Here is a 114,951-nt window from a genome sequence, read left to right on the forward strand (position 1 = left end):
AGTACAAGATGACGGAACGGCTTGCTGAGTATGTCAAAAAACAATCGGTACTACGTCCTTATGCCCATGTAGCCAAAGAGGTAGGTTTGAGCGATGCGACGGTGTACGGCCTATTCATCGATTACAAGCAGGAGACGGAAGATAAAGTTAAATTCGCTACTCCGAAAATTATGGGTATCGATGAGATCCATCTTGCAAAACAACCTCGTTGCGTCATTACTAACATCGAAGAGCGGACGATCATCGAGATGTTGCGTGATCGAAACAAGCCTACTGTCATCAAGTACCTCAAGGGGATCAAAGAACCTCACATTATTCTACGCGTGACGATGGATATGTGGAAACCATATCGTGATGCAGTCAAAGAGGTGCTTCCGAACGCTAAGATTATCATCGATAAATTCCATGTCGTCCGTATGGCCAACAATGCAGTTGAGAAATGCCGTAAAGAGATCAGATCTTCATTGACGGCTAATCAACGGCGCGATCTAAAGAACGATCGTTTCTTATTGCTCAAGCGCGAACATCAGCTCAAACCGAGAGAGAAGCTGCTTGTTTCCCACTGGAAAGTGAACTATCCGAACCTCGGCAAAGCATATGAACTCAAAGAGACATTTTATGCTATCTATGAGGCTAAGGATGACGATGAAGCGTTTAACCGATACGAAGCATGGGAAAGCGGTTTAACGGAAGATATGCGGCCGTATTTCAATGAATTACACCGTGCCGTATCCAACTGGCACAAAGAGATATTCAGCTACTTCCATTATCCGGCTACTAATGCTTATACTGAATCAATGAATAGTGTAATCCGTCATATCGATCGGATGGGTAGAAGCTATGGGTTTGAATCGATTAGGGCAAAGGTGCTATTCGCATCCAACCTTCATTCGATCACAAAGAAACCGAAATTTAATAAACGTCATTCCAGTATGATGGAACCTACATTCGATAGAAGTATGGGCTATTCAACCGCTAAAACACTTTATCAACAAAAACAAGAATATGAGGTAATTAATTATGGAGTATCGATCGATAAGTTGGCTGAGATGTTGGAGTCTGGAAAACTCCAATTCGACGTTTAGTTTCAATGGGTCTAAAAGTGCATTTCAACCACTTAATAAAGAGACCCGAAAATTCAAGAGGATTTTACAATGCAGGGACGAGCGATTACAGCCCTTTGCTATTTGTAGTGTTCTTGGCTTTTGCTATGTTAGCTATCGGGTATATTGGCGTTGAGATATATCAATATAATATTCATTAATTGCTCGTTGATGGATCAAAATCGTTGTGATGGGAAATAAGCTGTCGATCGTCACTCCAGAGAAAGACCTTGATATTGAAGTAAATGGCATAAAATACGAACCTATTGATAAATCTAAATAAATGAACATAAATGGCTGATTTTGAAGCATACGCGCAGCAAGACTCCCGAGTAGGCAAATGGGGATATTTTTATTCCTATTCAGACGAACAAACACTTATTCGTAAAGCCGGGCAATCCGGTTATATTTTTGACTCAAAAGAAGATGCAGAAAAAGCGATTGAGGGCCTTAAAGTAGAGCTTTCCGAGTGGGCAACAAAAGAATTTGAAAAAAAATTGACCGGAAACCTCATCCTCGGGGTAGCATTGCTTGTAGCGATCATTTTTGCAACTAAATGGATTTTGGATTAAGCCGCAGCATAATGCCGCGGCATCATTTTAAAAACCCTTCAAGCGTTTCACACATCGTCTTGTAATCGACTTCATCACGCTCTTTTGCGTGGTCCTCAATTCTTTCAGCGATTTCGCTCGCTTCGTAAAAACACAAACTCCCCGCGCTTCCCTTGACAATATGTGCTACACGAGCAATCTCATCCAGATCGTTTTCGTTGATTGCCTTTAAAAAGAGAGTGTGGTATTCCCTCCAATTCGCATAAAAATCGTCTAGAAGCATCTCGGCTATCTCGACATCAACCCCTAGAGTTTCGGCAATCCTGGATGCCTTATCGTTCGTTTGAAGACTATGTTGATCTGATGATGACACAACGGGTTCGGAAACCTCTTTGAGATGCCCTAAAAAAGTAGCAATTACGGAATCGAATTTCACGCGATCGATAGGTTTGGAAATAAAGCCGCTCATTCCTTGGTCGAGATATTTTTTTTCTCTTCCTTTGATGGCATCCGCAGTCAATGCCACGATTGGTGTCTTGCGATCAACGCCCATCCGATCCTCGTGCTCAATAATCTGGCGCGTCGCCTCTTCGCCGCCCATCACCGGCATGTGGATGTCCATTAAAATGATGTCGAACCCTCGATCTTCCTTGTAATAGAGGTCTTTGACCGCCTCTACTGCCTGAAACCCGTTTTCAGCGAACACAGGTTCAATTCCAAGCCTATTTAATAGCGCCTGAACGACGCTGCGGTTTGTTTTGCCATCCTCAGCGACAAGAACGCTTGCATTGTACCTGGCGGCAGGTTCCGATGCTGCAATCTTATGAATGTCCTCTGTCGCATGATAGCGGTTGTCAAGGATTGCATCATAAATCTTGGAGCCGTTAATTGGCATACTGATGACCGCATCAGAGCGAAATCGATTGCGATTTTTGGTATTTGCAGGAACGATGCTCACGATCCGAAGTCTCTCTCTGAGGCTGTCGTCGATCCACTCGATAAAATCACACCCGGTTGAAACCACGATCATGATATCGCAGCAGATGAGCTCTACCTCGTCACGATTGTGAATTTCGACATAGTTCAGCAAAAACGAATCAAGGTAACGGAATAGGGTGCTCGCGCATCTTCTGGCCCGGTCATTATCTACGATGTAGATGCCGATGGTTTTGTGCATATTGTCGATATCAACACGATTCTTCCCACTTTCGCACAATGGTAAATCTAGCTCGAAATAAAATCGGCTCCCTTCTCCATAGATGCTTTCTACCTGAAGCTGGCTCCCCATCATTTCAACCAGATTTTTGCTGATTGAAAGGCCAAGCCCTGTGCCGCCAAATTTTCTGGAAATCGTATTATCCGCCTGCGTGAACGGGTTAAAGATGTCAGAAACATCTTCGCTGCGTATTCCAATCCCAGTGTCCTTTACGGCAATCCGCACCGTAATGTGGCTCTCGTCTCGGGCAGTGAGTTCAGCCGCAACACTCACTTCTCCTGACTCTGTGAATTTGATCGCGTTTCCCACAAGGTTTGTCACTACCTGCTTGATTCGTTTCGGGTCCCCCATTGTGCATGTTGGGATTTGCGGATCGATAAATACGCAGAAATCAATCCCTTTTTCATGGGCTTTGGCGACGAACAGATCGGTGATCGATTCGAGCTCTTCTACCAAATCAAAATCGATATTATCGATCTCAAAGGCCCCTGTTTCAATTTTGGAAAAATCGAGAATGTCATTGATGATTGAGAGTAGCGATTGGGCCGATCGCTTGATGACCGACACATATTCCTTTTGCCCGACATCCAAAACACCTTCTTCTAGCAGCTCAACGACAGGTATGATGCCATTGAGCGGTGTGCGAATTTCATGGCTCATATTGGCGAGAAAGCTCGATTTGGCATACGACTCCCGATGAGCCTCGTTCGCTTCCTCCTTGGCATTGTCCGCCTCCTTCTGCGCGGCAGTGATATCGTTCAGAGAAACGATGTAATATTCCCGCAGATGACTCCCTTTACCAAGACTGAGAATTTTCGCGTTCACTTCGAAGGTCCGCAAAACACCATCGGCGTCATGAGCTTTAACACGCCGATCCGCCATCTGTCCGGCAGCTCCGGTCAGCATGTCAAGCCACCACTTTGAATGGGCGATACTGCATGAATCCTCATGCTGGGAAAAAATATCAAAAAAACTTTTTTGACGCTGCTTAAAGTCGTTGAGGTCTTTAAACCCGAACGTTTTAAAAAACGCACGGTTCAAGGAGATAATCCCAACCCCCTTTTCGAGGACTGCCACAATATTTGGCTGTTCGTCAAGGATGATCGAATTAAGTTCTTTGTGCTGCTTCGCGATGTTGCGATGAAGAATTTTGTCGCTGATGTCATAGTGTATCGCGATGCTTCCGATCAAATTGCCACTTGGATCAAAATCCTTCGATAATCGAAGTTCTACAAACAACTCTTTGCCGCTTTTGGTGAGGAACTTTACTTCTCCGGACCACCCGACCTTTGGTGATTTAAGGGCGTCCTCATACATTGCCAGGTTGTCCGGGTGGCAGTAAACATCGGCGCTGCGTCCTATCAGATCGGCATAATCGTACCCAAGCGACCGGCAAAACAGATCATTGGCATACAATATCTTCCCCTGGGCGTCGGTTTTGATGACAAATGCGGTCGTATCGACAATTTCACGATACTCTTCCGAACGCATGATTGGCGCCTGCGGGGCTGAATTTTCAAGAGTGTCAATATCGCCGAGAATAGAGACAAGACGGTAGGGGTTTATACCGGACAACAGTTTCGGGTTTCTACCGTCGGTTAAAGCATTGAGGATCTTTTCTGCTTCGGATCTGGCCGCAGCAACCATCGAACCGATATCGGGGCGCGGACGCCGTTTGTCTCTTCCGGTTTTAGGCAATTTAGGATTCATTCTCTGGCCTTGCCAATCAAAGAGGAGAGCGCATCGAAAGCATTGTTCTCTCCTTTTGCAAATGATTTGACCACATAATGAACTGAGAAAGTGTGACTCATTCGCAGCGCCATTGATGTTGATTTATCGCCGGTGAGAAGTATCATCATCCCAGTAAACCCGATATTGTGGAGATGAGTGAGTATGTCATATCCCTTCGGCTGATCCTTTCCGAGATCGTTGTCACAAATGATCACCCTGAAATGGTCAATCCCTTTGTCGTTGAGGTCGTAAAAAAACTCATCGGCGCTGCCGAATTCCGAAATGCTGTCCCAAGACATAACCGAGCCTCCGCTGCGCAAGACTGCGGAGACTGTTTTGCGGATTGTAGAGTCGTCGTCGATAAGTGCGATATTCATGTGTGCTCCTTTAAATTAGCCCCTGAAACGAAGCCATTAGGTATCCGTTGATCAGAAGGAGGAATGTATTGAAAAAATGTTCAATGAAGCCGTTGGTGTAGAATCGGAATCCATCCGGCAAAAGAACAATTTTCTGATCCGGCCACAGTGGATAAAAATATCCGCGCACTCCGCCGACGGTTATGAGGTCGCCAACCGTGTGCATGAGCCAACCAAGCCCGAAAGCGGCCACAAGAATATTCTCAAAAGCCGAGCCAATGAGGATAATCGAAAGTGGTACAAGAAAAATATGCGTTACCCCGCGGTGTCGAAAAGTAGGAAAGAACAGGCTAAGGATTTTGATAGTCCACGACATGAACATCAATCTCCGCCCAATGAAAGAGTTTGGTTCGTCAACATCAGGAAAGAGACTGCCAGCCGCCACGGCCGCAATCAAAGCTCCTGCTTCAATCCCGCTGAGTCCAAGAGTCTGTGCCCAGATGATAGACGGGGGCAGTGCAAGAAGAACGTGTCCTTTGGCAGTCATCTTGATCTGTCCGGTTCGCGTGAAAATTCCATGCAGCGCTGATACGCGATTTCGATGACAATCGAAATGATGCGATCGGCTTGTTCGCCGTAATCAACGGCCAGTTTGTGCCATCCCTGGTCGAAAGATTCTTTCGCCAACGACACAAAACTTTTTTTGCCTGGGGCAGGGGAGAGGGCCATGAAATCCGCGGACAGCGATTCAATCACAGCCTGCTCGTTTTCATTGGCATTGAGCCATTCGGCAAAGAATCCACTCTCTTCGGAACCCAGCTCGGAGAGCTGCGACAGGAGATGTTTTTCGAATGCAAACGGATTTACAACCCCACCGCTGTTTTTGCGGAAATTGAGGTACTCCTCCAGCACCATTTCGGTAATTCCGTGGAGCATGGAGATTGATTCGACGTTGAGGGGTTTCTTTAAATCACCCCGCCCATTGCCTTTGGGGGGTAGGGGGGTAATATTATCTCTTCTCTCTTCACTCTTATATCTTAGGGGCGTTTCATCCGTTACATGTAACGTTTCTGTAACGTTACATGTAACGTTACACTTTTCGTTACAGTCAAAATCGCAGTATTCATGGGATTTATAAGCCATATCATTGACTGGTTGTTCCGTTACATGTAACGCTGCATCAGTTACATTTTCGTTACCTGTAACACTCGGCTTCGTTACATGTAACGCTGCATCAGTTACATTTTCGTTACACGGCGTTACACTTTTCGTTACATCGCCGTTACATGAATCATCTTCAGAGGAGGTATTCTGACTTGAGGGTAGGGCGCCTCTTTTCTTCATGCGGTGTTCGCGTACCCTCTCCGCTGCTGTTTTTGGGGTCTTTTTTTCAGCTCCAGTGTCCATACCAAGGGCAAGTCTCTTTCGTTCTCTGAAGCGCTTGACACGTTCCGTTGATTCGCCATCCTTGCCAATCATCGAAGGTACTTGGGTAAGTAAATAAACGCTCGGCGCCTCCTCGTTCAACAAGGCATTGGCCTCTAAAAAAGAGAGGAGGACATTAAGATCGCGTTCGCTTTCGTCGAGAACAAGGGCAAGTTCGTCAAGCAATGACTTTTCATATTTAACCGGCAACAGCCCACCCCATCTTGCGGAGTAGAGCATCACCTTCTGGTAGAGAATTGTATAGGAGTCCCCGCCTGCATGGCGGCGTAGTTTTTTAATAATAGGTTGTTCAAAAAAGTCGATCGGGAACTTGATCCATTTTGCGGGTCTTTCAAGTTCTGCAAAGTTTATTCCTGAGATGATCATTGAACACCCCCGCTCACCGTGAATGAAGGTACCCCATCGCGTTCAGGCTTATAATCTCGCATGGCGATATAGCTGTTTTCGATCATAAAATCGATAACGTAAAGGATGACATCGTAGTTCTCGTCTTCATACATGGCATCAAAGATCCTGGCTATGTCGGCAGAGGTGAAACCGTCTTCCATGACGAGACCTTCGCCGGACCAAAAAGACCAAAGAATGCGCATGTAGATGTAAACATATTCATCGCCTTTTTCGGCCCTCATTTTCACCACAGGGGGCGCCCCTGTAGTGTCAGTCAGGTTGGGGATGGGGGTATATAAAAACTTCTTCATTGTTGGTAGCTCCGTAGTTCCAAGGTGTCATTGTTGTCTGTGATCGTCGGACGGGGGAAACCGAATAGATGCCCCTGCCCAAAATCGATGCCAAAGCCTTTGGCGATGTTCAAAATACGCTCATTTTCAATATGTTCGCCGACGATTTTCGTGTTGTAGATTTTCAACAGTTTTACGATCAATTCCAGCTTTTCCATGCCGTCTTCGGTTTTCGCCGCCCCGGTCAAATATTGCCCGTCGATTTTTACGCAATCAAAACGAACACGCTGCAAAACGTCGATGTTGGCGCTTCCTGTACCAAAATCATCCAAAAAGACCTGCGACCCCATTCGCTGGATTTGTGTAACGTATTCAGCAAGGCAATTAATCGCTTTGTTGATGTTCCGCTCAGCGATCTCAAAATGGATGAATTTTGCAAAACTGGGATGTCGATGAAATAAATGCTCGAAGAAATAGAAAAAACGGTCGCCAAGAGAGCAGGGGTCAATGTTGATTGATATGCTCGTATCACAAGCTCCTCGATACTGCGTCAAAATACTCGGTATCGTCTTTTCCAAGAGGTCCCACAGAAACTCAGGATCGTCAAAAAGATGATCGATGTCAGCGGGACCAACCCCAACGCCGTCTTTGTTGATGAAGCGCGCGAGACATTCATACATCACCACCTTCCGGTCGGAGAGCCGGACGATCGGCTGATAATGAGGAATCACCCCGGCAATGGCATAACGGTTCATTTTCCGGTTCCGGTTGTCAGTGTTTTCGCAAACATGTAGTTCTCGAAAAGGCGCGGATCGGACCGCTGCAACGAATATTGCTGCATTTGGTTGAGATCCTGCATGAGTGTAATTTGATCACCTATCTTGCTTTGCATATCCCTTGAGCTTGATGCAGCGAGGGAATATGCAGCCATCATCATCGAGCGAGTCCCTGCAATCATGTCATCAAGTTTTTCCTGAATTTTGTCGCCACATTTTCCACCGGAACAGGTGTATGGGATTTTCTCAAGAGTCTTATCGTCCAGCTTTTCCTTCTGTTGCGTCATTAGTGCACGAGTTCTTGCCAAATATTCATAGGTAACTTCATACGCAAGCATAAGGGCCAAATCATTCTTGATTTGACTTAATATCAAATCTCCGTTTGGCATCGACGCAAGCTTATTGGTGATCATGTAAACCGGAACCCTAAACATCGATAAAAATCCAATGTCATCGCTCGACAATGCAGTTCTTGTGGAAATCTTTGTTTCAATTGCGGTCAATCTGGCCACAAACAGACTTTTGATGTTTCCCGCGTAAGAGAAAGGTGCCAATGTCCCATCCTCTGCCTTTGCGCGTGCGGTGTTGGCAGGGGCATCACCTACAATCTGCCGTATGATGTCCTTTGTGTTTTGGTCTAAAGCATCAGCAGCACTCTTAGTATTGTATTTTGATTCACCCAATGAAGTTTGTGCTAGAAAGTCCATTCTGGTTGGCACGGCCGGTTCAAAGAACTTCAATGTTCCTTCCTGACCTCCCGATGCACTATCCTTTGGCATATCCTTAATGATATCTCCAGTAAAATAACGGATCATTGGTGTAATTCCAGCATTGTTAAAATACGCATCCTGCACATCACCCTCAAGTGCATATTTCAGAAACGATGCGGTATTGACATCTTCAACAAAAAAACGGGCCCCACACATTTTATCCGCAGGATTACACCCTTCTGCACCCAAAAATGCTTTTGCCTGATCCATATATCCACCGGGGCCAGTAACATTCTTTTTGAAGTTTTCATTGAATGTTGCAAGCCAGTCTGGGCCGGTTGCCCCTTCTTTTACTTGATACCCCATTTGACCGGCAAGCCAATTTGCGCTGGCCTTTGTGGCAGAACAGCTATCCATGTTTAGTCCATTTATCTGGTTTGCCATCTCATTGAGAGCATTCAGAGTGTCCATACAGGATGGACAGATGACTTTCAGTGCCATTTCAAACATAACTCCCGGAGCATTTGCCATCATACCTTCTAGCATGGCGACAATTTGATCCACATTGAGATATGAAAGAGCACCAAACGTTAGGTCAATCCCACCACATCCCGCCTTAATAGAAGGTGCAGTAACAGAGAAAGGCTGCAAATTAACCGTTGGTGCTCTCATTTGAAGACCTCCACCATAAAGCAAGGTGCCAGTATCGGTTTTAATCGTTCTCCCTGCGTTGGCTTCAACAACGGCATCATTAAGGAATTGATCAATACTGGCATCAGCAGATGTGGCCCCTAGTAAGAAAAACGCCGTTAGTGCTGAAAAAATTCTTTTATTCATGCCATGCTCCTATTTGTAAATTATGGTGTTGTCTTTAATTTCACCAAGAGAATGAAGCCCTATCAGAATTGCTTGTTTTATTTCAGAAAGGGTGTTCAACCCGCTCGCAACTCTATGCCATCTAGGGACCCCATTTTTATTCAGCACGAGAAACATGTCTGGTGTTGTAGCCACGCCTAGATTTATTACGGCGGTGGGGGCCTGAGCCATATCAACCTCCTTGTAGGTAAATCCAGTCTGCTCTCGAAGCATTTCAAGAATTGGTATTTGTTTTTCACAATAACCGCATCCTCGCTGAGTGATTACAACTATCCCAGCCATACTTGAATACTTACGCAACGTCTCATTGTTTTTGTCTCCAGCCTGTTTTAAAGATGCTGTTCTGGCAAAAGCGGACAGGGGGATTTCCGAGCGCCACGCCGCCAGCTCGGTATCGGCACGCCCGAGGCGATCCCCTGCCTTCGCATACGCAACTGATTTTTTAACGACATACTTATGGAGGAGACGATGCTGCTTGACGTTGTGATCGGTAGGGTACATAAGGGCGGTTTTCTGTGCATCCCGCTCCATCTCCGCAATCTGTTCCGGATCGATCTGGTCGATGATGTCCCAAGGGACCTCAACAACCTTTGGGATCAATTTATACTTTTTGTTGGTATTGGTAGTGGGGGTCTTTGCGACTGAAGTGTTCTCGTCTTTTTTAGTACATGGTGCTTCGCTGTAAAACCACCCACGCTCGGAGTCACCGTAGAAGTTTTCACTGTGCGGTTTACACCCATCTTTTACGCCATACGCCAGCAAAGATGAACACAGGACAGCCGATAAAGAGAAGAGGGCGATTGGGCGAATCATGGATTTTCACCTTCGGCAAGCGGCACAACCTCAACCTTGCGGCATTTTGGGTGTTGCTTTTTGCCACCGCATTGGATCTCGCCGACCGCGTTGATAGAGCTGACATTAACGCCGAGTTTTTCTGCAATTTTGGCGACCTTTTCGGCGCGCTTCTTCGAAAGCCGTTTGTTGTAGGATTTTGGTCCTTCCGGTGAGGCATACCCAGTAACGGAAACGTTCATCCCGCGGTACTGACGAAGATCCTCTTTGAGCTTTGCTTTTTCGTAGGGGATATAGCTGTCAAACGGAAATCTGACAATGAGGTGTTCCTTGCGGTCTTCAACTGTTGCCGCCGCTGTTTCCCCGATTGTAGCCTGAACATAAAAATCGTTCTTCTCTGATTTTTCGGTCAACTTTCCGCGGTGCTCCTCGGCGATCACTTGCTGCGCCGAAGCAATATAGTATTGCCCTACCGGGATATATGCCATTTCAAAACCCATCATTTTCAAAGTCCTCCTTATTTGACCAAATCTTTGATGATCGGATTCGCGCCGTTCACCACCTGATTGTCGATAAAAAACAAAGGCGTTCCAAAGCCGCCGAGCTTGGCCGCTTCTTTCATCATCCCATCGACGCGACGCTCCCCTTTTTCGCAGGAAACAAGGGCTTTGCCATCAAGCTCTCCGCGCATAACCTTGTCATACTCTTTGGCCGGATCTTTGGCGCAGAGAATGTGGACGCTTTTTGGACGAGACATCTGCGGAGCCATGTTTGTTGTGAGAAAAACATATTTGGTCATGTCCCCCCCCTTGAGCAGCTCTTCGGACTTGCGGCACCAGTGACACTCTGTGTTGCTGAAAACGACGACTTCATGCTTCCCTTTCCCGATTTTAAGGGCTTTGGTGAGGTCAATGGTTTTCTTAGCCTCGACCCACTTCGCCTTTGCTCGCGCCTCTTCCTTTGCCTGTTCTTCCATTGCACGCTTTTGAAACTCCTGTATCTTCGGGGCAATCTTCGCCTGGGTGAGGTCGGTACCGTTCATGTCAAAGACATGGCCGATCATGAGGTGGCTCACTTCGTCGTTGGTAAAAAACACATTCGGGCCAGCGTGGATCTCATACAGCGATGGAAATTGCGCCGAGACCTCGATATGGTCAATTTTCGTGTTTACCAATTTTTGCTGGAGCTTTTCTTTGACTGCCCCGATGTTGTCGCCAAGCAGGGCGGACGCCAATACGATTGATGCCAGAACCGTTTTTTTCATCTTCATTCCTTTTCGTTTTCAAATTTCAGATCTTCGATTTGAACTCCGTCGTACATGACAAAATCGATATGCTCGACAAAAGCAGAGCGTATCCGTTCCAGATCCGGTTTATCGGGAAGTCTGCGGGAATAAACCCTGATAAGCTTTCCAAATTTCCTTCTTACGTCATACACGACAAATCCTGGTGGGAGGAGTTTTCTAAGAATATGTATAACGAGCGACTTCGATCGGCGATCGAGCAGTATTCCTCGCGGCGTGATTTTGTTGACATGAAAATCAAGGGTTGTGCCGGTTTTGTAAAATTCTTCTTCTGACCGAATGAGTAGGTGTTTCGGGGCGAAAGCTTTCCCATAAGCAGTGGTGACAACCAATCCTTTTCGCCCGCTTTTCAGGATCACGCCTTGGATAATATTGGCCCCTGAGCGCTTGAAGCGATCAATCCGCACGGCATCGATTTTCTTTTCCAACACAGAGCGAACCCGATTTTCAAGAAGAGGGGAGAGGTTGATCCGTTTTGTTGATCCGTTTTTGCGATGGCCCAAAAAAGTAATTCTCCCGTCTATCACGACATCGGAATCTATCGAATATCCAAGCACCTCGCCGATCGCCTGATGCAGTATGTGAAGTGCATCCTCGTGATGTATGTCGTATTGTTCGGCAAGATCGTGGATCGGATCAGACATACATCACCTCCCGCATCTTTTTTAGGGCTGATCTGTAAAGAGCTTTTTCGCGGTCACCGGCCAGTTCTTCCTCGAAATAAATATGGCCTCGAACGACGTCAAACTCTTCTGCTGACAATATCTTTTCAAGATCCGCAAGAAACTCGATCTCTTCGCTCGGGAAGCGAGAAACAGGCGTTATAGAAGCAAGAGGTGTTTTGAGGATTGACTGAAAGGAACGCTTACCGGGAGCCAAAATGACATTGCGGTTTTGCCAATTCGAGGCGGTGTTCAATTCGCGACGAACATAACCGTTTAGCTGTTTAGGGACGAACGCATTCCCGTATTTTCGATATGCCTTCCATACGCCGATTTGTGCGATTTGGGAAGATTCATCGTACCCAAGGAGAGCAATATAGCGTCTTGCGAGAGTGGCCATAATGCTTGCCGCCTTGCGCCGTTCATCTTCATCCCAATGGGCGACAAACGTAAAAATATTAGGGTTCACATACATGCCAAACCTCCGCAAAAGAGGTTTAAGCTTTGGTGGCTGTTTTCAGGAATTGGTATAGGATTTGCTAAGTGTTTGCCGTCCTTAACTGAAACGGCATCACGCTCATGCAAGTGAATAGAATGTGGCTTATTTGTCTTTAAAGAAGCTGTTTTCTTAAACGCAAGAAAAGTTGACATTTTCTGCGCAAATGAGCGGATAATTCTGACAAACACCCGCACGACACGATACATACGGCTTTTCGTACAAAAAAGATTTTCAATATAATATATATTATGTTAACCATGTTGCATTCTTTATTAAGAGTGATGAAATCGATTAAGTTAACCTGTGCAATGATACGGTACTTTTACGTACAGCACGCCGAGGATTTAGATGGGGCCAGCCGGACCGAAAATTTTGTTCGCCACTGTGATCGCTTTTCTTGTCGGTGCGATTTTTTATATTACAGCCCCCGAACGGGATGTCCGGGGTTCATCGGTTTCTTCCGTTTCTGCCGTCCCCGTATCTTCCAATCCCGGTCATAACCGCTCAAATCATCTAATATACCTGGTTTCGGATACGCGTATCCCGTATTGGCGGATTATGGGGCGCGGTATAGAAAATGCTGCCGAAACGTACGGATATGCCCTGAGTATCTACGATTCCGCTAACGATCCCAAAAAAGAGCTCGAACACGCCGTTCGGGCAATTCGCGAAAATGCAACGGGGATCGTCGTCTCCCCTACTACCTCCTCGGCCTGTGCAACAATTCTCAAACTGGCAAAAAAAGCGAACATACCTGTCGTTATCGCCGATATCGGTACCGACGGAGGCGATTACGTCTCTTACATCGCCTCGGATAACAAGGACGGCGCATACCGTATCGGACAGGTTCTGACCCGCGCGCTTAAAGATACTGGCCGTCACAGCGGACGCGTCGGTATCATCGCCATCCCCCAAAAAAGGCTTAACGGCCAGGCACGTACGGCAGGGTTCATGCAGGCGCTCGAAGAAGCGGGGTTCAAAGGTGCCGGAATCAAGCAGCAGTCGAGTTTTTCGTATCGGGAAACCTACGATTATACGCGGGAACTTATCGCCGAAACGCCCGATCTCCGCGCAATCTGGCTGCAGGGTTCGGATCGTTACCGCGGTGCTCTCGACGCGATCGCCGATGCGGGAAAGAAAAACGATATTCTGCTCGTGACATTCGACGCAGAACCCGAATTTCTCCGGTTGATCCCCGAAGGGGTATTGCTCGGCTCGGCGATGCAGCAGCCCTACCTGATGGGACAGGAAGCCGTTGCCACCCTCGACCTGCATCTGCGCGGCTTCCCAGTCGAAAAAAACCGCCTTCTCCCAGTCCTCGCCGTGTCGGCCGAAAACATCGCCCAAGAACTCCCTACCATCCGGCGTAACGTCCTTGGAATTGAAGGAAAGTCCGAATGAACCGGCTGAAACTCCATTTTTCCCGTTACTCATTCTACGTTATTTTAGGAATAATCATCGTTTCCACGGTTGTCACCGTCATGTCGATTCACGCGGCCTACAACTACCGCACGATCAAAAACGGCAAAATCGCCGACATGCACGAGAACTCACGCCTCACCGTCGCCGCTCTCCACAAAAACGTCGCGGGTATGATGGCGGCCTATGCCGTCAATGATTATGAAACCCTGCTGCGCAATGAAATGGATCGCCGTGACAACTATGCGGTGATCGTGGAAGACTATAACATGGGAAAAATCCTGGGACAGGAGAGTTATCGCACGGGGCAGATCCGCGACGGTGCATGGAACGCCATCGATTTCGATTCCGACAATCCCGAACACGTCAAAGCCCTCACTGAAGCCTATTCATCCGAAAGCCACGACATTCTGACACCTCAGGGCAAAAAAATCGGTACCATCACCGTCTATCTTTCCGACCGTACCCTCAACGAAGCTTTCCGTCAACTTATCGTCGATACGCTCATCAATACCCTCGTCATTTCGGTTTTTCTGATCGTTCTGCTTTTCATTACGATCCGGCTATTCGTTCTCAAACCCCTTTCTGACATCGTTGCGACCATCGATGAGGGCAATGCGCAGGGGATCCCGCTCAAACCGGTCCCCGGAGAAGGATCCCGTGAAATTTTCGCCCTGGCAGACAAGATGAACCGGATGATCAATACCATCAAGGATTCCCAAAAAGCCCTTGAACATCAGGCAACCCACGATACACTGACCGGGCTTGCCAACCGTACCCTCTTCGATGACCGTCTCGAGCAGGGAATACTCAAAGCCAAACGCAATCGGACCCGTCTCGCCCTGCTCTTCATCGATCTTGACCACTTCAAAGAGATCAACGACTCGATGGGGCATAAAGTCGGGGACAAAGCGCTCAAAATCGTCACGCGCAGGCTTGAAAAAACAATCCGGGAAGAAGACACCCTCGCCAGGCTTGGAGGAGACGAATTTACCGTCATTCTCGAAGGTATACACGAACCGCAGGACGCGTCAGTGTTGGCCGAAAAAATCCTCAAAGCCCTCTCCGAGCCGATGACGATCGAGAACCGCGTTTTCTACAGCGGCTGCAGTATCGGCATCAGCCTCTATCCCGACAACGGCGATTTGCCTGACGACCTCCTCAAATACGCCGATGCGGCGATGTACAACGCCAAAAACGAAGGGCGCAATACGTTTCAGTACTACAGCACCGATATGACCGAGCGCGCACTCGAACGCGTCGTGATGGAAACCAGCCTGCGCGAAGGGCTGAAAAAAGGAGAAATCGTCGTCCATTACCAGCCTCAGGTAGACGGCCGTAACGGTACGATCGTCGGTATGGAAGCGCTTGTACGATGGCAAAGCCCCGAATACGGGCTCGTATCTCCGGCCAAATTCATCCCCATCGCCGAATCGAGCGGCCTGATTGTCGATCTGGACCGTCACGTGATGAAAACGGCGATGATCCAGATAGAACGCTGGTACGCGGCAGGGTTCAATCCGGGCGTCATGGCGATGAATCTTGCGGCCAAACAGCTCCAGCAAAAAGATTTCATCGACTATCTCGAAAAACTGATTGCCGAAACGGGATGCAAACCCGAATGGATCGAACTCGAAGTGACCGAAAGCCAGATCATGATCCACCCCGAAGAGGCGATTCAAATCCTCTCCCGTCTCAGTGACATCGGGGTACGCCTGGCGGTAGACGACTTCGGAACGGGGTATTCGTCCCTCTCCTATCTCAAAAAATTCCCGATCAACAAACTTAAAATCGACCGTACTTTTGTGCAGGATCTGCCGCATGACGAAGAGGATGCCGCAATCACAAAAGCAATCGTCGCCCTCGCGCGGAACCTGAATCTTTCCATCCTTGCCGAAGGGGTCGAAACCCCCGAACAGCAGGCGTTCTTGATCGAAAACGGATGCGCCCATATACAGGGATACCTCTATTCCAAACCTCTCCCAACAGACGAGATGGAGGCCCTTCTTTCAAACACGTTAGGGTAAACTTCCGTTTATGGATACACGTAAACAACAGCTGATCAGCGACATTGAAAACCTTCTCAACCGCTACGAGGGGATCAGACCTACCCACATCGACCCGAAACTGCTTCACTTCATGGACGAAACCACCCTGCTCCACATTATCGATTCCCTGCTGCGCCAGCAAGAAAAAACGAACGAAACGAATCGTGAATGGCTGGAACAATTTAAAAAGTATTAAAAGTTTTTTTAAGGCAATGCTAAAAAATATTATCTATAATACCAACAATAAAACACAATGATATTTTTTAACATATCATAATCCAAGGAGCTTTCATGTCCTCTAACGTCGATTTGATCCAACTGACCGAACAAACCAAAAAACTGACCGCACTCGTCGTCGAAGACGAAGTAGTAGCCAACGATCTGCTGAGTTCTACTTTCAAAAACTTTTTCGGCGAAGTGACTTCGGCCTACAACGGTGTAGAAGCGCTGCGCATGTACGAAAAAGTAAACCCTGATATCGTATTTGTCGACATCATCATGCCTGAAATCGACGGTATCGAACTGGCCCGCCGTATCCGTGCGATCAACCCAAACCAGATTATCATTGTCATTTCGGCCAGCAACGACATCCAGAAAATCTCCGAATCAATCGAAGTCGGAGTCAACAGCTTTATCCAAAAACCGATCGACACCAAAAAAATCCTCGAAATGCTCCAGAACATCGCATCGCTTGTTTCCAAACGGAAAAAAATCGAGACCAAAACGTTCTCGATCTCACTTCCGCTGGATATCTACGAGCTGGTTGACGAAAACGCGAAAGCTGAAAGCATCTCGAAAAACGCCGTCATCATCCGCGCGCTTCGCTCTTTCTACAACAACTGATTTTCATTCCCCTCTTCCCCTTGTTCGGGGAAATTACCACAAAATTTAGCTTTTTTTCAGAATTAAAAAACTATAATTTCGGCTCAGGTTCATCCTGCTTCTTCTTTTTAAAGTGGCCCCATCATCTAATGGTTAGGATTCCAGATTTTCATTCTGGCCATAGGGGTTCGAATCCCCTTGGGGTCACCACTTTAAACTCCCTACTTTACGTACTTTCAAGCACTTTAAGATTTTACAGGTGACCGTTTCGGTGTCCGCTTTTACACGTTTATAGCTTGTTATGATAGATTTTTGTGCACTGAAATCTGAAGAGGAACAAAATGTTGTCCGAGAACATCGTAGTATTGCTTGTTTATCTTACCTATATGGTCTATAAAAAGCAGAGTTAGCCCTATCTTTGGAAGATAGGACCCTCAAAGGTTGAAAAAGTTCTAAGCGATTTTTTTGCAGAGGAGCTTTTTGACCCGTTTGTTGTTGATCTCCAAAATTTCATAGGAGCATAAGCCGTCCTCCACGAAATCCCCGACTTCAGGCAATCGTCCGATCAGATTAAAAACCCGTCCTCCTATCGTAACCGAATGTTCCGCTTCGTCGAAGCTTATATCCAAAATTTCTTCGACCTTTTCAAGATTCACCATGCCGTCAAATTCGTACGTATTTTCGTCGATCCGTCGAATCATTTCATTTTTGGAATCGTGTTCGTCGCTCGTATCGCCGATGATCTCTTCAAGAATATCTTCCATGGTCAGCAATCCCGACGTTCCGCCGTATTCGTCTACGACCAAAGCGATATGAATCCGTTCCTTGTTCATTTTGTTGAGAATATCGGCGACCGAAGCGTTTTCGGGAACCATGATGATCGGTCTGACAAACTGCGACATATCAACGATCTGCCGATTCAAAGCGTTATTAAGCAGATCGCGCGTATGAATCATTCCGCTGATATTGTCTTTGCCGCCGTGACAGTACGGATAGCGGGTATAGCGTGTCGTCGTGATAAGGGCGACATTTTCCTCAAATGACTTTTCGGAATTGATGCATACCATGTCTTTACGGGGAGTCATGATCTCTTTGGCAACGGTTTCAGAAAAATCGACCGCATTTTTGATGATTTCACTCTCTACCGAATCAATATACCCCCCTTTGAAACTCTCATTAACGATAATGCGGATTTCTTCTTCGGAATGGGCCATTTCATGTTCGGACGAGGGCGCGATACCGATTTTTTTGAGAAAAAAGGCAGCAACGACATCGAAAAAACGGATCAGCGGATAAAACAAAATCCAGAACAGGTACAGTGGTCTGGCGATAACAAGCGCCATCGTTTCGGCTTTGGCGATAGCAACCGATTTGGGAACCAGTTCCCCGAATACGACGTGCAAAAAGGTAATGACGGTAAACGCGATTGCAAAGCTAACGGTATGCAGCAAGACGGGATTGTCACCGAAAAAATGGGTAAACGTCGGTTCGATCAGTCTCGCAAGCGCCGGTTCACCGATCCATCCAAGTGCCAGTGACGAGAGGGTAATCCCCAATTGGGTAGCGCTCAGGTAGGTATCCAGGGAGTTGGACATTTTGAGCGCCAGCGAAGCGTTGGGTTTTCCGTGTTTGGCCATCTCTTCAAGCTTGGTTCGTCTTACTTTGACGATGGCAAACTCCGAGAGGACGAAAAATCCGTTCAGAAGAACTAAAAACAGTGCTGCAACAAGCATTGCAGCGGATTGTAAATCCGATTCCAAGAAACCTCTTTGTGTAAATTACAAGACTTTGCACCCTACTGATGCAAAATTTATTCTGAATATTATAGTAAAAGAGAGTTAATAATGCCTGTATTGAACCGTTTTAAGCTTCCTTGCATTAAACTTGCAACGTTACATTACGGATCCCATATACTACTTTTTCTAAAGGTCTGATGCGTGAGCCTGAACAATAAGATTTTGTTGCTGATCGTATCGGCATTGTCGCTTTTCATCCTCTCGTTTCTCTATTTCTGGAAATACAACGCCCAAAAAATCGACGAGCTTCAAAACATCCGGGTACAGGAATTTCAGGCAACCTTCGGCGAACTGCTCGACCTTCACGGCGACAAATTCCAAACCATGAATTACGATTACTCCTACTGGGACGAATTGGTTTCGTTCGTAGAGAGCAAAAACCACCAGTGGGCCGAGGTCAACCTCAAAGAACCGATGCACGTCAATCACATCGACTACTGCGCCGTTTACGATACCCGCGGTCAGGTAGTCCATTACGACCAGTCCTCCTCCGCCCTTCCCGATCTGAGAAAACGGCTCCCGCTATCGACACTCAGCTCCGCCGTTCCGCTGTTTTCATATTATTTTATCGTCGAAAACGGCTATCTGATCCAGGTCTTTTCCTCCCCCATCCAGCCATCATCGGATTTCATGCGCCAATCGCCTCCGAAAGGGTATTTTGTCATCGCCAAAGTATGGTCACCGCGTTATATCGCCGATCTCGCCAAAATCACCAAACAAAGCGTCGAACTGGCCAAAAATGGCAAAACGTACGACTTCCTTTATCCGTTGGCCTCACATGAAGGAAAAGCGGTTGCCCATCTGGGTGTCCGGCTCACTACCGCCACAGGTGAAATCGTCGATTCGATTTTCAAAACGCAGCTCGTGTTTATCCTCGCGGTGGGAATAATTTTCGTCGCGCTCTTGTCCCTGATCCTGTTGCGCCTCGTCACAAAACCGCTAAAACAGATAGCCGAATCGATCCGGGCAAAAGATCCGCGCATACTCGGCCGTCTCCCCTCACAGCATGACGAAATGGGGAACATCGCCCGTGCGGTAAGTGACTATTTTACAAATACGGCGGTACTGGAAAACTACAAAACGGTAATCGATCTGGGGTACATCGTCTCGAAAACCGACCGCGATGGCTACATTACCTATACCAACAAAGCGTTTGAAACCATCAGCGGTTTCTCCGCTGGCGAACTGATCGGAAACAAACACAACATTACGAAACACCCCGATTTGCCGCGCGAATTTTACACGCGGCTGTGGTCGACCCTTTTGAACGGCGACGTATACATAGGCATCATCAAAAACAGGGCCAAGGACGGAAAAACCTATTATCTGCGTTCGGTAATCGCCCCCATCTACTCCCCTGCCCGCGAATCGGTGGAATACATCTCGATCGCAATCGACGTCACCGAACTCTTTGTACGGATGGAGCAGATCGCCCGCCAAACGACCGATTCCCTGACAGGGCTTCCGAACCGCCAGCAGCTCACCGAAGACCTCGCCATAGAAGGGGTACAGTCGCTTGCGCTCCTCAATATCAAGCGCTTCCGTGCCATCAACGAATCCTACGGCTATGAAACGGGCGACATGCTGCTGCGGCAGTTTGCCCATAAGCTCAACACGCTGGTCTCCACCGCAAAAATCTACCGGGTATCGGGAGACGAATTCGCGCTGTTGTTTGATGAGGGGTCCGAAAGTGACGTCCGATCGGAACTTGGGCGCATTATCAACCACCTCGAAAGCGAACCGTTCGACCTCTCCGGAACCAGCCTGAACGTCGATCTGCTCGTAGCCTATGCCCGCAGCGAGAACAATCTGCGGATGAAATGCGATATGGCGTTGCATTATGCCAAAGTCAACCATCTCTCCTTTATCGATTTCAACCGCAACGTCGAAATCGAAAATGAACTCAAACAGGCCAAAGAGACAACGGCCTTGATCCAACACGCGATCAAATACAGACGGATTATCGCTTTCGGACAGAAAATCTTCAACACCCGCGACAACAGCTTCAAAATCGAGACGCTCATGCGCCTCGTCACCCCTTCGGGTGAAATACTAACCCCATACCGATTTTTGGAACAGTCCAAAATTGCCGGACTGTACGAAAAAATGACCCTGCAGATGCTCGCGTGCGTATTCGATTATTTCAAAGGCAATCAGGCCGTTTTTTCGGTCAATCTCACCTTTGAGGATATCGTCAACAACGACGTGACGGCGTTTTTCTTCAACTCCATCGAAAAATACGCCCTGCAGGGAAGAATCATCATCGAGCTGGTTGAAACCGAACAAATCGATGCGGCACACAGCGAAACCGGCCGTTTTATCGAACGGGCAAAAGCGTTAGGATGCCGCATCTCGATTGACGATTTCGGAAGCGGCTATTCCAATTTCAATTACCTCGTAAGCATCGGGGTTGATTACTTGAAAATCGACGGAAGCCTTATCCAAAATATCGATACCGATCCCAATGCTTTCATCACGGTCAAAGCGATCGTGTCGCTGGCTCAGGCGATGGGTATCGAAATCGTGGCCGAATTCGTCCATTCGCAAAGCGTCATGGAACGCGTCGTATCGCTGGGAATCGAATTCATGCAGGGATACCACCTGCACGAGCCCGAGCCACTGGAGACACTCCTCCTCTGACCGTACTAGAGCTTGTTGACGATCGTTTTGATTTCGTTGACCAGCGCCTGCTGACGGTTGTAGATGTATTCGATGAGATAACTCTCGTAAGGTTCTTCGAGATCGAGAATAACGACGAGCTTCGTAAAATCGTCCTCTTTTTGGAGATACTGTATTTTCCCCGATACGGCCATCGGGACCATCCCCCCCTCAAAACGGGCAATAGGCAGGTTAAACTGCAGCATAACCGACGTCCCTACGTCCGGCGGAGTCTTACCGCTCCCGATACGGCACGCAATCGATTTGATCGAAATATCCAGAATCGTCCCAGCACTCACGTTTTTGGGTGAAGTCAGCGTTACATGCATCCGGTGGTCGCTCTGGATGCGGATGTACTGCCGGTTGTTGGCGGAAGCCTCGAGCGGCTGAAACTGGGAGAGGACGGCGATTTTTTTGCCGACGTCGACGATTTTGATGTCGGATTGGAGGTCGAAAGGGAAACCGGGGGACTGGATGACGGTATGCCCTTCGAGCTTCATCGCATATCCCTGTATTTTTTCGATCGCAAGGTACGCCAATCCCTCGGATAGTTTGACCAGTCGTGCAGGGGTGCTGATCCGGATCCCTTTGTAAAAATTCAAAAGCTTGATGGGAGTTTTGTTCAGCATCAGTTTCTCGAGATAATACAGCGCCTCTTCGGTATCGTCCAAAACCCCTTCTCCCACGCTGATTTCGTGATGTACAAGGTTCGCGATATCGGCGGAGAGGAGGTTTTTTTGATGAATGTTGTCGATGATGCGGATTGCTTTGTCCAGTTCCGAACCTTTCATGTCGATCACGAACGAATTGAGCACGGGGACATTCCCCTCGATGTTCACGTGGGCGCTGACGTCGTGGTGGAACCGCTCCAGCGTCTCTTTGAGTTCATCGAGTCCGGCGCGCTCGTGCATAACCGTAAAAACATTTTTATGCCACTGTGCGATCTGGGCATCGCGACCGAAATAGCTTTTCGCCCGGGCGAGGATCTCTTTGTACAGTTCGTGGTAGAGATGCTCGCCGTTGAGCGCGATGATTTTATCGCTGTTTTCGACATGCACCATGATGACCGGGATCGATTCGTTTTCTTTTTTGTGGACGACAAAGGCGTCTTTGAGCCGTTCGATAAACTCCATCCGGTTGTGAATCCGCTGTTCGCAGCTTTGCAAGGGAGCTTTGAGCGGAATCATCGCAATGAGCGTTTCATTCCCTTTAAGCGGATGGGTATTGACGAAATAGGCTTTTTGCCCTTCCAGAACGCTCTCGATCTCCACTACTTTCTGGTTCGATCCGGGCTGAGCCATCATTACGGCAAGATCGCTGTCGGCGATGAAACGGTCGAATTCGTCAAGGCGGCTGATGCCGAAGTGGTGTTTGAGCAGTTCATTCACGTATGCGCTTTTACCGTTTTTGCAGATACAGAACAACGTATTGGAATGTTCGGTTATATGGCGCTGGAAACCGTGGATCACCGCATCGTTGTAAGCACGGACAAGAACGGGGAAAATTCCCGCGAGGGCGCTATGGAATTCTTCGGCGTCGGCAGCAAAGGGGACGACACCCCACGCGCGCAGCCTCATCGCCCCCCGCAGGACGTCGTTATCATTGCAGTCAGGGGCCATAACGAGGGTTTCAAGGCGATGTATTGAGGCGAGAACATTGCCCAGCGAAGGGGATATCAGGCGCGGTGTCGGCAGGCATACGATCATCAGGTGGTATTCGCCGTGAGCTTTTGCCGCCTGCGAGGGGGTGATAAACGTAACGTTGCGGAACAGAGCCGCCGCCGCTTTGGCAAAAGGGATTTCGCTCCCCTCTTCCTGTATCACGGCCAGATCGAAATGTCTGGCGTATTTTGCGATTTTTTCCTTGGACACTCATTCACCCGGCGATATAAATTATTTACTGTAACGATTGTATCGAATCGTGCGGATGAGTCCGCTTAAAAGTGCTCAAAGCTCCGGTAAACCGAGTTTCTGATAGAATATAAAGAAAAAAATCAGGAAAATATTTATGCTTCGTATTGCCCCAAGCCCGACCGGCGATATGCACATCGGCCATCTTCGTGTAGCCCTGTTCAACTACATATGCGCCGTACAGCGCGAAGAACCTCTTCTCATACGCATCGAAGACACCGATAAAGAACGCTTTATCCCCGGGAAAGAGAAAGAGATTTTCGACATCCTCGCCCTCTTTGGGATCGAGTACCAAGAGCAGCAGCTCCAGAGCAACAATCTGCGCTTCCACCGCGCCATGGCGCTACAGCTTCTCCAGGACAAAAAAGCGTTTAACTGCTTTTGTCCCCCCGAAACGCTTGAGGCCAAACGCGAAGCGGCAAAAGCGGCCCGCACCGCCTACCGTTACGACGGCGCGTGTGAGAACCTCCCCGCAGAAGCCGTCATCGATAACGAAAACCCCTTTACCATCCGCCTGAAAAAACCTTCCGAGCCGATCACCGTCAAAGACATCATCAAGGGGGAGTCCACATTCGAACCCGATGAAATCGACAGTTTCATCCTGATGCGCGCCGACAAGTATCCGACGTACAACTTCGCGTGTGCGGTCGACGACATGCTCGCCGACATCTCCCTCATCATCCGCGGCGAAGACCATCTCTCCGATACCCCCAAACAAATCGCCATCCACCGCGCCCTGGGGTATACCAAAACGATCGAATACGCCCATCTGCCCGTCATCCTCAACGACGAAGGGAAGGAAACGTCCGGGCACGACGAGGCTTCGAGCGTCAAATGGCTGCTGGAGGAAGGATACCTCCCCGAAGCGATCAGCAACTACCTGATCTTGATGGGGAACAAAACGCCGACGGAAATTTTCACCCTCAAAGAGGCGATCAAATGGTTCGACCTGCGCACCCTTTCCAAAGCGCCCGTCCGGTTCGACATGGACAAGCTCAAATTCATCAACCGCGAACACCTCAAAGGGCTTGACCCCAAAGAGCTTTCGCGTTACGTCGGCTTTGCCGACGAAGAGATCGGCAACCTCGCCAAAGTGTTCCTCGATGAAGCCGTAACCCTCAAAGAACTGCGGGGAAAAATCGGCGCGGTGTTCGCTCCGAAAATCGTCCCCGACGAATACAAAGAGGGGTTTGACGTGTTGCGGGACCTGACGCTCAAGGCGCCCCATTTCGACGATTTCGAAGCGTACAGTAACTATCTTGCCGAACACAGCGGTCTCCAGGGGGAAAACTTTTTCAAACCGCTGCGCATTCTTATCAGCGGTTCCGAAAACGGCCCCGAACTCGCCGATCTGTATCGGTATCTTAAAAACTACATCAAAGAGGTGGCCAAATGATGAGCGGCATTATCGCGGGACTGGGCGGCATCGTCCATTCCCTTCTCACCGTCTATATCTGGGTCGTCATCATCGGCGCCCTGCTCAGCTGGGTCCGTCCCGACCCCTACAACCCTATCGTGCAGATCATTTACCGATTGACCGAGCCGGCATACCGCGCTATCCGACGCATGATGCCGACCGTTTTCAACGGTATCGACCTCGCACCGATCATTTTGATCGTTCTGCTGAACGTGGCCGATGTGATATTGATTAATATCATAAACGGAATGGTGGTCGGATGATCGGCCGTTCACTGTTTCTGGGGGCGTTGCTGGTTTGTTCGGCATCCGCCGTCACCCTCGATGAGATCGCTTCCAAACCCCCTTCCCGGGAAAAGAACTTCCTCATCTGGCAATTTCTGAAACAAGACATCAACGCCTCCGCGGCAAGCGAAGCGTTTTACCAGATCGATACGGTCAACCCGCGTTTCTTGTTCGACTATGCTGCCAAAACCGACGAGAGCGAAATCCGCTACACCGCCGATTGCATGCAGAAAGTCTCCACCCAGCTCATGGCGATCGAGCAGGACGACTGCCTCTACCTCGCCCTCACCCCTCAAAAAGCGCAGATGCTCGAAAGCTACGAGCGTGAGCTGATCGCGACACGCCTGGGGGACCGTTTCGGCGACGTTCAATGGCTGCGTACGATGAACCATAACAATCACTTCGCCCCCTACAGCGACCTCGAAGCGTCGCTGAAGCTCTTCAACCTTTCCTCTCCTCAATACCGGCATGAGCATTTCAACCACCCCATCGATCTCGAAAGCCTTGCTTCCCTGACGTCGATGAACGGTTTTGCCCAGCTGGTGTACTGGAGCGTCACCGACCCGAAACTGGGCGAACTGCACGCTTCGCTGGCCAACGTCAGCGGCGGATCTTACGGATTCCAGACTCATTTTTATCTCGGGATCAACGCCCTTCGCTACGGGCGCGCCGACAATGCCCATTTCCACCTGCTCGAAGCCAAGCGCAAAGCCCCTTCCCCGATGGAACGGGACAAATGCACCTTCTGGATCTACCGTGTCACGTCGGATGACGCGATGCTTCGTGAGCTCTCCGAGAGCCTGGACATCAATATGTACGTCCTGTGGGCCAGGGAACGTCTGGGCGTCGAAACCGAAAACTATTTCACGACCCTTCCGACCAGCGGCCCCGGAGGATTCAAAGGGGACGATCCGTTCGAATGGAACCGTCTTCACCGCGAAATGGTCGCCACGCCGCCCGAAGAACTCTACCGCCTCGTCGAACGCTACGAAGGAGACGATTCGCTCGCCGTGCAGGCGTACATGATCGAACGGGTTTACCAGCCCTACGTTCATAATTTCACCATGCCCTACGAGCGCTATCTGCAAGGGATCGACAACGACCAAAAAGCGTTTCTCTATGCGCTCATGCGCCAGGAGACCCGGCTGATTCCGGGGTTGATCTCGCGTTCCTTCGCACTGGGCCTGATGCAGATCATGCCGTTCAATGTCGATTCGATCTCCAAAATCCACCCCCTCAAAGTCTCTTCGTATCAGGATATGTTCAACCCCCAGTTCAACATTCCCTATGCGATCGAGCATCTCAAACACATCGACAACACCCTTTACAACCCCGTGTTTAAAGCCTACGCCTACAACGGCGGCATCGGCTTTACGAAACGGCTGATTACGGCGGAGGGGGTTTTTCTAAACGGGGAGCACGAACCGTTTATGAGTATGGAACTCGTCTGGAATGCGGAAAGCAGGGAATACGGCAAGAAAGTTCTTGCCAATTACGTGATCTACAAGAAGATCCTGGGGGAGAGCGTTTCGATCACTCGGATTTTTGATAATTTAACACAGCCGACCCTGTCTGATTGTTTTCGAGCCGCAGCGCAAGCCCCGGCCCGGTGACCGGTTCGAAACGGATCAGGAAATAGCGGTTCCAGTTGTTCTGGATCGGAATAAGCGAACGGCGGGGATCGTTCTCCTTGATCTCTTCCATCGAAGCGGGTGCGATCGCCCGCGTAATGGGCTTTTTCGTTTTGGAATCGACGTCCGCGACGTTGAGCGTCAGTGTGTAACCGTGGTCTTCCAACGTCCATTTTTTAACGTCCTGGTTGCGCTTTTCAAAATAAAAAGCGGCCATGAAATACTCGCCGTCACGGTATTGTCCCGGATAGACGGGGTTGAGATACACGGCAGAGACAATCGCTTTGGTCTCCATCGATTTGACAATACTGGCGGTACGGAGCTGCTCGACCGAGCGCTCGTGGGCCTCGTCCATCGTGAACAGATCGAACGCCCCTTTCTGGGAACATCCGCCAAGTGCCAAAACGGCCGCCAGCGCTACAAGTGAAAATCGCATAATCGTCCTTAAAAGTGGTTCAGATACACTATCTTAACAAAATTTCAATGATAGTTGACTATAATATCCCCTATTTTTACTCGAGGTACGATTTTTGAAAAAACGACTAGCGGTTGCGTTTACCGGCCCCTCCAACAGCGGCAAAACGACCCTTATTCTCAAAGTGGCCCGAAAACTGATCCACGAGCACGGTCTGCAGGTCGCCATCGTCAAAAACGACCCCAAAGACAAGGCCCAGTTCGACGTTCCCGGAAAAGACAGCTACAAGTTCAGCGATACGGGGGCCGAAGTGATCGTCACTTCCCCGACGCGCACCACCTATTTTTCCAAACGGCACAAAGAACTCGACGAGCTGATCGCCCTGTTCGGCGAGTTCGACGTGCTGCTGGTCGAGGGGCTCAAAAACCTCCCCCTCCCGCGCATCAGCATTTTCCGGGGATCGATCGATACCGACTATTTTCCCTACATGAACGCCCTAGCGGTCGACGACACGATCGACACCGCCCGCTATACGGTCCCCGCGGGGATCGATCTGCTCGATCTCAACAACCCCGATCAGGTGATCGGATGGATTTTAGACAACGCAAAGGTACTTGAATGAACACGATTTTAGAAGCGATCCAGAAAAGCGCGATCCGCATCAAACACGCCATCGACGTCAAAGACATCGGTTATTCGCAAGAACAGAACAGCTCCGGGGAAACGCAGCTTCAGCTCGACATCCAAAGCGACCTCATTATCGAAGAGGAACTGAGCAAAATCGCATCGGTCCACACCATCGCCAGCGAAGAAAAAGAACATCCCATGACGCTCAATGAAGAGGGGCGCTATTTCATCGCGTTCGATCCGCTCGACGGTTCATCGCTCGTCGACGTCAATCTCAGCGTCGGATCGATTTTCGGCATTTACGACGGCGGGTTTTCGGGGAAACGGATGGTTGCGGCCTGCTACGTCGTTTACGGTCCGCGCGTCGAGCTCGTATTTGCCCAGGACGGCAAAGCATCTCTTTATCTGCTCCAAAACGGCGAATTCGAGTACGTCAAGGAGATCCGCTTGAACGCTAAGGGAAAAATCATGGCCCCCGGCGGTACGCAGCAACACTGGGCCCCCTACCACAAAGCGATGATCGATTCGTTCTTCGCGCGCGGCTATCGCCTGCGCTATTCGGGCGGTATGGTTCCCGATCTGCACCAGATTCTCCTCAAAGGCGGCGGTCTGTTCAGCTACCCCGGCGCAGCCGACAAACCGGAGGGGAAACTGCGGATGCTGTTCGAGGTTTTTCCTTTCGCCTTCGTCTTCGAAACGGCCGGCGGAAAAGCGGTCGACGGCAAAGGGCGGGTACTGGAGAAAATCCACGCGCACGTCCACGACACGAGTCCGTGTTTCTTCGGCTCGTCCGAGGAAGTCGAAGAGGTTATGAGTGTCTATGCACGGGAACAGTGACGTTTTCGAGCAGCGGCTCGAAGAGGCAACCCGCACCCTTCGGGCGTGCCAGGAGGAGAAAAAACTTGAAAGCTGCTACGACTGCCCCGAGTGCATCGGGTGCGAAACACGGGGAAAATACGTCCGGAGCGTGTACGAAAGCATGTCCAAGGGCGAAACCGGCGGATTTGATTTTTAGGAAGGAAATTTTATGAGCAAAAACTATATTACCACCCCCATCTACTATGTCAACGGCGAAGCCCACATCGGTCATGCCTACACCACGTTCATCGCCGATGCCCTCGCCCGCCACTCGCGCCTCGTCGGCAACGAAACCTATTTTCTCACCGGTACCGACGAACACGGCCAGAAAATCGAGGAATCGGCGAAAAAACAGAACAAGCCGACACAGCAGTTTGCCGACGAGATCAGCGCCACCTTCCGCAACCTCTGGGACGAGTTCGGCATCAGCTACGACCAGTTCATCCGGACCACCGATGCCGCGCACAAAAAAGGAGTCCAGGCCGCATTCGCGAAAATGGTCGAAAACGGCGACGTTTACAAAGACTTTTACGAGGGGAACTACTGCGTCAGCTGCGAAACGTTTTTCCCCGAGTCGCAGCTCATGGACGGCGGATGCTGCCCCGACTGCGGACGTCCTACCACCATCGTCAAGGAAGAGAGTTATTTCTTCCGTCTCAGCAAGTACGAAAAGCCGTTGCTCGACTATTACGAAGCACACCCCGAATTCATCCTTCCCAAATCGCGCCGTAACGAGGTAATGAGCTTCGTCAAAAGCGGTCTCAACGACCTCTCCGTCACCCGGACGAGCTTTAGCTGGGGGGTTCCGCTCCCCGAATCCCTCAACGAACCAAAACACGTCATGTACGTCTGGCTCGACGCCCTCATGAACTATGTAACGGCGCTGGGATACGGCACCGACGAAGCCAAAATGTCGTTCTGGCCCGCCAACGTTCAGCTCGTCGGCAAAGACATCCTCCGATTCCACGCGATCTACTGGCCGGCGTTTTTGATGAGTCTCGGGTTGCCGCTTCCCAAACACATCGGAGCGCACGGGTGGTGGACCCGCGACGGCGAAAAAATGTCCAAATCCAAAGGGAACGTCGTCGATCCGCGCGAAGTTTCCAAGCACTACGGCGCCGAAAATTTCCGCTATTTCATGATGCGCGAAGTGCCGTTCGGACAGGATGGGGACTTTTCGCAGCGTGCCCTCATCGACCGCCTCAACTCCGATCTCTCCAACGATCTTGGGAACCTGCTCAACCGCATCATCGGAATGAGTGAAAAATATTCCGACTTCCGCATCGACAGTGTTGACGTCGAAAAATACCACGCACGCGAACTGGGCGATGCGCACGCGCTCCTCGACGCGCTCCCTCCTTATCTTGAGGAGCTGCAGATTCACCGTTACCTCGAAGAACTCTGGAAAGTCTTCACGATCGGGAACAAGGCCATCGAAGAGCATGCGCCCTGGAGCAAAATCAAAGAGGGACGAACGGACGAAGCCCTCGCCACCGTCGCCCTCGTCGCCAATCTACTCGCCAAAGCCTCCGTCATGCTGCACGGCATCATGCCCAATACCACGGCCACCATCGCCGATGCGCTGGGATTCGCGATCAATACCCAAAGTTACAACGACCTGATCGTCAACAAAAAGCTTTTGGCCCCGTTCACGATCAAAAAAATCCCTCCCCTTTTCCCGCGCGTCGAAGAGCCTCTGATGAGCGAAGCCCCCAAAGCGATGATCGAGGAAGCCCCCAAAGCGGCCGAGCCGAAAAAAGAGGAGAAAAAAGAGAGTACGGTCCCCAGTGAAGGTCTTATCACGATCGATCAGTTTTTCCAGACCTCGCTTAAAGTCGGAACCGTCCTCGAAGCCGAGGAAGTGCCCAAAAGTTCGAAACTCCTGAAGCTTCAGGTCGATCTGGGCGAAGAGACGCCCCGCCAGATCATCGCGGGGATCCGCGAATACTACTCCGCCGAATCGCTGGTGGGAACACAGGTGTGCGTCGTTGCCAACCTCAAACCCGCGAAGCTTATGGGAATGCTCTCGGAGGGGATGATCCTCGCGGCCAAAGACACTGAGGGACTCTGCCTCGTACGTCCCGAAAAACCACGCACGAGCGGAAGTTCGATTGGATGAGGCTTGAAAATATCCTCGCACTGACGCAGGGAAACCTCCTGGGGGCACCGACCGTCAGCATCTTTGAGAATGTCGTCTTCGACCCTTCCAAAGTGAAGCGGGGATCATTGTTCGTCGCCTATTCGGCCGACGAAATTCCGGAAGCGCTCCTGCACGGCGCTTACGGCGTCCTGTTCGACCGCCCGACCCAGATCGCCGACAGTGAAGTTGCGTGGATCAAAGTCGAAAACATCGATGCGGCACTCAAAAAGCTGCTCCGTTTCTATCTGCTCGAAAAAGAGCTGCAAGTTTATGCCTGCGATCCCATTACACTGCACCTCTCCACGATGATCACTACCCCGCCCTCCTTTTGCAATGTGGAGGGGAGCATGCGCGAAGTGTGGGAAAAACTGTGGCCTCTGGAAAAAAAAGCGATCGTGCTATTCTCTCCGACGCTGACCGATCCCGATATCTTCATCGAGCATTCCCAGCTGATACGGGCGCAGGAAAATACGATCACCATCATCGAGCAGACCCTTTTCGAAACCTCTTTCATCCACAACGACACGTTTTACGAGCGACAGATGCTCTCGCCGTTTTTCATCCCCTATCTTGAGCACCTGCTGTTTTTTTACACGTTTCTGCGGATCCCGTTTCAGATTCGGGGGTTCAGCAAGATGGGCCACTTTATCCCCGTTTTTACCAACGCGCGGATGGAGATCAAAGAATTCGGAACGAGCGAGCGGGTCGTCATTTTCGAACCGTTACTCGAACTGATCGACGAACAGATCGATTTTCTCGACGCGCAGGCTTCCTGGGCAAAAATCATCTGTCTTCTTCCCGAAACGATGCGCTCGGCGCTCACCATCGGCGTCGACAACATCCTCTTTTACCGCTACCCCGAAGAGATCATTGCCCTCCTTCAAAGCAGGGATTTTCATTTTGCCCTGGTCGCCGGAGTGGATAAAAGTGTTCTTCGACCGTCGCGCTCGTCGATGAAGCAGCTCGAACTCGATTTTTTTTAGGAGAGGGGGGGAACGGACTCGGCATAATAAACGTACCGGTTTCTTCCCTCATTTTTTGCACGGTAGAGTGCTTCATCGGCATGTTTGAGAAGCGTTTCGGGGGTTGTTTTCCCCGTTTTCACAGCAATTCCTATACTGATCGTCACAAATTCCGCTGCACTGGAGTATTCATGGGGAATTTGCAATCTCCTCACCGCTTCGAGGAGATGGTGGGCAACCGTCTCGTTTCCCTCATAATCGATCGATTCGAGCAAAACGACGAACTCTTCCCCCCCATAACGGGCAACAATGTCGCCGGGGCGCTTTAACACGGCGTTGAGAGCGGCGGCGATCCGGATCAGACACTCATCCCCTTTGCCGTGGCCGTAGTGGTCGTTGTAGTTTTTGAAAAAATCGACGTCGATCATCATGACCGACAGAGCCCGATTTTCCCGCTCGCTGTCGCGAAATCTCTTGAGATACGTTTCATCAAACGCGCGGCGGTTGGCGATATGGGTGAGACCGTCCACCATCGAGAGCTCTTCGAGCAGATCGTTTTTGAGTTTCATGTCGACGATGGTTTTCACCCGTACCCTGACGATCGCGGGATAAAAAGGCTTCGAGATGTAATCGACCGCACCGAGATTGAATCCGTGTTCCTCATCTTCGGGAGAGTTTCGGGCGGTGACGAAGATAATCGGAATTTCTTTGGTCTGGGGTAGATTCTTAAGCGCTTTACACACCGCATACCCGTCCATCCCCGGCATTTCGATGTCGAGGAGGATCACGTCGGGACGTTCGGCACTTTGGGCGATTGCGAGGGCATCTTCCCCGTTTGTCGCCGCCTGGATTTCGTAGTCGTCGCAAAGCAAATCGTACAAAACCGAGATATTGGTGCTCATGTCATCAACGATCAGGATCGTCGCTTTTTTATTAATCATACTCATATTTTCCACTCTTTCATCTGTTTTAACGCCTGAGGATAGGCGAATCGGTCCATCTCCCTGTGCCATTGCTCAAGGCGTTCCTCTTCAACTCTCCCCGACAACCATTGCCGCAGTTGCTTTGTTTTCCGAGCGTCGGTGATTTTAAAGTTTTCGCAGTTACGGAGGGTCTCTTCGAACAGCGCCTTCCCCTCGGACTCACCCAAAAACGCCCCTTCCTCTTCCTCCCGGATCAGTGGGATGAGGGTGAGGGTAAGCTCCTCCATCGACCGCTCAAGCACCTCGATCTCCTCTACAGGGACCGGTTCCATCTCTTTATACCGCTGATCGATACGGCGGCACACCTCAAAAAGGGCTCCGGCTCCGACATTTCCGCTCACCCCTTTGAGGGCATGGATCAGCGATTTCGCCTCGGGATCGTCCGATCTGATTTTTTCGACAAGGGGGGAAAATTCCCCCTCCAGCTGTCTATGGAGGGTACGCAGCAGCATCCGCACTTTAGACTCGTCTTGGTCGGCGATGGTGCGCAGATACTCCACATCGAGGATGACGGTCGCGGTTTTTTCCCCTTTGTTCTCGCTTTCGGAGGATTCTAACGTCCGGCCGCACCATCGCGCGATCATTTCGTAGAGTTTGGACATTTCGACCGGTTTGCCCAGATGATCGCTCATCCCGGCACTCAGCGCCCTCTCTTTGTCTTCGACCGTCACGGCGGCGGTGAGGGCAATGATCGGTATCCGGTATCCCCCCTCTTGGGAACGGATCTGCTGCGTCGCTTCATATCCCCCCATCACCGGCATCTGTACGTCCATCAAAATCAGATCGAATCCCTCACGATCGGATCGGAACCGTTCTATGGCTTCTTCGCCGTTGTTCGCCACCTCTACCTCGATGCCGAACCGATGAAGCATCGTGCTCACCACCTCCTGATTGAGTTCATTGTCCTCGGCCAGAAGGATTCGGATCCCTTTGAGCCTCTCGTCGGTTTTCCACGCCGATACATCGTCTCCGTTTGTAACAAAGGTGCCGTTTCTGGCCCGATTGATGGCATTGAACAGCGCCGATTCGGTCACCGGTTTGGAGAGAAACGCCTCCATCTCGATCTCATCCGTACCGATCTGCTCAGGGGCATAGCCGCTTTGCATCACCACAAACGGATGGGTATGTTTGAGAATCCCCTCCCGCTCCAACCGGCGGATCTCTCTGATCGCCTCTTTGCCGTCCATCCCCGGCATCTCCCAATCCATCAGAATGATGTCGAATCCGCGGTTTTCGTGGTCGGCGGTGAGGATCATCCCCAGCGCTTCGTTGCCGTTCGTTGCCGTTACACACTCACACCCGAAATGCCCCAGCATCATTATGAGAATGTTTCGGGAGATCTCATGATCGTCCACTACCAGCGCCCGGCACGGGGATGGCATGTGCGGATGTTCCTGCTCCCACCGTTGAACCCCAACCTCCACCGTAAACCAGAACGTCGTACCGCGCCCCTCCTCGCTCTCAACACCGATCTCTCCCCCCATCGCTTCGACGAGCCGTTTGGAGATCGAGAGCCCCAGCCCACTCCCCCCATAGCGTCGCGTCGTCGAACTGTCCGCCTGAGAAAATGGATTAAAGAGGCGCCCGAGCTGATCCTTACTCATCCCGATCCCCGTATCCTCGACGCTCAATCGAAGCCGTGCCCTCTGCGGATGCACTCGATCAACCATCTCGATCCCTGCCGTGATCGCCCCTTTCTCGGTAAATTTGAGAGCGTTTCCGATCAGGTTGATGAGGATCTGGGAGAGGCGCAGTTCATCCCCCACAACGATCCCGGGAACGTCATCGCTTTGGTGAAAATAGAGCTGAATCCCTTTTTCTACCCCCTTCTGGCTAAACAGAACCCGCAACTGGGAGAAAATGGAACTGAGGGAAAAGGGGCGGTTTTCGAGCTGCAGTTTCCCCGCCTCGATTTTGGAATAATCGAGGATGTCGTTGATGATCCCCAACAGCAGTTTCGAAGAGGTGTGAATTTTATGGATATAATCGTGCTGCTGCGGAGGAAGATCGATTTGGAGCATCAACTCGCTCAACCCCAGAATCGCGTTCATCGGGGTACGGATCTCGTGCGACATATTGGCCAGAAACTGGCTTTTGGCGGCATTCGCGGCCGTCGCTTCCTCTTTGGCTTCCCGGATCGACGCTTCGGCTTGTTTGCGCTCCGTCACGTCATCGTAGACCACCACCAGCTCTCCCGTCGGGAGGCGATAGACGTAGTTCTCTCTCCATCCCGAAATCTTCCCATCATCATACCAGCTCATGGGGAAAAACTCCCCCTCTCCGCTTCGATAGACTCTGCGCATCACCGCAAGAAGCCCCATCAGCTCGACCGATGGAAAGCATTCGGTCACCTTCTTCCCAATGAGATCGTCTCCTCTGATCTTTTCAATCCTCTCGACAGCTCTGTTGACTTCTCTGAAGATGAAATCTTTGCCATCCTCAACACTCTCGTAGATGACGACCCCGCTGTTCATGTTTTCGAAGAGTTTGCGAAAGAGCGTCTCATTTTTTTCGAGCTGTTCGCTGATTTCTTTCTCGGCGGTGATGTCAAGCATCGTCCAGATGATCCCCCGCTCGATCTCGTCAGTATCGATCATCACCCCCGAAATCTGACACCAGATGGGTGTTCCGTCTTTTTTACGGAACGGATAAACGAGATTGGCTTTTCCGCTTTTGCGCAACGCTTCGTAGGATTCCGCAAAGCGGGTAAAATGCTCATCCGAGAGGTGAAAAATCCGAAGGCTTTCTCCAATCAGCTCCTCGGGGAGGTATCCGAACATTTCGGCGAGTTTGCGGTTTGTCTCGATGATTTTACGCTCCACCGATCCCAGAAAAATCCCCACCGCACTGTTGTCCAGCAGCGCCCGGTTAAAATTGGACGCCTGAAGCAGCGCCTCTTGATAGAGTTTGTTTTCGGTGATCTCCTGATGGGTCCCCGACATGATCAGCGGCTGCCCGTCCTCACTCCATGTCGTCACCTTACCGCGATCGAGAACCCATCGCCAGCTTCCGTCTTTGTGGCGCATCCGGGCTTCGCATTCGTAATAGTCCAGCTCCCCGGCCAGATGCCTTTGGATCATCTGGTCGCTCCGGACGAGATCATCGGGGTGGGTGTAGTCGATCCAGGTCTGAATCGATGTCGGAGCGATCTCCTCGAGAGTGTAGCCGATGATTTGGGCCCATCGCTCATTAAAGATGGTCTCGCCGCTCTGGACGTTCCACTCCCACGTTCCGACATTGGTCCCTTCGATAATCCCATCCAGCCGTTTTTTCTGCTGCGAGAGGATTTCGGTCATCTCATCGGCCAGCTTCTGCGCTTTGTCCGAGAGGCGATACGCTGAACGCATAATCCAGAAAAGCGCGAACGACAACACTATCCCAAACCCCAGAATCCACCACGGGGTGTTGTCCTTTGCCTCGTCGTAAAACCCTTGCAAAGGGTGGAAATAGAGGCTCCACACTTTTCCATCGATAGTGATTTTTTTCTCGATTTCGAGCCGATCGGAGAGCGATTTACCAGGATGGGTAGCCAGCAGAAGATTTTCGGGACGTTTTGCTCCGTCGTAAATCTCGAATGCAACGTCTTCATAGCGGCTTCCCAATACTCCGTTCATCAGGTTTTTGATCCGGAACGGAGCGTATACGAACCCATGCAGAGCCTGAAGCCGCTGCGCCGTCGTCTCCAACGGCGCCCCACGGCGGAACACCGGCAGATACATCAGAAAACCCACCTGCTCATCCACACTGTTTTCCTGCACCAGCCGCACTTTTCCGCTCAGCGCCGTTTTTCCTGTTTCGATCGCCCGCATCATCGCTTCGTGACGAACCGGTTCGGAAAACATGTCGTATCCGAATGCCCGCTGATTGCGCATATCGAACGGTTCGAGATAGATGATTGCGGTGTAGTAGTCGCGCTTGCCGTGGGGGCGGACCGTGTAGTCCGGGTACCCCTCGGCACGGATCCGCCGTATGTGTTCATCCAGCTTTGCCGCAGGGATCATTTCGGTGAACCCGATCCCCTGAACTCCGGGAAATTTTTCAGCAATCTGAAGATCCGATACAAAAAGACGCCATTCGTTCCGGTTCAGCTGCTCTGAGGCATCAAACATCCCCACCCCGGCACGGAGCATAGCGCGGTAGGTATCCATTCGTGTCTGAATCAGCAGTGTAGCATGTTCGCTCAGCGTCTCGAAACGGAGCTGTTCTTTCTCCCGAATAGTAGACTGCGCGTACCCATATCCCCATACGCTCAGCACCAACCCAAGAACAAAAACCCCATACGCGGCTTTTCTGGTTTTGAAAAGATCTCTGAAGCTCTGGATCATGGTGTGACTCGCTTGTTGGTGTAAGTTTTTTCATTTTAGCCGTTCCATGCTACAGCTTCACTTAAAATCGATGGGGTTCTATGAAAGTCTGCTTCAGTAGGGATGTATTTCCCGAAGTTCCCGCCTCAGCCGCTTTTCCTCGGGCAAAAAACAGGCGACGAGAGCGTGGAATTCCCCCGAATGGTTCATGTGACGCAGATGGGCCAGTTCGTGGACGATGATGTAGTCGATGTGTTCGTAGGAAAGCTGCATCATCAGGGTATTGAACGTCACGATTCCCCGTGCATCACAGCTCCCCCACCGGCGGCGCATTTTTTTAAAACGGACGCTGCTCGGGCGCAGCCCCATTTTCCGCGCATAGTGTTCGATGCGCGAAGGTAAGGTCAAAAGAGCTTCATCGCGGTAAAAACGGTGGTAATATTTTTCAATATCAATCAAGCTTTGGCATTTTTTGAGCTTTTTTTCCAATGCCGGGAAATGCCCAAGCGGCACGTTTTCTCCCCGGAAACGGATCGTCTCGCCCGGACGGTGAACGTCACGGGTCCGCTCATGTATGCGCGCAAGGTGTTCTCGTATCCACTCTTCTTTTCGGCACAACAGCTCACGGATCCGTTGCTCGTCGCGTATCGGAGAGCGGACGCACACTTCCCCCTCTTTCGTTACCGTGATGTACGTATTGCGGTTACGGGGACGGTACTCGTAGAGGATTGCGGAGGTGCGGGCGCAAAAGGTCATTGGCAATATGGAATCGGGTCTCTCATGCCGGCCGCCTCGAATCCGCGCAACCGCAAACGGCAGCTGTCGCAGACACCGCATGCCGCGTCTTCGTCCTTGTAACAGCTCCACGTCAGATGCAGCGGAACGTTGAGGGCCGCCGCTTCGACGACGATTTGCGATTTTTTCAGGCGTACAAGCGGCATTTTGATGGAAATTCGGGTCGATTCTTTTGTTCCCAGGTTGGCCGCTTTTTCAAACGCGTCGATAAAATTGCCGGTACAGTCGGGATAGCCGCTGCTGTCCTCTTCGACAACGCCGATGGCGATCGCTTCGCACCCCTCTTTTTCGGCAATTGCCGTAGCAATCGAGAGGAAAATCCCGTTCCGAAACGGTACGTAGGTCACCGGAACTCCCGCTTCAAGCCCCCCGGTAGGGACCTCTATGGTGTGATCCGTCAGTGCCGAAGCCCCGATTGCGGTAAAAAAATCGAGATCGATTTCGTACGTGTGTTCGACGCCCAGATCGGCGCAGATGGAACGAAACGCTTCAAGTTCCTTACGGACGGTACGCTGCCCGTAGTTGAAATGCAGCGCCACGATTCCGTATCCCTCATCTCTCATCATATACGCCGCGAGGGTTGAATCCATGCCCCCGCTCATAATGCACAACGCTTTTTTTCTCATAAGAAGATTGTAGCAGGGGTATCCTTAGGGAGCAATGCAAAGGGGAAAAAGGAGGAAAAGCGGAGGCAGGCGACGGGGCCCGCCAAAGCAGGAATCAGACGATTCCCTGCTCGATCATCGCATCGGCAACTTTGCGGAAGCCTGCGATATTGGCCCCAAGGACCAGGTTGGTCGGCTGGCCGAATTCGGCCGCCGTCTGACTGGCGTTGAGGTAGATGTTTTTCATGATCTGCGCGAGTTTGGCATCGACTTCTTCAAACGTCCAGCTCACCATCGAAGCGTTTTGCGCCATCTCAAGCTGCGACGTCGCTACGCCGCCCGCGTTGGCCGCTTTTCCCGGACCATAGCAGATTTTTGCGTCGATGAACGCGTGAACCGCTTCGAGAGTCGAGGGCATGTTCGCCCCTTCGCTGACACAGACGCACCCGTTTTTGAGCAGTTCCTGCGCGTCGGCGAGGTTGAGTTCGTTTTGGGTCGCACTCGGGAACGCCGCGAAACACGGGACCGACCATACGGCATTGCGGCCGGCTGGATATTCGGATACCGGCGTGTATGTCGCGTTCGGACGCTGGGCGACGTATTCGCTCAGACGCGCACGGTTGACCTCTTTGAGTTCTTTGAGGAGTTCAAGGTCAATCCCCTCGGGATCGTAGATCATTCCGTTCGAATCGCTGCACGTGACAGGTTTCGCACCGAGATGGTAGAGTTTTTCAATCGTGTAGATCGCGACGTTGCCCGAGCCCGATACCGTACAGATTTTCCCTTCGAGCGTCTCGTTGCGGTCTTCAAGCATGTATTTGGCAAAGTAAACCGAACCGTACCCCGTCGCTTCGGTTCGCCCGAGTGAACCGCCCCAGTTGAGCGATTTCCCTGTCAGAACCCCTTCGTAGCTGTTGGCCAACTTTTTGTACATACCGAACATATAGCCGATTTCGCGGGCACCGACCCCGATATCACCGGCAGGAACGTCGGTCGTCGCGCCGATGTGGCGGAACAGTTCGCTCATAAACGCTTGGCAAAAGCGCATGATTTCACGGTTCGATTTACCTTTGGGATCGAAGTCGCTTCCCCCTTTGCCGCCGCCGATTTGCAGTCCCGTCAGCGCATTTTTAAAGATCTGCTCGAATCCGAGGAACTTGATAACCCCCGCATTGACGCTCGGGTGAAAGCGCAATCCCCCTTTGTAGGGTCCAAGGGCGGAATTGAATTCGATGCGGAATCCCTTGTTGACCTGGATTTCGCCTTTGTCATCGACCCAGTTAACGCGGAAAAGAATCTGGCGCTCGGGTTCGACGATCCGTTCAATGATTTTATGCTCGCGGTATTTGGGGTATTTTTCCATCAAAGGACGGAGCGATTCGAGGACCTCTTCGGCGGCCTGATAAAACTCGGTCTGGGAGGGGCTGGTTCTTTTGAGGTAATCGAAGACTTCTTTTACGTACGGCATTTAGACTCACTTTCTTACAAAATTGTAAGGATTATAACATACAGTGCAAGTTTAATTCTAGATATTTCGCATATTTTTTTCGGTTTTTTTCAAAGCCCAAGCACGGCAGCGTTATGCTACAATCCCTGCATGATAGAACTCGACAACCGAACCGAAAAACACTACGAATTCAGCCGATTGGAAACGATTGTCGCGAGTCTTAGCGACCGCGAAATCGAACTGATCCTCACCGACAACGACGAGATTGCGCAGATAAACCGCGAATTCCGTGGCATCGACAAAGCAACCGACGTCCTGAGCTTTCCCAGTGACCCTTTTCCGGGCGCGCCGCTGGGAAGCATCGTTATCAGCGTCGATAAAGTCGCTTCGGTAGCTGCGGAGCTAGGCCATGGCGAAGAAGAAGAACTGGCACTTTTATTTATCCACGGAGTGCTGCATCTGATGGGATACGATCACGAAGTTGATGAGGGCCAAATGCGCGCCAAAGAAGAAGAGCTGATCGAACGTTTCGCCCTTCCAAAAAGCCTGATCGTCCGGACGCTCGAAGAATAAACAGCGCTATTAGGGAATCGCGGGCTGTTTTTTAATGTATCCCAGTTCGTCGAGCTTGTTGTAGATCGCCGAAACAATCCCGCCGGTCGCTTCGCCCCCGTGCCCGCCGTGTTCAACCATGACCGTGACGATGAACTGCGGGGTATCGGCCGGGCCATAGGTCGTAAACCATGCGTGAGAACGTCTGAAATACTCCATCGAATGCTCGCTCTCGCGCTGCTTTACCCCTTGGGCGATTCCCGTCGTCTGGGCGGTACCCGTTTTTCCCGCAATCGGGAAACGGGTGTAAAGGTACGGCTTGGCCGTTCCGCCCGGATCGTTACATACCCCCCTCATGGCACTTTGAACGATCGGAAGAATCTTTTTTTCTGACGGGGTGAGGACATCAATCGGTTTGGGGGTGTAGGGATTGTCCGAAATCGTTTTGGCGATATGGGGTATCGGCAGTTTGCCGGTCGCCATCAAAGCCGTGAACTGGGCGATCTGCATCGGTGTCACGAGAAAATCCCCCTGCCCGATCGACGTGTTGAGCGTCTCCCCCTGATACCAGGGCTTGTTGAATTTCTTGCGCTTCCACTCGCGGCTGGGAACGGTTCCGATAAATTCATTCGGCAAATCGATCCCCGTTTTCTTCCCAAGTCCCATCCGGTTGAGCCCTTTACTCATCCGCTCGATCCCGACCTGCAGACTTCCCTTGTAAAAATAATCGTCGCAGCTTTGGGTAATCGCTTTAGCCATGTCGGTGCTGCCGTGGCCGCTGTGCTTCCAACAGCGAAACGCGCGGTTACCCAGTTTCATAGAACCGGTGCAGTAGACCTCGCTGTGTTCGTCCAGCAACCCTGACGTCGCATAAATCATTCCCATCCCCGTTTTGATCGTGGATCCGGGAGGATAGAGGCCATTGATCATTTTGTTGGTAAACGGCGCGTCCACGCTCGTCATCAACGCGTTCCACTCCGCTGAACTGATCCCCGAAACAAACGCGTTAAGATCGTACTCGGGATAGCTTCCCGCCGCATAGACCGCCCCGTAAACATCCATGACGATGATGGAACCCACTTTCCCGGCAAAGAGTTCGCCGATGTAGTTTTGGAGCCGCATGTCGATGTTGAGCACGAGATTACGGTTTTCTTTCGTCGGGGTACGCCCCAGTTCCTCGATCTCAATATTCTGGGCGTTGACTTTGATCCGCCGTTCCCCGGCAACCCCCTGAAGGTAGTCATTGTAATATTTTTCGATACCGTTTTTTCCGACGTGCCCGATAAGCTTGAGGGCCGGATCGGCATCGATCTCTTTTTGATTTGCCTTGGCCACGTAACCGATCAAATGTGCGCCGACCGAACCGTAGGGATACAACCGCTTGGGAGAAGGCGATATTTTGATCGTCTCGCGCAGGTTCATCAGCGCATAGATCGGAATGATCTTTTCGTGCGGGATAAAATCGACGACGTCAATGAACGAGTGGTTGTAATACGAATCCTGCTGTTTGTAGGTTTTGGCGATTTTTTTTGTATCCAGCCCCGGTATCATTGCGTTAAGGTAAGCGATTTCACGTTCCAGAGCCGCCGTATCCTTCCCTTTGGTAAGGTGCGGGGCAAGGGCGATTTTGAATCCGAGTTCATTGATCGCAATGGGCTCGTTGTTACGGTCCAGGATCTCTCCGCGCACGGGAGCGGTCAATTCGCTCTTAATGCTGTTGCGTTCGGAAAGGGTTTCATAGTACTCGTTTGACTGGATCGAGAGGTGAAATACCCGTACCAACAGTCCCAGCCAGACAACCGCGAAAAGAGCGAAAAGGATTTTGATTCTCATATAAGGGCCGCCAGGATCAGAAATTCAACCACCATGTACAGCACCATATGCCAGTCCGCTGCGGGAACGCTCATCAGCAACACGCTATCGGCGATCCAGACAAAAAGCCAGTAACCCGGATACGCCAAAGCGACGAAAATCGCCGCACGGCACAGCCGGCACTGAACCACCTGTTCTATTTTCGGTATCAGGTAGCGTATCAGCAACGCAAAAAACAGCAGCGTACTTCCGAACCAGAACCCTTTTTCGGCTTCGAAAATCAGCAACAACGCAGCCGCGAAAATCAATGCGAGCAGATCGTGACGGCTGAGTGCCTGGTAATAAGCGAAAAACAAGACCGCAAGCATCGGCGGAAGAAACAGGTACATGCTGCTAAGGCTGATGTAGACCAAAAAGACCGCCACCAGCACAAAGCGGTTTACAATGTCTTGATAAGGGAAACTTCGTTGCATACCGGAAAATGTTTGCATTTGATGCAGTCGGCCCAGATTTTGTGCTCAGGAATCGACTCTTTGGGGATTTCGACAAATCCCAGACGCTCGAAAAAACGCTGCTGGTAAGTCAGCGCCAAAACTTCTTTCAGGCCGAGTTTGCGTCCCTCTTCGCACGCTTTTTCGACCAGTTCACTGCCGATGTTGCGACCGCGATAATTGGGTTCGATAATCATCGAACGCAGCTCGGCGAGATTGGGAGAGTGGATATGCAAAGCGCAGAATCCGACGATTTTCCCCTCGTCCATCGCCAGCCAGTACGAACGGATGTTCGTCGCGATTTCATCGTTGCTGCGCGGAAGAATCACCCCCGATTCGATTTCGGGCGCGACCAGGTTCTGCATTGCCGGAATATCCCTCAAAGTCGGCTTTTGATAGACGATTGGACTCATATGTTCTCTTTTTTGAGAATGGCGTAGAGGGTTTCAACCACCGTGCCGACCCCGCGCCGCTTGGAATTGGAGACCATCAACGCCCCGGGAAACCGTTTTTTGAGTTCGGAAAGTTCTTTTTGGTTGAGTTTATCGATTTTGGTGAAGACTCTCAGAATCGTCTGTTCCGGGGCGCAAATCTGGTCAAGGTATTCGCTGACCGACGCATCGATCTCCAAATCGGGATGGCGGCAGTCGATGAGGTGGACGAAAACCTTGATCTGTTCCCGCTCGGAGATATAAGCGGTGAGATTGCTTTCCCAGTCGTTTTTGAGGCTTTTGGCCACCTTCGCGTATCCGAATCCGGGAAGGTCTACGAATTTGGCGTTAAGGCGCTCCTGCGTATCGCGGTCGATAAACACGACATCGAAATAGTTGATCAAGCGGGTTTTTCCGGGCGTGGCCGATACCTTCGCCAGAGACTTTCGATTGGTAAGGGTGTTAAGGAGCGAACTTTTCCCCGTATTCGAACGCGCCATAAAGGCGACTTCGTTTTGTTCCTCGTTGGGAGGTGCGAGCTTGATATTCGGCGCCGACGTCAGGAACGAAGCGTCAATGATTTCGATCATTTCGCCTTCGCCTTCGGTTTTTTCTCTTTCTCTTCGAGGGTGAATACCATGATGACCGGCTCGCCTTTGGTACTTTCGGCGACGGCTTCCCCTTTGATCGTGTTAACGACGACTTTATCCCCCTGCACGCGACGGAAATCGTCGATGCGGATCAAATCGACTTTTTTGTAAAAATGGTATTCGCTTTCGTTGGGATAATAAACCGCCGTCTGCGATTTTCCTTTGTAAATCTCTTTGAGCTCGGTGACGATATAAAACGAGACATCCCCTTCCGCGACGTATTTGATCGGTTTGCGCTGCGCGTCGGTATAAATGGTCACTTTCGACGCGTTGAGGTCGTCCTGGCCTTTGGTCACCTTGACGTTCCCCGTAAAAACGGAAATCCCCTTTTGCTGGTCACCTTTGAAGTTTTCCGAAACGACTTTGAGCTCCTCGGCGCACAGGGCGAGCAATGAGAACGGAAGTAAAAAAGAAAAAAGTTTGATCATCGATAAATTCCTAGTCTAATTGGTAAATTCCCTGCACCGCATTGGCGGATACGGTTTTACGTTCGGTATCGTAATTGAGTCGGCGCCCGTCAACACGGTTGGCGTTTTGGGTGATGACGAAAGAACCTTCCGTACTGATCCGGGATTGTTTCGCGTCGTATTTTCCTTCCTGAGAGCGGAATTCGAGCCCGTCGGCGCGCCGATAATGGACGTTCCCCTCGACAACAAGAACGTCGTCGCGGTAAAGGGCGGTATCCGAACGGATCGTCTGGAACTGTGTTTTCGTATTATCGCTAAAATTTGCTTGCGTTATCTCATAACGATCGTCGAATTTTTTCCCCTCTTTACCTTCGAGGATATGATCGACACCGCGATGGGAAATCTCGTAAAGCGAGAATGAAAAAAGGTGTATTTTGGGGACTTCGGTATTGTTCTTCTCCCCCTGCGCCGTAGGGGAAAAATAGCCGTACATTCCCATCAGCAGCCCCAACACCAACACGAAAAAAAGGTTGATCGACATTTACAGCCACGGCTCCAGGAATTTTTCCTCTTCGCCGTTAAGGCGGATCGTCTTTTCGATCATTTCGCGCACGCACGCATCGCCTCCGCGCCGTTCAAGCACGTTCGCGAATGATCGAATATATTCGGATCCGTCGCTTGGGGTATAGGGCTGGGCCACCCAGCGCAGCAATCGGTAATCGTTCAGATCGTCGCCGATCGCGGCGACCTCTTCGGATGAAATCCCCAGTTTGTCGCACAATTCACGGGCAACCGCGAGTTTGTCCTTGACCCCCTGGTAAAAATGTTCAATCCCCAGTTCTTTCGCACGGTGGGCGACGATCGTCGAATCACGCCCCGTAATGATGGCGGCATGGTGGCCGAGTTTCTGCCATGCTTTGATCGCGAACCCGTCTTTGACGTTGAAATTTTTCAGTTCGACACCCTCGGAGGTGTAGATGATTTTTCCCTCGCTCAGACAACCGTCAACGTCGAGAATCAGAAGCCGTATCACAGCACCCCTTTGGTACTGGGGATACCGGCACGTTCGTTGACGCTAAGTGCGCGGCGCAGGGCCACCGCCAGCGATTTGAACGCCGCTTCGATTATGTGGTGTTTGTTTTTCCCCCGCTGCATCACGATGTGTGCCGTAATGCCTGCGTTGAACACGACCGCGCGAAAAAACTCTTCGGCCAGTTCGGCGTCGAACCCGCCGATTTTCCCGCTCACGTCAACCTCGTAGACAAGATAGGGACGGTTGCTCAGATCGATGTCGCAACTCACCGCCGCTTCGTCCATGACGACGACCGCGCTTCCGAACCGCTCCACTTTTTCGATCGGGTAAATCGCTTCGCGCAGTGCCTGCCCCAGAACGATCCCGATGTCCTCGACACTGTGGTGGTCATCGATATGGACATCGCCGACGCACGTCACGTTCAGATCAAACTGCGCGTGTTTGGCAAAACTCTCGAGCATATGATCCAAAAAACCGACTTTGGTCGATACGGCACTTTTGCCTTCCCCGCGGATCGCGAGCGAAAGGGTGATATCGGTCTCTTTGGTGGTACGCTTTTTTTGGATCATCCTATTCCCTTATGATAAACGCGCCTTCGAAATAGCCGCGTGAAATGAAATCGCGCGCTTCGGCCTCACTTTTGAACCCGCCGAGCCAAACGCGAAATAGTCGTTTGTTATTATACTCTGTATCTTTGATAATTGCGCTGTAGCCGTTGTAACTCGCATACTTTTGCTTGGTCGCCGTTGCCCCTTCAAACCGTTCGAACGACCCGATCTGAACGAAAAAGGAGGTGAGTACCGATTCGCGCGGCCCTTTGGCTACGCGCGCCATGTCGATCGTCCGCATTCCTGATGGCTCGAACCCGAGCACTTCGAGGGTGACGGGTGCCGTTCCCGTTTTATCCACGCCGATCTGTTGCGCCGCGGCAAACGAGAGGTCGATGATGCGCGTTTCGACGAACGGACCGCGGTCGTTGATCCGTACCACCGTCTGCGCGTCGGTTCGGGTATTCGTCACCCGCACGACGGTGTTCATCGGAAGGGTTTTGTGGGCGGCGGTCATCGCATACATGTCGTACGCTTCACCGTTGGAAGTCGATTTGCCGTGAAAATCGGGACCGTACCAGCTGGCTACGCCGCTGAAAGTGTCCCCTACCCGTACGACGGTGGGATAATACTCTTTTCCCATCACGGTATAGGGGCGCATCGTCGCATGCAATTCGCCGTTTTTCTTGTAGATGTTCGACGAACTCATCGCAAGCTTTTCGGAAGGATATTTCTGAGAAGGCCGGGGCTGGTAGCTGTAAGAGCCCGTATGGGTGGTACAGCCGCCGATCAGCAGCGCCAGTCCAAACAGCAAAACTTTAATCATCAACCTTTATCTCCTCACCCTCTTTCAGCACATTCGACACAAACGGGTTTTTTGCTCTGATCTGATCTATCGTCATATTATACAGTTCGGCGACTGAATCGACGGTTTCACCGAGTTTCGCTTTGTGAAATTTCGTATTTTTGAGGTACGGTTTATTGATCGGTATCCGGACGTTCCGATTTTTTCCGATATCGGCATCCGATCCGATCATGTTTTCACGCATAATAGCTCCGCTGGGAACATTGTAACGTTTGGACAGCTGCGCCACCGTTTCGCCTGATTTGACCCGGTGCATCACGAAATAACCTTTGAGGTCGCGCGTACGGAACCGCTCGCGGAAAACGGGAAGTTTCTCTTTTGGAATATAGATTGGATAGGCCTGCTGGTCGGGGGGAGTCACCCCTTTTTTGAGATGGGTATTGAGACGGACCAGATTTTTTTTGGGCATTTCAAGCACCGCCGCGATCCGGTCGATCTCTTCCCCCTCGGGCAGATAAACCGTGGCGATCGGGTTATCGTGTTCCTTGCCGATCAGGGAATCGTACTCGATTTCGGACAAAAACACCTCGTCGGTCGCCAGAAGGGCAAGTGCGAGTACTTTGCGGAGATAACGGCGGCTTTCGGGTGGGATGTAGGCGCGTTTTGGGTCCGCCAGGACGTGTACGTCCGAAGTGCCCGCCTGCCGTATCGCTTTATACAGTTTCCCTTCCCCGCAATTGTAGGCTATCAGGGCGAGATACCATTTCCCGAACATTTTTTTCAGCGCACTGAGATAAGCGATCGCCGCACGGGTCGATTTGATGTGGTCGCGCCGCTCGTCGACGAACTGGTTGACCGCCAGCCCGTGCAGCTTCCCCGTCCCCTCCATAAACTGCCACAATCCCGCCGCTCCGCGCGGCGAAGAGGTGCTGACCTCCAACCGCGATTCGGCAAGCGCGATGAATACGAATTCTTTGGGGAGATCAGACTGCGCGATCAGCGACGTCAGCATCGGGATGAACGTCCCCGCGTTTTCGGTCGAATCGGCAAATCCGTTCATGCGGCATTCACGTCGTTTTTGATCGTAAATATCGTGCAGGTAGGGATCGCGGAGAAAAGAGGCGGGAAGGTCGAAGCGTTTGAGTACTTCGATCTTCTCCCGGTCGGCAGGATCGAATCCGATTCCATAAAGCCAGAGGGGAACGAACAGCGCCATCACCAGGATTGTTCTCATGCGTCCCCTCCTCATCGCTACAACGTCCGAAACAGCAGTTTCGCGTTGGCAGTGGTCAGTGCTTCGACCTCGCCGGGCGGTATCCCCAGAAGTTCGGCCATCTTGTCGGCAACGTATCGGGTATAGGCGCTCTCGTTACGCGTCCCCCGGTGCGGATGGGGAGTGAGATACGGGCCGTCAGTTTCGATAAGCAGCTTGTCGCGCGGGATTTTCGGCAGGACATGGAGAAGTTTTTTGGCGTTTTGAAACGTCACCACCCCGCCGATTCCGAAATAAAACCCCTCCTTCGAGAGGCTAAGGAGCTCTTCGTCGGCGTTATAGCAGTGCAAAACACCTCCTACTTTCCCGGCATTCTCTTCCAGAAGAAGCACTTTCGCGTCATGGCTGGCGTCACGGATGTGGACGATCAGCGGTTTGCCGACTTTTCGGGCGAAACGGATCTGCTCCCGGAATACGTGCGCCTGCCGCACTTTTTCGGAGTGTTTTTCCTCCTCTGAACCTTCCAGGCGGAAATAATCTAGCCCGCATTCGCCGATCGCGACGCATTTGGGATGCGCCGCATAACGGTCAAAATCGACCGATTCGAACGTCTCCATATCGTAGGGGTGAACCCCGACGGCGAAATAGACGTCATCGTACGCTTCGGAGAGTTCGACCGCACGATCGAGAGTGGAAGGATGGGCTCCGGGGATGATAAAGGCCTCGACACCGGCGTTGCGGGCCCGCGCGATCATGGCGTCAAAATCCTCGCGATAGCGTTCATCGTCGAGATGGACGTGGGTATCGATTATCATGCGTTCCCCTGCGATCGTTCAAAAAGTTCACGGGCGAAACGGGTCGCCTCTTCGCTGATGCTCTCGCCGCTGATGATCCGGGCGATCTCTTCGATCCTCTCCTCGGCCGAAAGTTCCCGTACGCGGCTGTCGCCGTCTTTGTACACGAGAAAATGCTGTTCCCCCATCGACGTGAGCTGCGGCTGATGCGAAATGACGAAAATCTGGTATTTTTTCGAGAGATGGCGCAGCACTTTGGCAACACTCATCGATTCCTCCCCGCTGAGGTTGGCGTCGATCTCATCGAGCATCAGCACACCCCCTTTTTCCTGCATCGTTTCGACTCCGAGGGCCAGCAGCGCGAGGCGGAGGCGGTTGAATTCCCCCGAACTGAGCTTATCGAGTTTCGTCCCCGAAAGTCCGAGAAGGGCTTTGTCCCTCCCCAGCGGATGGGGTTCGGCCGCTTCAAGCTCCAACGTCGCTTCGCGAAGATAGAGCATCGAAAGATAGCCGTTGAGGCTTTCGCGCATAGACGGAAGCTCCGCGTGCCTCGCATTCGACAGCAGAGCGGCCGTTTCATCCATCTGGCTTTTAAGCGACGCAACGGCGCGGACCAGCTCTTCCTTGGAGTGTTCGATCGTTTCGTACGACTCAAGCTCACGCGCCTTTTGATCACGATACGAGAGCGCCTCTTCGACGCTGCCGTAACGGCGTTTGATTTCGGCGATCTGCTCGATCCTGTCAAGCACCTGCTCGACGTCGACCTCTTCGAGCTCGACCATCCGTTCCATCGACGTTTCGAAAACATGACGCAGTTCGTTCATCGCATCGTCGAAAAATGCACTGTCGGCTTCGAGCAGTGCCAATGCGGCGCTGACGTGCCCCTCGTGTGCAAAAATAGCCTCTGCCTGCGCAATCGCTTTTTCGATCTTCTCTTTTTTCGAGAGCTGTTTTTTGATCAGGGAGAGTTCCTCGTCTTCGCCGATCCGCGGCGCGATCGCATCGATTTTGGAAATCTCGTAGGCGGCGAACTCTTTAAGCTCCGAGAGACGCTTTTCCTGATCTTCGATCACCCGCAGTTCGTCGGACAGCTTTTTGTGCTCGGCGTAGCGGGCGGCGTACGTTTCGACGATTCCCCGATACGCCGGATCACGGGCCGCGATTCTCTCGTCGATCCGTCGCAACAGCGCGGAAGGCTCGAAATCGCTGTAATCTTTGAGACTCAGATGACGCAGATACTCTCCGCTGATCGCTTCCATCGACGAGCGCGAAGTGCTCTGGGAATTGATGAAATAGCGGGTTTTTTCTTTTTTGACCTGCCGAAAAACGTTGGACGGCTCATTGGCAATCCCGTACTCCTCTTCGGCGATCTGCCAGCACACGTTCGATTCGCAAATCTGCGCATCGACGTTATCCAGGCCGACCGAAGAGAGGATGGAGCGCATCAGGATCGATTTTCCGCTTCCGCTGGGGCCGGTAAACACGACGAGGCCCGGATGAAATTCCATTTCGGCCTCTTTGAACGTCAGAAATTCCTTTAAATAAAACCGTTCGATCATATTCGGATTATTCTCCCCATCCCAGTTTCTCTTTGAGAACCTCGAAATAGTTGAACTCTTTGCGGTGGATCAGATGGGCGCCCGCTCCGGCGAGTTTGATATGGACGGTGTCGTTTTCAGTGATTTCGATCATATCCTGCCCGTCGATGATGACGAGTGCGCTCGCGTCGGGCGTTTTCATCTCGATTTCAAAATGTCCCGGCAGGACGACCGGACGCTGCGTCAGCGAATGGGGGCAGATCGGGGTCAGAGCAAACACCTGCGTAAGGGGGAACAATACGGGCCCGCCGGCGGAGAGATTGTATGCCGTCGATCCCGTCGGGGTAGATACGACGACCCCGTCCCCGTAATAGGTATTGAAGCTTCTGCCGTCGACATAGGTTTCGAGCCGGATCATTTTCGAAATCGACGGACGGGTGAGGACGATGTCGTTAAACGCCACGACGTGGGTATCGCCGTTGCGGCCGGTGATCGTTGCCTGCAGCATCGCCCTCTCGTCGATACGGAATTCCCCCTCGAGCATCTGCGCGACAAACGTCTCGAGTTCGGCCATGTCAAGATCGGCGAGAAAACCGAGTTTCCCCGCGTGAATCCCCAAAACTGGCAACTGAAAGCGGTACGAACGCCGCACCGCCGAAATCAGCGTTCCGTCTCCTCCTATCGTCACCAGGAAATCGGCTTTCTTGCACATGAGATCAAACGGCTGCCCCATAACGCCGATCATCCCGCCGCTGACGTGATCGACGATCACTTCGATGCCGTGCGATTCGAAAATGCGCTTCGCTTCGTAAAATATCTCGCGAAGCTCGGGGGTGGAGGGGCGAAGAAGGATACCGACACTTTTAATATTAGTTAATTTCAAGGTATGCCGCCGTCTTTTTTTGCTTCTATTATAGCCAACTTCGTTAACAGGTCAAAATACCGCGACAATCTGCCATACAACCCCTCAACATTCACACCGCTTAAATCGGATTTGCATGATACTTGCCACACTAACGTGCGATAATTCTTCCGACCGAAGCGATATGCACACAAGGAGACAAGGGAGATGAACATTTTACTGCTCGAAGACGATCCGCTGCTGGGAAAACTCGTCGTCGAATTTTTTACCGAGAAAGGGGATGCGGTTGAACACTGTCTGAGCGGCAAAGCGGCTTTGAAAGCGATCGGAAGCGCTCCCTACGATATCTATCTCCTCGACGTCAACGTCCCCGATTTCAACGGGTTCGCCTGCCTCGAAACGATCCGCCGCGACCAGCCCGAGCCGATCGTGTTCATGATCAGCGGGGACCATGACATCAAAAACATCGCCCATGCTTTTGAGATGGGGACCAACGACTTCATCAAAAAACCGTTCGACCTTGAAGAGATCGACATCCGTATCCGATGGCTAAGCCGGCACACGCATCCCCGTCCCATTGCACCGGACGGCCAGGTCCGGCTAAGCAGAGAGTGCCTTTTCGATACGACCGCACGGATCATCGACTGCAACGGAAAACGGATCAAACTCACCAAAAACGAATACGACGTTCTGCTTCTGTTGATTCAACGGCGGGGCGAACTTGTCACCCAAGAGGAGATACGCCGGTCGGTCTGGAAAGAAAAAGAGATCACTATGATCGGGGTGCGCTCGGTCATAAGCCGGCTGAGGAAAAAACTGTGCGGAGACTGGATCGAAACCCTCAAAGGATTCGGTTACATCCTCAAGCCGCTACCGCTCTCCTAACAGGCGCACCGGTTTCTGCCGTTTTGTTTCGAACGGTACAAAGCTTCATCGGCACGTTCAAGCAGCTCTTTTTTCCCCTCTTCCACTCCCTTTGAGAGTGCCGCTCCCACACTGATCGTCACCTGCCGGGCCGCAGAGGAAAATTCGTGGACGATGTTCAGCTGCGCCACCGAATCGACCAGGTTGTGCGCCACCGTTTTGACCCCATCGGCGTCAACGTCGTATAAGAGAATGACAAACTCCTCTCCGCCGTAACGGGCAACGATATCTCCCGGACGTTTGAGGGTATTTTTGAGCGTTTCGGCAATCTTGACCAGGCACTCGTCCCCTTTTCCGTGGCCGTAGTAATCGTTGTAATTTTTGAAATGGTCGACGTCGATCATCAACACGCCCATCGACCGCCCTTCCCTGAGCGACTTTTTGTAGTATTTTTCATACACTTCTTCGAAAAAGCGGCGGTTGGGAATATGGGTCAGACCGTCGTACATCGAGAGCTCTTCGAGCAGATCGCTTTTGAGTTTGAGCGCGATATGGTTTCGAACCCGGATTTTGACGATGGTGGGGTGAAACGGCTTGGCAATGTAGTCGAGCGCACCTAGGTTAAGGCCGTATTCTTCGTCTTTGATCCCGCTTTTTGCGGTGACGAAAATGATCGGTATGTGGTTGGTCTCTTCGCTGCTTTTGAGCGCTTTGCACACTTCGTATCCGTCCATTCCGGGCATCTCGATGTCAAGCAATATCAAATCGGGCTTCTCTTTTCCGCGTGCGATCTCAAGCGCTTCGAAACCGCTTTTGGCCGCTTTGATCCGGTACTCGTCCCGCAGAAGATCGTAAAGAACGGCAATATTGGTTGCCATATCGTCCACGATAAGTATTATCGGGCGTTTGTCTGTCGAATTCACACTTTCCACCCTTGCATGATCTCATATGCCCTTTGCAGTTCGAAATTGTCCATTGCGTCTCTCCACTCCTCGAGCTCGTTTTTATCGACCCGGCCCTTGAGTGCATCGGCCAAGGAGCGCTGTTCGTCCGGCGAAACCAGGTTTCTTTCTTTAAGGGAATCGCTGATTTTAGCAAACAGAACGTTAAACGTTTCGGTGTCCATCGACGAAGCAACGGGATCGGCAACACTGTTTTGCAGGTATAGGCGAATCCGCTCGCGCAAAACAGCCATGGCATCTTGCAAGGCGTCGGCGTCGGCATCCGCCGTATTTTCGGAGCGTTTGTATTTGGCGTCGATGCGGGTGCAAACGCCGCACAGTGCTTCGGCACCGATATTGCCGCTGACTCCTTTGAGGGCATGGATGCCCGCCCGGGCCTCCCAGTCGTTATGTCGGATCTTTTCACCCAGATCGACAAATTCCCCCTCGAGCTGAGCCAGAAACATCGACAAAAGCTGCTGTATCCGCTCTGCTTTTCCACTCGAAACGGTCTGCAGATACTCCTCATCCAAAACCGATTCGTCCTCCGAAACCTTTTTGTATAGCCGCTCGGCCGACGACGAGACTCCCTCGGATGCCCGGCTCCATTTGGCGATCGTGGCATACAGATCGTTCATGTCGATCGGTTTGCCCAAATGGTCGTTCATACCCGCTTCCAGGACTTTTTCACGGTCCTCGATCATCGCCGCGGCGGTCAGAGCGATAATCGGGATCTGTGCATCGTATTGCCGGATGATCCCCGTCGCTTCGTACCCGCTCATGATCGGCATCTGAAGATCCATCAGCAGCAGATCGTAACGGTGCGGATCGGAAAGGAAAAGTTCGACCGCTTCTTTTCCGTTTCGGGCAATGGTAGGGACTATTCCGACCCTGCCGAGCATCATCGTCACCACTTCCTGGTTGAGCAGGTTGTCCTCTGCCAGCAGCACGTGCAATCCGCCCAATTCCGAAAGATTTCGTTTTTCATGCGTAGATGCCAAACCAAGCTCTAGAGGCGCTTCACGTTCTGCAATCAAGGTAGTTTCACGCTCCCATGCCGTTACCGCGACATCGATATCGAACGAAAAGGTCGATCCCGCCCCTTTGCGGCTCTCTACGCTCAGATCGCCTCCCATCGCATTGACCAGGCGTCTGGAAATCGTCAGGCCAAGCCCCGTTCCCCCGTATTTTCGGGTGATCGAAGTATCCGCCTGGCTGAAGGGGATGAAGAGTTTGGCGATATGCGATTCGTTCATTCCTATCCCCGTGTCAGCGACGCTGAAACGGATCAGAGCCCGATCTCCCCGCCGTTCCAGCAATGAAATATTCAAAGACACTTTTCCTTTGTGGGTAAATTTCAAAGCGTTGCTCAATAGGTTCGTCAAAATCTGATCCAGTCTGAGTTCATCGCCGACGATGATCCCCGGAACGTTTTCCTCCATCCCGAAATCAAGCGTTATCCCCTGCTCTTCGGCACGCTGTGCGAATATCGCGTTAAGTTGGGACAAGACGTTTTCGAGGGCAAAACTTTTTTCTTCCAGTTCAAGCTTGTCGGCCTCGATTTTCGAATAATCCAGAATATCGTTGATGATTTCCAGCAACATTTTCGACGAACGGTAGATTTTTTGGATACAGTCGCGCTGTTTGGGGTTCAGATCGCTGTCAAACATCAGCTGGCTGAGTCCCAGTACCGCATTCATCGGGGTGCGTATCTCATGGCTCATGTTGGCGAGGAACTGGCTTTTGGCGATGTTGGCGGTTTCGGCCTGCTCTTTGGCCACCATCAGTTCGGCTTCGACCCTTTTGCGTTCGGTGATATCGTAGCCGAATCCGATGTATTCGACGCACTCGCCGTTCGCATCCGAACGGATCAGAGAATTCCAGGCAATAATCCTCTCTTCACCGTCTTTTCGGGTCAACGCCATCTCGTAATCGCGCACGTCGGCATGGGTGGAGAGTTTGTGCAGCAGCGATTCGATGTGGGCATACGATTCGCCCGGATGAAACGTTTCCCACCAGTTTCTGCCGATCAGTTCCGCGGCGCTGTAACCGCTTATCCGTTCCCCCGCCGGATTGACGAAATTGCACGTTCCGTCCGGCGCGAGCCCTACGACGAAGATCGGGGTCTCCTTGATAATATTGGCCGAATAGTCCCGTTCGGCTTTCAGCGACTCTTCCATCTCCCTGCGCTCGGTGATATCGGCATGCGACCCGACCATGCGCGCCGGACGTCCGTGACGATCCCGTGCCACAATGATCCCGCGATCGAATATCCACTTGTAGGTGCCGTCTTTGCACATGACCCGGTGTTCGTTCGTATAGACTTCGGTTTTGCCGTCAAGATGCAGCTGCAAATCTTTATAAACGCGGTCGATATCGCCCGGATGAACCCGTTTTTCCCATTCAAAAAGATTGTTTGAAATCTCCTCGTCGCGAAAACCGAGCATCTCTTTCCACCGTTTGGAGAAAAAAACTTCGTTGGTCTCCATATTCCAGTCCCAGATCCCGTCACCCGATCCCTCAAGTACATAACGCAGACGTTCCTCGGATATCGAAAGTTTCGCGGTAATCTTCTCGGCCAGCTGCTGGGCCTTTTCCTTGGTACGGATGAGAGAACGGATGACGGCAAAGAGGGTAAACGACAATAGCGTCCCCAGCAGCAACACCAGCCACGGAAAGCTCGTCTGCGCCTCCTGGACGAAACCGTGCAACGGCCTGTAACGCAAGGTCCATACCCTTCCGTCGATGTCGATCCGTTTTTCAATGCTGGGAGCATCTTTCACGACCGAGCCCATATTCCGGGAAAGCAGCAGATTCGCTTGGGTCGGGGCACCGTCGTAAATTTCAAATGCAAGATCCCTGTAACGTTCCCCCAAAACGCCGCGCATCAGGTCTTTGACCCGGAACGGTGCATAGATGAATCCCTGCAATGCCGCCAGTCTCTGAGCCTTTGTTTCCAGACGCGCCCCTTTGGCGTACACCGGAACATACATCAAAAAACCGGCCTGTTCGTCGATCTGGTTCTCCTGCATCAGGCGCACTTTTCCGCTTGCCGCCGCAACCCCGCTTTCCGCTGCGCGGACCATTGCTTGCCGGCGTGTTTTTTCCGAAAACATGTCATACCCGATCGCCCGGCGGTTGCGTTCGTCCAGCGGCTCGAGATAGACGATGGCGGTATACGATTCCCGTTTGCCCGCCGGACGAAGGGCGTAGTCGACGAATCCTTCCTTACGCATCGCCGCTTCGTGCCGTTTAAGCTCGAAAGGATCGATCACGGCGGCGTAGCCCAACCCCTGAATCCCCGGAAAAGAACGCTCGATTCGAAGCATGTCGACAAACGTACGCCATTCACTCCGTTCAACCTTATCCGACGCGCTGTAAAGCCCCGCCCCGGCATACAAAATATGACGGTAAGCATCCATTCGCGTCGTGATCAGCAGGGTCGCTTGTTTGGTCACCGTTTCGAAACGGAGCCGTTCTTTCTCTTTGGCATTCTCCTGCTCGTATCGAAAAGCCGCAATGCTTAATGCGATTCCCGCGACCAGAATGGCATAGGCCAGCGTTTTTTTGTTGAGTATCATTTCCCATACCGGCTTCATACCGACACCTCGCATTACGGAACTGGGTTTATTATACACCTTCAAAGCGCAGATGTATCCGATTTTCGGTTGAAATAATCAAGCGCGATCCCCTCGCGCAAACCGTCGTCTACGACAATCGCTTCTTCATGTCCGAGTGCTTCGTACAATGCCGTCACCATCAATATCCCGGCAATGATAAGGTTTTCCCTCCCTACCCCGACATAGCGCGTGCGACGATCTTCGTCCATTGCGAGCAGCTCATCGTAAGCGCGGTAACATTCGCGGAGGGAAAGAACGTAGCCGTTGATCCTCGCAGGATCATAGGTTTCATAATCCATACCGTTGACGTAGGCCGCGATCGTCGTCGGGGTTCCGGCCGTCAGTACCAACGTTCCTGAGGGGTCGGGAAATGCATTGCGGACGCACGCGGCGAATTCGGCGATTTTTTCACCGAGCTCGGCTGCGCGGCGAACACTCTCGGAGAGGGTTACGATCCCTTTTTCGATGCTGAGCGCATTACTTTTGCCCCCTTCGACGCGTATCAGTTCGGTCGATCCTCCGCCGATGTCGGCGAGTACGAACGCCTCGGCACCGATCCCCAGTTTTTTCAGACGGTATTGCACCGCCAGAAGCGTCAACGACGCTTCCCTCATCGGATCGATAATCTCGAACCGGAGCCCGGATTCGCGTTCGATCCGCGCAAGCACATCCGAAGCGTTGCGGGCGCGGCGCATGGCGGCGGTGGTATAGGCGACGATGCTACGGTTTTCCCATTCCAGCCGTTCCCGCGCTTCGGCGATGGCCTCGACGATCCGCCGCTGTGCGTTTTCGCCGATGAGGCCGCTTTCATTCAATCCCTCGGCGGTACGGACGATTTTTTCAAAACTCCGCCCCCACTCGTATCCGTCAAACTCCACAAAACGGATCGTGTTCGACCCCAGATCGATCGCGATCATGCATTCACCGTTATGTCGTCAACCCGTACCAGAGGGCTCCAGGTCTCCAGCGATCCTTGGGGAAGGTCGTTCAGTACGAGTTCACTTTTGTAGGCTCTGAGAAAGTCTTCGTAGACTCCTTCGATCCCCTCTTCGACACCGAAAAACCTGACGTATTGGCGGATACCGTTTTCAATCGCTTTTTGCGGGGCTTTGGCAGCAATCTTGTGTTCGAGCTGGACGCAGTACGCCTGCTGCATCACGATACCGATGGCGGCATGTTTGTCCCGGACGGTCCGATAGGCTTCGAGTGCCGCGAGCGTTGCGTGCGGATCTCCAAGAGCCGCCGGGTGCTGCGCTTCATCCACCGCTTTGTTCCACATCTCCTCAAGTTCCTGCGCCTCGGGGGTATCGTAGAGGAACGGAAACTGGCTCAGGTACGAAAAAGCGTTTACCATGTTCTGGGTATGGACCGCATTCCAGAAAAGATGTTTGATGCGGATCGTATCGGCCATTTTCTGCATTTCGTAAGCGTAATCGGGGAAATAGACCAGCACCTCACACCCTTTTTGGGCAGTAGCGTAGTCGCCCGCATCGTACGCTTTGTTCGCCTGGATGTAAAGCCTGTCGGCGTACTCCATGACGGCCGTATACTCGGCGAATTCCTTGAGAAACGGATGACGTTTGACCAGGTCGTGGAAACGGACGTAATCGGCCTGGCGTATCACCTGTTTGAAATAATCGTACATTTTCCGTTTTTCGAACAGCTGCTGGATCAGAACCGTTTTCGCCGAAATCCCCCGATACGGGGAGAGTACGGCGCGCGCCTGCTCTTCTCCGTTCGGGGTCATAATCAGCTCCTGAGCCTTGGTAAACGCTTTCTGCCACCGAAGTTCCATACTGCGGTACGGTTCGGAATCCTGAAACGCCGGATACTGCGTGGCGAGCGAATACGCCAGTGCATACCGCTCTTCGAGAACGTTTTTCTTGAACAGGGTGTATTTTTCGTAGTCGCGCAGCAGCTGGTTGATAAACGCGTTTTTGCCCGGTATCGAACTGAAAATGTCGAGAAGTTCTTTGGCCTTGTCGCGTTCGCTGTTTTCGAGGAAAGTACGCGCTTTATTGACCGCATCGTCCCATATCCGTTCGGCCGTTTCGTAAGCCTTGGAATAGCCCAGCATCGGGTTGATCTCCAGCGCATCGTAAAACGCTTTGAAACGGCGTTCCCTCAGCATCTGCACGTACTCTTCCTCATCTCCGAAAAGCGAATAAACCCGAACGTTTCCTTCCGCCGTCCCGACGGCGAGGCGGTAAGGATCGGTCATAAACGCCAGCGACGTCACCGCTTCGCTCTCTTTGACGTATCGCTGGGTCAGGGCGTCTTGACGGAGAGTATCGTAAAGGCCTACGTATCCAAGCTTGGTCCCGACGAAAACAAAACGCCCGTCCGGACTGGTACACATCGCGGTAACCTCGTCGTTCATCTTCTGGAACCGCTTGATCACCTGGGCATTGTGCATGTCCCACAGGACGATCGATCCCTCTTTTTCGACTGAGAGCAGCCGCCCTTCGGACAGGAATACGATCCTCACGATGGGACTGTTATGCCCTCGCAGCTTGATGGGTTGCTTCATGATACCCAGATTCAGAACCTGGATGCTGCGGTCGTAGCTTCCCGTCGCGATCCATTGCCCCTTTGGGTTAAAAGCCACCGTAGTGACGTAATCGGCATGCGGCGGCATCACAAACGCAAGCCGCCCCGTTTTGATAACCCACACGTACGCTTTGCCGTCTTGTCCGCAGGTAACGCAATAGCGGTTTTTAGGGTCGATGGCGACGCTTTCGACCTCTCCTTTGTGACGGCCGAACTTGTTGACGAGAGCTTTGGCGGGGATGTTGAAAAGAGCGGCCTGGTTCGTCCCCGGAACGACCGAAAACGAATATTCGCCGTTCATCGAGATGTCGACATGCGATCCGAAGATGCGTTCATGCTGTATATTCGTTTTGAAACCGCCCAGAAGGGCGTAGGTTTCGGCCGAAGCGATACGAAGCGAGTTTTGGGCATCGATCATGCCCAAATTGCCGTCGGAGAGGGTTTTAAGCAGGAGTATGGGCTGTTTAATATTAAATAATTTTAAAATCTCCATACCCCGCTACCTCCTAATGCTCTTCACTGCTGAGATAGCGGTATTCCTTGAGCATCGATCGGATGTTTTCCTGGTGCTCTTTCCCTTTGGTTTCGAGGTGGATCGTGACGTTCGCATCTCCGTACGCGAGAGTCGTCGAGGTTCGGTCGTAGGCGATATGGACGATATTCGCGTTCAGCGACTGGAGCATTTCGGTCAGTTGCATCAGCGCCCCGGGTTTGTCGACGAGGGTGACGGTCACTTTCATTTTCCGTCCCGATTTGATGAGACCTTTTTCGATAATGACCGAGAGCAGCGTGACATCCATGTTTCCGCCGCTCAGAACGGTCCCCACTTTTTTCCCGTTGAGCTCGGGAAGTTTGCCGTGCAGCAATGCTGCGACACCGGCCGCCCCGGCTCCTTCGACGACCAGTTTCTGACGTTCGAGCAGGAACAAGATCGCATTGGCGATCTCTTCGTCATCGACCGTAACGATCTGATCCACCGTTTCCAGGATATGCCCCAGTGTCACTTCGGACGTGTCGCGCACGGCAATCCCGTCGGCAATAGTACGCACCGCGGTGCTGTCGATCGCTTTTTTGGCGTCAAACGACTCTTTCATCGCTGGAGCCCCCTGCGCGCTCACCCCGATCACCCGTATGCGCGGGTCGAGCGCCTTGATTGCCGACGCCATCCCCGAGATGAGTCCGCCGCCGCCGACGGGGATCACGACCGCGTCCAGATCGGCGATCGTTCCGATCATCTCCAGCGCGATGGTTCCCTGCCCGGCCATGACCGCCTCGTCCGCGAATGGGTGGACGAAAACCATGCCGTGCTCGCGGCCGTAGGTCGAAGCGTAGGCATAGGCTTCGTCGTAATTGCTCCCCGCAAGGATAACTTCCGCACCGTAATAGCGTACCCCGTTGATCTTGGTAAGCGGGGTCGACTCGGGCATGACGATCAGGGCGCGGATTCCGAATATCTGCGCCGCCATGGCGACGCCCTGAGCATGGTTCCCAGCGCTGGCGGCGATGACGCCGCGGGAGCGTTCTTCATCGCTCAGGGTCGCGATTTTGTTGTAGGCGCCTCGGATCTTGAATGCACCGGTGACCTGAAGGTTCTCTTTTTTGAGATAAATTTCGCATCCGCTCTCTTCGCTGAGTCTGGGGGCGTACGCAAACGGGGTTTCAACAACGGTTCCCTGGATCCGCCGGGCGGCTTCGTGGATAGTGGCTAAATCGATCAATGGTTCCCTTTAGGCGTGGATCATGCGGTGCTCGACCATCGAGCAGTGGTTTTGCACCACTTTCATCCCCGCATTGCGCGCTTTTTGCGCGGCATCGTTATTGACGATCCCTTTCTGGGCCCAGAACACTTTGACATCGCCGCGTTTGATGCACTCGTCGGCAACCGCGTCCAGGGCATCGGGTTTACGGAAGATATTGACCATATCGACCGCGCAGGGGATCTCGGCGAGCGAACGGTATACCTTTTCTCCCAAAATGGTCTCTTCTTTCGGATAGACGGGGATGATCGTATATCCGGCGTTTTTGAGATACTCGGCAACGCGGTAGCTGTCTTTGGTCGAATCGGGAGAGAGTCCCAGAACCGCGATCGTTTTGACGTCCTCTAAAATCGCTTTGATTTCGTCATTGGTTGCATTGACGGTGGGAAATTGGCATTCCATATCGTATCCTCGGCACATATAGTTAGTTTCCCATTATACCAAAATCCGTGCATGACGCGCTAGCGATGTCCGCTTCGCCCCGGCGTTTGCCACGCAATTGCAACAGTATTTGCGGATAATTTCGCATCCACAATCAGGAGCAGCCATGTCAGGACAGGAACTGACCTTCGGTGAGCACGAATTCATCGTCTCCAAAACAGATACTTCGGGGAAAATCGTCTACGGTAACGAACTTTTCATCAAAATGTCGGGGTATACCGAGCATGAACTTCTGGGTGCACCCCATAACATTCTGCGTCACCCCGATATGCCCGCTACCGTATATAAATACCTCTGGCAGACAATCCGGAAAAAAGAGGAGGTATTCGCCTACGTCGTCAACCGAACCAAAAACGGCGACTATTACTGGGTAATGGCCCACGTCACCGCCAGCCTGGACGAAAACGGCATCGTCATCGGTTATCACTCGGTCCGTCGCAAACCTTCCGCGCAGGCCGTCGCCACCATCAAACCGCTCTACCGAAGCCTCCTCGAAGCCGAACGCAAGGGAAGCATTGCGGCGGGTGAAGCGCTGCTCAAATCGACATTACAACAACACAAGGTCTCGTATGACGAATTTGTCCTCTCTCTCTAAACTCCAATATCTCAACATCATCTCGATTGCCGTTTTCTCGGTTGCGCTCGTTTTTGAGATCGTCACGATGGGTTTCGACTGGATACGGGTGCTCAATCTGCTCAATTTTGCCATCGCCTGGGCAATATTCGTCAATATCCGAAAGGTTCAGTCCACGATCCATACCGTCGCCGATGTTATGAAAGAGATCGAACAAGGACACATGGAGACGCGGATCACGAACATCGACGACCACGGCGAGCTCAGAACGCTGTGCTGGAACACCAACAACATGATCGACCAGCTCGAAGTCTATCTGCGCGACACCGACGCGGTCATCGACGCCATCAGCCGCGACCGCTACTACCGCACCGTACAGAGTTCGGGGCTCAAAGGCTCCCTGCGCCGATCCGCCGAGAGCATCAACCAAAACGTGATCAAAATGCGCAACAGCCACGAAGCGCTCAAACTCTTCGACCTTGATGCCAAACTTGCCGAAATCAGCCGTTCGACGGGGGGGCTCGACGTCATCCAGCAAGACCTTGCCACCACCATCGAGCGCCTCTCGGACATCGCCAAACTCTCGCTTGCCACCGCGGAGCTCTCCACACAGACCGTCGGCGAAGTCGAAAACGTCTCGTCCGATCTGTGTTCCCTCACCGACCTCGTTCAACGCTCCAACGACGCGATCATCGCCCTGGGAACGCGGGCCAACGACATCAACTCGGTCGTCAACCTGATCAAAGACATCGCCGACCAGACTAACCTCCTCGCCCTCAATGCCGCCATCGAAGCCGCACGTGCCGGCGAACACGGACGGGGTTTCGCGGTTGTCGCCGATGAGGTCCGAAAACTGGCCGAACGGACCCAGAAAGCGACGGGAGAGATCTCGATCGCGATCCAGACCCTCCAGCAAGACACCCATGACCTCGAGACGAGCTCCGCCTCGATGAACGACATCGCGATCCAATCGAACGCGATGATGCAGACCTTTTCCGAAACAATCCTCCGTTTTAACGAAAACGCCCGGACAACCGCCGATCTGGTCGGAAACATCGAGCTTACCTCTTTTGTCACCCTTGCCAAAATCGACCACATCCTCTTTAAAGGGCGCACCTACGATTCGGTTTATACCCGTAAGGCCGCGGGGACGTTCTTCGACCACCACAGCTGCCGGTTCGGTAAATGGTACGAAGGGGAGGTAGGACGCTCCAAATTCGGACGATTCCCGTCGTTCGGACGGCTCGACCAGCCGCATAAAGAGGTCCATACCAACGCCCTGCGGATCCTCGAATTCCTCACCGACGTCGACACGATCGGCGACAACAAAACCGAAATCATCGAGCGGTTCGCCAACATGGAAGAGTCCTCGCGCGAACTCTTCGTCCTGATGGATACAATGCTCAAAGAAGCATCATAATCGGGGGCAAACTGCCTTTTTTTTAATCATCTTTTCACCGTTTCGCATCCGCGAACGGTGTATCATCTCATCCCTGCAATGATATTCGCACAAGGAGAGGGATGGTAACGGTACGACAGATGATCGACGAACGCCGTTTCATCATCCATTTTCAGCCCATCCTCTCGGTGCGTGGACGCACTTTTTTCGGAGTAGAGGCCCTCATTCGCGGCGTTTCGGCCGACGGAACGCCGATTTCCCCCGCCATGCTCTTCGAGCGGGCCGACGCCGAGGGCCTCGGGATGGAGCTCGACCGCCTCGCCCGGCATCTTGCCATCGAATCGTTTCACCCCCTTTGGGAACGCAACAAACGGCTGCTGCTCTTCGTCAACTTCGAATCCAAGCTCATCGATTCGTACGAACCGGGGTCATATCTCTTCGACGGGCTGCTTAAACGCCACGGCATCCCCTTTAGCAACATCGTATTGGAAATCAAGGAAGACGAGATCGGCGATACCGCCAGACTCGAAGCCTTCTGCACCCACTACCGCAATCTCGGGTTCAACATTGCGCTCGACGACTTCGGCGTCGGACGCTCAAGTTTCGACCGCCTTGCGGTGGTCCGCCCCGACATTATAAAAATCGACCGTTCCCTGATCGCGGGAATCGATGGGGACCATATCCATCGTGAAATCGTCCATGCCATCTGCCGTATGAGCACCAACATCGGTGCGATTGCGCTCGCCGAAGGGGTCGAAACCCCCGAAGAGGCCGCCTATGCCAAATACGCCGGGGCGACACTGATACAGGGCTTCTGGACTGCCCGTCCCACTCCCGATCCCGTCTGCGAGAATTTCCCGCTCAAAATCGATGCGATCAAGACCCGCTGCGACCGTCTCCAGAACGACCGCCGCGCCCATACCGAATCACTGCGGGAACAGGCCGAATCGCTCTGCGAAAGCTTTTGCGAAACCTTCTCCTCGCCCGAAGAGCTGATCGGATGGCACGAAGCGTTCGAACCGCTGCTGTCGGACGTCTCGAACATAGAGGCCCTCTACCTCATCAACACCTCGGCCAAACAGATCGGTCCCACCCTGCTGAGGGGAAAAACCCGCTCATTTTTCGAACCCGCCGAACACGGCAGCGACCATTCGCGCAAAGAATATTTCGTCCGTACCCTCGATTCGAAAAACGGCTACCACCTCACGGCCAATTACGTCTCGCTGGCCACCGGAAACCTCTGCTGCACCTGCGCCGTTAAAATCGAAATCGCCGACAGGACATACGTCCTGTGCATGGATTTTATCCGCTAAGAGTTCTCTCTTATTCCCTTTTTGCAAGAAAAAGCCGTTTTTTATCCATCCCCTTGACCCTGTCGATGGGGTATTTGGCTTCGTTTTTCGCCATTTTATCCACGATTGCCGCTTCCAGATCGATTTCGAGCTTCATGCACAGCCGTATCAAGTAGACGGCGATATCGGCGATCTCCTCTTGGGTATGCTCTCTCACCTCGTCCGGCAGGTTCTGAGACTCTTCTTCGCTCAGCCATTGGAAGATTTCATTCAGCTCCCCTACTTCACCACTCAAAGCCATAACGAGGTTTTTAGGGCTATGGTGTTTTTCCCAGCCGCGTTCGGAGGAGAAACGGGTGATGATGGATTGGATGTGTTCAAGGTTCATGGAGATATCCGTCAAAATAATATGCGGATATTATGACGTACTAATATTATATGTAGGAAAAGGATTATACGAAAAATTTTTAGGGAGGAACAACTTTGGAGATTATATTGCAATAATCGCGTTCAATTACGAACGTCTGCCATCAGTTTCCTTAGCTATGCCCTTAAACGGGGTGCCATCGGATTTAATATCTATGAATCTGCCAGTAATAGTATCACGCTTTACCCACATCTCAATTCTTGGATTATATATTTGCATACGATCATCTACACTACCTCTACGGTATCCGTTGCCAGTATTTTTAGCCATTGTATCACCTTCTTTCCCAAAGTATATTTTGTTCCTAAACAAAATAATATCTTTTTCTAGATGAGCTATTTTTAGAAGCAAAAAAGAGCTTTCCACTAGATATAGACTTTTCATGTAATAAAAATCAAGAGGCTACTTTTCAAAAGCTCTTTGTCTAAATACCGTCAATATGTGTACATTGTTCCGAACAACATGAAAAACGATGGTATAACCTTTATAGATCAGATCTCTGGTCATTTCATTATCCGCATAATAGCTTTTTCGACATCGTAACGGCATATCCGATAACGCTGAAATAGCATTCTCAAGCTCACGGACAAAACGGTCTGCTTTTGTTTTGGAATCTTTGGAAGCGATAAAAGTATGTATAGAGAAAAGGTCTTGCAGAGCTTCAGGCTCAACAATTATAGAGTACATTTACGAACGAACCACTTTTTCGATGGCAGTCGATAAATCAACACCTTCATTTTTATGGAGGTTGTTGATCGCGCGCTCAACTTTGCTTTTAGCTTCTTCGAACGAAATTGCGGGATATTCATCACTCTCTTCGATAATTTCGATCTTATCTTTCGGCAAAATCTCCAATAATCCCATTAGTTTATCATAAATCGCGTCATGGATGGTCAGTCGAACGGTATGCATTCTCGTATCCTCCGTTATATCTTTTTACATTGTAGCATTGATTGATAAAAAGCAATAGAAAGCAGGTACAACGTAAGCCGGGTTCTGGATGAAGCGATAATTAATCTACTGCCATGATCGCTCATGGCCTCTAGCGAAACAATAGCGATGTAGGACGCTAACCATCTGTTTCTTGCTGCGCGGTTGGGTTTACATAGCTCCTCTGGTTGCCCAAAGGACTGGTGGGCTCTTACCCCGCCGTTTCACCCTCACCTCTTTCGAGGCGGTCTACTCTCTGTTGCACTGTCCCTCACGTTACCGTGGCCATCCGTTAGATGGAACCGTGTCCTACGGCAGCCCGGACTTTACCTCTTGAGCTGTGACTCAAGCTATCGCCTGTTGTACCTGGGCGCATTATAGGCTAATTTCGATTAGGCGTGCCTAAGATCATTCGCTCACACTCTGATTGCGCCCGTTTTCCTTGGCACGGTAGAGGTATCCGTCGGCCCGTTTAAACAGTTCCTTCGTCCCCTCCCCCTTTTGCATCTGGGCTATCCCGAACGAGCAGGTGATTTTCCGATCCCGGACCTGCAGGCAGTTCTGCACCGACTGGCGTATCCGCTCGGCTACCCCGCGGGCGGTCGCGAGGTCGGTTCCAGGCAGGAGGATGATAAACTCTTCCCCTCCCCACCGCGCGCATACGTCGCTGCTGCGGGTACAGGTACGGAGTATTCCCGCAAAACGGACGATCACGTCGTCCCCTTCGTAGTGCCCGTAAGTGTCGTTGATCGATTTGAAATGGTCGATGTCGGCGAGGATCACCGAGAGGGCTTCGGTTTTGGCCACCGCGTTGAAATGGAGGTTGCGGAAAATGGTATCAAGTTCGCGGCGGTTGTAGAGTCCGGTGAGGGGATCGACCTTGGCCAGTTCGTCGGCGGTGATGTCGTTGCGAAACGCCATGTACTCCGTTATCTCTCCTCCTTCATCGTAGACCGGGACGATCCGCGTTTTGGTAATGAAGGTACTCCCGTTTTTTCGTACGTTAGCGAGACTGCCATTCCAGATTTCCCCTGCGGTGATCGTCTCCCACAGTTCGCGATAGATATCGGGATCCGATTCGGGATGACGGAGGATCGCGTGGGTTTTGCCGATCAATTCCTCTTTCTCGTAGCCGCTGAGCTTGCAAAACGCTTCGGTGGTTTCCAGGATGACCCCGTCGGTTCCCGTCCGTGAATAAAGGACGTTTTCTTGGATGATGCGGTTGCGAAAATCAAGTTCGACTTCACTCGCGCATTTCATCTCGCTGTAGATCGACAGTACCCCGTAGAGGTTGTGATCAAGAACCATCATGACGTTATGGGCGTGCTTTTTCATCTCAAAGACACCGCACTCTTCCAGAAACTGCACCAGCACGTTTTTCAGTGCCGTACAGCTCATGAAAACGTCTTCGACGGTGAGGCCCATTTCGTAAAATTCATTGATGATGGAGCGCATGACGGGACAGTCGCCGGGCTGACGGTCCCCGTTGAGGACTTTGAGAAAATTGTTCATCACGCCCGTCGCGATTTTGTTGCGGTATTCCTCGAGCGTATACCCCAACGTATCGACGATGTTCCCCAGCACGGGGTAATCCAGCCATTTTTGGAGAATATGTTCGCGTTGTTCTTCGAAAAAGTCCACAAGACCCGTATCGTAGCGTAATGCATCGACAACGGAATTCATGTGGGGAAATTCGCGCATCATCGTCCTTTCAAAACAGAGTCGGGATTATTCGAAACGGTTATTTTGTTATATTCTATTTGATTATAACTTTATTCAAACTAAAAAAACTAAAAAGTGTTCGGAGCTGCTAAGAAAGTATCACTTGCAAAAGAGGATAAAACGGGTGCAGAAAAAGGATGAAACACGGCCCGCACAAGTGTGCGCGACCGGCAGGAAATCGGGGGAAATCAATCGGAGATTTTATAAATAAGTCGTCCCGCATATTCCATGTAAAGGCTTTTTTTATGATTTTCGATTTCAGACTGGTTCATGATCGCGTAGGACTCTACGATGCGATCAAGTTCCTCTTCCCCGTGCTGCTGCATCAGCATCTTTTCCATGACGGCGATTTTGGTCATGATTTCGTCAAAATCGTAGCGGTACAAATCTTCGCTCACCTGTGTGGCGATATCCCAATATTTGGATTGCGGAGAGCCACCGAAAATATCGTCTTCGTCTTCAAATAATACATCGTATTTCGACATGTTTATCTCCTGTTCATAGTTATCGTAGAGTAGCGAATCGTTGATTAATCGCAGTTAGATATTGTAGGATAGATTGATTTTTTTAAGAGAAAGTGGAGATTTCCGCCGAAGCGGAAACGTTACGACGCTTTTTTAGCCATTGCCTCAAGCGCGTATTTTTTACCGAGGTCGTACGCTTTGTTGTTGACATCGTGTACTTTTGCCGGTACTTTCGAGAGCATAACGCCGCGCAGAAGTTCGTCGTCCAATGCTTTCATGTAAGTGTTTGCAATCGCCAACGCTACGACCGACTGGGTAATAACGTTACCGATTTCGTCTTTTGCGATCGTAATGATGGGGATCTCCACGATGTTCCATTTTTTACGGTCTTCTTCGGTCGGGTGAACCAGGTTCGGCTCGATAACAATCGTTCCGCCCGGAGTTACCCCGTTTTTGAACAGGTTATAGCTCGCCTGAGCAACCGAGAGCATGAAATCGATCTCGCCGTCGTTTGCGTACGGATAGAAGATCTCTTCGTCATCGAGCGTGATGTCAACGACAGTCGGACCGCCGCGAACCTGCGAGGTATAGGTAGCGGTTTTAAGACCGTGTCCCCCCTCTTTGATTTTTGCCGCAGCGAAAATTTCTCCCGCAAGAAGAACACCCTGTCCGCCGACACCGGTAAATCTCATTAATGTTCTAGCCATGTGTCTTTCTCCTTAAATTTTCTTCGCGAAATCGTCTTGGGTAATCGCTTTGCGTTTACCTTGGTGATATGCTTTGACGTCTTCGTACATATCGCAGTATTCGCGAGCGTTTTCGTCGTGTTTCAAAATACCCGTCGGGAATTTGTTCAGTTTCTCTTCATCGGAGAGTGCTTCCCATTTTTTGAGCGGTGTCGTGATGCTGTCGATCCACTCGAGGTTTTCCATCGCACTTTGCATTTTATTTTTACGCCCGAGGTTGATGTGGCAGTTTGACATAACGTCAAAGAACGCGAAACCGCGGTGCTGGAACCCTTTTACCAGTACTTTTTCCAGTTTTTTAGGATCAAGCATCGTCTCGCGCGCTACGAATGAAGCACCTGCAGCGATTGCAAGGTCACACGCGTTGAACGTAGGGTCGATGTTCCCCGATTTCTGGCTCACCGTCCACATACCCTGAGGGGTAGTCGGAGAGGTTTGCGAGTTGGTCAACCCGTAAATGAAGTTGTTGATCATGATGAATTTGATGTCGATGTTGCGGCGGCATCCGTGAATCGTGTGGTTACCGCCGATCGCCAGCGCGTCACCGTCCCCCGCGACACAGATGACGTGTTTGTCAGGGTGCATCAGTTTGATCCCCGTCGCAAACGCTACGGTACGGCCGTGCGTCGTGTGAACGGTATTGAAATCAACGTACGATGAGAAACGTCCCGAACATCCGATCCCTGAAACGACACAGACGTCGTCTTGTTTCCAACCGCAGGTTTCGATTGCACGAATAACGGCTTTGAGGATAACACCGTCACCACATCCCCAACACCAAAGTGTCGGCATTTTTTCTAAACGTAAATATTGGTCGTAATTGAAAGCCATGTTAGATGATCTCCTTCACTTTATTAACGATCTCGTACGGAGAAATCGCCCGTCCGTTAACTTTGTACAAACCGTGGATATCAAGACGGCTTGAAACACGCTCTACTTCTTCGGTGTATTGGCGGATGTTGAGTTCAACACACAATACGTTTTTCACTTTGTCGGTGAAATGTCTGATCCGTTTTGCCGGGCTTGGCCACAACGTGATCGGGCGGAAAAGACCGGCTTTGATACCTGCTGCGCGGAGGTGACGGATCGCCTCTTTAGCCGCGAGTGAAACCGAACCGTACGCGATGATCAATACGTCGTTTTCTTCAAGATCGTCACACATGAACTCTTCATTGTACTCAAGTTCGTCGGTGTGCATCATGACTTTGTCTTCAAGGCGCTGGATCAGTTTGCGGCAGGTTTCGATCTCTTCGGTCGGAAACCCTTTCGCATCGTGGTGGAGACCCGTGAAGTGGTAACGATACCCCTGGAACATCGGGTTAAGTACCGCAGGCTCATCCGGACCTACACCGTAAGGGCGGTAATCTTCAGGTGCCCCGGTGAATTTTTTACGCGGAACAATCCCTTTTTTGACCTCTTCGACCGTCGGAATCATCGCTTTACCGTGCATGTGTCCGATAGTCTCGTCCAAGAGAACGAATACCGGCTGCATGAAACGGTCTGCGAGGTTGAACGCACGAACCGTCTCAGTATAACACTCCGCGAGGTTACCCGCACAAAGGGTGATTGAACGATAGTCACCGTGTGAAGGGTTTTTCGCCTGGCGAACGTCCCCCTGGGATACACGGGTCGGCAGACCGGTTGAAGGACCGCCACGCATTACGTTAACAACGACCAACGGAACTTCCGCCATTTGCGCAAGTCCGAGGTTTTCCGCTTTCAAAGAGATACCGGGACCTGAAGTAGCGGTCATAGTTCTGTGACCGGCCATACCTGCACCTACCGCACAGGCAACACCGGCGATTTCGTCTTCCATTTGAATCGCGACACCGCCGACTGCCGGAAGCAGATCAGAGATGGTGTGCATAACTTCGGATGACGGTGTAATCGGATACCCTCCGAAAAACATACATCCCGCATCTACCGCTGCTTCAGCCGCCAAATCGTTTCCGGTTGAAATTACTTCTCTCAATTCCATATGTTTCCCCCTTTAAGCGCTAAGCTTCATGTATTTGTTTTTCTTGATAGCTTCAGCTCTCTCTTTTGCCTGATCCGAAAGTTTTGCAAACTTGTACTCGGATTTATCCGCTACGAAGATAGCAAAGTCAGGGCAATTCAATTCGCAGTCGTTACATCCGATACAGGCATCCGCCGCTACGATCTCAATCATTGCTCCCAATGTCGACGTAGGTTCGAGTCTCATTGCCAAAACCCCTGCCGGACAAACCGATACACAGATATCACACGCTTTACATCGTGCTTCATCGACCCACACCGGAGTGTTTTCTGGCGCTTTAATTATTGACATTCCTTCTCCTTGATTGAGTTAAACTAATTTATCTTACCGACGGCACACGAAACAAAGCTTTTCGCTTTGAGAATCGTGTCTTCCGTAAATCCTCTTGCCTCATGGGACAGAGGATAGCCGAGGCTTCTTAATATTGCCTTAAAATGTGCTAATTGCGCCTCGTCAGCGATGTCGGCTGTTACTTTGCGAGGCTCGCACGAAAGGTCGACTTCGACCCCAATGAATCCGGCTTCTTCGAGTGCTTTCGTAATCGTGTTGGCGCAGCCGCCGCAACGAATATTGGCTACCTCGAAGACCTGTTTCATCGTTACTTCCCCATTACTTCCGCAACGGCTTTGCCGATGTCGGCCGGAGAGACGACGACTTTGACGCCTGCGGCTTCGAGGGCTGCCATTTTTTCCTGCGCCGTACCGGCACTTCCGGAGATGATTGCTCCGGCGTGCCCCATACGTTTGCCTTTAGGAGCCGTCTGGCCCGCGATGAACGCGACGACAGGCTTGGTGATGTGCTGTTTGATGAACTCAGCCGCCTGGATTTCCAGGTCTCCGCCGATTTCGCCGATCATGACGATCGCTTTGGTCTCGGGATCGGCTTCGAACATCGGAAGAAGCTGTTTGTAGCTAAGACCGATAATCGGGTCTCCGCCGATACCGACTGCAGTCGTGATACCGAATCCCTCTTTGACAACCTGGTTGGCCGACTCATACGTCAACGTACCTGATTTGGAGATCAGACCGACGTTCCCTTTTTTGAAGATGAAGCCCGGCATAATCCCGATTTTGCACTCGTCGGCTGTGATGATACCCGGGCAGTTGGGCCCGATGGTCATCATGTTTTTCTTCACGGCGTACGCTTTAGCGTACATCATGTCTTTAACGGGTGCCCCTTCGGTGATGATGACGGCCAATTCGATTCCGGCATCGGCGGCTTCCATGACCGCATCGGCGACGAAAGCGGGCGGAACGAAGATCATCGAAACGGTTGCGCCGGTGGCGCGGACAGCTTCGTCAACGGTATTGAAAACCGGCTGACCGAGGTGGTGCTGGCCCCCTTTGCCCGGAGTGACCCCACCGACGATTTTGGTTCCGTAGGCCATACACTGCTCGGCGTGGAAGCTTCCTTCCTTACCGGTGAAACCCTGTACGATTACTTTTGTATCTTTATTGACCAAAATTGACATAAATTAAGCTCCTTTCGCTGCTGCTACGGCTTTACGCGCACCGTCGGCAAGGTCCGTTGCCGCGACGATGTTCGAGATTCCGGCGTTGTTGAGAATATCGGCTGCCTCTTCGGCGTTGGTTCCGTCCAGACGGACGATGACCGGTACGTCGACCTTGGTCAGCTTGGTCGCTTCGAGGATACCGTTCGCGACACGGTCACAACGGACAATACCGCCGAAGATGTTGACGAAAATCGCTTTGACGTTCGGGTCTTTGAGGATGATCTCAAAGCCTTTGGCAACCGTCTCGGCAGACGCTCCGCCGCCCACGTCGAGGAAGTTGGCAGGTTTGCCGCCCTCGTAGTTGATCGTATCCATCGTACCCATCGCAAGACCGGCACCGTTAACCATACATCCGACGTCGCCGTCGAGTTTGATGTAGCTCAGGCCGTATTTGCCTGCTTCGATCTCGGTCGGCTCTTCTTCGGAGAGGTCACGCATTTCGTTAACCTGGCTCTGGCGGTAGAGGGCATTGTTGTCAAAGCCCATTTTCGCATCCAGCGCGAGGAAGCGCCCGTCACCCGTTTTGATCAGCGGGTTGATCTCGATCATCTCCGCATCGTGGTCCATGTACACTTTGTACAGGGCGGATGCAAATTTGATGAACGTATTGATCTCTTCAACCGGCAGCCCAAGCCCGAACGCCAGTTTGCGTCCGTGAAAGCTTTGGAAACCCGTCAACGGATCGATAGCTACTTTGATGATTTTCTCGGGAGATTTGTGAGCAACCTCTTCGATCTCCATACCGCCCTCGGTCGAAGCCATCATGATCGGCATTTCCGACGCACGGTCTAGTACCATACCGAGGTAGTACTCTTTTTTGATGTCCGCACCCTCTTCGATGTAGACTTTCTGAACCAACTTCCCCTCAGGACCCGTTTGGTGGGTCACAAGAGTCATCCCGAGGATCTGGCTGGCCAGATCACGCACTTCGGATGTCGACTTTGCCAGCTTGACACCGCCGCCGAGACCGCGTCCGCCGGCATGGATCTGCGCTTTGACAACCCAAATGTTGCCGCCCAGTTCCTGGGCCGCTTTGACCGCTTCATCCGGTGTGAAAGCGATGTGCCCGCGCGGGGTGGGCACGTTGTATTTTTTGAATAGTTCTTTTGCCTGATATTCGTGAATATTCATCCGATTCCTCCTGTTTAGATTTACGCTATTGGTTTTGTCATCTCTTCGGGGACGACGTATTTATCAAACTCTTCCGCCGTGAGAAGGCCGAGTTTTATCGCCGTCTCTTTGAGCGTGGAATTTTCTTTGTGGGCCGTTTTGGCGATTTTCGCCGCATTTTCGTACCCGATGTACGGGTTGAGCGCCGTGACGAGCATCAGCGAGTTGTTCAGATACGCATCGATCTGCTCACGTACCGGCTCGATGCCGATCGCGCAGTTGTCGTTGAACGACACGATCGAATCGGCCAGAAGGCGTACCGACTGCAAAAAGTTGTACGCGATGACCGGTTTGAATACGTTTAGTTCGAAATTCCCCTGGCTGGCGGCGAAACCGATGCACGCATCGTTCCCCATCACCTGGCAGGCGACCATCGTAACCGCTTCGCTTTGAGTCGGGTTTACTTTACCCGGCATGATCGACGAACCCGGCTCGTTCTCGGGAATCGTGATCTCCCCGATGCCGCAGCGCGGACCCGAAGCGAGCCAGCGTACGTCGTTAGCGATTTTCATCATATCCGCCGCGAGCGCTTTGAGAGCACCGTGGGCATAAACCAGCGCATCGTGGCTGGTGAGGGCGTGGAATTTGTTCGGAGCCGTAACAAATTTATGTCCCGTGAGTTCGGTCAGTTTCGCCGCAACGCGTGTCCCGAGTTCGGGATGGGCGTTGAGTCCCGTACCGACCGCCGTACCGCCGAGGGCAAGTTCGCGGACCGATTCGAGAGAGTCCTTGGCCATTTTTTCGCATTTGTTGAGCATTTCAACCCAGCCGCTGATTTCCTGACCCAGTGTCAACGGGGTCGCGTCCTGTAGATGCGTGCGCCCGATCTTGACGATGTCGTTGAACGCCTCTGATTTGGCGATAAGCGTTTTACGCAGATGATCGATCGCCGGCAGCAGGCGCGTCTCGACCGCGATGACCGCCGCTACGTGCAGCGCCGTCGGATAGGTATCGTTCGAACTTTGTGACTTGTTGACGTCGTCGTTTGGGTGAACCAGTTTCTGGGTACGGAAATCGCCGCCGAGAATCTCGGTCGCACGTGCCGCCAGAACTTCATTGTTGTTCATGTTCGACTGCGTACCCGATCCCGTCTGCCATACCACAAGAGGATAATGAGCGTCGAGTTTTCCCGCAAGCATTTCATCGGCCGCCTGAGCAATCGCATCGGCTTTTTCTTTCGAAAGCATCCCGAGATCGCAGTTAACAAGGGCAACCGCTTTCTTCAAAAACGAAAAGGCCCGGGTAATCTCGTAGGGCATTTTCTCTTCGCCGATCTGGAAATTTTCGAGCGAACGCTGTGTCTGCGCTCCCCAGTAAGTGTCGTTCGGTACGCGAACTTCACCCATCGTATCTTTTTCGATGCGAAAACTCATTATTTGGCTCCTTCAAAAAATTTATTGGCATTGAGCGTGTCGATCAGCGACTGTACCGATGCGCACGAACGGGCGAACATCTCTTTTTCCGCATCGTTGAGAGTCACTTCGATGATCTTTTCCGCACCGTTGGCCCCGAGCATTACGGGAACGCCGCTGACGACGTCGTGATAGCCGTATTCGCCTTCAAGGTAAACCGCACACGGATGGATCTGCTTGGTATCTTTAAGAATCGCCTCGACCATGATAGCGGTCGCTTTTGCCGGCGCATAGTATGCCGATCCCGTCTGTAGAAGGGCTACGATCTCCGCACCCCCTTTACGGGTGCGCTGAACGATCTCCTCGATCTCCTCTTTGCTCAGAACGTCCGAGAGGGGCACGCCCGCAACCGTCGAATAACGGGGAAGCGGAACCATGTCGTCCCCGTGACCGCCCATGACCGACGCACGGATCTGTCCGCCGCCGTATCCGAGTTTCTCATGGATAAATGCCGCCATACGGGCGCTGTCGAGTACACCCGCCATACCAATGACGCGGTTACGGTCGAAGCCGCTGTCTTTGAGGGCGACGTAGGTCATCGCATCCAGCGGGTTGGAAACCATGATTACGATGGCGTTCGGAGAATATTTGGCGACCCCTTCGATCACTTCGCGGGTCACTTTGGCGTTGATCATCAGAAGATCGTCGCGGCTCATCCCCGGAAGACGGGGACTGCCCGCCGTAATGACAACGACGTCGCAGTCGGTCAGATCGGCCATCGACTCGGCGACACTGACTACCGAGTGGCTGCGGACCGCAGCGGCGGCCTGGGACATGTCCAGAGCCTTCCCTTTCGCGATTTCAATTTTGTTGTCACGCAAGATGATCTCGTGGCAAGAGCCGAGCATAGCGAGCGAATAAGCGATGGTGGAACCGACGTTACCCGCTCCTACGATTCCGACACGTTTACCTTTTACCATAATAGTACTCCTTGTGTCATATCAGCATCGTTCCGGTTCCACAATATACTCATCACTACTTTCGACTGTCGAAAGTACTCGGAAGCATACCGGTCAAGGGAACAATGAAAGACGTTTTATCGTCTTTTATCTAAAGAGAACTCTCTCCCCAGATAAAAAACGATTCCCGGCAAAAGCCGGAAAATGCTATCGAATAAGCGGAGAGAACGCCTCTCCGTGAGCGCGGTTCCGAAATCTGCCCTCTGGCAGCAAATCAGATCGCGTCGATGATAGCGTTGAGCGTTTTAGACGGACGCATTGCTGCTTCCGCTTTCGCATCGTTCGGGTGGAAGTAACCGCCGATATCCTGCGGTTTGCCGGATGCTGCCATCAGCTCTTCCATGATTTTTGCTTCGTTCGCTTCCAACGCGTCGGCTACCGGAGCGAATTTAGCCGCCAGTGCGGCGTTGTTGCTGTTGGCAAGCGCACGCGCCCAGTATTGCGCCACGTAGAAGTGAGACGCTTTGTTGTCAGGCTCACCCGCTTTACGTCCCGGGGCTTTGTTGTTGTCCAGGTAAGCCTGGTTGGCAACGTCAAGAGCCGCAGTGACGGCAGCCAGTTCCGCATTCGGGTTTTTTTGCTCGATCATACGGAGTGATTCGGCCAACGCCAGGAACTCACCGAGTGAATCCCAACGGAGGTGCCCTTCTTTCAGGAACTGCTCTACGTGTTTCGGAGCCGATCCGCCCGCACCCGTTTCAAACAATCCGCCGCCTGCGAGCAATGGAACGATTGAAAGCATTTTAGCAGATGTTCCCAGCTCAAGGATCGGATACATGTCGGTCAGGTGGTCACGAAGAACGTTACCCGTTACCGCGATCGTGTTCAGACCTTTACGGATACGCTCATTGGTGAAACGTGTTGCCGCCGTGATGTCGAGGATGTGAATCTCAAGACCTTCGGTGTTGAATTCCGGCATGTATTTTTTCACTTTGGCAATCATCTGTGCATCGTGTGCACGGTTTTCATCCAACCAGAATACAACCGGGATTTTCTCGATCTGGCCGCGTTCGAACGCAAGACGGATCCAGTCTTTGATCGGGATGTCTTTTGCACGGGACATACGCCAGATATCACCCGCTTCACACTCGAAGCTCATGAGCTCGGTGCCGTCAGCCGCAGTCACGGTTACTTTACCTGCTTCGGGGAGTTCGAACGTTGTCGGGTGCGAACCGTATTCTTCCGCTTTTTGAGCCATCAGACCGATATTTTGCATCGTACCCATGGTTGCGACATCGTACTGGCCGTTTTTAACACAGTCTGCGACCATCTCGGCGTGGAACATCGCATACGTTGAATCAGGGATAACCGCCAGCGTTTCAAGCGCCGCACCGGTACGATCCCACTGCTTACCGCCCTCACGGACGACAACCGGCATCGAAGCATCGATGATGACATCGTTCGGAGCGTTGAAGTTTGTCGTCCCTTTATCCGAGTCAACCATCGCGATTTTCGGAGCGTCTGAATCGACAACTGCCTGGAAAGCCGCTTTAATCTCCGCTTCGAGAGGGTGACCTTTGATTTTTTTCTCAAGGTCAGACATACCAAGGTTCGGATTGACGCCCACTTCTTTGAACGTAGAAGCGTATTTCGCGAATACGTCTTCAAAGAAGATCTCAAACGCGTGACCGAACATGATCGGGTCAGAGATTTTCATCATCGTCGCTTTAAGGTGCAGCGACCAGATGACACCTTTCTTTTTAGCCTCTTCGATAGACGCTTTATAGAACGCACGCAGTGCTTTGACCGACATGAAGGTACCGTCAAGGACTTCGCCTTCCATAGCATCGATCGTTTTGAGCTCTTTACCGTTAAGGGCGATCGTTACTTTTTGGGCTTTGTCCATCGTAACCGATTTCTCGTTACCGTAGAAATCCCCTTTTCCACCCATGTGCATGACGGCCGCTTTAGAATTCTCAGAGTAAGCGCGCAATTTGTGCGGGTTTTTCTGAGCGAAGTTTTTAACCGCTTTCGCCGCACGACGATCCGAGTTACCTTCACGAAGAACCGGGTTAACCGCTGAACCAAGACATGTCGCGTATTTCGCCTGAATCTCTTTTTCGGCATCGTTCGCAGGGTTTTCAGGATAGTTGGGAATATCGTACCCCTGAGACTGAAGCTCGGCGATACAATCTTTGAGCTGTCCTACTGATGCTGAAATATTCGGAAGCTTGATGATGTTACCTTCAGGCTTGACACAAAGCTCACCCAGTTTTGAAAGCTCGTCTTCAGCAAGACCCATTGCTGAAAGAACACGCCCAGCAAGTGAAATGTCACTCTGCTCCAGTTCAACGCCGCCCGCTGCACAAAATTTAGATGCAATCGGGAAGAATGAATAGGTTGCCAAAGCCGGGGCTTCATCGATTTTTGACCAAATGATTTTTGCCATCGGGTTCTCCTGTTTGTATTTTTATACGAGCATCATAACACTTACTGCGCGGATTTGACGTTTTGTAACTCCCCCAAGGCCAAAAAGTTTAAAAAATGTTTCATTTTGTAGCATTTACTATGTTTTGCCTATGTGTAGAAAAGTAACTACTATAAACATGCTCCCCGTCTTTGCCACGGACGAAATAGAGGTAATCCGTCTGTGCCGGACGCAGTGCTGCCTCGATTGCCTCACGTGATACGTTGCATACCGGGTACCGGGGGAGACCTTTGTTTTTATACGTATTATAGGGAGTTCTGTCAGTTCTGATTCTGCGTGCGGTTACTTTTTGGTGCGAAAATTCTCCGTAATTGAGCGTGCCGTCCATCTGCAAACGCATCCCTTTTTTTATCCGGTTATCAATAACGGAGCTCACATAAGGCATATCAGCCAAAGAAGAGGCTTCTTTTTGGATTACCGAGGCTTTTGTTACTATAGGTAACCATTTATCCCGCGAATATGCTATATTGTAATGCTCTGCCCATGCTTTCATCGTCTTTTCGGATTCGCCGAGCAGATGAAGAATCAGCCGCTCCTCGTCGATTTCGTTCGGGATACTGTAGGTTTCAGGGACAAAATTTCCCTCTTTATAGGGGGCATGACGTTCATAAGCCTCGATAAGCGCTTTTTTGTCCAGCGAGAGTTCCTCTGCGAGCTGGGAAAGGAAAATTTCGGTTGTCTCCCCCGGGATCAACGTAATCTGGCGCGTGGCGGCTTTAGCGGTCGTGAGACGGTGCAGATAGGTGATACGGCTCATTTTCTCCTCTTTAAGATCGATCCATCCCTGCTGGGGATGTCCGAGCAGTCGGAGGATAAACGCATCGAATTTATAGACGTTGACCCCCTCGTTTTGGAGGTGTGATATACTTTTAAATACGGAACCTTTCGGAATATAGACGATTTTGGGGGATGTGACAGTAGAGAACAGGTAGCTCATGAAAGACGCGATTATCACAAAAGTGATCCCCACTATCCACAAGAGAATTGTTCTTTTCTTCTTTACGCTCTTTTTTCTCGGCTTTTTCACGTTTATCGCTTTACTGGAGGGATTTGGGATCGACCGCCTCACGCTGGGAGGGGTAAAAATCGAGAAATTATATCTCAAATGGAACAATGCCCTCCTTATCAAAGCATCCCGTGTCGACCTTAGCGGATACCGCGGCGACGGAGAGCCCCTTACCCTCAAACCTCTCGAACGTCTTCCGCGTATCGTGCGGTGGGGGAACGACTGGGTGGAATCGATCCAAATCGATGAGATACGCTACAACCGACTAAGCGCATCCCTGCGCTATGACCGCGACAGGGTCGGTACCGTCGTCTTCAAAAACGGCGGGGCATCGTGCAGGGGGAATTTTCGTCTCGACGAACGTCGTTTCCGCCTCGCGCTGCCGGAATGTTCCATGGGTGACGCGAACGTCTCCTTTTCTCTGGCCATCGATCTGCCCCGACAGCTTCTGAATGCGCAGATGCGACTCGCCCTTCCCCAAACGCCCGCGATCGCTCTGAATGCACACGGCGACTCGAAGACACTTCGGTTCAGAGCTGCGGCGGATGCCCCGCTGCATACGCTCCGTCCCCTCGTCGCTTTTTTCGGTATCGATCCCGAAGTAGCCCCGTGGATCGCCGACTACGCTAAAGCCTCTTCAATCCGCCTCCATGCGCTGGAAGGAAACTTCCGCTACGATGAACCGGGCGACCTCGTGAGATCTCTGCGTGCCCGTGCAACCCTTTATGATGGTGAATACACCTTCGCTCAAGGGTTTGAACCGATCAAAGCCCCCACCATACGCCTCGCGTTCGAACACGGCAAACTGCATATCGTTCCGCTGCAGGGGAGCTTCTACACCATGCCGACGCAAAAAAGCCGGTTGTGGATCGATTTTACGACCCCGAATACGACGTTGAACGCACTGATCAAAACCGACCGTGCGAAACTGGGCGATCCGATCCTCAACCTGCTGCGCTTTTATGAGATCGATCTTCCCATCAAACAGCTCGCGGGAGAGTGTGCCGTCGACCTCGCTCTCAATATCGATCTGCACACCCTCGACACTACCGCCCGAGGAACCTTTATTCCTACCGCTTCGGAACTTCAGCTGGGCGGCACCCGCCTGCGCACGACGGGCGGAATCGTCCGGCTCGATACGACCAAGGTCCGTTTCGAGCGCTTCAATGCCCTATACGGAGACAACACCGCCCATGCGCGCGTCAGCGGGGTCTATGACGCCGACCGCGAGGAAGGGAATGTCTCGATCGAAGCCTACCGGGTGTCGCCGCTGGGGAACGACGGTTATCTGCGACTTGCCGATTCCACCAAGCCTCTGCGTGTTGACTATCGTATCGCACCCTCGGGCGACTCGATCGACGTACATCCCTCCACATGGAACCTCTTCGGCGAAACGCTCCTGGTTTCGGGTTTCCGCGCACCGTTTGACTATGCCAATATGCGCCTTGCTCTCGCACCGTTGCCGTTTCAGGTACCCGGTAAACTCAAGGGAAGCGTTACGGCCCGATTCGACGGCGCCAAAGAGCGAACGGGGATAAGATTACAAATCGACGATTTGAACCTTCACGGTGCGCTGCTGGTGCACAAGCCCTTCGTCATCTCGGCCGATTACGACGGCAGTACGCTGAAACTCTCCTCTGCTGCCCCTTCGTCCTGGTCAATCAACCGTCTGCCGATACTTGTTTCGGCTTTTAACGCGGTATGGAAACACGACCAGTTAACCTTCAACGAGATCGAAACGGTCGAGGGAGACTGGTTTAAGGCGACCCTTTCAGGATCGTATCACACCCTGAACAAAAAAGGATCGCTTAAACTCCATCGAGCCCTCCCGCTCAACCCGAAACTAACCCCCTTCATCAGTCCTGAGGAATCGGTGGAGCTGTTCGTCAATGCCGGTGGCGATGAGCTGCTCATGGAAGTTCCGGCTCTCAAAGCGCGTTTCACCACTATTCCGGAGGGATGGCAGGTCTCGCTGGACGACATATCGCGCCTCTCGCGCCGCTCCCCGCTCTTGCGCCGCTATCATATTCATAACGGCAACCTTCAGCTTTATTACACCGGAGAGCGTTCCCAGTACCGCTTTAGCGGTTCGATCCGATACCCCTACCCGCTCGTACTCGTAAACGACGTTCCGCTCTCGCACTACCGCTTCAGCGGCTCGTACAAAGACGGCGATTCTTCCATCCGCGTCAGCGACCGTCTCGTGATCAACCATACCCAAGAGCGTACGTACGTCCGAGCCAACAACGCGGGGATCAACGTCCCCGCACTGTTCAAATTCCTCTCGGCGTTCACCGATAGCGAGGGGACCGGCGACGCAAAGAGCCAAACCGCTCCGGTACGTATCCATGCGACCCACACCTACCTGTATCTGATGAAAGGGCGCAAGATCGTCGCCGACACGCTGGATGCGACGATGGATGAAAACGGATTCGAAGCATCGCTCGGCCACGAATCGGGTCTGGCATCGCTTCAGATCCGGGAAGGAGCTTTTCTGATCGAAGGAAAAGGGTTCAACGACACTTTTATGAAGCACCTCTTCGCCCTCAGCGATTTCGACGGCGGCTCTTTTTCGTTTGAAGCCAAGGGGACGGCCGAAGCATTTGACGGCCTGATGCGGGTTGAGAATACCGTGCTCAAAGACTACAAAGTCCTCAACAACGTTCTTGCGTTTGTCAACACGGTCCCTTCATTGGCGACGTTTTCGTTGCCGAATTACCACAGTAAAGGACTCCCCGTCAAAGAGGGCTACGCCCATTTCAATTACCGCAAGGGGGTACTGAAAGTCGATAACTTTACCCTCAACTCACCCGAAATGAAAATTCTCGGCGAAGGAAAAGCCGATCTGAACACGAACACGATTGAGGGGGCGTTGACGCTGAAAACGGATCTGGGATCAAAACTGGGGAAAGTGCCGATGGTCGGGTACATTCTGCTCGGAGACGACGGCTCGGTGTCGACCACTCTGACGCTCAGCGGAAGTCTCGAAGACCCCAAGATCGAAACGGCGATTGCCAAGGAGATCGTGACCGCGCCGTTCAACATCCTCAAACGGACGCTGGTCTACCCGTTTTTATGGATGCTCGACGACGACAAGAAAAAGTAGGTTTTATTCGTTCCGAAGGACCGTTAGAACGTCGACCTCGCTCGCTTTTTTCGCCGGATACCACGACGAAAGCAAAACGATCACGAACGCGCCGATGATGATCGAGAAGAAATCGATCACACTGAGATCAAGCGGCAGGGTCGAGGTGGGATAGACGTCTGCAGGCAGCGAGATGATCTCGAACGTTCCGAGTATCCACATCCCCAAAAAGCCCAGAATCGTCCCCGTCAGAATACCCAGCGCGCCGATCACGATCCCGAGGATCAAGAATACCCTCTTGACCTCTTGTTTGGATGCCCCGAGTGAGATCAAGAGCGCGATCTCGCTGCGCCGGTTCATCACCGTCATCAGAAGCGACGAGATGATGTTGATCGCCGCGATGAGGATGATAAGCATCAGCACGATAAACAGGGCCGTTTTTTCCATTTCCAGGGCGGCAAAAAAGTTGCCGTTGTCTTCCCACCAACCGCGAACCGCGACCGTTTCAGGAAGAGCTGCGGCGATGCGGATGATGTCCGCTTCGGGATTCTCGGAATGGACGTGGATCCCGTCGTAGAGATTTTCGGGAACTCCGAGCACCTTTTGAAGCGACGAAAGCGTCGTATACGAAAATCCCTTATCGTACGCGCTGAGTCCCGAATCGAACGTCGTGACGTTTTCGAACCGTTTGATTTTCGGCGTCAACGCCAGTCCGCCGGGTTCCATCTGTGTAAAGATATAGGTGAGTTTATCCCCTTCGGCGAGCATGAACTGCTCTTTGAGGGTCTTGCCGATCATCACTTCGAATTCGCCGGGAACGCGATGTTTGAGCCCCTCGGCAAGAATACGGTTGACTTTCGCCTCCTGTGCGAAATCGACGCCGAAGAGGTATCCCCCCTCCATCTGGTCACCGCTGCGCGATAACACGGCGGAAGTGACATAAGGGCTGAAAGCAAGGTCAGGGAACTGCGTACGCAGGTTATCGACGAGCTGGGCATCGACGCTGCCGAAGAATTTGGACTGGATGGTGAGGGGATAGTTCATGACGGTGAGTTTTTTCTTGAACTCGTTGTCGAACCCGTTCATGAGGGCCATCGCGATAATGAGGACCATCACCCCCAGCGCAATCCCCGAAAAGGCCAGCAGGGCCGAGAGGAAGATGAAAGGCTGCTCTTTATCGAAGCGCAAAAACCGCTTGACGAGATAGGAGACGATACTCAAGAGGCAAATACCCCTTTTTTCGGACCGCTTTTGCCGCAGCAGTTTTTGTATTTAAGGCCGCTGCCGCACGGACAGTCGTCATTGCGCGCGATCTTTTTCTCTTCCCGTTCGTGCTTGGTCTGGTTCAGCGCCATACGCATCTCTTCCTGGCGTTTTTCGAGTTCCATGGCACGGGCGAGCGCTTCGGCTTCTTCTTCGGCCGTTTCGACTTTGAAGCGGACCACGTGAAGCGTTTTGACCGTATCGTATTTGATCGTCTCGACCAGTTCGCTGAACAGGTTGAAACTCTCTTTTTTATACTCCACCAGCGGGTCTTTTTGGTTGTAGGCCCGCAGACGGATACCCGTTTTCATGCTGTCCATCTGATAGAGATGTTCACGCCACGCGGTATCGAGGGTTTTGAGATAGATTTCACGTTCGATCTCACTGCGCACTTTGGCATCGACAACCGACATTTTTTCGTTGTATTCGTCGCTCAAAAGCCGCAATGCCGTCTCACGGATCGACTCGGGATTTTTCTCCGCGAACGAGGATACATCGAGCTCCGTGTTGAGCTCTTCTTTAAGTGTCATCAAGAAGCGTTCAAGGTCGACCTCTTCTTCGGGAATTCCGGGGAAAATTCCGCAGTATGAAAGCGTACGGTCGATGTATTCGGCACGGTTGGCTTCGATTTTGTCGCCGATGTTGTATTCGGGATCAAGAAGCTCGCCGCGGAAACGGTAGACGATTTTGCGCTGTTCGTTCGCGACGTCGTCGTATTCGACGATGTGTTTACGCCCTTCGAAGTGCATGTTCTCGACTTTTTTCTGCGCTTTTTCCACCGCACGGGTCACCATCGTCGATTCGATGTATTCGCCGTCTTCGACTCCGAGACGTTCCATGATCGCTTTGATTTTATCCGAACCGAAAATCCGCAGGAGGTTGTCTTCGAGGCTCAGGTAAAACTGCGACGTCCCCGGATCCCCCTGGCGTCCCGCACGGCCGCGCAACTGGTTATCGATACGGCGGTTTTCGTGCCGTTCGGTACCGATGATGTAGAGGCCCCCAAGCGCTTTGATCTCGTCGTCGATTTTGATGTCGACCCCGCGTCCGGCCATATTTGTCGCGATCGTAACCGCCCCTTTTTCGCCCGCGTGTTTGATGATTTCCCCTTCCTGCGCGTGATTTTTCGCGTTCAGTACGGTGTGGGGGATTTTCTCGGCTTTAATCAGCTGATGAAGCTTTTCGGATTTTTCGATCGATGCCGTCCCGATCAGGATCGGCTGCCCTTTGGCGTGCAGCTCTTTGACTTTGGCGATAACGGCGGCGAATTTTTCACTTTCGGTTTTGTAAATCAGGTCATTCAGGTCTTTACGCATTACCGGCACGTTTGTCGGAATCGAGATGACGTCGAGGCTGTAAATCTGGGCGAATTCGGTAGCCTCGGTCTGTGCCGTACCGGTCATCCCCCCGATTTTTTTGTACATACGGAAATAGTTCTGGTAGGTGATGTCGGCGAGCGTCTGGGTCTCTTCCTTGATGACGACCCCCTCTTTGGCTTCGAGTGCCTGATGAAGCCCCTCGGAGTAACGACGCCCTTCACTCAGGCGTCCAGTAAATTCGTCGACGATGACGACCTGGTTGTCACGAACGACGTAATCGACGTCGCGTTCAAAGATGTAGTTGGCTTTGAGCGACTGGTCGAGGTAATGCGAGAGCCCTGAGTTTTCGATGCTGTAAAGGTTATCAACGCCGAAAAGCTCTTCAGCACGGGCGATCCCCTCTTCGGTGATGAGGACGAGGCGGTCTTTTTCATCCACCGTAAAATGCTCGTCGCGCACCAGCGCTTTGGCTACCGCGTCGGCACGGGTATAGTTCTCAAGCGCGCGGTTGGTAGGGCCGGAAATAATGAGCGGTGTACGTGCTTCGTCGATAAGAATCGAATCAACCTCGTCGACGATGACGAATTCGTGTCCCCTCTGTACCATGTGCTCGCGCGAATAGGTCATGTTGTCGCGGAGGTAATCGAACCCGAACTCGTTGTTTGTACCGTAAGTAATGTCGCACCCGTACTGGAACCGTTTGTCCGCGGGGTTGTATCCCCCCTCCAGTATGATCCCCGTCGTATACCCCAAGAAAGCGTAAAGAGCCGACATCTGCGTTCCGTCGCGCTCCGCGAGGTAATCGTTCACGGTCACGACGTGGACGCCGAGACCGTTCATCGCATTGAGGACAACCGGCAACGTTGCGACAAGCGTTTTTCCTTCCCCTGTTTTCATCTCGGCGATACGCCCCTCGTGCAGCACCATTCCCCCGATCAGCTGAACGTCGAAATGGCGCATTCCCAGCACCCGTTTTCCTGCTTCGCGCGTGATGGCGAACGAATCGACCAGAACGTCGTCGAGCGTTTTTTCGCCGTTGCGGACGGCCGTTTTAAGAGCATTGAACGCTTCTTGAAGCGCTTCATCGCTCATGGCGGCATAATGGCTTTCGAGGGCGTTGATCCGGGCTACTTTCCTGAGATATTTTTTGATTTCACGATCGTTTTTGGTACCGAAAATTTTTCCGAGAAACGTTTGAAGCATAACTGGCCTTATTGTGCGCAATATTTAAAAAGTCGCTGATTCTACCACAGGAAATCTATTTGTTTGGTTAATGGGCATTCGCTACAATACGCATATTTCAATTCACCAAGGATTTCGTCGTGCGCCGTTTTCTCATAGCCCTGAGCGCTTCGCTCTCCCTTTTTGCCGCCCCCAAAGACCTCTCTTCGTTCAACGCCAAATTCGTCCAGACGATCACCGACGACAACGGCAAAACGATCCGTTACAGCGGCGAGCTGTGGGCCGCAAAGCCTCAAAACGCCCTCTGGGTCTACCATAAACCGATTCGTAAAAGCGTTTACGTCAACGCCCAGAAAGTCACCGTCATCGAACCCGCCATCGAGCAGGTGACGCTGCGGACGCTTGACAACGAAATCGATTTTCTCGCCATCGTCCAAAAAGCCCAACCGCTCGGTGAGGGTCGCTATGCCGCAACACTCAAAGGGCAAAAGTATACCGTTACGTTCAAAAACGACGTTCTCGCTTCAATCAGCTATATCGACGGTTTCGACAACAACGTCGTGATTTTGTTCAACGATCAAAAGCAGAACAAACCGATCGAACCATCCCGCTTCAAACCGCTCGTTCCCGCCGATTACGATATACTCAAGGGTTAATGGTGATGACACGAAGCGCTTACCGCTTCGCGTCCCGTTTTCCCCGTCTCACACTGAAACGTCGTGTGGGCGATCCCGATCTCTTCGAGCGCATGCCCCAGATCGTGTACAATTTCGGATACTTCGCTCAGCTTCAAATCATCATGAAAATTGAGCCGTGCTTCGAGAAATACGCTCTCGTCGTCAAGCTGCCATAGATGAATATGGTGGATGCTCTCGATCGAGGGGAACCGCTCTACCGTCTCCATTACCGCATCGACCGAGACGTCTGAGGGGGCAAACTGCATCAGCATTCCCGTCGAAGCGCGGACGATGGAAAAGGAAGAACGGATCAGATACACCGAAATGAGCAGCGAGAGGATCGGATCGATCCAGTACCACCCGTAAAGATAGATCAGCGCTCCGCCCGCAAGAACGGCGAACGACGTCATCAAGTCGCCCATCAGGTGCAGGTACGCCGAACGGATATTGATATTTCGGTCCGCATCGCGGTGAAGCAGCCATGCCGAGAGGCCGTTGACGACGATACCCAAAGCGGCCAGCACCATCACCCACGTCGATGCGACCGGCTGCGGCTCGATCAGGCGGTTGAACGCTTCGACGATCAGGTATACCGAAACGGCGATCAGTACCGATGCGTTGAAAAGTGCGGCAAGAATCTCGGCCCGCTTGAACCCGAAGGTTTGACGCAGGTTCTGGGGACGATGCGAAAGACGGTGGGCATAATAACTGATGATGAGGCTCATCACGTCGCTGAAATTGTGCAACGCGTCGCTGAGGAGTGCCAGGGATCCCGAAAAAATCCCCCCGATAAACTGGGCAACGGTGATAACCAGATTCAGAACAACGCTAAAGAGCAGTTTGCCTCCGCTGATCTCCCCGTGATGATGGTGGTGGTGATGATGTTCCATGTATGAAAACAGACCTGCATTTTGAAATTGAGAAATTTTATCATAAAAACAAACCCGCGTTACCCGTTTTATACCTTCTAATGTGCCGATAAAATCTATCTTTTAGCTTCGGCACACCATAATAGCTGCCACCATACCACTCACAAAGTATAAAAATGAAGCAGATTCCCTTATGGCTGGCTCTCGCAACTGCCGCCCCTTTTGCCTGGTCGTCGGATTATTCCCTGTCGCTCAGTGTCGATACGACCCGTTTCGACTACGCTGAAACGTCCCGTACGGGAAGCCTTTTGGACACCGAAACCAGCGATTTCGGCGATATCGTGGGTATCAGCATGCGCTATGAACCGCGCATGAACGGCTTTTACCTGGGCATGAGCTACGCAGAGGGAGATACCGATTACATCGGCGGAACGACCGCTAATCCGACCTACGGCTCCCATCGCACCACCACCCACAACCGCCTTTTCCAATACGACGCCGGCTATCAGATGACCGCCCGCATCGACCGCGACAACACCGTCCCATTCCGGCTTGGGATAGGATACCGCGGATGGCTCCGGCAGATCGGAAGCACCGCCACGGTGTACGGTTACGACGAATTGTACGAGTGGGGATATTTCAACATCGGGGCCGGATGGCATACGGCTTTGTCGCCGACCGTATCGATGGGGATCGACGCCGACTACCGCAAAGCCTTCAAAGCCGAAATGTACGAAAACTGGCACGGTTACACGTACCGTCTCAAAAACGTCTACGGCTATAAAATCGGTATTCCGCTTGAATGGAACGTCGATAACCGGCTTGGGCTCTTTTTGCTCTACAATTACGAATATTGGAACATCGGCGCTTCGGACAACGTCGGAGGATACTACGAACCCGACAGCGAAACGAAAAACCAGAGCGTTTCGGCGGGGGTCAGATTCCGGTTTTAGAGCAATCCGATCAACGCCGCCAGCAACACCGGCGGGGTGACGATCAGTCCTACTTTCATGTATTCACCCCATCCGATCTTGACCCCTTTTTGTGCCAAAACATGGAGCCAAAGAAGTGTAGCGAGTGATCCGATCGGAGTCATTTTGGGGCCGAGGTTGCATCCTATAATGTTGGCATACGCCAACGCGCTGTTCCCCGCTTCACTGATCGCGATGTCCATGATCATGACGGTGGGCATGTTGTTCATCACCGAGCTGAGGAGCGCGGAGAGGAAGCCGGTGCCGATTACGGCATAGGCATCCCCCATCATTTGCAGCTGTACGATCCAGTCGGCAAGGTACGTCGTCAGCCCTCCGTTTTTGAGACCGTAGACAACGACGTAGAGGCCGATGCTGAACCACACCACCTGCCACGGTGCGGCCTTGATCGTCATGATCGGCTTGGTCGCTTTGAAATAGGTCGCGATGGCGAGGAACACGAGCGCGCCCCCGAGGGCGAACACCGAGACGGGGAGATGGTATGCGTCGCCGATGAAATAGCCGGCCATCAGCAGGGACAGAAACGGCCAGCTGAGTCGGAACATCATCTTGTTACGGATCGCGCTCTCGGGGGTGGCGAGGTTTTCGACGTCGATATGCGTCGGGATGTCCTTGCGGAAAAAGAGCCACAGCACGGCGATGGAGGCGAGGATGCTGAGAAGGTTGGGGAGGAACATCGCGCGGGCGTATTCCCAGAAGCCGATGTTGAAGTATCCCGCCGTTACGATGTTGGTGAGGTTGGAGATCACGAGCGGGTTGGAGGCGCTGTCGCCGATGAATCCCCCCGCCATCAGAAATGCGAACATCGCGACGGGGTTCATCTTGAGGTACTTCATCTTCGCCAGAATGATCGGGGTGAGGATCAGCGCCGCGCCGTCGTTGGCGAAAAAGGCCGATACGAGGGCGCCGAGGATCATCATATAGACAAACATCAAATGGCCGTTGCCACGGGAAAGACGTGCCATTTTCAACGCCGCCCATTCGAAAAAGCCGATCTCATCGAGTACCATCGAGAGCAGGATAATCCCAATAAATGCCAGCGTCGCGTCCCAGACGATTCCCGTCACCGTCCACACGTCGCCGAGGCTGACGACACCGAGGCTAACCGCCGCGACAGCGCCGACCGTCGCCGTCGTCCCGATCTGAAGCCCACGCGGCTGCCAGATGATAAAGATTAATGTGCCTAAAAACAGAGCGATCGCCAATGCCATTTTGGACTCCGATGGAAAAATTACGAAATTGTATCACAATATCAATATATCTTGATATATTATTTTTATTTCGTTACACTGTCACCAATCGGAGGTACTTATGGACGTATTTTTAGAAACCGTATCGGCACTGAACGACGAAACACGTGTCAAATTACTGGCATTTCTGGATACTCACGGGCCGCTGTGCGTCTGCGACCTGCAGGAGAGCTTTGGCATGATCCAGTCGCGCCTCTCTCGCCACCTCAAAATCCTCAAAGACGGGGGATTTTTACGGGTCGATCGGTGCGGTACGTGGGCCTATTACTCCATCCGAAGTCCCCTGGATCGCTTCCGCAGCGAAGCGCTGGCCGAAATCCGCTGTCTGGGGATCGATCTTCCCCCACTTGTCAAACTATCACAAACCGGAGAATGTACCCTATGAAAAACGTCCTTATCCTCTGCACCGGCAACAGCTGCCGCTCCATCATGGCCGAAGCGCTCATCAACGCCAAAATGGGAGATCGTTACCGTGCCTACAGTTCCGGCGTTCGCGCCAGCGGCCGAGTCAATCCCAACGCCCAAAAGCTCCTCACCGAAAAAGGGATCTGGCGAGACGAATACCATTCCAAAACCCTTGACACGATGATGGGTAAAGAATACGATCTAATCGTCACCGTTTGCGACCATGCCCACGAAACATGCCCGATGTTCCCCCGTCCCGTACCGAAAATCCACGTCGGTTTCGAAGACCCCGACGGAAAAGGCTACGAAGCGTTCGAAGAGACCTACCGAGAGATCGAATCGTCCCTTTTGCCCGCAATCGACGGGTTTTTCAACCCAATCGAAAAGGCCGTCTCCGCTACCGCTGAGGGAGTCAAAATCAACTTTACGGGAGGCATTGCCAAAAACACCGTCTTTACAATGGTCCAGAACTGCCAGAACGGCCAATGCGATTGTATGAGCGACGAAACGAAAGCGAAAATCGCCTCGATGGAAGTAGGCGGAGAAGACGGAAACGTCGAGTTGACACTCGGCGGGCAAATCACCAAAGAAGAAGTCGAAGCCGCGCTGGCAAAATCGAAAGTGCTCCCCGGATGCGGGTGCTGATCGGATGAGTCATCCGGTAAACGATCACGAACAGATCATTAAACCGAATCCGCTCAATAAAAACATCGTCGGCCTCGGGGCCAACAGCTTTTTTACCGATTTTTCGACCGAGATGATCCTGCCGTTGCTGCCCATCTTTCTGGAGCGGTTCCTGCACGCGACGAAAACGCAGATCGGCCTGATCGAAGGGCTGGCGGAGCTCTCCGTCGCCCTCCTTATCGCCCTATCGGGGTTCTACTCCGACCGCCTCGGGCGGCGCAAGGGGATCGTCGTCTTCGGATACGGCCTTTCCAATCTGATCAAACCCCTTGCTTTCTTCGCCCAGAGCGCGGGGATGGTCGCCATGATCCGGATCGGCGACCGTCTGGCCAAAGGGATCCGTGTCGCTCCCCGTGACGCGCTGATCAGCGCCTCGACCCCCAACGGCACGAGCGGTTTTGTGTTCGGTTTTCACAAAATGATGGACGGTGCGGGGGCGCTGGCGGGTTCTTTGGCCACTTTCGCCCTGCTCTGGGCGCTGGGAGAGAGCGAAGAGACGTTTCGCACGATCTTTGCCCTCAGCCTCATTCCGGGGCTTATCTCGATGGCGATTTTAGTGTTCGTCATCACCGATGCCCCCTTCACCCCCTCACCCGCCAAACAATTTCGTCCCGATGCCCTGCCCGCAGCGTTTTACACCCTTGTCTTTTTCCAGACCCTTTTTTCCCTCTTTGCGATGAACTATTCGTTCATGATCCTCAAGGCGGGCGACAACGGCGTCGCGCTGGCGATGATACCGCTTGCCTACGCCCTCTACAACCTCACCCAGGCGTTTTTCGCGATCCCCATCGGCCGTCTGGCCGACCGCTTCGGCAAAGCGACGCTTCTGGCCTTTGTCTATCTCGCATTCGGTCTGGGAGCGATCGCGATGGCTTGGGGAGGAGTGTGGGGAGCGTGGATCGGATTCGGCATATATGGTTTTTTTGCCGGAGGGTTCAACGCGCTGGCCAAGGCGATCATCTCCGACACGGCGCCGCAGGAGCTCAAAGCGACGGCATACGGCGTCTATTACACTTCGGTCGGACTGGCTACGCTCGCGTCGCTCGTGATGGCGGGATGGCTGTGGGATCGTTTCGGCAGCACGGTCCCCTTTTGGGTCGCGGGGATCTCCGCGGCAGTGCTTGCCGCGATTTTATACGCGTGTCGCAAACGTTTTATCCTCGCCGATCAGCGAAATAATGTCCCCTCATAGCGGTCATACACCCATTCGGCAACGGCCTGACGCTCTTTTTCGGAGAGTTTCCCCTTCAATGAGGGCATGATCCCGAATTTCTCGATCGCCATCGGATGGCACATGCTGTACTGTATATCAGGGTTTTCGATGTAGTCCTTGACGAACGCGATAATGACGCGGCGTTTAACGTCATTGTCCTCATCTGAAATGATCACGTTTTCTTTTAATCGATGCGATACTTCGACCATCGGAGGGGCTTTGAGGGTGTGAAGGGTGCGGATCACCTCTTGTTTTTCCATCATCTCGACGTGGCAGGAGGCACAATGTTTCTGATACACGGCGTATCCCTCCGCTCCCCACGCGTAGAGGGCCGAAACGGCGAGCAATGACGCTATTTTCATTCAGTTCCTTTTTTGAGAGGGATGATAGCGGCTTTGGAGAAAAGAGGAATTGACGAAAATCAATGCCCTCCCATCACCTTCTCGATTTCGGCGGGTTTGTCGTGGATGCCGAAGCGGTCAATGATCGTCTTGGTCGCTTCGTTCTGACCGACCACCTCGACCTCTTTGCCCATCTTGCGGAGCTTGATAACGGCCTTGTCGAGGGCATGAACGGCCGAAATGTCCCAGAAGTGGGCGCGCGTGACGTCGATGATGACGTGTCTGACATCTTCGCGGTAATCGAATGCGTCGGCGAAGCGGTCGGCCGAGTTGAAAAACACCTGCCCGACGAACTTGTAGACACGGGTGGAGCTCGTCTCTTCGAACGATTTTTCCCAGTAGAGGAAATGGCTGATCTTGTTCGCAAAAAAGAGCGACGCCAGCAGCACCCCGGTAAATACCCCCAGCGCGAGGTTGTGGGTCCAGACGACGACGATGACGGTCGAGAGCATCACGACGTTCGTGGAGAGCGGAAGCGTTTTCAGCCCTTTAATCGAGGCCCAGTTGAACGTCCCGATGGAGACCATGATCATCACCGCCACCAGCGCCGCCATCGGGATGATGGAGATCAAATCGGACATAAAGACGACCATGACGAGCAGCAGTACCCCGGCGACGAGGGTCGAGAGGCGGCCCCGGCCGCCCGATTTGATGTTGATGACCGACTGGCCGATCATCGCGCATCCCGCCATCCCGCCGACGCACCCGCTGGCGATGTTGGCGATCCCCTGCCCTTTGGCCTCGCGGTTTTTGTCGCTGTCGGTGTCGGTCATGTCATCGACGATCGTCGCCGTCATGAACGATTCGAGCAGCCCCACTGCCGCCAGCGCCGCAGAATAGGGAAAAATGATCGCGAGGGTCTCAAAGTTCAGCGGCACTTCGGGCCATAGAAAGATCGGCAGCGTATCGGGGAGCTGCCCCATGTCCCCGACGGTGCGCACGTCGATCCCCATATACACGACAACGGCGGTGAGGACGACGATCGTGACCAGCGGCGAGGGGATCAGCTGCCCCAGTTTTGGGACGTAGGGGAAGAGGTAGATGATCGCCAGCCCCACCACGGTGAGGGCATAGACGTGCCACGTGACGTTGGTCAGTTCAGGAAGCTGCGCCATGAAGATCAAAATCGCCAGCGCGTTCACAAAGCCTATCACGACGGTGCGGGAGACGAAGCTCATCAGCACTCCCAGCTTCAGGTACCCCGCAAGGATCTGCAACACCCCGGTGAGGATCGTCGCGGCCAGCAGATATTGCAGGCCGTGCTCCTTGACCAGCGTCATCATGAGCAGGGCCATCGCCCCTGTCGCCGCCGAGATCATCCCGGCGCGTCCGCCGACGAACGCGATCACCGTCGCGATACAAAACGAGGCGTAAAGCCCCACCTTCGGATCGACCCCGGCGATGATCGAAAAGGCGATCGATTCGGGGATGAGCGCCAGCGCGACGACGATACCGGCGAGGATATCGGCACGGATATTGCCGAACCACTCCTGCCTCGGGGATAGCAATAACATGAAAACTCCTTGATGGCATGCACGCGAAAACATCTCCCGATTTGGACAAGCCCGAACGAAAAGCAAGAAATTCGCAGTGGAGGAGAACGGGAAGAGTTTTGCGGAAAAATATCGCGAATTGTAATACACTGCCGGTTAAGCAGAGGTTAATTACCCGATGCACTCATGTAACCATCAGCCCCCAGGTGCTACAATTGCGCATCATGCAAACCATACCGATTGAAACTTTCCTGGATACGCTCCATACCTACGATCTCGTCATCGATGCCCGAAGCCCGCGCGAATACGAAGAGTCCCATATCCCCGGCGCCCGAAACTTCTATGCACTCAACGATGAAGAGCACCGTATCGTCGGGACCCTGTACAAACAGGTTTCCCCTTTCGAAGCACGGGTACAGGGGGCCTCGTACGTCTGCGTCAATGCGTCCAACCATATCAAAGCGCTTTACCCCGCCTTCACCCCGAATTCCAAGATCGCGATCTATTGCGCCCGCGGAGGGATGCGCTCTTCTTCTCTCTCGACCATTTTTTCGAGTATCGGCTACCGGATCGACCGTATCCATGGCGGTTACAAGCAATACCGCCGGTACGTCGTCGACTATCTCGACTCCCTACCCTCCATCCGTTTCATCACCCTCTCGGGACATACGGGATGCGGAAAAAGCGAACTGCTCGAACACCTCGACAATGTCCTTGATCTCGAAAAAATGGCCAACCATTACGGCTCCGTTTTCGGTGACGTCGGGGGCCTCCAGCCGAGCCAAAAAGAGTTTCAAAACCGCATCGTACACGGCTACCGCGCCCTCGATCCCCGCCGACGCGCTTTTGTCGAGTCCGAAAGCAAACGGATCGGACGGCTTACCCTCTCTGCCGCCATACACGATCAGATGATGCAGGGATTCCGCGTTGAAATCACCGCTCCGCTCGAACAGCGCGTGTCGCGGATTATACGGATGTATGACCGGATGGACGGGGCTTTTTTTAGCGAGCGGATGGAGCGGATCTCTCCGTACATCAGTCGCGAGGACAAAACAGCCGCACTGTGCGCCTTCGACAACGGTGATCTTGAGCATGTCGCCGAAATCCTTTTGGTGCAGTATTACGATAAAGTTTACAAAAGATCGCACACGCCCGATCTCACACTTCACAACGACGATCCGGCGCAGACCGCCGCAACTCTTGCGGAGCTGCAGCGCGAACTGGAGAAGCACCCATGATGAACACCGACGCCAAACTGACCAAATTCGTCCGCGCCTCGGGATGTGCCGCCAAACTCTCCCCCGGTTCACTGGGCGACGTCACCTGTCGTCTCGTGTCGTTTCACAAAGACCTTATTGTGGGTTTCGAAGGAAACGAAGATGCGGGGGTCTTCCGTATCGACGATACAAACGCGATAGTGCAGACGCTTGATTTCATCACCCCCGTCGTCGACGATCCCTTTATCTACGGGCAGATCGCGGCGGCAAACTCTCTCAGCGACGTTTTTGCGATGGGGGGCGATCCCAAAACGGCTCTCAACATCGTCGGATTCGACGGCAAGAACCACACGACCGAAATCCTGACCGAGATCCTGCGCGGCGGCCAGAGCAAGGTCGCCGAATGCGGCGCGGTCATCGTCGGAGGGCATACGATCGAAACCCCTGAAATGATCTACGGCCTCTCGTGCACGGGGTTCGTCCACCCGCAGAAGATCCTGCGCAACAATGCCGCCCGCGAAGGGGATATGATCGTCCTGACCAAGCCGCTGGGGGTGGGAATCCTCGTCACCGCGATCAAAGCCGATCTGTTGGACGCTCCGACGATGATGAAGGTGGCCGAATCGATGCGCACCCTCAACTACAAAGCGTCCCTGATCGCCCGCGAGTTCGACGCGCACGCCTGCACCGACGTGACGGGTTTCGGCTTCCTGGGCCACCTGTACGAGATGTGCACCCCCTCGACCTCGATCGAGGTCGAGGGTTCCTCCGTCCCCTTTTTCCCAGTGGCGCTTTCGATGGCCTCGATGGGAATCATCCCCGCCGGAAGCTATGCGAACCGGGAGTACCTGCACGGAAAAGTCCGCTTTACGCACGACATCGGCAGCGATCTGGAAATGGTCCTTTTCGATGCCCAGACCTCCGGGGGACTGCTGATCGCCGCTTCCCCTGAAAACGCCCGCAGGATTGAGGAACGGTGCCGTAACGAGGGGATGAGCGCCGCCATCGTGGCACAGGTCGTTGCCAAACGCGATGCCGATATTTTTGTAGGATAGCCCATGACCCGACGCACTTTCATCACACATACAGCAACCATCGGCGCTTTAGGGTTCCTTCCCGCGCACGCGGAAGAACCGGCCGTTCCCTCTGCGAAATACGCCCTCTACGACATCACCTGGCGATTCGATCTTTCGCACCACGCCGGCCAAACGTCCCTGTGGATTCCGCTTCCTTCCGATATCGAGGGGTTCCAGCACGTTGTCAAACTGGGCTGGAACAGCGATGCGTCCGAGTGTTTCGAAACCGACCGAAACCGTGACGGCGCAAGAACCCTCTATGCCCTCTGGGAGAAAAGCGCCGTCGCCAAAACCCTCAATCTCCGCTTCACCGTCGCGCTGCGCGACCGCCGCTGCGACTTTCGCCCCCGGCGAATCTGCTCCGAAGCCATAAAGGAGGCCCAAGCCTTCTTGGCCCCTTCGGCGCACCTCCCCACCGACGGTGCCGTCGCCCGCGTTGCCGCCGCCATCGTCGCGCGTGAAAAAGAGCCCCTCACAAAAGCCCGCCGCATCTACGACTGGATCGTGGCAAACAGCTACCGCGACGAAAGCGTCATGGGATGCGGCATCGGAAGCCCCAACGCGATGCTCGCCGCACTCGAAAAAGAGGGGCGGATGGGGGGCAAATGCCTGGACATGTCGGCGCTGTGCGTCGCGCTGATGCGCGCTTCGGGGGTCCCCGCCCGCGAGGTGACCGGAGTCCGCGTGGGCCCTTCGCGTTTTTCAAGCGCATTCGGCGCGGGGGAGGAAATCACGAAGGCCCAACACTGCAAGGTGGAGTTTTTCACCCCGCAGCACGGCTGGATCCCCTGCGACCCCGCCGACATCACCAAACTCGTCCTCAAAGAGGGGATAGAAAAAACCTCTCCCCGTGCGCGTGAACTCACGGATCTCTTTTTCGGTTTCTGGGAAAACAATTGGATGGCGTTCAACCACGCCCGGGATTTCGACCTCTATCCCGCCAACGCACAGGGGGTCCTCGATACGTTCGGCTACCCCTACGGCGAGGTTGAGGGGGAATACCTCGATCCGTTCGGTCCCGCCTCGTACCGCTACGCAATCCGCTCGACCAAAGGGACCCTGTGATTCTCGATTGCCGCGACATGGAGTGCCCCCGCCCGGTGCTGGCGACGAAAAAGGCACTCGATTCCCTCCCGGACGATGCGACGCTGATCGTGGAGGTCAATACCCTCTCGGGACGCGAAAACTGCAAGCGGTTCGCCCTCTCCCAACACTGCAGCTATAGCGAAGAGCAACTACCCGACGGTGCGACGCGCCTCGTCATCGTCAAAGGGAAAGGCTATGTTTCCGGCCCCGACGTCGATAACCCGGTAGAAGCGATGATCGTGCGGGAACGCCAAAATTCGGTCCTCGTGTTATCGGGCGCTTTCGCCGCCGCATTGCTCTCGGCCTCGTGCTGCCTCGTTCCGACCCTGTTCGTCCTCTTCGGCGTCTCCTTCGCGGGGGTTGTCAACGTCGCCGTACTCGAGCCGTACCGATGGATTTTCACCCTGTCGGCACTGGGGATGCTCTCGTTTGGCTTTTACCGTATGGTGATCCGCAAGCAGATCGAATGCGACTGCGAGCCCAGCGCCGCATCCAAAGTCCTGAAAGGGCTTTTTTGGGTGTTGTTCCTCCTCACTGTGGCCGTATTGTTCTATCCCTACTACGAAGGATGGATATGGCAAGAATAATCCTCGTACTCTCCCTCTGCGCCGTTTTCCTCCAGGCGCGCGAATGGACGCTGCGGATCGGGGGGATGCACTGCATCGCCTGCACCCTTGCGGTCAAAAAGGCACTGATGGAGGTCCCCGGAGTCCGAAACGCCAAAGTCACGTTCAAAAACGAAACCGCCCTTGTCGACACCGATGAGAGCGTCACTCTCAATGCAATGCAAACCGCCGTGGCCCGAACCGGGTACGCCATCACCTCCGCCGTTTCGAAATAGCGTTTCGGCGCAAAAAGTGCTACACTACCCCCATCGTTTTTCCCAAGGACCATTTTTTCATGTTGCGCTCTATCCACGACTCACTGGAGCCGAAACTCGTCACCCTCTTCAAGCGGCAGGGCTACAGCCGCTCCGATTTCGTTGCCGATGCGATCGCGGGACTCGCGGTTGCCATTGTCGCCCTCCCGCTGGCCATGGCGATCGCGATCGCTTCGAATCTTCCCCCCGAACGGGGTCTCTTTACCGCCATCGTCGCCGGTTTTTTGATCTCGGCACACGGCGGCAGCCGCTACCAGATCGGCGGGCCGACGGCCGCATTCATCGTCACCGTCGCCACCGTCGCGATGAAACACGGCTACGAGGGGCTGGTACTCGCAACCATCATGGCGGGGGGTATCCTTGCGCTGATGGCTTTTTTACGGGCCGGAGAACTGATCAAATTCATCCCCTATCCCGTCATCGTAGGATTTACTTCGGGGATCGCCCTTCTCATCGCTTTTTCGCAGATCCGCGATTTTTTCGGTCTGCACGTCGACACCGTACCACCCGATTTCATCGACAAACTCACCCTCTATCTTGCCCATCTGCACGAAACCAACCTCGCGGCGGTACTCCTTGCGACGGCATCGATCGGGGTGATTCTTCTTGCCAAGCGTTATACTCCCCGCATCCCCGGTCCCATCCTCGTCGTCATCCTCTCGGCCTCGGCCGTCTGGGCGCTGAACATCCCCGTCGAAACGATCGAAAGCCGGTTCGATTCGATCCCCTCGATGCTGCCAAGCCCCGTATGGCCCGACATCACCTTTGAAAAGCTCCGGTTGCTCCTCCCCGATGCGATCACGATCGCGACGCTTACGGCCATCGAATCGCTTCTCTCGGCCGTCGTCGCCGACGGAATGACCGGTACCCGTCACAAACCCAATGCCGAGCTCCTTGGACAGGGGGTGGCCAACGTCGCATCCGGGATCTTCGGCGGCCTCCCCGCCACGGGAGCAATCGCCCGTACCGCGACCAATATCAAAGCGGGGGCCAAAAGCCCGGTTGCGGGGATGATGCACGCGGTATGGCTTTTTGCGTTCATGCTGCTGCTCGCCCCGCTGATCGTGAAGGTTCCCCTTGCGGCCCTCGCCGCGATCCTCATGGTCGTCGCATGGAACATGTCCGAGATCAAACACGTCCGGGAGATCATGAAAGCCCCGAAAGCCGATCGGATCGTCCTGATCACCACCTTTGCGCTGACGGTACTCGTCGATCTGAATTTCGCGATCCAGGCTGGAATCGCCCTCGCATCGATTCTGTTCATCGATTCGATGATGAAATCGACCCAGATCAAAGCAGTCCGGAACGAGGAGGACGACCCCGATTCCACGGCCAACAAAACGATCCCCCCCGGCGTCGAAGTCTATGAAATCGACGGCCCTCTTTTCTTCGGCGTCGCCGAAAAACTGGTCGATACCCTGCTGCTGTTCGAAAAGCCGCCGAAAGTGTTCATCCTCCGGATGCGCCACGTCCCCCTTATCGATGCGGCGGGACTGCATGCGCTCGAAGTGGTTCAGGAGCGGCTCAGCCACCACGGCACCCGACTTATCCTCTCGGGGGTCAACCCGCAGGTAAGACGGTTCATCGCCCTCTCGGATTTGAACGTCAAAATCGGTTCTGAAAACATCGTCGACCATATCGACAAGGCCATCCTCAGAGCCTCCGTCTTTCTGATGCCCAAAGAGGGCTGATACCGATTCTTCTCGGGCACGCCGGCGCTGCGACGTAATCGCAGGGACTCCCTCAGGGCCCATCCGCGTGCAATGTGTTACAATCATGGAATGATTAAATGGATTTTTCTTCTCTTTCTCGGCACTTCGGCACTTTCGTACGAATTGCAAAAAGAGTATTTTTTTACCGATCACACAATCGTTTCCACCGACGTGTTCCCGCAAATCGGCAAACGTTTCGAGCTGGTGCGGATCCCTTCGGACAAACTGCTCTTCCGGCTCGATGCCAACGTCGTCGCCAAAACCTTCGAGCTCAACGGTGTCAAAATCGAAACGGGAAAAGTGCGCTTCGTCACGTTTGTAAAAAAAAGTCCCATTGACGTCACGTCGCTCAAAATCCAGCTCGCCCGCTTCCTCACCGAACGCTACCCCGCGATCGAAATCGAAGGGATCTCGGTCATTCCCCGGGGCTACGTGGAAGCTCTCCCCCCCGAAGCCAACGCCGTATTCGACGCTTCGTGCGCCCTGAACGGATCAGGGACGTTTTACGTGGTGGACGCCAACGGCCTGCGGCGCTATTTCGATTACAGCGTCGAAGCCACCCTCCCGGTGCTGCATACGACCCGCAAAGTCTCGCGCAAAGAGGTCCTAAACGGCATGAACACGGTCCAAAAAGCGATCCCTTTCGATTCGTTCCGTGATGTGCCGCTAAGTTCGATGCCCCAAAACGCCCAGCGTTTCCGCGCCTCGCTCAAACCCTACACTCCCCTGACGATACGCCATATCGAAAAAATGCCCCTGGTCCTCAAAAACGACAACATCGTCGTCGAAGTCCGAAACGGCACGGTCGTCCTCGAATTGATCGCAACAGCGACGCAAGAAGGGGGACTCTATGATATTATTACGATTCAAAAAAGGGACGGCAAACGCTCCCGGGCCAAAGTAATCGGAGAGAAACGGGTGGAACTGCAATGAAAATCGTGATCGGCATCAGCGGCGCCAGCGGCGCGGCACTGGGTCTCAAGACGCTGCGCGCCCTCCCCGACACGGTTCAAAAACACCTGATCGTCTCCGAACACGCGCAAATCGTCCTCGAAAAAGAGGAAAACCTCACCCTCCACCGAAACGACGAAATCTGGGCCTCCGTCGCCTCGGGTTCGTACGGAGCGGATGCGATGCTGATCACCCCCTGTAGCATGAATACCCTCGCCAAAATCGCCTGCGGCATCGCCGACAATCTGATCACCCGCGCCGCCGCGGTGATGATCAAGGAACGCCGTACGTTGATCCTCGCGCCCCGTGAGATCCCGTTTTCCCCCATAGCGCTGGAAAACATGCACAAGCTCTCCATGATGGGGGTCATCATCGCCCCTCCCGTTCTGGCCTATTACGGGGAACAAAACACGCTCGAAGAGATGGAAAACTTCATGATCGGCAAATGGTTCGACCTCCTCGGCATCGACAACAATCTTTACAAAAGGTGGGATGACCGTGCATAAAATCGCCCTTTACCCGGGGACTTTCGACCCGATCACCAACGGTCATTACGACATCATCGAGCGGGCGCTCCGGCTCTTTGACGAAGTGATCGTCGCCGTCGCCGAATCGCGGGACAAACGGCCGATGTTCTCCCTGGACGAACGGGTCGAGATGGCCCGCCTCTCCACGGCGCACCTGGGACGGGTACGGGTGGTGGGCTTCGACAACCTCACCGTCGAACTGGCCAACTCGCTGGGGGCAACCGTCCTCATCCGGGGACTGCGGGCGGTGAGCGATTTCGAGTTTGAACTCCAGCTTGGGTACCTGAACAAATCGCTCGACCCGAAAATCGAAACGGTCTACCTGATGCCCAAACTCCAGCACGCGTTCGTCAGCTCCTCCATCGTCCGCAATCTACTCAAATTCAACGGCAAGACCGATCATCTCCTCCCTCCCGCGGTACAGGATGTGATCCGCGGGATGAAGTCGTGCACACTACCGGGGCAGAACTGATGTACGTCGCGATTGAGGGGATCGACACCGCCGGAAAAAGCACCCAGATCGAACGGCTCCGTACACTCTACCCCGATGCGCTCATTACCAAAGAACCGGGCGGAACCGAAGCGGGAGCACGGATCCGTTCGATGGTTCTGGGGGGAGAGCTTAGCAGCAAAACGGCCGAAATGCTGTTGTTTCTCGCCGATCGGGCCGAACATACCGAAGAGATCATATTACCCAATATGAACCGTCTCATCATCAGCGACCGTTCCGCCGTATCGGGGATGGCGTACGCGGCGGTACAGCAGCTGTGTGACGAGTCCACCCTCGTGCTGCTCAACCGCCTCGCCACCGGAGGAACCCTCCCCGATCGCGTTTTCATCCTTCGACTCACCCCCGAAGAGCTCTCCCACCGCCTGGGCCAAAAAGAGCACGATGCGATCGAAGCACGCGGGATCGCCTATCTGCTGGAGATTCAAGAAGCACTCATCGCCTCGGCTTACGCGCTGGGAATCCAAACGCATGTAATCGATGCGACACAATCGATTGATACCATTACACAAGAGATATCCGATCTCATCAAAGGAGCCTTATGATCCAATCCCTTCGCGGCATGAACGACATCCTCAGCCCCGACTACGAGCGGTTCGAGTATTTCCTCGAAACCGCTTCGCGCATCGCCAAACGGTACGGTTTCCACTACATCGAAACCCCGCTGCTTGAAGAGACCGCCCTCTTCAAACGCTCCGTCGGCGAATCCAGCGACATCGTCGGCAAAGAGATGTACCAGTTTATCGACAAAGGGGAGAACGACGTCTGTCTGCGTCCCGAAGGAACCGCGGGGGTCGTGCGTGCCTTCATCCAGCACAAACTCGACAAAAAAGGCGGTATCCACCGTTTCTACTACCACGGTCCGATGTTCCGTTACGAACGCCCTCAAAAAGGACGCCTGAGAGAGTTCCACCAGTTCGGTGTCGAGAGTTTCGGGGTGGAGAGCGTCTACGAAGACGCCCTGATGATCATGATGATCGCCGATATTTTAAAAGCGCTCGGGATCGGCTACCGCCTCAAGCTTAACTCGCTGGGGGATCAGCACTGCATGCCCCCTTACCGCGAGAAACTGGTCGCGTTCATCGAGAGCTGCGGCGACGCTATCTGCGAAGACTGCGTCCGCCGCAAGTCGACGAACCCCATCCGCGTCCTCGACTGTAAAAACGAAAAGTGCCAGAGCCTCTACGTCAACGCTCCCAAACTGATCGACAACCTGTGTGAAGGGTGCGAAAGCGATTTTGCCACCCTCAAAACGATCCTCGACCAGCACACCATCGCGTATGAAATCGATACGAACCTCGTTCGCGGGCTGGATTACTATTCCAAAACGGCATTCGAATTCGTCAGCGACAACATCGGAAGCCAGAGCGCGATCGCCGGCGGCGGACGTTACGACCGTCTTGTCGAATTTCTCGACGGCAAACCGACCCCGGCGGTCGGATTCGCGATCGGGATCGAACGGCTTTTGGAACTGATCGTCATGCCAGAACCGAAACGTGAGGGATATTACCTGGGGGCCATGGACGCCGAATCGCTCCCGCTGGTTCTCAAAGTGGCCGAGGCGCTTCGTAAAACTCAAAAAGCGGTCGTAGAGTACGATCCCAAAAAGCTCCAGAACCACCTCAAAGGGGCCGACCGAATCAACGCCCGCTACTGCGCGGTCATCGGTGAAAACGAACGGAATACCGATACGGTGTGGGTCAAAGATCTCGAACAAAAATCGGAAACGCAGATTCCGATGAGCCAATTTATTTGAAAACAAATTCCAGCGGGGAGGAAACAGCGGTGAAAACGTACGGTATAGACATTTGGGGCGAAAACAACTTTATCATCGACCAGGGGAAAGTGAAGGTCAACTACAAAAGTTCCCCCTCGCTGCTCGAAATCACGCAGCAGGTGCGTAAAACCAACCTGCGCGGGCCGCTGATCCTCCGTTTCCCCCACCTGATCGGCAAACAGATCGACATGCTCTATTCCAACTTCCGCCGCGCGATCTTCGAAAACGACTACAACGGCAAATTCCACGCCGTTTTCCCCCTCAAAGTCAACCAGTTCCCCGAAGCGGTCGACGCGATCGTCGAGCATGGCGAAAAATACAGCTACGGCCTCGAAGCGGGTTCGAAAGCCGAGCTTGCCCTTGCGATGGCCAAAACCCCCATCGGTTCCCCCATCACCGTCAACGGTTTCAAAGACGAGGAGATGGTGACACTGGGCTTTATGGCCGCCCACATGGGACACGACATCACAATCACGATCGAGGGGCTCGGAGAGCTTGAATGGATCATCGACGTCGCGCAGCAGTGCAACCTGAAAGTTCCCAACGTCGGGATCCGCGTCCGTCTCCAAAGCGAGGGGAGCGGGATCTGGGCCAAATCCAGCGGCCTGAGCGCGAAATTCGGCCTCACCTCCACCGAGCTGATCGAAGCGATCGCGATGCTGCGGGAGAGCAACATGCTCGAGCACTTTACGATGATCCATTTCCACGTCGGCAGCCAGATGCAGGAGATCGCAACGCTCAAACGGGTGCTGCGCGAAGCGGGGAACATCTACGCCGAACTCAAAAAAATGGGGGCCGACAACCTCCGCGCCATCAACATCGGGGGCGGTCTGGCGGTCGAGTATTCGCAGCACCCCTCCACCCGTATGCGTAACTATACCCTCGAAGAGTTCTCCAACAGCGTCGTCTACCTGCTGCGTGAAATCATGAACGCCAAAGGGGTCGAACACCCCGACATCTTCACCGAATCGGGCCGATTCATCGTCGCGTCACACTCGGTGCTGATCGCACCGGTCCTCGAGCTTTTCAGCCACGACTACCAGACCAAATCGCTCAAACTCAAAGAGAAAAATCCGCCGCTGATCGAAGAGCTTCGTGAGCTCAACTCGCTCCTCTCGCCGCGCACCTGCATCGAATACATGCACGACGCGCTCGATCATATGGAGTCCCTGCTGACGTTGTTCAACCTCGGCCATATCGACCTCCAGGACCGCTCCAATGCCGAGATCCTGGTGCATCAGATCATCAAAAAATCGCTCTACCTCTCGCAGGACAACCCGTTGCCCGACATCGAACGGCTCCAGGTGAAACTGCAGGAGCGCTACCTGATCAACAGCTCCATTTTCCAGAGCATCCCCGACTACTGGGGATTGCAGCAGCAGTTCCCGATCATGCCGCTCGATCGGCTCGACGTTCCGGCCATCCGCGCCGCCAGCTTGTGGGACATCACCTGCGACAGCGACGGGGAAATCCGTTTCAAACCCGAAGCGCCCCTCTACCTCCACGACATCGATCTGGATGAAGAGGAGTATTTCCTCGCCTTTTTCAACGTCGGGGCGTATCAGGAGACGCTGGGGATGAACCATAACCTCTTCACCCACCCCAGCGAGTGTACGATTCTCATCAACGACACGGGGTATGAAATCGAAAATTTCACCGAGTCGGACAACGTTCTCAACATCCTCGAGGACATCGGTTATGACAAGTCCAAACTTCTCACCAACCTTAAAAATAAACTCGCCGTAAGCGAATTTAGCACAGAAGAAGAAAAAAGTGATACACTTCAAAAACTCGAAATGTATCTGTATCAAAACGGATACCTCCGAACCACGCGTTAAGGGATAGAATTTGGGACTGTTTTCCGAGATTGCCGAAGATTTTTCGAACGTTTACAAAAATGATCCCGCCATCAGCTCCCGAATCGAACTCTTCTTCAACTATCCCGGCGTCTGGGCCATCTTCTGGTACCGGATAGCCAACCGTCTCTATCGCCGCGGCTTTAAATCGTTCGCCCGTTTCCTGATGGGGATTAACCAGATTCTTACCAACATCGACATCCACCCCGGCGCGACCATCGGCCGCCGCGTTTTCATCGACCACGGGTTCGGCGTCGTCATCGGCCAGACGGCGATCGTCGAAGACGACGTCCTGATCTATCAGGGTGTGACGCTGGGCGGAGTGAGCCTCACCCCCGGCAAACGCCATCCGACGATCAAAAGCGGGGTCGTCATCGGCGCTGGGGCGAAAGTACTCGGTAACATCACCATCGGCGCGAACAGCAAGATCGGGGCCAATTCGGTCGTTGTGCGTGAAGTTCCCGAAAACAGTACGGCGATCGGCATTCCCGCCCATGTCATCCAGAAAGGACGGGACAAAGACCCTTTCAGCCACAACAAACTCCCCGACATCAACAAAGAGATGTTCGAATACCTCCTCAAACGGGTCGCCGTCCTCGAACACTACATGGTACAGGACAACAAAGAGATCCTTGAACAGGATCTCCAGCTCGAAAACATCTACGAATCGTTCATCAAGGCGATGAAGCATTAACAAACGGTGGTATAATTGTCCCATCTTTCGATTCGGACATAACTCGGTGCCACGATTTTTCCTTTTTCTTTTTCTGTCCGTTTCCGCCGTTCTCTACGGCGCTTCGCTCACCTCCGAACAGCTGCGGGGCGGTTTGGACGCGCATTCTTTCGATCAGACCCTCTCCGCGCTTGCAGGCGACGATTCGGACGACGACGAATACTGGTACTGGCTCGATCTCGCGCGGCTCCAGCAATCGGGAGGCGATTACAACGCTTCCGTCCGTTCGTTCGAAAAAGCGTACGCCATTCTCGACGAGTACGAAAACCGCGCAACCTACAGCGTCCGCAACATCAGTTCGTTCGTAGGTTCCTCGCTCCTCTCCAAGGGATCGGAAAGCTATTACGGCAAAGGGTACGAACGGACCCTCATGCATACCCTCAACGCGATCAATTACATCATGCTCGGCGATTTCCAGGGGGCGGCGGTCGAGATACGCCGGATGGAGAAGCGCCAGGAGTTCTGGCTCCTCGAATCGGATGAAAAAATCAAACAGGCGGCCAAGGACAAAGCAACCGCCGAAGCACGCAATACCAGCACCGATACAATCCCGCAGAATTATTCGATGGCATCACTCCTCAACAACCCTGACGTCCGCGCGCTGCTCAACAATTACCAGGACCCTTTTTCCTATACGCTCGGTTATGTGATCGCCGAGATGTCGGGGCTCTCTTACGCAACAGGCGATGAAGGAGGACTCTACCTCAAACGGGCCATCGCCCTCAATACTGAAGCCAAAAATGCCCTCGTCCCCTCCAAAAATCCTAAAAAAGGGGATACGATGAGCGTCACGGTGGTCGTCCTCTCAGGAGTGGCCCCGTCAATGAAAATCGAAAAAATCCGTTTTCCGATCTTTCACGCGGCCGAATACACCAGTATCGACCTCCCCTCTTACGCCCCGCCCCGAAACGATCTCGCCCGCCTCTCCATCAGCACCGCCGGTGGACGGACGTTCACCCCGCCCCGTCTCCTCAAAAGCGACATGATGGCCTATAAAACCCTCAGCGACGAGTTCCCCGGCGAACTGGCCAAAGCCGCCGTCCGCGCGACGACCCGCGGAATCGCGGCAAAACAGGCGAACGACCATTTCGGGGACCTGGGAGGATTACTCGCGTCGCTGCTTTTCGACGTCGGAAGTTCCATCGCCGATTCGGGGTTCCGGAACTGGGAAACCCTCCCCAATTCGGGTTACCTGCTCTCTTTTGAAGCGAAAAAAGGGGAAACACTCAGTATCATGTTAAATGACCGTCAGGAATCGATTGCCCTTCCCAAAAACGGGAAAGGGGTTTTCGTTCTTGTCTCCTATCTCACACCAGACAATGTAAGGATCGATTATGCCGATTACTAAAACCGTTTTACGCCTCTGTGCGGCGGCCGCCGCGCTGGCTCTGATCGCCGGATGCGCTTCCAAAGTCGATATTATCGGGGAAGAGCGTGTCGAGATCAACAAACACAAAAGTTTTCAGGAAGGTGCCTTCCTCAAAGTGATGGCCGAACTCGAAAACGACGACAACGACGAAACCGAGGGATTCGTCTACCAGATCGAATGGTACGACAAAAACGGGATACTCAAAGACTCAACCCCCTGGAAACCGATCACGATTCACAAAAACCAGAAAGTCCAGATCGTCGAAATGACGAACGTACCGGATGTGGTCGACTATAAAATCATCGTTTCCGTACCGGAAAAATAAGGAGTAATCATGAACAAACTGTCGCTTTTTGCAATACTCGCCGCCGCAACAATCCTCGGAACCGGGTGCAGCAGTACCAAAGGGGGAGCGGGAATGGTCGGTTACGACTCGAACGTCAAATACGGTGACGCCAAAGCGGTTGAAACGCTGACCGACGCCTTCGGATCGACCGACCTGCAAAGCAGTGCAGAGACCCTTACCCAGTCGCTGCTGCAGTCGCGTTACATCGCCGGAGCCGCACAACCGCCGAAAGTGCGTCTGCGTACCGTCAACAACCTCACCTACGAGCACATCGACACCAAAGCGATCACCGACAAGATCCGGATCAAACTGCTCAAATCAGGCCAGGTCCGTTTCCTTGCCGACAAAGCCAACCTTGGCGAAGTGTACGACGAACGTAATCTCACCACCACGATCACCGACAACAAGGCGATCAAACTCATGACCGATGCCGACTACATCATCACCGGTAACGTCAGGGCGATCAAAAAAGCCAGTGACGACGTCAAAGACGTTTACTACAATATTTCTCTGGAGTTGGTCAATCCGCAGACGGGAGAGATCGTCTGGGCCGATGAAAAAGAGATCCGCAAAGTGACCTCCAAATCCACCGTCGGGTGGTAAAGGCTCAGTGTCCTTCGTGGGCGCTGATGATTTCGGTCACATCCAGACCGAAGCCGCTCAGGCCTGAAAAATCCGAAATCTTCGACTCCGCAATCAGCCGCATGTGCTTGACCCCCAGCGATTTTAGAATCTGTGCTCCGATCCCGTATTCTTTCATGTTTACCTGCTGATGCGGCGGTTTGTTGATGAAAAGCAACACCCCGCTGTTGTGTTTGAGGTAGTTGATCGCGTCGATAAGCTGCGTGTATTTCCCCTGGTTGAGCAGCAGATCGATGTCGGGAACGACATTATGGACTTTGACGTTGGCCGTCTCTCCCGCGCGATAAAAGACGATTGCGGTGTGACGGTTATCTTCGTGGTCGGCGAATTCGTATTTTTTGACCTGGACGCCGAAAAATTCGATCTCCTCCTCACTCACCGCCTTGACCAGCATTTCGTTCGCGAGACGGTATTCGACGATGTCGGAAATGTAGACGATTTTCAGATCGTGTTTGGCGGCGAAAACGTCCAGGTCGTCGCGGCGCGCCATCGTCCCGTCCTCTTTCATGATCTCGCAGATAACCGCCGATTCGGCCAATCCCGCCAGACGGCACAGGTCGACGGAACCTTCGGTATGGCCGATCCGCACCAGCGTCCCCCCTTCTTTGGCCACCAGAGGGAAAATGTGTCCCGGCATTACCAGTTCCGAAGGATGCGAGAGGGGGTTGGCAAGGATTTTGATCGTCATATCCCGCTCAGCCGTCGAAATCCCCGTCGTTGCCGCGGCCGCGTCGACGGAAATCGTAAACGCGGTCTCGTGCATCGAGGTATTCGATTTGACCATCGGTTCGAGATTGAGCCGTTTGGCGATCGAGGGATTGACCGCGACGCAGATGAGCCCTTTGGCGTGCGTCGCCATAAAATTGACGTGGTCGGGCGTTGAAAAAACGGAAGCGTAAACGAGATCTCCCTCGTTTTCGCGGTCTTCGTCGTCGACCATAATGACCATTTTCCCTTTTTTAAACTCTTCGATGGCGTCCAATACGCGTTGCACTGCTGACATAAAGACTCTTTAGTTATAAATATAGTTGGGGAATTATAAGCAAAAAGGATTAAAAATCTATCACATCCTGCCGATTCGTCTTTTTTTTCTCCGCATGCGGCGAAAGGCTTGACAAAAGAGAAAAAAATGTCTATAATTTCGGCCTCCAAGCGAGATATTGGGGTATCGCCAAGCGGTAAGGCAACTGGTTTTGGTCCAGTCATCCGGGGGTTCGAATCCCTCTACCCCATCCACCATTGTCACACATTAATTCGGGATCGCGGAGTAGAGCAGCCCGGTAGCTCGTCGGGCTCATAACCCGAAGGTCGTCAGTTCAAATCTGGCCTCCGCAACCAATCTTCAACATTTTTCCTTCACCATAACAATCAGAAAAACAACCTAGACACCCTTTCCTTTTCCATAACCGTATAACGAATCGACACATTCCCCCTACGAACCGATACGACTTTTCCTTATCATTTGATGCATAAAATCGAGACTCAGGGGATTCGAATGGATCGAAAAAACGCGGTATTGCTGCTCAATATGGGGGGTCCCAACAATCTGGGAGAAGTCAAAACCTTTTTGAGCAACATGTTCAACGATCCCCGTATCATCGCCGCTCCCGCTCCGGTGCGAAGGTTCATCGCCTGGTTTATCACCGCCCGCCGCCACAGGGATGCAAGCGACAACTACGCCCGGTTGGGGGGAAAATCTCCTATCGTGGAACATACCCGCCGCGTCGTTCACGCTCTCTCGGAGCGCGTGGACGCGGACGTCTTCTACGTGATGCGTTACACCTCTCCGTTCACCGCGGACGTACTCCGCGAAGCGGCAGGTTACGAACGTATTTGTGCGATCCCTCTCTACCCCCATTTTTCATCCACCACAACCCTCTCATCATTCGATGCCCTCTACGCTGAAGCGTCCAGACTGGGAATCACCGACAAGATCCGCACGGTCGAACACTATTATTCCCATCCGGCGTACATCGGCTCCGTTGTCGAACGGATCAAAGAAGCGCTCGGAAGCGACGATCCGTCCGGCTTTGAACTCGTTTTCTCGGCCCACGGTCTGCCGCAAAAGATCATCGATCGCGGAGACCCCTACCAGCGTCACATACGCTACAGCGTCTATCACGTCCGTCGTGCGCTGAACGAGCTCGGCATCTTCTTTGCCAAAACCCACCTCGCCTATCAGTCCCGACTGGGTCCGATGGAATGGATACGTCCCTATCTGGAAGACAAACTAGCGACGCTGGAGAAAAAAAAGGCAATCATCGTCCCAATCGCCTTTACGATCGACAACTCCGAAACCGAATTCGAACTCGACGTCGAATACCGTGAAAAAGCGGAACATCTGGGCTTCGAAGACTACCGCGTCGCCCGCGCGCCCAACGATCATCCCCGTTTCATCGACGCTCTTGAAGCGCTCTACCGGGAAACGGCGTCATGATGCATGATTATGCGGTCGTAGGGGGCGGTATCGGCGGGTGTTCGGCCGCCGCCTTGCTTCACCATCAGGGGAAAAACGTGGTCCTGATCGAAAAAGAGCCCGTCCTCGGAGGCTGCGCTTCGACCTTTTCGTACGGCGACAGCCGCTACAACGCGGGTGCCACCACCGTATCGGGATACCACGAAGGGGGTATCCTGCGCCGGTTATGCGAGACGCTGGGAGTTACCCCGAACCTCATCACCAGCGATCCGGCCATTACGATCGTCCAAAACGGCCGCACATGCATCCGTTACCGCGATCTTGAGCGTTTTTTGGAGGAAATCGAAGCGTTTTACCCCCACCCGCGTCACCGTGAATTCTGGACCCTCGTTCAAACGATCGGGCGTGATTTCTACGCGATGGAGGGGCACTATTACTCCAACCGCTCTTTTTTGGCCAAGTTGCACTCGATCCTAAGCTTCACCCCTCTCATCCACCGGTTCTGGCCCTACCTTCATACCAATGCCCGAGCCTTCATCGAGCGCTTTTACGGCGGCCTCTCGGACGAGTATCTGGATTTCCTCGAAGCCCAGATACTGATCGTCACCCAGGCCAAAAGCGATCAGGTGAGCTTCTTTACGGCCGCTTTGGCACTGGGATATACGTTTTGCGAAACCCATTACCCCCTCGGAGGGATGAGCGCCGTATGCGAAACCATCACTTCCAAAATGCATGACGTTCGATTGGGATGCGAAGCCCTTTCGATCGCTCGGCGTGAGGGTTTTTACACGATCGCTACGTCCCAGGGGGCCATTCATGCGCGCAACCTGGTCATGGCGACGTCGCATTTTGACAGCGCGCATCTCTTCAGTGACGATGCTATCCTCACCTACTACCGTAAATACGAACGGCTCAACAATCGCCAAAGCGCCTTTGTCCTCTACATGAGTGTCCGATCCGATTTGCCGTTCGCGCATCATTACCAGCTGATCGCCGAGGAGGTTTTCAAACATACCCTCTCCAAATCGCTTTTCGTATCGTTCAGCAATCCTTCCGATACCGCTATGGCACCGCAGGGACACTACCGCATCACCGCATCGGTCCATACCGATCTGCGCGAATGGGTCGGCCTACCTCCCGCTGAATACCGCGCACGGAAAAAAGAGCTTCACGATTTGCTTCGTAATTGGATTTGTGATAGACTCGCTATCGACCGGGAATGCGTCACCGAAAGTTTTGCGGCGACGCCGAAAACCTTCGGACGCTACATTCACCGAACCCAACTGGGAGGAAACACCTTGAGCCTGTCGAACCTGCTGCCCAGCCTTCCCGCCAACGACACTCCCATCCGGGGGTTTTACCAGGTCGGAGACACGTCATACGCCGCACAGGGATGGCCGGGCGTCGTCATGGGCGCCATGAATCTCACAAGGCTGATCGATGCGTAACATCGAACTCGAAATCACCCGTAACGACTGGCTCAGCGTTTTGCTCATCGGCGTGTCGTTTTCAACCCTCTTGTCGGTATTCGGGTACTATCTTTTGGGTCTTTCGGCATTGGACGGAGCCATCTTCGGCGTGCTGCTGGGTTTTTTCATCACCACCTTTTCGATGATTTTCATCTCTTCGATGAACCGTTATATCCTCCCTTTTCTCAGCCGTGAATGGTGGAACGGGATCGCCGCTTTTTTCTCCTTTCTCTCAGGGTTCCTGGGAACGCTCAGCACCTATTACGCCCTGCAGCACAACGCACTGGCCACGGTCGCCCTTTTCTCCGTCCATCCGTACGAAATGGCGTCGATTATCGGAGTGCTGACGTATCTCATGGGAGCGCTGATGTACCGTTTCGTGAAAACCCGCAACGAAAAGGAGCAGATCGACCGTCTTTTCGTCAACAGCCGTGTCCGCTCCCTCGAAACCCAGCTCAATCCCCATTTTCTCTACAATGCCCTCAATTCGCTGGCCGAACTGATACACCAGGATCCCGACAAAGCCGAAGCTACGGTTCTGAAAATTTCCACCTTCCTCCGCAACACGATGACCGAAACCCCTCTGATATCGCTCGAGCAGGAACTCAAAAACGTCCGTGACTACATCGATCTCGAAAACCTCCGCTTTTCGGGGCTGATCGACCTTCAGATCCGAAGCGACGAATCGCTTAAACGGTGGGCCGTCCCGAAATTTTCCATTCAGCTGTTGTGCGAAAACGCCATCAAACACGGCATGCGCGGCAGCCGTTCCCCTTTTTCGCTCAGTATCGACTGCTCCGCCGACGAATTTCTCCGGATCCGCGTCGCCAACAGCGGCAAGCCCATCACTTCCCCCGAATACGGCATCGGTCTTTCGAATCTGCGCGAACGGCTGGCCTACCTGTGCCACGGTGAACTGAAAATCGTCAGCTTCGACCCGCCGGTTTATCTCATCACTCTCAAGGAACCTCATGAAATTTCTGATCGTTGACGACGAACCCCTGGCGATTGCCCGCCTCACCCGGCTGCTCGGGTCACTCGGATATACGTCGATCGCCTCAGCGTCCAACGGTGCCGAAGCGCTGGGACTGGTGGCGTCACGCGAATTCGACATTGCGTTTCTGGACGTTTCCATGACCGGAATGGACGGGATCGAGCTGGGGCACATCCTGCGCGAACGGCACGAGGGCCTGGCCATCATCTACCAGACCGCCCATGAAACCTTTGCGCTGCAGGCCTTCGGCGTCGGTGCGGTGGACTACCTTCTAAAGCCCTACAGCGCCGAGCAGATCGAACGAGCAATCGAGCGCGTCACGGCCAAGGCCAAACCAAAAGAGCTCCGCCTGATTGCCAAGGCGGGAGACAATCATTACCTCCTCACCCCCGGAGAGATCTATTATGTGAAGGCCGACCTTTCCGAAGTCATGTTTCGCACCGACAAAGGTTTTTCGTATTATCCGAAAAAGATCTCCGAACTTGAAACGCTCCTCGAACCCTACGGCTTTTTACGCATCCACCGCTCCTACCTTATCAACCTCCGCCGCGTCGACGAGATGGAAACGATCGATCAGAGCCGCATCCGCTTTACGTTCGAGGGGATCGACGAGAACGTCGAAAGTTCCAAGGAAGGGGCCAAACAGTTCCGAAACCGCTTCAAAGGAGAAGAAGAATGATTCTCGCCGTATCCGCCTGTTTGCTCGGTGAACGCATCCGTTTTGACGGAGGCCACAAGCACGACCGCTTTTTGACCGACGAACTGGGGAAATTCGCCCGTTTCGTCCCTTTTTGCCCCGAACACCTAGCATTCGGCACCCCGCGCCCTTCGGTGAGACTTGTGCGCGAAGGCTCCAAAATCCGCATCGAGAGCAACAAAGACCACAGCGATCTCACCGACGCGCTCACCGCTGAGTGTTCCAATGAACTGGGCCGGATCGCCGCCGAAAACCTCTGCGGCATCGTCTTTAAATCCAAATCCCCCAGCTGCGGCCTCAAAAGCGCCAAACTCTATCTCGACAACGGTTTTTGCGAAGGGAAAGAGGACGGAGTATTCGCCTCCATGTGCCGCGAGCGCTTTGCTCTGCTGCCGATGGAAGAGGAAGGGCGGCTTCAGGACATGTGGCTTCGGGAAAATTTCGTGATGCAGCTCTTTGCCTACCACCGCTTCGAGACGTTCAAAAACGCTTCGCCCTCCATGAAAGAGCTCGTCATGTTTCATACCGCGCACAAGTTCATGCTACAGTCGAAAAACGAGATGCTCTACCGCCAGATGGGCAACGTCGTCGCCAACCGCGATAACGTGCCGTTCGAATCCCTCCTCGAACGTTACGAACATCTCTTCAAAACCGCCATTTCCCACAAAAGCTCCA

The 114,951-nt window shown here is 52.8% G+C and carries 110 protein-coding genes, 3 tRNA genes, 1 other RNA gene and 1 pseudogene (1 of these 115 only partly in view); 50 read left to right on the forward strand and 65 right to left on the reverse strand.

What is annotated here, in order from left to right; translation table 11 throughout:
- Positions 1 to 1,085: ISL3 family transposase (locus tag E0765_RS03565; RefSeq protein ID WP_132811850.1), on the forward strand; the 1,085-nt coding region annotated here is incomplete at its 5' end.
- Positions 1,086 to 1,396: 311 nt separating this feature from the next.
- Complete coding sequence (locus E0765_RS03570; protein WP_132811851.1) at positions 1,397 to 1,675, forward strand: hypothetical protein; 279 nt, start codon at positions 1,397 to 1,399, stop codon at positions 1,673 to 1,675.
- A gap of 22 nt (positions 1,676 to 1,697) precedes the next feature.
- On the opposite strand, the gene E0765_RS03575 is transcribed toward E0765_RS03570, so the two are convergent.
- From E0765_RS03575 to E0765_RS03635, 13 genes are read right to left on the reverse strand one after another with little or no spacing between them, the layout of a single operon-like run.
- Complete coding sequence (locus E0765_RS03575) at positions 1,698 to 4,580, reverse strand: ATP-binding protein (protein WP_132811852.1); 2,883 nt, start codon at positions 4,578 to 4,580, stop codon at positions 1,698 to 1,700.
- Positions 4,577 to 4,978 carry a response regulator gene (locus tag E0765_RS03580; RefSeq protein WP_132811853.1) on the reverse strand — a complete coding sequence of 134 codons (402 nt, stop codon included), beginning with the start codon at positions 4,976 to 4,978 and terminating at the stop codon, positions 4,577 to 4,579. The genes E0765_RS03575 and E0765_RS03580 overlap by 4 nt, the downstream gene beginning before the upstream one ends.
- A gap of 10 nt (positions 4,979 to 4,988) precedes the next feature.
- A complete protein-coding gene (locus tag E0765_RS03585) occupies positions 4,989 to 5,504 on the reverse strand; it encodes a metal-dependent hydrolase (RefSeq protein WP_132811854.1) in 516 nt (171 codons plus the stop codon).
- A complete protein-coding gene (locus E0765_RS03590) occupies positions 5,501 to 6,769 on the reverse strand; it encodes a phage replisome organizer N-terminal domain-containing protein (protein WP_132811855.1) in 1,269 nt (422 codons plus the stop codon). The genes E0765_RS03585 and E0765_RS03590 overlap by 4 nt, the downstream gene beginning before the upstream one ends.
- Positions 6,766 to 7,101, reverse strand: a complete 336-nt coding sequence (locus E0765_RS03595; RefSeq protein WP_132811856.1) for a hypothetical protein — start codon at positions 7,099 to 7,101, stop codon at positions 6,766 to 6,768. Before E0765_RS03595 ends, E0765_RS03590 begins: the two co-directional genes overlap by 4 nt.
- A complete protein-coding gene (locus tag E0765_RS03600; RefSeq protein ID WP_132811857.1) occupies positions 7,098 to 7,835 on the reverse strand; it encodes an EAL domain-containing protein in 738 nt (245 codons plus the stop codon). The genes E0765_RS03595 and E0765_RS03600 overlap by 4 nt, the downstream gene beginning before the upstream one ends.
- The gene (locus E0765_RS03605) at positions 7,832 to 9,403 is read right to left on the reverse strand and encodes a conjugal transfer protein TraH (protein ID WP_132811858.1); all 1,572 of its coding nucleotides are present in this window, start codon (positions 9,401 to 9,403) and stop codon (positions 7,832 to 7,834) included. Before E0765_RS03605 ends, E0765_RS03600 begins: the two co-directional genes overlap by 4 nt.
- 9 nt (positions 9,404 to 9,412) lie before the next feature.
- Positions 9,413 to 10,255 (reverse strand): conjugal transfer protein TraF, encoded by an 843-nt coding sequence (traF, locus tag E0765_RS03610; protein ID WP_132811859.1) that lies wholly within the window; start codon positions 10,253 to 10,255, stop codon positions 9,413 to 9,415.
- Positions 10,252 to 10,737 (reverse strand): OmpA family protein, encoded by a 486-nt coding sequence (locus E0765_RS03615; protein WP_132811860.1) that lies wholly within the window; start codon positions 10,735 to 10,737, stop codon positions 10,252 to 10,254. The genes traF and E0765_RS03615 overlap by 4 nt, the downstream gene beginning before the upstream one ends.
- A gap of 14 nt (positions 10,738 to 10,751) precedes the next feature.
- A complete protein-coding gene (locus tag E0765_RS03620; RefSeq protein ID WP_165921651.1) occupies positions 10,752 to 11,498 on the reverse strand; it encodes a DsbC family protein in 747 nt (248 codons plus the stop codon).
- Positions 11,499 to 11,500: 2 nt separating this feature from the next.
- Entirely contained in the window at positions 11,501 to 12,181 is a 681-nt protein-coding gene (locus tag E0765_RS03625) for a hypothetical protein (RefSeq protein ID WP_132811862.1), read from the reverse strand.
- Positions 12,174 to 12,674: a hypothetical protein gene (locus E0765_RS03630; protein WP_132811863.1), complete on the reverse strand. Its 501-nt coding sequence runs from the start codon at positions 12,672 to 12,674 to the stop codon at positions 12,174 to 12,176. The genes E0765_RS03625 and E0765_RS03630 overlap by 8 nt, the downstream gene beginning before the upstream one ends.
- Complete coding sequence (locus E0765_RS03635; RefSeq protein WP_132811864.1) at positions 12,665 to 12,904, reverse strand: hypothetical protein; 240 nt, start codon at positions 12,902 to 12,904, stop codon at positions 12,665 to 12,667. The genes E0765_RS03630 and E0765_RS03635 overlap by 10 nt, the downstream gene beginning before the upstream one ends.
- 142 nt (positions 12,905 to 13,046) lie before the next feature.
- On the opposite strand from E0765_RS03635, the gene E0765_RS03640 reads away from it, so the two are divergent.
- From E0765_RS03640 to E0765_RS03660, 5 genes are all read left to right on the forward strand, one after another.
- A complete protein-coding gene (locus tag E0765_RS03640; protein ID WP_132811865.1) occupies positions 13,047 to 14,099 on the forward strand; it encodes a substrate-binding domain-containing protein in 1,053 nt (350 codons plus the stop codon).
- Positions 14,096 to 16,144, forward strand: a complete 2,049-nt coding sequence (locus E0765_RS03645; RefSeq protein WP_132811866.1) for an EAL domain-containing protein — start codon at positions 14,096 to 14,098, stop codon at positions 16,142 to 16,144. Before E0765_RS03640 ends, E0765_RS03645 begins: the two co-directional genes overlap by 4 nt.
- A gap of 10 nt (positions 16,145 to 16,154) precedes the next feature.
- Positions 16,155 to 16,361: a hypothetical protein gene (locus E0765_RS03650; RefSeq protein ID WP_132811867.1), complete on the forward strand. Its 207-nt coding sequence runs from the start codon at positions 16,155 to 16,157 to the stop codon at positions 16,359 to 16,361.
- Between the two features lie 95 nt (positions 16,362 to 16,456).
- On the forward strand, positions 16,457 to 17,008 hold the full coding sequence (locus E0765_RS03655; RefSeq protein ID WP_132811868.1) for a response regulator: 552 nt from the start codon (positions 16,457 to 16,459) through the stop codon (positions 17,006 to 17,008).
- A 114-nt stretch (positions 17,009 to 17,122) separates the two neighbouring features.
- Positions 17,123 to 17,197, forward strand: a tRNA-Glu gene (locus tag E0765_RS03660).
- Positions 17,198 to 17,439: 242 nt separating this feature from the next.
- On the opposite strand, the gene E0765_RS03665 is transcribed toward E0765_RS03660, so the two are convergent.
- Positions 17,440 to 18,720: a hemolysin family protein gene (locus tag E0765_RS03665; protein WP_132811869.1), complete on the reverse strand. Its 1,281-nt coding sequence runs from the start codon at positions 18,718 to 18,720 to the stop codon at positions 17,440 to 17,442.
- 204 nt (positions 18,721 to 18,924) lie between these two features.
- Here E0765_RS03665 and E0765_RS03670 point away from each other — a divergent pair, with 204 nt between their 5' ends.
- Positions 18,925 to 21,423, forward strand: coding sequence for an EAL domain-containing protein (locus E0765_RS03670; RefSeq protein WP_132811870.1), 2,499 nt, complete (start codon positions 18,925 to 18,927; stop codon positions 21,421 to 21,423).
- 5 nt (positions 21,424 to 21,428) lie between these two features.
- Here E0765_RS03670 and E0765_RS03675 read toward each other — a convergent pair whose 3' ends face one another.
- Positions 21,429 to 23,312: a PilZ domain-containing protein gene (locus tag E0765_RS03675; RefSeq protein ID WP_132811871.1), complete on the reverse strand. Its 1,884-nt coding sequence runs from the start codon at positions 23,310 to 23,312 to the stop codon at positions 21,429 to 21,431.
- Between the two features lie 136 nt (positions 23,313 to 23,448).
- Here E0765_RS03675 and gltX point away from each other — a divergent pair, with 136 nt between their 5' ends.
- The 3 genes from gltX to E0765_RS03690 are packed head-to-tail and all read left to right on the forward strand — an operon-like array spanning position 23,449 to position 26,665.
- Entirely contained in the window at positions 23,449 to 24,747 is a 1,299-nt protein-coding gene (gene gltX / locus E0765_RS03680) for a glutamate--tRNA ligase (protein WP_132811872.1), read from the forward strand.
- The gene (locus E0765_RS03685; protein ID WP_132811873.1) at positions 24,744 to 25,031 is read left to right on the forward strand and encodes a YggT family protein; all 288 of its coding nucleotides are present in this window, start codon (positions 24,744 to 24,746) and stop codon (positions 25,029 to 25,031) included. Before gltX ends, E0765_RS03685 begins: the two co-directional genes overlap by 4 nt.
- On the forward strand, positions 25,028 to 26,665 hold the full coding sequence (locus E0765_RS03690) for a transglycosylase SLT domain-containing protein (RefSeq protein WP_132811874.1): 1,638 nt from the start codon (positions 25,028 to 25,030) through the stop codon (positions 26,663 to 26,665). The genes E0765_RS03685 and E0765_RS03690 overlap by 4 nt, the downstream gene beginning before the upstream one ends.
- Here the strand turns inward: E0765_RS03690 and E0765_RS03695 are convergent.
- Entirely contained in the window at positions 26,586 to 27,119 is a 534-nt protein-coding gene (locus E0765_RS03695) for a hypothetical protein (protein WP_132811875.1), read from the reverse strand. The two genes, E0765_RS03690 and E0765_RS03695, sit on opposite strands and share 80 nt — an antisense overlap.
- Before the next feature lie 94 nt (positions 27,120 to 27,213).
- Between E0765_RS03695 and mobB the strand changes: the two genes are divergently transcribed.
- The 5 genes from mobB to E0765_RS03720 are packed head-to-tail and all read left to right on the forward strand — an operon-like array spanning position 27,214 to position 31,706.
- Positions 27,214 to 27,720: a molybdopterin-guanine dinucleotide biosynthesis protein B gene (gene mobB / locus E0765_RS03700; RefSeq protein ID WP_132811876.1), complete on the forward strand. Its 507-nt coding sequence runs from the start codon at positions 27,214 to 27,216 to the stop codon at positions 27,718 to 27,720.
- Positions 27,717 to 28,562 carry a class 1 fructose-bisphosphatase gene (locus tag E0765_RS03705; protein ID WP_132811877.1) on the forward strand — a complete coding sequence of 282 codons (846 nt, stop codon included), beginning with the start codon at positions 27,717 to 27,719 and terminating at the stop codon, positions 28,560 to 28,562. The genes mobB and E0765_RS03705 overlap by 4 nt, the downstream gene beginning before the upstream one ends.
- Positions 28,546 to 28,740, forward strand: coding sequence for a hypothetical protein (locus E0765_RS03710; protein ID WP_132811878.1), 195 nt, complete (start codon positions 28,546 to 28,548; stop codon positions 28,738 to 28,740). Before E0765_RS03705 ends, E0765_RS03710 begins: the two co-directional genes overlap by 17 nt.
- Before the next feature lie 12 nt (positions 28,741 to 28,752).
- Complete coding sequence (metG, locus tag E0765_RS03715; protein ID WP_132811879.1) at positions 28,753 to 30,702, forward strand: methionine--tRNA ligase; 1,950 nt, start codon at positions 28,753 to 28,755, stop codon at positions 30,700 to 30,702.
- A complete protein-coding gene (locus tag E0765_RS03720; RefSeq protein ID WP_132811880.1) occupies positions 30,699 to 31,706 on the forward strand; it encodes a hypothetical protein in 1,008 nt (335 codons plus the stop codon). Before metG ends, E0765_RS03720 begins: the two co-directional genes overlap by 4 nt.
- Here the strand turns inward: E0765_RS03720 and E0765_RS03725 are convergent.
- From E0765_RS03725 to gdhA, 5 genes are all read right to left on the reverse strand, one after another.
- Positions 31,703 to 32,632, reverse strand: a complete 930-nt coding sequence (locus tag E0765_RS03725) for a diguanylate cyclase (protein WP_132811881.1) — start codon at positions 32,630 to 32,632, stop codon at positions 31,703 to 31,705. The genes E0765_RS03720 and E0765_RS03725 overlap by 4 nt on opposite strands.
- Complete coding sequence (locus tag E0765_RS03730; protein ID WP_132811882.1) at positions 32,629 to 36,993, reverse strand: CHASE domain-containing protein; 4,365 nt, start codon at positions 36,991 to 36,993, stop codon at positions 32,629 to 32,631. The genes E0765_RS03725 and E0765_RS03730 overlap by 4 nt, the downstream gene beginning before the upstream one ends.
- A 93-nt stretch (positions 36,994 to 37,086) precedes the next feature.
- A complete protein-coding gene (locus E0765_RS03735; protein WP_165921652.1) occupies positions 37,087 to 37,728 on the reverse strand; it encodes a M48 family metallopeptidase in 642 nt (213 codons plus the stop codon).
- On the reverse strand, positions 37,725 to 38,393 hold the full coding sequence (gene queC, locus E0765_RS03740; protein WP_132811884.1) for a 7-cyano-7-deazaguanine synthase QueC: 669 nt from the start codon (positions 38,391 to 38,393) through the stop codon (positions 37,725 to 37,727). The genes E0765_RS03735 and queC overlap by 4 nt, the downstream gene beginning before the upstream one ends.
- A 94-nt stretch (positions 38,394 to 38,487) precedes the next feature.
- A complete protein-coding gene (gdhA, locus tag E0765_RS03745; protein ID WP_132811885.1) occupies positions 38,488 to 39,840 on the reverse strand; it encodes an NADP-specific glutamate dehydrogenase in 1,353 nt (450 codons plus the stop codon).
- A gap of 129 nt (positions 39,841 to 39,969) precedes the next feature.
- Here gdhA and ybeY point away from each other — a divergent pair, with 129 nt between their 5' ends.
- Positions 39,970 to 40,392: an rRNA maturation RNase YbeY gene (gene ybeY, locus E0765_RS03750; protein ID WP_132811886.1), complete on the forward strand. Its 423-nt coding sequence runs from the start codon at positions 39,970 to 39,972 to the stop codon at positions 40,390 to 40,392.
- 9 nt (positions 40,393 to 40,401) lie between these two features.
- On the opposite strand, the gene mrdA is transcribed toward ybeY, so the two are convergent.
- The 13 genes from mrdA to E0765_RS03815 are packed head-to-tail and all read right to left on the reverse strand — an operon-like array spanning position 40,402 to position 50,976.
- The gene (gene mrdA, locus E0765_RS03755; protein ID WP_132811887.1) at positions 40,402 to 42,204 is read right to left on the reverse strand and encodes a penicillin-binding protein 2; all 1,803 of its coding nucleotides are present in this window, start codon (positions 42,202 to 42,204) and stop codon (positions 40,402 to 40,404) included.
- Positions 42,201 to 42,656 (reverse strand): hypothetical protein, encoded by a 456-nt coding sequence (locus E0765_RS03760; RefSeq protein ID WP_132811888.1) that lies wholly within the window; start codon positions 42,654 to 42,656, stop codon positions 42,201 to 42,203. Before E0765_RS03760 ends, mrdA begins: the two co-directional genes overlap by 4 nt.
- The gene (locus E0765_RS03765; RefSeq protein WP_132811889.1) at positions 42,623 to 43,087 is read right to left on the reverse strand and encodes an N-acetyltransferase; all 465 of its coding nucleotides are present in this window, start codon (positions 43,085 to 43,087) and stop codon (positions 42,623 to 42,625) included. The genes E0765_RS03760 and E0765_RS03765 overlap by 34 nt, the downstream gene beginning before the upstream one ends.
- Entirely contained in the window at positions 43,084 to 43,695 is a 612-nt protein-coding gene (yihA, locus tag E0765_RS03770) for a ribosome biogenesis GTP-binding protein YihA/YsxC (RefSeq protein WP_132811890.1), read from the reverse strand. The genes E0765_RS03765 and yihA overlap by 4 nt, the downstream gene beginning before the upstream one ends.
- Positions 43,692 to 44,183, reverse strand: a complete 492-nt coding sequence (lptA, locus tag E0765_RS03775) for a lipopolysaccharide transport periplasmic protein LptA (RefSeq protein WP_132811891.1) — start codon at positions 44,181 to 44,183, stop codon at positions 43,692 to 43,694. The genes yihA and lptA overlap by 4 nt, the downstream gene beginning before the upstream one ends.
- 10 nt (positions 44,184 to 44,193) lie before the next feature.
- Positions 44,194 to 44,703 (reverse strand): LPS export ABC transporter periplasmic protein LptC, encoded by a 510-nt coding sequence (gene lptC / locus E0765_RS03780; protein WP_132811892.1) that lies wholly within the window; start codon positions 44,701 to 44,703, stop codon positions 44,194 to 44,196.
- Positions 44,704 to 45,195, reverse strand: a complete 492-nt coding sequence (locus E0765_RS03785; RefSeq protein ID WP_132811893.1) for an HAD family hydrolase — start codon at positions 45,193 to 45,195, stop codon at positions 44,704 to 44,706.
- Entirely contained in the window at positions 45,192 to 45,764 is a 573-nt protein-coding gene (gene hisB / locus E0765_RS03790; RefSeq protein ID WP_132811894.1) for an imidazoleglycerol-phosphate dehydratase HisB, read from the reverse strand. Before hisB ends, E0765_RS03785 begins: the two co-directional genes overlap by 4 nt.
- Before the next feature lies 1 nt (position 45,765).
- Positions 45,766 to 46,569, reverse strand: coding sequence for a septal ring lytic transglycosylase RlpA family protein (locus E0765_RS03795; protein WP_188109921.1), 804 nt, complete (start codon positions 46,567 to 46,569; stop codon positions 45,766 to 45,768).
- Complete coding sequence (locus E0765_RS03800; protein WP_165921653.1) at positions 46,562 to 47,782, reverse strand: lytic transglycosylase domain-containing protein; 1,221 nt, start codon at positions 47,780 to 47,782, stop codon at positions 46,562 to 46,564. Before E0765_RS03800 ends, E0765_RS03795 begins: the two co-directional genes overlap by 8 nt.
- A 17-nt stretch (positions 47,783 to 47,799) precedes the next feature.
- Positions 47,800 to 48,576: a TatD family hydrolase gene (locus E0765_RS03805; RefSeq protein ID WP_132811896.1), complete on the reverse strand. Its 777-nt coding sequence runs from the start codon at positions 48,574 to 48,576 to the stop codon at positions 47,800 to 47,802.
- Positions 48,573 to 50,114, reverse strand: coding sequence for an AAA family ATPase (locus tag E0765_RS03810; protein WP_132811897.1), 1,542 nt, complete (start codon positions 50,112 to 50,114; stop codon positions 48,573 to 48,575). Before E0765_RS03810 ends, E0765_RS03805 begins: the two co-directional genes overlap by 4 nt.
- Before the next feature lie 7 nt (positions 50,115 to 50,121).
- The gene (locus E0765_RS03815; RefSeq protein ID WP_132811898.1) at positions 50,122 to 50,976 is read right to left on the reverse strand and encodes an NAD(+)/NADH kinase; all 855 of its coding nucleotides are present in this window, start codon (positions 50,974 to 50,976) and stop codon (positions 50,122 to 50,124) included.
- A gap of 186 nt (positions 50,977 to 51,162) precedes the next feature.
- Between E0765_RS03815 and E0765_RS03820 the strand changes: the two genes are divergently transcribed.
- Positions 51,163 to 51,840 (forward strand): response regulator transcription factor, encoded by a 678-nt coding sequence (locus tag E0765_RS03820; RefSeq protein WP_132811899.1) that lies wholly within the window; start codon positions 51,163 to 51,165, stop codon positions 51,838 to 51,840.
- Here the strand turns inward: E0765_RS03820 and E0765_RS03825 are convergent.
- The 6 genes from E0765_RS03825 to E0765_RS03850 are packed head-to-tail and all read right to left on the reverse strand — an operon-like array spanning position 51,837 to position 61,089.
- Entirely contained in the window at positions 51,837 to 52,706 is an 870-nt protein-coding gene (locus tag E0765_RS03825; protein ID WP_255417843.1) for a diguanylate cyclase, read from the reverse strand. The genes E0765_RS03820 and E0765_RS03825 overlap by 4 nt on opposite strands.
- A gap of 32 nt (positions 52,707 to 52,738) precedes the next feature.
- Positions 52,739 to 56,359: a CHASE domain-containing protein gene (locus E0765_RS03830; RefSeq protein WP_165921654.1), complete on the reverse strand. Its 3,621-nt coding sequence runs from the start codon at positions 56,357 to 56,359 to the stop codon at positions 52,739 to 52,741.
- A 41-nt stretch (positions 56,360 to 56,400) separates the two neighbouring features.
- Positions 56,401 to 57,297 carry a phosphatase gene (locus E0765_RS03835; protein ID WP_132811902.1) on the reverse strand — a complete coding sequence of 299 codons (897 nt, stop codon included), beginning with the start codon at positions 57,295 to 57,297 and terminating at the stop codon, positions 56,401 to 56,403.
- Positions 57,294 to 59,423 (reverse strand): hypothetical protein, encoded by a 2,130-nt coding sequence (locus E0765_RS03840; RefSeq protein WP_132811903.1) that lies wholly within the window; start codon positions 59,421 to 59,423, stop codon positions 57,294 to 57,296. The genes E0765_RS03835 and E0765_RS03840 overlap by 4 nt, the downstream gene beginning before the upstream one ends.
- Before the next feature lie 13 nt (positions 59,424 to 59,436).
- Entirely contained in the window at positions 59,437 to 60,648 is a 1,212-nt protein-coding gene (ilvA, locus tag E0765_RS03845) for a threonine ammonia-lyase (protein WP_132811904.1), read from the reverse strand.
- A 9-nt stretch (positions 60,649 to 60,657) separates the two neighbouring features.
- A complete protein-coding gene (locus E0765_RS03850; protein WP_132811905.1) occupies positions 60,658 to 61,089 on the reverse strand; it encodes a CoA-binding protein in 432 nt (143 codons plus the stop codon).
- 145 nt (positions 61,090 to 61,234) lie between these two features.
- On the opposite strand from E0765_RS03850, the gene E0765_RS03855 reads away from it, so the two are divergent.
- From E0765_RS03855 to E0765_RS03865, 3 genes are all read left to right on the forward strand, one after another.
- Positions 61,235 to 61,723 (forward strand): PAS domain-containing protein, encoded by a 489-nt coding sequence (locus tag E0765_RS03855; protein ID WP_132811906.1) that lies wholly within the window; start codon positions 61,235 to 61,237, stop codon positions 61,721 to 61,723.
- Positions 61,698 to 63,122, forward strand: coding sequence for a methyl-accepting chemotaxis protein (locus tag E0765_RS12795; protein WP_132811907.1), 1,425 nt, complete (start codon positions 61,698 to 61,700; stop codon positions 63,120 to 63,122). Before E0765_RS03855 ends, E0765_RS12795 begins: the two co-directional genes overlap by 26 nt.
- Before the next feature lie 101 nt (positions 63,123 to 63,223).
- Positions 63,224 to 64,414, forward strand: coding sequence for an EAL domain-containing protein (locus tag E0765_RS03865; protein WP_132811908.1), 1,191 nt, complete (start codon positions 63,224 to 63,226; stop codon positions 64,412 to 64,414).
- 10 nt (positions 64,415 to 64,424) lie between these two features.
- Here E0765_RS03865 and E0765_RS03870 read toward each other — a convergent pair whose 3' ends face one another.
- From E0765_RS03870 to mltG, 18 genes are all read right to left on the reverse strand, one after another.
- Entirely contained in the window at positions 64,425 to 64,781 is a 357-nt protein-coding gene (locus E0765_RS03870) for a nucleotide pyrophosphohydrolase (RefSeq protein ID WP_132811909.1), read from the reverse strand.
- 126 nt (positions 64,782 to 64,907) lie between these two features.
- Positions 64,908 to 65,186, reverse strand: a complete 279-nt coding sequence (locus E0765_RS03875) for a hypothetical protein (protein WP_223175666.1) — start codon at positions 65,184 to 65,186, stop codon at positions 64,908 to 64,910.
- 36 nt (positions 65,187 to 65,222) lie between these two features.
- Positions 65,223 to 65,507, reverse strand: coding sequence for a type II toxin-antitoxin system RelE/ParE family toxin (locus E0765_RS03880; RefSeq protein ID WP_132811910.1), 285 nt, complete (start codon positions 65,505 to 65,507; stop codon positions 65,223 to 65,225).
- A complete protein-coding gene (locus tag E0765_RS03885; RefSeq protein ID WP_132811911.1) occupies positions 65,508 to 65,732 on the reverse strand; it encodes a hypothetical protein in 225 nt (74 codons plus the stop codon).
- Positions 65,733 to 65,790: 58 nt separating this feature from the next.
- Positions 65,791 to 66,119, reverse strand: an RNA gene (rnpB, locus tag E0765_RS03890) — RNase P RNA component class A.
- A 39-nt stretch (positions 66,120 to 66,158) separates the two neighbouring features.
- Complete coding sequence (locus tag E0765_RS03895) at positions 66,159 to 67,451, reverse strand: sensor domain-containing diguanylate cyclase (protein ID WP_165921655.1); 1,293 nt, start codon at positions 67,449 to 67,451, stop codon at positions 66,159 to 66,161.
- Between the two features lie 209 nt (positions 67,452 to 67,660).
- Complete coding sequence (locus tag E0765_RS03900) at positions 67,661 to 67,957, reverse strand: DUF2018 family protein (RefSeq protein WP_132811913.1); 297 nt, start codon at positions 67,955 to 67,957, stop codon at positions 67,661 to 67,663.
- A 119-nt stretch (positions 67,958 to 68,076) separates the two neighbouring features.
- Positions 68,077 to 68,643 (reverse strand): 2-oxoacid:acceptor oxidoreductase family protein, encoded by a 567-nt coding sequence (locus E0765_RS03905; protein WP_132811914.1) that lies wholly within the window; start codon positions 68,641 to 68,643, stop codon positions 68,077 to 68,079.
- Positions 68,644 to 68,655: 12 nt separating this feature from the next.
- On the reverse strand, positions 68,656 to 69,513 hold the full coding sequence (locus tag E0765_RS03910; RefSeq protein WP_132811915.1) for a 2-oxoglutarate ferredoxin oxidoreductase subunit beta: 858 nt from the start codon (positions 69,511 to 69,513) through the stop codon (positions 68,656 to 68,658).
- 1 nt (position 69,514) lies between these two features.
- Positions 69,515 to 70,660: a 2-oxoglutarate synthase subunit alpha gene (locus E0765_RS03915; protein ID WP_132811916.1), complete on the reverse strand. Its 1,146-nt coding sequence runs from the start codon at positions 70,658 to 70,660 to the stop codon at positions 69,515 to 69,517.
- Positions 70,661 to 70,672: 12 nt separating this feature from the next.
- Positions 70,673 to 70,990, reverse strand: a complete 318-nt coding sequence (locus tag E0765_RS03920) for a 4Fe-4S binding protein (RefSeq protein ID WP_132811917.1) — start codon at positions 70,988 to 70,990, stop codon at positions 70,673 to 70,675.
- Between the two features lie 23 nt (positions 70,991 to 71,013).
- Positions 71,014 to 71,295, reverse strand: coding sequence for a heavy-metal-associated domain-containing protein (locus tag E0765_RS03925; RefSeq protein WP_132811918.1), 282 nt, complete (start codon positions 71,293 to 71,295; stop codon positions 71,014 to 71,016).
- A gap of 2 nt (positions 71,296 to 71,297) precedes the next feature.
- Complete coding sequence (gene sucD / locus E0765_RS03930) at positions 71,298 to 72,170, reverse strand: succinate--CoA ligase subunit alpha (protein WP_132811919.1); 873 nt, start codon at positions 72,168 to 72,170, stop codon at positions 71,298 to 71,300.
- A 3-nt stretch (positions 72,171 to 72,173) separates the two neighbouring features.
- Positions 72,174 to 73,343 carry an ADP-forming succinate--CoA ligase subunit beta gene (gene sucC, locus E0765_RS03935; protein WP_132811920.1) on the reverse strand — a complete coding sequence of 390 codons (1,170 nt, stop codon included), beginning with the start codon at positions 73,341 to 73,343 and terminating at the stop codon, positions 72,174 to 72,176.
- 20 nt (positions 73,344 to 73,363) lie between these two features.
- Positions 73,364 to 74,755, reverse strand: a complete 1,392-nt coding sequence (gene fumC / locus E0765_RS03940; RefSeq protein WP_132811921.1) for a class II fumarate hydratase — start codon at positions 74,753 to 74,755, stop codon at positions 73,364 to 73,366.
- Positions 74,755 to 75,714, reverse strand: coding sequence for a malate dehydrogenase (gene mdh / locus E0765_RS03945; protein WP_132811922.1), 960 nt, complete (start codon positions 75,712 to 75,714; stop codon positions 74,755 to 74,757). Before mdh ends, fumC begins: the two co-directional genes overlap by 1 nt.
- A 253-nt stretch (positions 75,715 to 75,967) precedes the next feature.
- Complete coding sequence (locus tag E0765_RS03950) at positions 75,968 to 78,142, reverse strand: NADP-dependent isocitrate dehydrogenase (protein ID WP_132811923.1); 2,175 nt, start codon at positions 78,140 to 78,142, stop codon at positions 75,968 to 75,970.
- Positions 78,143 to 78,242: 100 nt separating this feature from the next.
- Complete coding sequence (gene mltG, locus E0765_RS03955; RefSeq protein WP_255417844.1) at positions 78,243 to 79,118, reverse strand: endolytic transglycosylase MltG; 876 nt, start codon at positions 79,116 to 79,118, stop codon at positions 78,243 to 78,245.
- On the opposite strand from mltG, the gene E0765_RS03960 reads away from it, so the two are divergent.
- Positions 79,117 to 82,293 (forward strand): AsmA-like C-terminal domain-containing protein, encoded by a 3,177-nt coding sequence (locus E0765_RS03960; protein WP_132811925.1) that lies wholly within the window; start codon positions 79,117 to 79,119, stop codon positions 82,291 to 82,293. The two genes, mltG and E0765_RS03960, sit on opposite strands and share 2 nt — an antisense overlap.
- A gap of 3 nt (positions 82,294 to 82,296) precedes the next feature.
- On the opposite strand, the gene E0765_RS03965 is transcribed toward E0765_RS03960, so the two are convergent.
- Positions 82,297 to 83,493: an ABC transporter permease gene (locus tag E0765_RS03965; protein WP_132811926.1), complete on the reverse strand. Its 1,197-nt coding sequence runs from the start codon at positions 83,491 to 83,493 to the stop codon at positions 82,297 to 82,299.
- Complete coding sequence (secA, locus tag E0765_RS03970) at positions 83,490 to 86,057, reverse strand: preprotein translocase subunit SecA (RefSeq protein ID WP_132811927.1); 2,568 nt, start codon at positions 86,055 to 86,057, stop codon at positions 83,490 to 83,492. The genes E0765_RS03965 and secA overlap by 4 nt, the downstream gene beginning before the upstream one ends.
- A 119-nt stretch (positions 86,058 to 86,176) precedes the next feature.
- On the opposite strand from secA, the gene lolA reads away from it, so the two are divergent.
- Positions 86,177 to 86,692, forward strand: a complete 516-nt coding sequence (gene lolA, locus E0765_RS03975; protein WP_165921656.1) for a LolA-like outer membrane lipoprotein chaperone — start codon at positions 86,177 to 86,179, stop codon at positions 86,690 to 86,692.
- On the opposite strand, the gene E0765_RS03980 is transcribed toward lolA, so the two are convergent.
- Positions 86,689 to 87,603: a cation diffusion facilitator family transporter gene (locus E0765_RS03980; protein ID WP_132811929.1), complete on the reverse strand. Its 915-nt coding sequence runs from the start codon at positions 87,601 to 87,603 to the stop codon at positions 86,689 to 86,691. The two genes, lolA and E0765_RS03980, sit on opposite strands and share 4 nt — an antisense overlap.
- A gap of 155 nt (positions 87,604 to 87,758) precedes the next feature.
- Between E0765_RS03980 and E0765_RS03985 the strand changes: the two genes are divergently transcribed.
- On the forward strand, positions 87,759 to 88,535 hold the full coding sequence (locus E0765_RS03985) for a hypothetical protein (protein ID WP_132811930.1): 777 nt from the start codon (positions 87,759 to 87,761) through the stop codon (positions 88,533 to 88,535).
- On the opposite strand, the gene E0765_RS03990 is transcribed toward E0765_RS03985, so the two are convergent.
- Positions 88,532 to 89,785 carry an arsenic transporter gene (locus E0765_RS03990; RefSeq protein ID WP_132811931.1) on the reverse strand — a complete coding sequence of 418 codons (1,254 nt, stop codon included), beginning with the start codon at positions 89,783 to 89,785 and terminating at the stop codon, positions 88,532 to 88,534. The two genes, E0765_RS03985 and E0765_RS03990, sit on opposite strands and share 4 nt — an antisense overlap.
- A 100-nt stretch (positions 89,786 to 89,885) precedes the next feature.
- Here E0765_RS03990 and E0765_RS03995 point away from each other — a divergent pair, with 100 nt between their 5' ends.
- The 3 genes and pseudogenes from E0765_RS03995 to E0765_RS04005 all read left to right on the forward strand — a co-directional run bounded on the left by E0765_RS03995 (position 89,886) and on the right by E0765_RS04005 (position 92,105).
- The gene (locus tag E0765_RS03995) at positions 89,886 to 90,209 is read left to right on the forward strand and encodes a metalloregulator ArsR/SmtB family transcription factor (protein WP_132811932.1); all 324 of its coding nucleotides are present in this window, start codon (positions 89,886 to 89,888) and stop codon (positions 90,207 to 90,209) included.
- Positions 90,206 to 90,583, forward strand: a pseudogene (locus E0765_RS12670) (arsenate reductase ArsC); the annotation flags it as partial. The gene E0765_RS03995 and the pseudogene E0765_RS12670, both read left to right, overlap by 4 nt.
- 295 nt (positions 90,584 to 90,878) lie before the next feature.
- Complete coding sequence (locus E0765_RS04005; protein WP_255417845.1) at positions 90,879 to 92,105, forward strand: MFS transporter; 1,227 nt, start codon at positions 90,879 to 90,881, stop codon at positions 92,103 to 92,105.
- On the opposite strand, the gene E0765_RS04010 is transcribed toward E0765_RS04005, so the two are convergent.
- Both E0765_RS04010 and E0765_RS04015 read right to left on the reverse strand, forming a co-directional pair.
- On the reverse strand, positions 92,081 to 92,488 hold the full coding sequence (locus tag E0765_RS04010) for a cytochrome c (RefSeq protein ID WP_132811934.1): 408 nt from the start codon (positions 92,486 to 92,488) through the stop codon (positions 92,081 to 92,083). The two genes, E0765_RS04005 and E0765_RS04010, sit on opposite strands and share 25 nt — an antisense overlap.
- A gap of 59 nt (positions 92,489 to 92,547) precedes the next feature.
- Positions 92,548 to 94,041, reverse strand: coding sequence for a SulP family inorganic anion transporter (locus tag E0765_RS04015; RefSeq protein ID WP_132811935.1), 1,494 nt, complete (start codon positions 94,039 to 94,041; stop codon positions 92,548 to 92,550).
- 203 nt (positions 94,042 to 94,244) lie between these two features.
- Between E0765_RS04015 and mnmH the strand changes: the two genes are divergently transcribed.
- The 16 genes from mnmH to E0765_RS04095 all read left to right on the forward strand — a co-directional run bounded on the left by mnmH (position 94,245) and on the right by E0765_RS04095 (position 108,661).
- Positions 94,245 to 95,258, forward strand: a complete 1,014-nt coding sequence (mnmH, locus tag E0765_RS04020; protein ID WP_165921657.1) for a tRNA 2-selenouridine(34) synthase MnmH — start codon at positions 94,245 to 94,247, stop codon at positions 95,256 to 95,258.
- Positions 95,258 to 96,292 (forward strand): selenide, water dikinase SelD, encoded by a 1,035-nt coding sequence (gene selD / locus E0765_RS04025; protein WP_132811975.1) that lies wholly within the window; start codon positions 95,258 to 95,260, stop codon positions 96,290 to 96,292. Before mnmH ends, selD begins: the two co-directional genes overlap by 1 nt.
- A 3-nt stretch (positions 96,293 to 96,295) precedes the next feature.
- Positions 96,296 to 97,378, forward strand: coding sequence for a transglutaminase-like domain-containing protein (locus E0765_RS04030; protein ID WP_132811937.1), 1,083 nt, complete (start codon positions 96,296 to 96,298; stop codon positions 97,376 to 97,378).
- Positions 97,375 to 97,986 carry a mercuric transporter MerT family protein gene (locus tag E0765_RS04035; protein ID WP_132811938.1) on the forward strand — a complete coding sequence of 204 codons (612 nt, stop codon included), beginning with the start codon at positions 97,375 to 97,377 and terminating at the stop codon, positions 97,984 to 97,986. Before E0765_RS04030 ends, E0765_RS04035 begins: the two co-directional genes overlap by 4 nt.
- A complete protein-coding gene (locus tag E0765_RS04040; protein ID WP_165921658.1) occupies positions 97,974 to 98,240 on the forward strand; it encodes a heavy metal-associated domain-containing protein in 267 nt (88 codons plus the stop codon). The genes E0765_RS04035 and E0765_RS04040 overlap by 13 nt, the downstream gene beginning before the upstream one ends.
- Before the next feature lie 59 nt (positions 98,241 to 98,299).
- Positions 98,300 to 99,970 carry a SulP family inorganic anion transporter gene (locus E0765_RS04045; protein WP_132811940.1) on the forward strand — a complete coding sequence of 557 codons (1,671 nt, stop codon included), beginning with the start codon at positions 98,300 to 98,302 and terminating at the stop codon, positions 99,968 to 99,970.
- 90 nt (positions 99,971 to 100,060) lie between these two features.
- Positions 100,061 to 100,924 (forward strand): flagellar basal body P-ring formation chaperone FlgA, encoded by an 864-nt coding sequence (gene flgA, locus E0765_RS04050; RefSeq protein WP_165921659.1) that lies wholly within the window; start codon positions 100,061 to 100,063, stop codon positions 100,922 to 100,924.
- Positions 100,921 to 101,448, forward strand: a complete 528-nt coding sequence (locus E0765_RS04055) for a UbiX family flavin prenyltransferase (protein WP_132811942.1) — start codon at positions 100,921 to 100,923, stop codon at positions 101,446 to 101,448. Before flgA ends, E0765_RS04055 begins: the two co-directional genes overlap by 4 nt.
- Positions 101,435 to 101,941 (forward strand): pantetheine-phosphate adenylyltransferase, encoded by a 507-nt coding sequence (gene coaD, locus E0765_RS04060; protein WP_188109922.1) that lies wholly within the window; start codon positions 101,435 to 101,437, stop codon positions 101,939 to 101,941. The genes E0765_RS04055 and coaD overlap by 14 nt, the downstream gene beginning before the upstream one ends.
- Complete coding sequence (gene tmk, locus E0765_RS04065; RefSeq protein ID WP_132811977.1) at positions 101,941 to 102,522, forward strand: dTMP kinase; 582 nt, start codon at positions 101,941 to 101,943, stop codon at positions 102,520 to 102,522. The genes coaD and tmk overlap by 1 nt, the downstream gene beginning before the upstream one ends.
- Complete coding sequence (hisS, locus tag E0765_RS04070) at positions 102,519 to 103,733, forward strand: histidine--tRNA ligase (RefSeq protein ID WP_132811943.1); 1,215 nt, start codon at positions 102,519 to 102,521, stop codon at positions 103,731 to 103,733. Before tmk ends, hisS begins: the two co-directional genes overlap by 4 nt.
- Positions 103,730 to 105,592 carry a biosynthetic arginine decarboxylase gene (gene speA, locus E0765_RS04075; protein ID WP_255417846.1) on the forward strand — a complete coding sequence of 621 codons (1,863 nt, stop codon included), beginning with the start codon at positions 103,730 to 103,732 and terminating at the stop codon, positions 105,590 to 105,592. The genes hisS and speA overlap by 4 nt, the downstream gene beginning before the upstream one ends.
- A 10-nt stretch (positions 105,593 to 105,602) precedes the next feature.
- Complete coding sequence (gene cysE, locus E0765_RS04080; protein ID WP_132811945.1) at positions 105,603 to 106,304, forward strand: serine O-acetyltransferase; 702 nt, start codon at positions 105,603 to 105,605, stop codon at positions 106,302 to 106,304.
- Between the two features lie 46 nt (positions 106,305 to 106,350).
- The gene (locus E0765_RS04085) at positions 106,351 to 107,691 is read left to right on the forward strand and encodes a COG3014 family protein (protein WP_132811946.1); all 1,341 of its coding nucleotides are present in this window, start codon (positions 106,351 to 106,353) and stop codon (positions 107,689 to 107,691) included.
- A complete protein-coding gene (locus E0765_RS04090) occupies positions 107,678 to 108,037 on the forward strand; it encodes a DUF1425 domain-containing protein (protein ID WP_132811947.1) in 360 nt (119 codons plus the stop codon). The genes E0765_RS04085 and E0765_RS04090 overlap by 14 nt, the downstream gene beginning before the upstream one ends.
- A 9-nt stretch (positions 108,038 to 108,046) precedes the next feature.
- The gene (locus E0765_RS04095) at positions 108,047 to 108,661 is read left to right on the forward strand and encodes a penicillin-binding protein activator LpoB (RefSeq protein ID WP_132811948.1); all 615 of its coding nucleotides are present in this window, start codon (positions 108,047 to 108,049) and stop codon (positions 108,659 to 108,661) included.
- Positions 108,662 to 108,665: 4 nt separating this feature from the next.
- On the opposite strand, the gene E0765_RS04100 is transcribed toward E0765_RS04095, so the two are convergent.
- Entirely contained in the window at positions 108,666 to 109,703 is a 1,038-nt protein-coding gene (locus tag E0765_RS04100) for a bifunctional 3,4-dihydroxy-2-butanone 4-phosphate synthase/GTP cyclohydrolase II (RefSeq protein WP_132811949.1), read from the reverse strand.
- Between the two features lie 158 nt (positions 109,704 to 109,861).
- Here E0765_RS04100 and E0765_RS04105 point away from each other — a divergent pair.
- The 7 genes from E0765_RS04105 to E0765_RS04135 form a co-directional block, all read left to right on the forward strand.
- Positions 109,862 to 109,936: transfer RNA gene (locus tag E0765_RS04105), tRNA-Gln, on the forward strand.
- A 25-nt stretch (positions 109,937 to 109,961) separates the two neighbouring features.
- A tRNA-Met gene (locus tag E0765_RS04110) sits at positions 109,962 to 110,038 on the forward strand.
- 157 nt (positions 110,039 to 110,195) lie between these two features.
- Positions 110,196 to 111,137 (forward strand): ferrochelatase, encoded by a 942-nt coding sequence (gene hemH / locus E0765_RS04115; protein WP_132811950.1) that lies wholly within the window; start codon positions 110,196 to 110,198, stop codon positions 111,135 to 111,137.
- On the forward strand, positions 111,134 to 112,564 hold the full coding sequence (locus E0765_RS04120) for an NAD(P)/FAD-dependent oxidoreductase (RefSeq protein WP_255417847.1): 1,431 nt from the start codon (positions 111,134 to 111,136) through the stop codon (positions 112,562 to 112,564). The genes hemH and E0765_RS04120 overlap by 4 nt, the downstream gene beginning before the upstream one ends.
- Entirely contained in the window at positions 112,557 to 113,576 is a 1,020-nt protein-coding gene (locus tag E0765_RS04125) for a sensor histidine kinase (RefSeq protein ID WP_132811951.1), read from the forward strand. The genes E0765_RS04120 and E0765_RS04125 overlap by 8 nt, the downstream gene beginning before the upstream one ends.
- Entirely contained in the window at positions 113,557 to 114,258 is a 702-nt protein-coding gene (locus E0765_RS04130; protein ID WP_132811952.1) for a LytTR family DNA-binding domain-containing protein, read from the forward strand. The genes E0765_RS04125 and E0765_RS04130 overlap by 20 nt, the downstream gene beginning before the upstream one ends.
- Positions 114,255 to 114,951: the 5' portion of a DUF523 and DUF1722 domain-containing protein gene (locus E0765_RS04135; protein WP_132811953.1), read on the forward strand. The gene runs 251 nt beyond the window's last position; only the first 697 of its 948 coding nucleotides appear in the window; its start codon is at positions 114,255 to 114,257; its stop codon lies off the right edge, out of view. Before E0765_RS04130 ends, E0765_RS04135 begins: the two co-directional genes overlap by 4 nt.

The organism is Sulfuricurvum sp. IAE1 (assembly GCF_004347735.1).
GTDB lineage: Bacteria > Campylobacterota > Campylobacteria > Campylobacterales > Sulfurimonadaceae > Sulfuricurvum.

What these genes read in the sequence shown, in the direction of transcription:
- E0765_RS04015 (WP_132811935.1), bottom strand. Translation starts at nt 94,041, where the DNA reads ATGTTATTGCTATCCCCGAGGCAGGAGTGGTTCGGCAATATCCGTGCC.
- ybeY (WP_132811886.1), top strand. Translation starts at nt 39,970, where the DNA reads ATGATAGAACTCGACAACCGAACCGAAAAACACTACGAATTCAGCCGA.
- E0765_RS03905 (WP_132811914.1), bottom strand. Translation starts at nt 68,643, where the DNA reads ATGGCTAGAACATTAATGAGATTTACCGGTGTCGGCGGACAGGGTGTT.
- sucD (WP_132811919.1), bottom strand. Translation starts at nt 72,170, where the DNA reads ATGTCAATTTTGGTCAATAAAGATACAAAAGTAATCGTACAGGGTTTC.
- E0765_RS04030 (WP_132811937.1), top strand. Translation starts at nt 96,296, where the DNA reads ATGACCCGACGCACTTTCATCACACATACAGCAACCATCGGCGCTTTA.
- E0765_RS03580 (WP_132811853.1), bottom strand. Translation starts at nt 4,978, where the DNA reads ATGAATATCGCACTTATCGACGACGACTCTACAATCCGCAAAACAGTC.
- E0765_RS03990 (WP_132811931.1), bottom strand. Translation starts at nt 89,785, where the DNA reads ATGGCATTGGCGATCGCTCTGTTTTTAGGCACATTAATCTTTATCATC.
- E0765_RS03900 (WP_132811913.1), bottom strand. Translation starts at nt 67,957, where the DNA reads ATGTCGAAATACGATGTATTATTTGAAGACGAAGACGATATTTTCGGT.
- E0765_RS03800 (WP_165921653.1), bottom strand. Translation starts at nt 47,782, where the DNA reads ATGAGAACAATCCTGGTGATGGCGCTGTTCGTTCCCCTCTGGCTTTAT.
- E0765_RS03995 (WP_132811932.1), top strand. Translation starts at nt 89,886, where the DNA reads ATGGACGTATTTTTAGAAACCGTATCGGCACTGAACGACGAAACACGT.
- E0765_RS04005 (WP_255417845.1), top strand. Translation starts at nt 90,879, where the DNA reads ATGAGTCATCCGGTAAACGATCACGAACAGATCATTAAACCGAATCCG.
- E0765_RS04130 (WP_132811952.1), top strand. Translation starts at nt 113,557, where the DNA reads ATGAAATTTCTGATCGTTGACGACGAACCCCTGGCGATTGCCCGCCTC.
- mrdA (WP_132811887.1), bottom strand. Translation starts at nt 42,204, where the DNA reads ATGAGAATCAAAATCCTTTTCGCTCTTTTCGCGGTTGTCTGGCTGGGA.
- E0765_RS04120 (WP_255417847.1), top strand. Translation starts at nt 111,134, where the DNA reads ATGATGCATGATTATGCGGTCGTAGGGGGCGGTATCGGCGGGTGTTCG.
- E0765_RS04100 (WP_132811949.1), bottom strand. Translation starts at nt 109,703, where the DNA reads ATGTCAGCAGTGCAACGCGTATTGGACGCCATCGAAGAGTTTAAAAAA.
- E0765_RS03760 (WP_132811888.1), bottom strand. Translation starts at nt 42,656, where the DNA reads ATGCAACGAAGTTTCCCTTATCAAGACATTGTAAACCGCTTTGTGCTG.
- E0765_RS03630 (WP_132811863.1), bottom strand. Translation starts at nt 12,674, where the DNA reads ATGTATGTGAACCCTAATATTTTTACGTTTGTCGCCCATTGGGATGAA.
- hisS (WP_132811943.1), top strand. Translation starts at nt 102,519, where the DNA reads ATGATCCAATCCCTTCGCGGCATGAACGACATCCTCAGCCCCGACTAC.
- E0765_RS03820 (WP_132811899.1), top strand. Translation starts at nt 51,163, where the DNA reads ATGAACATTTTACTGCTCGAAGACGATCCGCTGCTGGGAAAACTCGTC.
- E0765_RS03840 (WP_132811903.1), bottom strand. Translation starts at nt 59,423, where the DNA reads ATGGAGATTTTAAAATTATTTAATATTAAACAGCCCATACTCCTGCTT.
- hemH (WP_132811950.1), top strand. Translation starts at nt 110,196, where the DNA reads ATGGATCGAAAAAACGCGGTATTGCTGCTCAATATGGGGGGTCCCAAC.
- gltX (WP_132811872.1), top strand. Translation starts at nt 23,449, where the DNA reads ATGCTTCGTATTGCCCCAAGCCCGACCGGCGATATGCACATCGGCCAT.
- lptC (WP_132811892.1), bottom strand. Translation starts at nt 44,703, where the DNA reads ATGTCGATCAACCTTTTTTTCGTGTTGGTGTTGGGGCTGCTGATGGGA.
- E0765_RS03600 (WP_132811857.1), bottom strand. Translation starts at nt 7,835, where the DNA reads ATGAACCGTTATGCCATTGCCGGGGTGATTCCTCATTATCAGCCGATC.
- E0765_RS03885 (WP_132811911.1), bottom strand. Translation starts at nt 65,732, where the DNA reads ATGCATACCGTTCGACTGACCATCCATGACGCGATTTATGATAAACTA.
- E0765_RS03650 (WP_132811867.1), top strand. Translation starts at nt 16,155, where the DNA reads ATGGATACACGTAAACAACAGCTGATCAGCGACATTGAAAACCTTCTC.
- E0765_RS03655 (WP_132811868.1), top strand. Translation starts at nt 16,457, where the DNA reads ATGTCCTCTAACGTCGATTTGATCCAACTGACCGAACAAACCAAAAAA.
- hisB (WP_132811894.1), bottom strand. Translation starts at nt 45,764, where the DNA reads ATGATCCAAAAAAAGCGTACCACCAAAGAGACCGATATCACCCTTTCG.
- E0765_RS03830 (WP_165921654.1), bottom strand. Translation starts at nt 56,359, where the DNA reads ATGAAGCCGGTATGGGAAATGATACTCAACAAAAAAACGCTGGCCTAT.
- E0765_RS03855 (WP_132811906.1), top strand. Translation starts at nt 61,235, where the DNA reads ATGTCAGGACAGGAACTGACCTTCGGTGAGCACGAATTCATCGTCTCC.
- tmk (WP_132811977.1), top strand. Translation starts at nt 101,941, where the DNA reads ATGTACGTCGCGATTGAGGGGATCGACACCGCCGGAAAAAGCACCCAG.
- E0765_RS03805 (WP_132811896.1), bottom strand. Translation starts at nt 48,576, where the DNA reads ATGATAATCGATACCCACGTCCATCTCGACGATGAACGCTATCGCGAG.
- E0765_RS03880 (WP_132811910.1), bottom strand. Translation starts at nt 65,507, where the DNA reads ATGTACTCTATAATTGTTGAGCCTGAAGCTCTGCAAGACCTTTTCTCT.
- E0765_RS03980 (WP_132811929.1), bottom strand. Translation starts at nt 87,603, where the DNA reads ATGGAACATCATCACCACCACCATCATCACGGGGAGATCAGCGGAGGC.
- E0765_RS03960 (WP_132811925.1), top strand. Translation starts at nt 79,117, where the DNA reads ATGAAAGACGCGATTATCACAAAAGTGATCCCCACTATCCACAAGAGA.
- E0765_RS03695 (WP_132811875.1), bottom strand. Translation starts at nt 27,119, where the DNA reads ATGCGATTTTCACTTGTAGCGCTGGCGGCCGTTTTGGCACTTGGCGGA.
- E0765_RS03835 (WP_132811902.1), bottom strand. Translation starts at nt 57,297, where the DNA reads ATGATCGCGATCGATCTGGGGTCGAACACGATCCGTTTTGTGGAGTTT.
- E0765_RS03915 (WP_132811916.1), bottom strand. Translation starts at nt 70,660, where the DNA reads ATGGAATTGAGAGAAGTAATTTCAACCGGAAACGATTTGGCGGCTGAA.
- lptA (WP_132811891.1), bottom strand. Translation starts at nt 44,183, where the DNA reads ATGATCAAACTTTTTTCTTTTTTACTTCCGTTCTCATTGCTCGCCCTG.
- coaD (WP_188109922.1), top strand. Translation starts at nt 101,435, where the DNA reads ATGACCGTGCATAAAATCGCCCTTTACCCGGGGACTTTCGACCCGATC.
- E0765_RS03735 (WP_165921652.1), bottom strand. Translation starts at nt 37,728, where the DNA reads ATGACCTTTTGCGCCCGCACCTCCGCAATCCTCTACGAGTACCGTCCC.
- sucC (WP_132811920.1), bottom strand. Translation starts at nt 73,343, where the DNA reads ATGAATATTCACGAATATCAGGCAAAAGAACTATTCAAAAAATACAAC.
- E0765_RS12795 (WP_132811907.1), top strand. Translation starts at nt 61,698, where the DNA reads ATGACGAATTTGTCCTCTCTCTCTAAACTCCAATATCTCAACATCATC.
- E0765_RS03635 (WP_132811864.1), bottom strand. Translation starts at nt 12,904, where the DNA reads ATGTATCGTGTCGTGCGGGTGTTTGTCAGAATTATCCGCTCATTTGCG.
- mnmH (WP_165921657.1), top strand. Translation starts at nt 94,245, where the DNA reads ATGCAAACCATACCGATTGAAACTTTCCTGGATACGCTCCATACCTAC.
- E0765_RS03645 (WP_132811866.1), top strand. Translation starts at nt 14,096, where the DNA reads ATGAACCGGCTGAAACTCCATTTTTCCCGTTACTCATTCTACGTTATT.
- E0765_RS03810 (WP_132811897.1), bottom strand. Translation starts at nt 50,114, where the DNA reads ATGATCGAACGGTTTTATTTAAAGGAATTTCTGACGTTCAAAGAGGCC.
- E0765_RS03575 (WP_132811852.1), bottom strand. Translation starts at nt 4,580, where the DNA reads ATGAATCCTAAATTGCCTAAAACCGGAAGAGACAAACGGCGTCCGCGC.
- E0765_RS03925 (WP_132811918.1), bottom strand. Translation starts at nt 71,295, where the DNA reads ATGAAACAGGTCTTCGAGGTAGCCAATATTCGTTGCGGCGGCTGCGCC.
- E0765_RS04040 (WP_165921658.1), top strand. Translation starts at nt 97,974, where the DNA reads ATGGCAAGAATAATCCTCGTACTCTCCCTCTGCGCCGTTTTCCTCCAG.
- E0765_RS03705 (WP_132811877.1), top strand. Translation starts at nt 27,717, where the DNA reads ATGAACACGATTTTAGAAGCGATCCAGAAAAGCGCGATCCGCATCAAA.
- E0765_RS03685 (WP_132811873.1), top strand. Translation starts at nt 24,744, where the DNA reads ATGATGAGCGGCATTATCGCGGGACTGGGCGGCATCGTCCATTCCCTT.
- E0765_RS03985 (WP_132811930.1), top strand. Translation starts at nt 87,759, where the DNA reads ATGAAGCAGATTCCCTTATGGCTGGCTCTCGCAACTGCCGCCCCTTTT.
- gdhA (WP_132811885.1), bottom strand. Translation starts at nt 39,840, where the DNA reads ATGCCGTACGTAAAAGAAGTCTTCGATTACCTCAAAAGAACCAGCCCC.
- E0765_RS03720 (WP_132811880.1), top strand. Translation starts at nt 30,699, where the DNA reads ATGAGGCTTGAAAATATCCTCGCACTGACGCAGGGAAACCTCCTGGGG.
- yihA (WP_132811890.1), bottom strand. Translation starts at nt 43,695, where the DNA reads ATGATCGAAATCATTGACGCTTCGTTCCTGACGTCGGCGCCGAATATC.
- E0765_RS03950 (WP_132811923.1), bottom strand. Translation starts at nt 78,142, where the DNA reads ATGGCAAAAATCATTTGGTCAAAAATCGATGAAGCCCCGGCTTTGGCA.
- E0765_RS04095 (WP_132811948.1), top strand. Translation starts at nt 108,047, where the DNA reads ATGAACAAACTGTCGCTTTTTGCAATACTCGCCGCCGCAACAATCCTC.
- E0765_RS03910 (WP_132811915.1), bottom strand. Translation starts at nt 69,513, where the DNA reads ATGGCTTTCAATTACGACCAATATTTACGTTTAGAAAAAATGCCGACA.
- flgA (WP_165921659.1), top strand. Translation starts at nt 100,061, where the DNA reads ATGATTAAATGGATTTTTCTTCTCTTTCTCGGCACTTCGGCACTTTCG.
- E0765_RS04125 (WP_132811951.1), top strand. Translation starts at nt 112,557, where the DNA reads ATGCGTAACATCGAACTCGAAATCACCCGTAACGACTGGCTCAGCGTT.
- E0765_RS03765 (WP_132811889.1), bottom strand. Translation starts at nt 43,087, where the DNA reads ATGAGTCCAATCGTCTATCAAAAGCCGACTTTGAGGGATATTCCGGCA.
- mltG (WP_255417844.1), bottom strand. Translation starts at nt 79,118, where the DNA reads ATGAGCTACCTGTTCTCTACTGTCACATCCCCCAAAATCGTCTATATT.
- queC (WP_132811884.1), bottom strand. Translation starts at nt 38,393, where the DNA reads ATGAGAAAAAAAGCGTTGTGCATTATGAGCGGGGGCATGGATTCAACC.
- E0765_RS03615 (WP_132811860.1), bottom strand. Translation starts at nt 10,737, where the DNA reads ATGATGGGTTTTGAAATGGCATATATCCCGGTAGGGCAATACTATATT.
- E0765_RS03920 (WP_132811917.1), bottom strand. Translation starts at nt 70,990, where the DNA reads ATGTCAATAATTAAAGCGCCAGAAAACACTCCGGTGTGGGTCGATGAA.
- E0765_RS03590 (WP_132811855.1), bottom strand. Translation starts at nt 6,769, where the DNA reads ATGATCATCTCAGGAATAAACTTTGCAGAACTTGAAAGACCCGCAAAA.
- mdh (WP_132811922.1), bottom strand. Translation starts at nt 75,714, where the DNA reads ATGGTAAAAGGTAAACGTGTCGGAATCGTAGGAGCGGGTAACGTCGGT.
- E0765_RS03870 (WP_132811909.1), bottom strand. Translation starts at nt 64,781, where the DNA reads ATGAACCTTGAACACATCCAATCCATCATCACCCGTTTCTCCTCCGAA.
- fumC (WP_132811921.1), bottom strand. Translation starts at nt 74,755, where the DNA reads ATGAGTTTTCGCATCGAAAAAGATACGATGGGTGAAGTTCGCGTACCG.
- E0765_RS03895 (WP_165921655.1), bottom strand. Translation starts at nt 67,451, where the DNA reads ATGCGCGAATTTCCCCACATGAATTCCGTTGTCGATGCATTACGCTAC.
- E0765_RS03730 (WP_132811882.1), bottom strand. Translation starts at nt 36,993, where the DNA reads ATGATCCAGAGCTTCAGAGATCTTTTCAAAACCAGAAAAGCCGCGTAT.
- E0765_RS03725 (WP_132811881.1), bottom strand. Translation starts at nt 32,632, where the DNA reads ATGAGTATGATTAATAAAAAAGCGACGATCCTGATCGTTGATGACATG.
- metG (WP_132811879.1), top strand. Translation starts at nt 28,753, where the DNA reads ATGAGCAAAAACTATATTACCACCCCCATCTACTATGTCAACGGCGAA.
- E0765_RS03865 (WP_132811908.1), top strand. Translation starts at nt 63,224, where the DNA reads ATGGTAACGGTACGACAGATGATCGACGAACGCCGTTTCATCATCCAT.
- E0765_RS03795 (WP_188109921.1), bottom strand. Translation starts at nt 46,569, where the DNA reads ATGATTAAAGTTTTGCTGTTTGGACTGGCGCTGCTGATCGGCGGCTGT.
- traF (WP_132811859.1), bottom strand. Translation starts at nt 10,255, where the DNA reads ATGATTCGCCCAATCGCCCTCTTCTCTTTATCGGCTGTCCTGTGTTCA.
- E0765_RS04055 (WP_132811942.1), top strand. Translation starts at nt 100,921, where the DNA reads ATGAAAATCGTGATCGGCATCAGCGGCGCCAGCGGCGCGGCACTGGGT.
- E0765_RS03585 (WP_132811854.1), bottom strand. Translation starts at nt 5,504, where the DNA reads ATGACTGCCAAAGGACACGTTCTTCTTGCACTGCCCCCGTCTATCATC.
- E0765_RS03605 (WP_132811858.1), bottom strand. Translation starts at nt 9,403, where the DNA reads ATGAATAAAAGAATTTTTTCAGCACTAACGGCGTTTTTCTTACTAGGG.
- E0765_RS03710 (WP_132811878.1), top strand. Translation starts at nt 28,546, where the DNA reads ATGCACGGGAACAGTGACGTTTTCGAGCAGCGGCTCGAAGAGGCAACC.
- E0765_RS03640 (WP_132811865.1), top strand. Translation starts at nt 13,047, where the DNA reads ATGGGGCCAGCCGGACCGAAAATTTTGTTCGCCACTGTGATCGCTTTT.
- E0765_RS03850 (WP_132811905.1), bottom strand. Translation starts at nt 61,089, where the DNA reads ATGGAATGCCAATTTCCCACCGTCAATGCAACCAATGACGAAATCAAA.
- E0765_RS03595 (WP_132811856.1), bottom strand. Translation starts at nt 7,101, where the DNA reads ATGAAGAAGTTTTTATATACCCCCATCCCCAACCTGACTGACACTACA.
- E0765_RS03570 (WP_132811851.1), top strand. Translation starts at nt 1,397, where the DNA reads ATGGCTGATTTTGAAGCATACGCGCAGCAAGACTCCCGAGTAGGCAAA.
- E0765_RS03625 (WP_132811862.1), bottom strand. Translation starts at nt 12,181, where the DNA reads ATGTCTGATCCGATCCACGATCTTGCCGAACAATACGACATACATCAC.
- selD (WP_132811975.1), top strand. Translation starts at nt 95,258, where the DNA reads ATGAACACCGACGCCAAACTGACCAAATTCGTCCGCGCCTCGGGATGT.
- E0765_RS04045 (WP_132811940.1), top strand. Translation starts at nt 98,300, where the DNA reads ATGTTGCGCTCTATCCACGACTCACTGGAGCCGAAACTCGTCACCCTC.
- secA (WP_132811927.1), bottom strand. Translation starts at nt 86,057, where the DNA reads ATGCTTCAAACGTTTCTCGGAAAAATTTTCGGTACCAAAAACGATCGT.
- E0765_RS03665 (WP_132811869.1), bottom strand. Translation starts at nt 18,720, where the DNA reads ATGCTTGTTGCAGCACTGTTTTTAGTTCTTCTGAACGGATTTTTCGTC.
- E0765_RS04090 (WP_132811947.1), top strand. Translation starts at nt 107,678, where the DNA reads ATGCCGATTACTAAAACCGTTTTACGCCTCTGTGCGGCGGCCGCCGCG.
- E0765_RS03620 (WP_165921651.1), bottom strand. Translation starts at nt 11,498, where the DNA reads ATGAAAAAAACGGTTCTGGCATCAATCGTATTGGCGTCCGCCCTGCTT.
- E0765_RS03690 (WP_132811874.1), top strand. Translation starts at nt 25,028, where the DNA reads ATGATCGGCCGTTCACTGTTTCTGGGGGCGTTGCTGGTTTGTTCGGCA.
- E0765_RS04010 (WP_132811934.1), bottom strand. Translation starts at nt 92,488, where the DNA reads ATGAAAATAGCGTCATTGCTCGCCGTTTCGGCCCTCTACGCGTGGGGA.